Genomic DNA, 101471 nt, shown 5'->3' on the forward strand with positions numbered 1-101471 from the left:
GTTCACCGTGGTGGCGGCTGTTCCGGAGGACAAGACGCCGCCGGAGACGTCGGCGTCGGTGTCGGGGACGAAGGACGCTTCCGGTAACTATGTGGGCAGCGCCACCGTGACGGTGTCCGCCTCGGACACCGGGTCCGGACTGGCCAGGATCGAGTACTCCCTCGACGGCGGCCCCTACCTCCAGTACTCGGCACCGGTGGTGATCGACAGGGCCGGTAGTCATGCCTTCCTCTACCGGGCCACCGACAAGGCCGGCAACACGTCCACGCCGAAGTCGCTGTCCCTCACCGTCGTCGACAGTGAGCCCCCGACCGACTGTCCGGAAAGGGACGACCGGGCCACCGTGTTCGTCGGTTCGATCAACACCGGTGTTCCCAACCGTGTCACGGCCGGCGGCTGCACGATCAACGAGCTGATCGAGGACAACCGGGCCTGGGAGAACCACGGCACGTTCGTCTCCCACGTCGGAAAGGTCGTCCAGACGCTGCGGGACGAGGGCGTCATCGACCAGCGGGAGGCCGCCGAGATCAAGAAGGCGGCGGGTCAGTCCGACGTCGGCAAGCCCAACCGCGGGCCCTCCGACGTGTGAGTCACGGCCGGGGCGGTGACACCGTCTGAGCCGTGAGCCCTGGCGGGCCGCTTCAGCAGCCCGCCAGGGCACCCTCCGGCGCCGGGTCCATGAAGCTGCCGCATACGGCTTTGTCCATCCGCAGATGAAAGTTCCACTAGTTGGTGCACAAGTTTCTTTCATCGGTGGCGGCTCGGTGCTACGGTCCTTTCCAAAGTCGTGCCCCCCAAGTGCCGGGCATGCGAACGGTTCTTGCCATGACGGGGGCGGCGTGAGGTCTATGACGGCTCGACCGGCCAATCTTCATCAGGCCCGGCTGCTCCGCCTCCTGCGCGACCTCGGCCCGCAGTCCCGGGTCGCCCTGGGGGAGCAGGTCGAGCTGTCGCGCTCCAAGCTCGCCTTCGAGATCGACCGGCTACTGGAGACAGGCCTGGTCGTGCAGGACGGCCTCGCCGCCTCCCGCGGTGGCCGCCGCTCGCACAACGTCCGGATCGCCCCGTCGCTGCGGTTCCTCGGCGTGGACATCGGCGCCACCTCCGTGGACGTCGCGGTCACCAATGCCGAGTTGGACGTCCTCGGCCACGTGGCCGAGACACTGGACGTGCGCGAAGGCCCGGTCGCGGTCTTCGAGCGGGTGCTCGCCCTGGCCGGCAAGCTGCGCGAGGCGGGACTGGCGGAACACTTCGACGGCGCCGGGATCGGCGTACCGGGACCCGTCCGGTTCCCCGAGGGCGTCCCCGTCGCGCCGCCGATCATGCCCGGCTGGGACGGCTTCCCCGTCCGGGAGGCGATGAGCCAGGAGCTGGGCTGCCCCGTCCTCGTCGACAACGACGTGAACCTGATGGCCCTGGGCGAGCAGCAGGCCGGCGTCGCCCGGTCCGTACGCGACTTCCTGTGCGTGAAGCTCGGAACCGGCATCGGCTGCGGCATCGTCGTCGGCGGCGAGGTGTATCGCGGTGTCACCGGCAGCGCCGGCGACATCGGCCACATCCAGGCGGACCCGGAGGGTCCGCGGTGCGCCTGCGGGAACATCGGCTGCCTGGAGGCGTACTTCGGCGGCAGCGCCCTCGTCCGCGACGCGACCGCGCTCGCCCAGTCCGGCCGCTCGACGGAACTGGCCGGACGGCTCGAAGCGGCCAGGAGACTGACCCCCGAGGACGTGTCGGCCGCCGCCGGTGCCGGGGACGCCGCCTCCCTGGACCTGATCCGCCAGGGCGGACGACGTACCGGTCAGGTCATCGCCGGTCTGGTCAGCTTCTTCAACCCCGGCCTCGTGGTCATCGGGGGAGGCCTGACCGGACTGGGTCACAACCTCCTGGCCAGCATCCGCACCCAGGTCTACCGGCAGTCCCTGCCGTTGGCGACCGGCAACCTGCCGATCGTCCTCGGCGAGCTCGGCCAGGTCGCCGGCGTCGTCGGCGCCACCCGGCTGATCAGCGACCACGTCTTCTCACCGGCCTGATCCCCACACGGCCCGATCCTCGCGGCCGGAGCGTTCGCCCTTCTCCCCGACGTGGTGCGAGGGCGCGAACTCGTAGCCATTGCAGGGGGGGGAGCGCGATCCATGGCCGCCCGCACTCTGGCGCGAGTGGACGGTGACACGTCAAGATCTCTTCCCCGGCGGCTCCGCCGGCCGGAAGCCGGTACCGGTGCGGGCCGGTGCACGCCCGGAGGAGGAGAGGAGCGACATGTACGAGACCGCCAGTCTCGACTCTGTGGAAGTACGTGCGTACCGCAGCCTGGTCAGGGTGCCGGAGGCGACGCCGTCCCAGCTCGCCCGCCGTCTCGGTCTGTCCGGGCGGGAGGCGGCCAGGCTCCTCGTCACGCTGGAGGCCAAGGGGCTGGTGAGCCGCGCCGAGGGTTCGGCACACCGCTTCCGGGCCTCGCCGCCGGAGCTGGCGCTCGGCCCGTTGCTGCTGAGCCGGCAGCAGGAGTTGCAGGCCGCGCAGTCGGTGATGGCGGAGCTCACGGAGGAGTACCGCAGCCAGACCCGGCGCCGGGGCTCGGTCGAGACGGTCGAGACGGTGACCGGGGCGCAGGCGATGGCCCGGACGTTCGACCAGCTTCAGCGCGGCGCCCGGGACGAGATCCTGGCACTGTGCAAGCCGCCGAACGTGGCGGTGCCGTCCCGCGGCAACGACACCCAACTGGAGGTCCTGGCCTCGGGGGTGACGTACCGCGCGGTCTACGAGTCGTCGGCGCTCGAGATGCCGCCCGAGGTGTACCGGATCCGCGAGTTCGTCGAATGCGGGGAACAGGCCCGGGTCGCCGCGGAGGTCCCGGTGAAGATGGTGGTCGCCGACCGGCAACTGGCCATGCTGGTCTCTCCGTTCGCGGGCGCGGGCGCCTTGGAGGCGGGCGTCCCGACCGGCGATCCGACGGGCGGCCCGGCAGACGCTTCGACCGGAGAACCGACCGGCTTCCCGACCGGCTTCCCGACCGGAGACCCGACAGGCGACGCGACTGGCGATCAGCCCGTCCAACCGCCACCCGCCCCCGCCGCCAGGCCGTCCGTCACCCCAGGCGCCGAGCCCGCGCCTGAGCCGTCCGCCGTCCTGGTCCGCCCAGGCGCACTGCTCGACGCCCTGATCGCCTTCTTCGAGAGCCTGTGGGCGGGCGCCTCCCCGCTGGTGCTCACCGAGGACGGGCTGGTCGGCGCGGCGGTATCCGACCGGACTCCTCCGCCGGAGGACCTGCTCCTGCTGTCGCTGCTGCTCACCGGACTGACGGACACCGCCATCGCGGGCCAGCTGGGCACGAGCCTGCGCACCGTCCAGCGCCGCATCCGCGATCTGATCGAGTTCGCCGGGGTCCGCACCCGGATGCAACTGGCCTGGGAGGCCTCCCGCCGCGGCTGGCTGTAGCGCCCGTCGCGGCGGGGCGCCGGGATCGGCCGCGGCCACCCGGGGCGGCTCCGGTGCGGACGCACCGGAGCCGCCGGCGGGTCACTTCTCGAAGACCTGGAACTCCGAGGCCCGGACGTTGAACGCCGCCGAGGAACCGGTGGCACAGTCCGTCACGTTGTTCGGGTCGTTGTCCTGCTTGCCCGCGTAGGCGGGGTTGCCCACGCACTGGTTGGTGATCGCCTCGATGCGCAGGTCGGTGGCCGTGGTCGCCGGGATGTCGAAGCTGCGCATGAGCAGGTCCGGTGCCGCCGGACGCGGCTTCGGCGCGTCGAAGGCGTTCGCCGGGCTGAGATAGACGACGTGGAACTGCTTGGGCTGGGAGCAGTCGACGGTCGCGGTGCGGGTGCAGGCCGAGACCTCGAACTGGCGCAGCGCCGAGAAGCGGCTCTGACTGCCGGTGTCGCCGCCCGGGTCCTTGCTGTCGGTCGGCCGGTTGACGGCGCTGACCTGGATGCGGCGGACCTTGGTCGGGCCGTCGACGGCCAGGTGGACGTAGACGCCCTTGCCGGTCACGGAAGTGCCGGTCTTGTCACCGACGTACGCCCAGTTGGTGCCCTCGTCGTCATCGATGAGCTTCGCCGCGTTGTACCCGTCGCCGGTCGCGGTGGCGCCGGCCGCCGCCGAGGCGAGGTTGGGCTGCATCTTCACCTTGACGGTCTGCTTGGAGGCGTCGTCGACCTGGAAGTCGAACCGCGTCAGGCCGTAGCCCGGGGCGACCGCGATCGCGTCGTAGTGGCCCTTGGTGAACAGCCCCTTGTTGCCGAGGTCGGGTGCGGTACCGGCGATCGGCGTGGTCCGGGCGCTGAACCGGCCTATGTAGATCCGGGCGTTGGGGATCTCATCCCCGCCGTTGACGACCTTGAAGGTGATGTTGCCGTTGACGCCGGTCGGGGTGGCGAAGTCCGCGTGCGGCCGCGTGTCGCTGGTCGACGTGGCGGTGGCGTCGATGCCCATGCCGCGCTTCGCGAACGCGCCCCACATGACGTCGAGGTCGGCGCCGTGGTAACGGATCTTGTCCGCGGCGAGCATCGCGTCACGCGCGTCGATCATGGTGATCTTGCCCGTGCCCATCAGCAGGTACGAGTCGAACATCAGCTGGATCCAGCGCCGGCCGCCACCGCAGTCGTCGACCGAGGTCTTGCCGGCCGCGCACGAGGCGAGCACCTTCTTGGACGGCTCGCCGTACTTGCCGACGAGCGCCTGACGCACCTCGTACTGCACGGCGTTCCAGATCTCGCCGTCGGAGTGCACCTCCGCCCCGCCCATGTCGTAGCCGAAGTTGGAGTAGTTGAGGGGGCTGCGGTCGATCGCGAAGTTGCGGATGCCGCGCTCGTCGTTGTCGGTCACGTACGGGCCGACCACCCACGGGTCCACCCCGTCCGGGACCGCGCCGGTCTCGATCAGCCGCTCGGTGGCGACCAGGTCGCTCCAGGACTCGCCCATCGAGCCGCCGTGCGTACCGGAGATGCCGGAGGTGCCGCCGCCGATCATGCGGTTGGTGATGGCGTGGGTGTACTCGTGGCCGATGACGGAGGCGTCGAAGTCACCGTCGGCGCAACGCCCGTAGAAGGCGCCGGCCAGCGGCTGCCACAGGTACATGTTGGTCAGGGCCACGCCGCCGTCGGCGCCGGTGCTCTGGTTGGCGTTGTTGCGGGTGCTGGGGTTGCTGCCGCCGGAGCGGGCCACGCCCATCTCCGGGTCGCCGCCCTTGCCGCCCAGGTCGTAGTTGTCGTGCTGCATGTTCCAGGTCTTCTCGGTGAACCCGAGCTGGTACGAGAAGTCGTGCATCGCGTTGTGCTGGGCGAACAGGTTGCCGATCGCCGCGTCGCGGTCCGGCTTCGCGGGGTCGGTCAGCACCTTCGGGTCGCAGCCGCTGGCGTGCCAGGCGTCGGTGTAGGAGTAGTCGTAGACCCGGTCGGCCCGCACGTCCGGGGCGATGCCGAGCCAGTTGCGCCCGGTGGCCGTCAGACCGTCGCTGGCGAAGGCGTTGGAGCCCAGCGTGGTGCCCAGCTTGTAGTAGGTGCCGTAGGTGCCGCCGCCCTCACCGGAGGCGATGTCCCAGGCGTGGTGCGGAGTGCCCGGGGCGGAGTCGCTCATGACGCGGTCGCAGCCGGGGGCGGCCACCCAGCACCAGGTCTCGCGGGTGTCGGTGGACGAGTCGTCCAGTGGGGGAGAGAAGGGGAAGACCTTCCACTGCGGATTGCCGTCGTGGCCGTCCGCGACGCCGTCCTCGACCAGGGACCGGCGGGCCAGCACCTCGCCGGTGCGGGCGTCGACGACGCTGTCGTACAGCTCCGGCTCCTCGCCGGCCGTACCGGCCTGCACCTGGTAGGCCGAGCGCACGGTGCCGTCGGGGTCGGCGATCACGACGGGGCGCACGATCTGCTGTCCGGACAGGCCCGAGGCCTCGAACTTCCGCCACTTGTCGGCGCTGTCCGCCGCGGTCAGCCTGCCGGGCGCCATCCCCACGTCGGCCAGCGCGGCCTTGATCGCGTCCTGCTCCGACAGGGTCGCCGCCTTCGGTGCGCCGGTGACCGGTGCCAGTGCGCCGGTGACGCTGACCACGGTGCCGTCGACCACACCCACGGAGACCTGGCCGTCCCGGCCGAACGGCTTGCCGTCCACCTCCTGGGCGAGCAGCACCGCCGCGCCCTTGCCGATCGGGGTGCTCGACACCAGCTTGAGGTCGTCGACCTGGTCGGCCGGGATGCCGAACAGGCCCGCGTTGGCCTTCAGGTAGGCTCGGGCGGTCTGTTCGGGCTTGGCCGGCAGCCCCTTCGCCAGGGCGGTGCCGTCGCCCTCCGGCACGACCGTGGTCGGGGTGCCGTACCGGCTCCAGCTCACCCGGGCGCCGGCCTTGGCCGCCGCGCCTCTGGCCTTGCTCGACGGGGCTCTGTGGGCCCCGGGCAGGTCCTTGTCGGGCTTTCCGTGGCTGTGGGCGCCGGGTGTGCCCGCGCCGGAGTCCGACGACCGCGGCTGAGCCGGGCCTGGGTCCGCACCGGCGGACGGTGTCTGGATCACCGCGACGATGCACGCCGTGGCCACCGCCAGGACGGTCCGCCGCACACGTGTGGAGCGTGTGGAGTATGTGCGCACTCGTACCCCTCTCCTCATGGAAGGACCGGACGGGGATTGCCCGTCCGGCACTCGCGGAGAGTGGCACGCGGCGCGGCACCGCCGGAATGATCGTGCATGGCGGAAACATGACAATGCAGAGTTCCGCCAGGGGCCGCCGCCGGACGCCGCCGGAGCGCCTGGTTGAAGGGTGGGGCTCCGGACGCCGACGGGCGACGGCGATCGATCCGAGCGGCACTCGGGCCCTCGTGCCCGGGCCGCTGCCCTCCTCCGTCTCAGGCCGCGCCGAATGCCGCGAAGGCCCAGCCCGTCGCCTGGTGTGTCGCGTCGTCCGGCAGCGCGGCCCGCGCGTCGCGCAGTGCCTCGGCCAGGGAGAGTCCGGCGTCCAGGCCCTTGTGCAGGGCGAGCATCAGGGGAACCACCGCCTCGTCGTTGACGGGGGCGCTGCACGCCACCACTCCGGCGGTGCCCAGCGGAAGCAACGCCGTGACCAGGCCCAGGAGTTCGTCGGCGCCCACCGAGGCGAACCGGGCGGTGTCGCAGCAGGACAGGATGATCCGGTACGGGCTGCGGTCCAGACGCTCGAAGTCGTGCACGATGAGCGGGCCGTCGGCCATCGTCAGCGACGAGAACAGTGGGCTGTCCGCACGGAAGGTGCCGTGCGCGGCGATGTGCGCGAGCGCGGCCCCGTCCAGCTCCCGCAGCACCCGCGACACGTGCGCGTCGGCCTCCTCCAGCACGGTCGGCGTGCCGTAGCGGTCGGCGAGTTCGGGCACCTCCGCGCCCCCGGTCGCCAGACCCGGCCCGCGCACCAGCACCCGGCGGCCCCCCGGCGGCGGTTCGGTCTCGTGGGCGCGCAGCCAGCTGCTCGCCGACGGCGACACGCTCAGCACCCGCTCCCGCAACGACGGCAGCAGCGCCCACGGCACCCGGTGCAGCGAGCCGGGCGGCACCACCACGACCGGCCCGGAGCCCAGATGCCGGGCAGCCGGGCCGAGCAGCAGCTCCTCCAGGCGGCGCCCCGCCGCCTCCACCAGCGGCAGCCGGGCCGCCGCCCCCGGGTGGGCCAGCCGCCGCAGTCCCGCCTGCACGTGCTCGGCCTCCGTCACCGCGTCCGCGAGCCACCCGGCCTCGAAGCGCCGTACCCGCCCCCCGCCGCACAGCAGCACGTGCACCCGCCCGTCCAGCACGGCCAGTTCGACCAGGCGCGCGTCCCCGAGCCGCGCCAGCAGCCGGCCGGGGTCGAACCGGTCTCCGCCGCCGGGCGCGTCGCCGCGCAGACGCAGGGTGCGGGAGCGGATCTCCCGCTCCAGACGCCGCTGTTCGCGTTCCAGGGCGGGCACCGGGTGGCCCTCCTGGCGGGCGTCCTGCGCGCGGGCGGCGATCTCACGGAAGGCGGTCAGCCCGCTGAGCAGGGCCGGGTCGGCGGGCGGCCGGGTGGGCGGCGCGGACAGCACGGTGGCCCGCCAGCGCTCGCTCCACACCAGCAGCCGCCGCGGCTCACCGGAGGCGAGAGCCGACTCCTGTGCCAGCGCGGCCAGTTCGGCGCCCTGCGCGGTCGCCCGGGCGCGCAACTCCGAGGCGCCCAGCGTCATCCGGTGGTCGTCGAGCACGTCGAGACCGCGTCGGCACGCCTCCAGCACGCCGCGGCGGGAGCCCGCCGCCCGTGCCCGCAGCGCCTGCGCCGCCCAGCCCGTCATCCGGGCGAGCGGCGGTCCGCCGTACCGGCTGCGCGCGGCGACGGCGAGATGGCTCTCGGCGTCCGCCGGCCGGCCCAGGGCGAGCGCGATCCGGCCCGCCAGCAGCGACGCCTCCGGTGCGGCAGGCGAGCCGAAGGAGGCCAGCCGTTCCGCCACCGCCGCGGCGTCCGCGACCAGCCGCCCCGAGCGGCGCCCGTCAGCCACCCGGGCCTCGATCAGCACCAGCCGGGCGTGCGTCTCCCACCAGCTGCGCCGCTGTCCGGCGAACAGCCGCACGGCCAGCGCCGCGCGCTCGGTCGCCGTGTGCGGGTCGTCCGTCAGCCGCGCCGCCCGTGCCGCGGCCAGCAGCAGTTCCGCCTTGCGGGTCGACTGGCCGCCGATGCCGTCCAGTTCGGCGATCGCCGCGTCCGCCCCGGCCAGCGCCTCGGGGGCGAGACCGGCCGCCATCAGGACCTCGCAGCGCCGGATGTCCAGCATGAACGTCGGCGTGCCGAGCTTGGCGTACTGCTCCTCGGCCTCGTCGAGGAGCCGCAGCGCCGCCGGGATGTCGCCCTGCCGGAACGCCGCCAGTCCCCGGCTCTCCACGGCGTCGGCCTTGTCGTGCTCCTGGCCGGTGGTGTCCCACAGCGCCTGGGCCGCGGTGAAGTCGGCATCCGCCCGTTCCACCGCGCCCAGCGCCAGATGCACCGTGGCCCGCAGCGTCAGGGCCCGCGCCGTCCAGATCACGTCACCGGCCTGCCGCAGCACGGGAATCGCCCGCCGTACGTCCTCCAGCGCCTCACGGTGACGGCCCAGCACCCACCACACGTACGCCCGCCGGAACAGCACCCGTGCCCGGGTGTGGCCCGTCCCGCGCGAGACCCCGCGCTCGAATGCCACGAGTCCCTGCCGCGTGCGCCCCGCGTGCACCAACGCGACCCCCAGCGTGGCCAGTACGTCGGCCTCCCGCTCGGCCGAGTCGGCGCGCGCCGCCAGATCCCGGGCCCGCCGCAGATGCCGCAGGGCCAGCCGGGTGTCGCCGAAGTCCCGCTGCCAGATGCCGATCACCTGGTGCGCCACGGAGCCGTGCAGCGGCGGCGGACCGGCCTCCAGCAGCCCACGGGCCCGCGCCAGGGCCTCGCCCGGCGCGGCGAACACCATGGGCAGCAGTTCGAGGACCGAGTCGCTTCCCGCTGTCACGGGTCGGATGGTAGTGGCCTGGTGGGGCGCCTGGAACCGGCGCATGCCGGTTGGCGCTGTATCAAGTGTGAGCCCCACGGCTCAGACTGACGACCGTCGCACCAACGGGAGGACACGCCATGGCACCTCAGCGATTCCGTGAGCAGTTCGCTCAGATCCAGCGCTCGATGCCGGACGTGCCGCTCGCGATGGGCCCGGACGACGCCGCCGAGTTCTGTTACGAGAAGGGCGTCGTCCTCGCCCGCGACGGCGAGGAGGCCCGCCTGGTCGAGGACACCGTCCGCACGCACTTCACCGCGGCGCCCGACCTGACCGCGGACCGCGTCCGCCGGGCGGGCCCGGAGACCAACCGCACCGGCGTCACCCGTATCCAGGTCGGCGACCCGGGCCGCGGCGACCGCGGCGGCGACCTCGCCGTCACGCACGCGCTGCGCGCCCTGCGCGAGCACGAGGGCAGAGCCGGACGGCGGCTGATCAGCCGCAACCACGTGGTGTCCATCGCGGTCAACGCCTGCCCCGGCGACGAGCCGGTGCCCGCCCCGCTCGCCCAGGGCCCCAACCCGGCGCCCGCCGAGACCGCCTACGACGGGGACACCGCCGTCGGCGTCCTCGTCGTCGACACCGGCCTCATGCACGACTACCGCTCGGTCCCGATGCTGGCCCACGTCCAGGGCGACGCGCAGGTGGAGGAGACCGACGACGACGGCGTCCTCCAGCAGTACGTCGGCCACGGCACGTTCATCGCCGGGCTGGTCGCGGCCGTCGCCCCCAACACCGACATCACCGTGCGCGGCACCCTCAACGACGCGGGCGCCGTCCTGGAGTCAGACTTCGGCCACCGGCTGTTCGAAGCCGTCGACGCGGGCGGCTGGCCCGACATCCTCAGCCTGTCCGCGGGCACCTCCAACGGCCGCACCGACGGCCTGCTCGGGGTGGACGCCTTCATGCGGGAACTGCGCTCCCGTGGCACCCTGCTCGTCGCGGCCGCCGGCAACAACGCCAGCGGCACCCCGTTCTGGCCCGCGGCCTACGCCGGCCTGCCGGACTACGCCGAGTCCGTGCTGTCGGTCGGCGCCCTGCGCGGCGACGGCGAGCACGGCGCCTGCTTCAGCAACCACGGAGCCTGGGTGAAGGCGTACGCCCCGGGCGAGCGTCTGACCAGTGCCCTCACCGGCTTCCGGACGCCCGTGCCGTACGTCTACCAGCACTCCACCTACGACGCCTGCCGGTTCGGCTTCTCCTACGCCTGCACCTGCCAGTACCCGCGCCACACCGGGGTGCTCAGCGAGGCGGAGCAGAGCCCTCGGGCGACGGCGGACCAGGTGGTGTTCGAGGGCTTCGCGCAGTGGAGCGGCACCTCCTTCGCCACCCCCGTGGCCGCCGGCATGATCGCGGCGCACATGACCGCACACAAGGAGCGCGACCCGCGCGCGGCCCGGCGCCAAGTGCTCGAGGCGAACACCGAATACGCGGAAGTACGCGGGGCGCACGTCCCGGCGCTGCGTCCGCCGACCTGGAGTCCGGTCCCCGTGGTCCGGCTCGCTCCGCCGGCATGAGGTCCGGAACAGCCCCCTCCACGGCGTACGATGACAGGCCGTATTCGAGGGGTGAGTTCGTGGATCGTGCAGAAGTCGGCCTGTTCGTCCAGTCCGCCGTCGACGGTGATGCGGCGGCCTGGAAGGCACTGGTGGAGGGGCTGAGTCCGCTCGTGTGGTCGGTCGTGCGCGCGCACCGGCTCTCGGACGCCGACGGACACGAGGTGTACCAGACCGTGTGGTTCCGCTTCGCCCAGCACCTCGGGCGGATCCGGGAGCCCGACAAGGCGGGCTCGTGGCTGGCGAGCACCGCGCGCAACGAGTGCCTGAAGACGTTGAGGAGCCTCAGCCGGCTGACGGTGACGAGCGATCCGCAGTTGCTGGACCGGGTCAGCGAGGACCGTACGCCCGAGCAGTCGCTGCTCGACTCCGAGGAAGCCGCCGCACAGAGCGAGCGGATCCGCAGGCTGTGGCAGGAGTTCGAGAAACTCGGCGACCGCTGCCGCCAGTTGCTGCGGGTGCTGATCGCCTCGCCGCCGCCCAGCTACCAGGAGGTGTCCGCGGCCCTCGGCGTGGCCGTGGGCAGTATCGGACCACTGCGCCAGCGCTGTCTGAGGCGTCTGCGCGCACGACTCGACGCACGGGGGACAGTGTGAACGACGGAAGCGACACCCACGACGACGACCGCAACGACGACGAACTCCTCGGCGGGGAAGAATCGTTCGACGAGGAGGAAGTGGTCGCGGGCCTGGAGGAGGAGCTGCGGCAGGCCGCCGCCATTCTCGACCCGGTGCCCGACAGCCTGCGTCAACTCGCCGTCGAGGCCTACGCGTTGCGTGACCTCGACGCCCGGATCGCGGAGCTGACCTTCGACTCGCTGGTGGACTCCATTCCGGTCCGGGGCGCGACGGACACACCGCGGATGCTGACCTTCCAGGCCGGTGAGCTGACTGTGGACGTCGAGGTCACCGGGGACGGGCTGATGGGGCAGGTGCTGCCGCCGCAGCAGGCCCGGATCGAGGTGCTGGCCGGCCCGCGGCGGCCGGGCCCCGCGCTCACCGCCGACGAACTGGGCCGGTTCACCGGCGAAGCGCCGCCCGCCGGCCCGTTCGCGCTGCGGCTGCGTGCGGGCGGCGAGGTCGTGGTCACGGAGTGGCTGCGGGCGTGACCGGCCCGGCGCACCTCACCGGCTGACCGGCAGGGTCGGCGGCCCGCGGATCATCATCCCCCCGCCAGGCGATCTGGTCGCCGGGGACCGCGAGCCGCGGCCCCGGCAGCCGGTCGAGCGGTAACCCGGCCTCCGCTCCCGCGCCGTACGGCCACCCCGGCCAAGCCCGCATCGCTCGTCGCGGCGTGCTCCAGCCGGAGGTCAGCGGCCCAGACCGTCGACGAGGGCGGCCAGCGCCCCGGCGAGCCGGCCGAGGCCGGGGCCCGCGGGGCCGCCCGGCTCGGTCATGTACGTGTCCCGCCGGATCTCCACCATCAGGGCGCCGACGCGGGCGTCCTCGCCGTAGAACTCCAGCGGGACGTACGCGCCGCTGAACGGGCTGTCCAGTCCCGTCCCGCCGCAGCGCGCGAACGCCGCACGGGCGAGCCCGGTCAGCTCGGCCGGGGTGTGGAAGGAGTCGGTGCCCAGGCACACGGGCGGCCGGGGACCACTGCCGTGCAGTTCGTAGGGGAGCGCGGCGCCGGGGTAGGAGTGCACGTCGATGATCACGGCCCGCCCGGTGGCGGCCAGCCGGTCGGCCACGGCCTTCGTCATCGCCTCGGCGTACGGCCGGAAGTACCGCTCGATCAGCGGCTCCGGGTCGGTGTCCGCCGGCCGCAGGACCTCCCGGTGCGTGGTCCGCGTGTACACCGCGCCCATCCCGACGGCGCGCATCTCCTCCCGCTCGTCCGGAAACCGCTCCGGGTCCACGACCAGCCGCGACAGCCGGTTGACGAACCGCCACGGCGTAAGGCCCGCCACCTCGGCCGCCGCCTCGGCGATCCGGTCGGTGTACGCGTCGGTGATGTGGTCCAGTTCCCGCTCAAGCGCCGCGTCGTCCAGCACGATCCCGGCCCGGACACCGCCCGGTATCGCTCGCGCCGCGTGCGGCACGTGCAGGATCACCGGCGACTCGGCGGCACCGGGCAGCAGTTCGAAGGACGGTGGGGTGTCGGGCATGGGGCTGTTCCTGTCTCTCTTCGCGTCGCCACGCGGTCTCGCCGCCATGGCCCCTCGATCCTGCCGCACCCCACTGACAACGCGGCTCAGACCGTCCCCAGCAGCTCCCGCACGAACCCTCCCACCTGCTCCGTCTCGATCAGGAAGCCGTCGTGGCCGTACGGCGACTCGACCACCCGGAGGCGGTCGGCGCCCGGGATGCCGTCGGCCAGCTCGGCCTGCTGGGCGAGCGGGTAGAGGCGGTCGGAGTCGACCCCGGCCACCAGCGTGGGGGCGGTCACCCGGCCCAGAGCGGCGCGCACACCGCCCCGGGCACGGCCGGCGTCGTGGGCGTTCATCGCCTCGGTCAGCACCACGTAGCTGGCCGCGTCGAACCGCCGTACCAGCTTGCCCGCGTGGTGGTCGAGGTAGGACTCCACCTGGTAGCGGCCGCCGTGCCACGGGTGCTCCGCGCCCTGCGGGGAACGGCCGAAACGGAGCTGGAGTTCGGGCTCGCTCCGGTAGGTGACATGGGCGAGCCGGCGGGCCAGTCCCAGGCCGGCGTGCGGTCCGGGGCCGGTGTCGTGGTAGTCGCCGCCGCGCCAGTGCGGGTCGCTGCGGATGGCGTGCAACTGGACGTTCGCCCAGGCGATCTGCTCCGCGCTCGCCGCAGCCGTCGTGGCGAGCAGCAGCAGGGCACCCGTGCGCTCCGGGTGCGACACCGCCCATTCCAGGGCCCGCATTCCGCCCATCGAGCCGCCTGCCACCAGGGCCCACCTCTCGATGCCCAGTGCGTCCGCCAGGTCCAACTCGGCCGCCACCTGGTCCCGCTGGGTCACGAACGGGAAGGCCCCGCCCCAGCACCGCACCCCGTCGGGTCGCGGCGAGGCCGGTCCCGTACTGCCCTGGCAGCCGCCCAGCACGTTCGGCGCGACGACGAACCACCGGTCGGTGTCCAGCGCCCGGCCCGGCCCGACCAGCCCCTCCCACCAGCCCGGCGTGGGATGACCGGGACCGGCCGGCCCGGTGACATGGCTGTCACCGGTGAGGGCGTGCAGCACCAGCACCGCGTTGGAGGCGTCCGGGGCCAGGCTGCCCCACGTCTCGAACGCCAGCCGTACGCCCGTTAGTTCACCCCCCGCCTCCAGCGGCAGGGGCCCGCGGAGGCCGTGCCACCGACGGCGCCCCGGCGGATCCCCCGCCCGCCAGGCCCCGGAGGCCGGCGGACGGGGGAGCGCGTCCGCGTGGGAGGCGAGCACGCTGTTCAGGACGCCCCCTTGGCCGCGCGGAAGCCGGCCTCCAGATCCGCCTTCAGGTCGGCGAGGCTCTCGATGCCGACCGACAGCCGCACCAGGCCCGGCGCGGTCCCGGTCGCCGCCAGCTGCTCCTCGTCCAGCTGGCTGTGCGTGGTGGACGCCGGGTGGATGATCAGGCTGCGCACGTCGCCGATGTTGGCGAGATGGCTGAACAACTCCACCCCGTCCACGAAGCGCTTGCCCGCCGCGACCCCGTCGCGCAGCTCGAAGGAGACCACCGCCCCCGCGCCCCGCGGCAGGTACCTGCGCCCCGCCTCGTACCAGGGGCTGGAGGGAAGTCCCGCGTAGTGGACCGCGGACACCTCGTCGCGCCGCTCCAGCCACTCCGCGAGCGCCCGCGCGTTGGCGGAGTGCCGCTCGATGCGCAGGCTCAGCGTCTCCACGCCCTGAAGCAGCAGGAACGCCGAGTGCGGGGACAGCGCCGGTCCCAGGTCGCGCAGCAGCTGTACCCGCAGCTTGGCGGCGAACGCGCCCGGCCCGAGCGCCGGCCAGTAGCGCAGACCGTGGTAGCTGGGGTCGGGTTCGGTGAAGTCCGGGAAGCGGTCGGCGTGCGCACCGAAGTCGAAGGTGCCGCCGTCCACCACGACCCCCGCGATCGCGGTGCCGTGCCCGCCGAGGAACTTGGTCGCCGAGTGCACCACGACGTCCGCGCCGTGCTCGATCGGGCGCAGCAGGTAGGGCGTCGGCACCGTGTTGTCCACGATCAGCGGCACGCCCGCCGAGTGCGCCACGTCGGCGACGGCCCGCACGTCCAGCACGTTGCCGCGCGGATTGCCCAGCGTCTCCGCGAACAGCGCCTTGGTGTTCGGCCGGATCGCGGCCCGCCAGCCCTCCGGGTCGTCCGGGTCGTCCACGAACGACACCTCGATGCCGAACTTCGGCAGGGTGTGCCGGAACAGGTTGTACGTGCCGCCGTACAGCGACGTACTGGAGACGACGTGGTCCCCGGCGCGCGCGACCGTCAGCAGCGCGAGCGTCTCCGCGGCCTGCCCGGAGGACAGCGCGACCGCGGCGACTCCGCCCTCGAGCGCGGCGATCCGCTGCTCGAACACGTCCTGGGTGGGGTTGTGGATGCGGGTGTAGATGTTGCCGGGCTCGGCGAGCGAGAACAGATCGGCGGCGTGCTGGGTGTCCCGGAAGACGAACGACGTCGTCTGGTAGATCGGTGTCGCCCGCGCGCCGGTCGCCGGGTCGGGGGCGGCCCCGGCGTGGACCTGCTTGGTCTCGAACGACCAGGCGGAGGTGTCGGGCCCGGCGGACGCCTCGTCGGGCGTGTGACCGGCGGCGACGGCGTCGATGGGCTGGGTGGGGTCGCTCATGGTGCTCCTCGTACGGAGTGCGGTGGCGCGGAATGCCACGGGTGTGCCGCGGGTCCCGGATGCCCAAGTGCCGTGCGCCGAGCGCCGCGAGGGGCGTCACGGGGCGTGCGTGAGCGCGTGCGGGAACCGCGGGATGAACGAGATGAGGGAGAGAAACGACGGAGGACCCGAGGGCCGTAACGCGACGGCGGTCCGCGGGTTCGTCAGCCGGTGAGGCGACAACCCGTGCTGGTGACACGTCCGTAGTCGACGTGGCGGCGGCTCACGAGCGCGATCATGCGACCCAGGTAAACACAGGGCTCCACGGCGCACCAGCGCCGGAGCGGGGATGACACGCAGCCGTCACAAAAGGGCTCCGCCCCGGCCGGCGGGATGCCGGTCGGGGCGGAGCGGTGAGGACTGCGGGGCCCGGCGGTGTGCCGGGGCCCGGGTCGGCTCAGAGGGCGGCCAGCGCCTCGTTCCAGGTGGCCGACGGACGCATGACCGCGGCGGCCTTGGCCGGGTCGGGCTGGTAGTAGCCGCCGATCTCGGCCGGCTTGCCCTGGACGGCGATCAGCTCGTCGACGATCTTCTGCTCGTTGGCGGCGAGGGTCTCGGCGAGCGGCGCGAAGGCCTTGGCCAGACCGGCGTCGTCGGTCTGCTTCGTCAGCTCCTGCGCCCAGTACAGGGACAGGAAGAAGTGGCTGCCGCGGTTGTCGATGCCGCCGACGCGACGGGTCGGGGACTTGTCCTCGTTGAGGAAGGTCGCCGTGGCCCGGTCCAGGGTGTCGGCGAGCACCTTGGCGCGGGCGTTGCCGGTGGCCTCGGCGTACTGCTCCAGGGACGGCACCAGGGCGAAGAACTCGCCCAGGGAGTCCCAGCGCAGGTAGTCCTCCTTGACCAGCTGCTGCACGTGCTTCGGCGCGGAGCCGCCGGCGCCCGTCTCGAACAGGCCGCCGCCCGCCATCAGCGGGACCACGGAGAGCATCTTGGCGCTGGTGCCCAGCTCCAGGATCGGGAACAGGTCGGTGAGGTAGTCGCGCAGCACGTTGCCGGTCACCGAGATGGTGTTCTCACCGCGGCGGATGCGCTCCACCGACAGCTTCGTCGCCTCGACCGGGGACAGGATCTTGATGTCCAGGCCCTCGGTGTCGTGCTCCGGCAGGTACTGCTCGACCTTGGCGATCAGGTTGGCGTCGTGGGCGCGGCCCTCGTCCAGCCAGAACACGGCCGGGTCGCCGGTGGCGCGGGCGCGGGTGACGGCCAGCTTCACCCAGTCCTTGATCGGGGCGTCCTTGGTCTGGCAGGCGCGGAAGATGTCACCGGCCGAGACGGTCTGCTCGAGCACGGCGTCGCCGGCCTGGTCGACCAGGCGGACGGTGCCGGTGACCGGGATCTCGAAGGTCTTGTCGTGGCTGCCGTACTCCTCGGCCTTCTGCGCCATCAGACCCACGTTCGGGACCGAGCCCATGGTCGACGGGTCGTAGGCGCCGTGGGCGCGGCAGTCGTCGAGCACGGCCTGGTAGACGCCCGCGTAGCTGGAGTCCGGGATGACCGCGAGGGTGTCGTGCTCCTGGCCGTCCGGGCCCCACATGTGGCCGGAGGTGCGGATCATGGCCGGCATGGAGGCGTCGACGATCACGTCGGAGGGGACGTGCAGGTTGGTGATGCCCTTGTCGGAGTCGACCATCGCCAGCTCCGGCCCCTCGGCGAGCTCCGCGTCGAAGGAGGCCTTGATCTCGGCGCCCTCCGGCAGGTTCTCCAGGCCCTTGTAGATGCCGCCCAGACCGTCGTTCGGGGTCAGGCCGGCCGCGGCGAACGCCTCGCCGTACTTCGCGAACGTCTTCGGGAAGAAGGCGCGCACCACGTGACCGAAGACGATCGGGTCGGAGACCTTCATCATCGTGGCCTTCAGGTGCACGGAGAACAGGACGCCCTCCTGCTTGGCGCGGGCGACCTGGGCGGTGAGGAACTCGCGCAGCGCGGCGACGCGCATCACGGAGGCGTCCACGACCTCGCCCTTCAGGACGGGCACGGACTCGCGCAGCACGGTGGTGGAGCCGTCGTCGCCCTTCAGCTCGATGCGCAGCGCGCCGTCCTCGGCGATCACCGCGGACTTCTCGGTGGAGCGGAAGTCGTCGACGCCCATGGTCGCCACGTTGGTCCGGGACTCGGAGGTCCAGGCGCCCATGCGGTGCGGGTGGGTCTTGGCGTAGTTCTTCACCGAGGCGGGGGCGCGGCGGTCGGAGTTGCCCTCGCGCAGCACCGGGTTCACCGCGGAGCCCTTGACCTTGTCGTAGCGGGCGCGGATCTCGCGCTCCTCGTCGGTCTTCGGGTCGTCCGGGTAGTCCGGCAGCGCGTAGCCCTGGCCCTGGAGCTCGGCGACCGCGGCCTTGAGCTGCGGGATGGAGGCCGAGATGTTCGGCAGCTTGATGATGTTGGCCTCGGGCGTCTTGGCGAGCTCGCCCAGCTCGGTCAGCGCGTCCGGGATCCGCTGGTCCTCGGCGAGGTACTCCGGGAACACGGCGATGATGCGCCCGGCCAGCGAGATGTCACGCGTCTCCACCGCGACACCCGCCTGCGAGGCGTACGCCTGGACCACCGGCAGGAAGGAATACGTCGCCAGGGCCGGGGCCTCGTCAGTGTGTGTGTAGATGATGGTCGAGTCAGTCACCGGGTGCTCCGCTCCACGTCTGCAACATTGCTCGACATCAAGATATCTCGTGACGGTCCCCGGCTCGACAGGGGTCCGCCCCGGATCCGGACGGTCGGCTCACTCGTCCGTGGAGGGCGGGCTCACTCGTCGGCGAACGAGCCGTGTCGTCCCGCCCCGGCGGCGAACCGGGCCGCGCCCTGAAGGCCCTCGGCCAGTACGCCCCTGCCGTGCCGCAGCTCCCCGCGCAGGGCCGACACCTCGTCCAGCGACTCCTGGTCCAGGACCGAGGCGCGGTCCGCACGCAGGCAGGCCTGGGGGAAGCCGGCGAGCCGGGCGGCCAGCCGCTCGGCCTCGGCACGGGCACGTCCGGTGGGGACGAGCCGGTTCGCCAGGCCCATCTCGTACGCCTCCCGGGCTGGGACCGGCCGTCCGGTCAGGATCATGTCCATGGCGCGGCTGGTGCCGATCAGCCGGGGCAGCCGTACCGTGCCGCCGTCGATCAGCGGCACGCCCCAGCGGCGGCAGAACACACCGAACACGGCGTCCTCCTCCGCCACCCGCAGATCGCACCACAGCGCCAGTTCCAGACCGCCCGCCACGGCATGACCGGCCACCGCCGCGATCACCGGCTTGGACAGCCGCATCCGGGTCGGCCCCATCGGCCCGTCGCCGTCCTCCGCGACCCGGTTGCCCCGCCCCGTGCCGACCGCCTTCAGGTCCGCGCCCGCGCAGAACGTGCCGCCCTCGCCCCACAGCACCGCCACCCTGGCCTCCGCGTCGGCCTCGAACCGGCGGAAGGCGTCGGCGAGTTCGGCGGCCGTCGGGCCGTCCACCGCGTTCCGGGCCCCGGGCCGGGACAGGACGACCGTGGTCACGTACCCCTGGCGCTCGATCCGGACCGGCATGGCGGCGACCTCCTGCTGCGTGGTGGGACGGCAGGTTACTCCTCGGTCACCTCGTGCGGGAGACGAAGATCCGCGGAGGGCGGAGGGCGGAGGGCGGAGGGCGGAGGGCGGAGGGCGGAGGGCGGAGGGCGGAGGGCGGAGGGTAGAGGGCGGGGGCGGGGGCGGGAGTCAGATGACCTTCAGCCGTACCAGCGCCCCCAGCGTGAGCGCCCCCGGCAGCAGCGGCAGCCACACGGTGATGATCCGGTAGGCGACCACGACCGCCGTGGCGACCGCGGCCGGTCCGCCCGCCGCCACCAGCGCCACGACGAGCGCGGCCTCCACCGAGCCGAACCCACCGGGCGTGGGCACCAGCGCGACGGCGGTGGTGGCCGCCAGGTACGCCAGCGCCATGTGCACGGACGGCACCGGCAGCGCCAGCGCTCGCCCCACCGCGACCAGTGAGACCGCCTGGAGGGCCGGGAAGGCCAGCGAGCCGCCCCACAGCGCGAGCGCCCGCGCCGGACGGCAGTGCACCGTGCGCGCCTCGCTCAGCGCGGTGCGCACGAAGGAGGCGACCGCCGCGCGCAGCCGCCGTACGCACAGCGCCGCCCCGGCGGCGGCGACCAGTGCCGCGCCGACGCTGTACAGCAGCGGACCGGCCACTCCCGAGGGCAGCAGGCCGCCGAGCCGCAGCGCGTTCGGGAACGCGAGGAGCAGGGCGGCGAGCAGCGCCAGCCGGGCGATGCTCTCCGCGAGCATGTACAGCGCGAGCGCGGCGGAGGAACGGGCCAGGGAGACCCCGCACACCGTCAGGAACCGCAGGTTCACCGCGCTCGCCCCGAGGCCCGTCGGCAGCAGGTGGTTGGCGGCGCCGGCCGCGAACTGGGTGGCGAGCAGCCGCCGTCTCGGCAACCGCTGGACGACCGCGCCCTGCCGGGTGACGGCGGCCGCGACCCAGGTCAGACAGGTCGTGCCGACCGCGGCCAGCAGCCACGGCCACTCGGCGCTCCGCAGGTGCGCGAAGCCCTCGGCCAGCACCGACCGGTGGCGCACCGCGGCCACCGCCACGAGCAGCACCGGCAGCAGGCACAGCACCTGGCGCAGGGGCAGGCGCCGCGGGAGCCGCCCTGGCCGCGGCTCGCGGAGTTCGGCCGCTGTCACATCCGGGGTCACATCCGCAGAGGGTTTCCCCGCCGCGCCAACGGCGGGTGGCGGAACTGAGGACGGCGCCTTACGAGCGGGAAGCGGGTCGGGAGGAGTCGGGGCCGTCGGGGTCTTCGGGATGCGCACATTGACCTCAACGATGCTTGAGGTTCTAGGTTCTTCTCCATGAGCATGGAGACCACCGCCTGGACGCAGCTGCACAGCGTCATGACCGCCCAGCAGGAGCGGCGTCCGCTCGCCCGCGCGACGCTGCGCCGTATCGGCGCGTTCGCCCGGCCCCACCGCCGCCGTATCGCCCAGTTCGTCGCCCTCGGGGTGGTGACCGCGCTGCTCGCGGTGGCGACCCCCGTACTCGCCGGGCGCGTCGTCGACGTGATCGTGTCGCGGGGCGACCAGGGCACGGTCGTACGCCTGGCCCTGCTCATCGCCCTGATCGCGGTGGCCGAGGCGGCGTTCGGCATCCTCGGCAGACGCCTGTCGGCCACGCTCGGCGAGGGACTCATCCTCGATCTGCGCACGGCGGTGTTCGACCATGTGCAGCGCATGCCGGTGGCGTTCTTCACACGCACGCGTACGGGGGCGCTCGTCTCCCGGCTCAACAACGACGTCATCGGCGCCCAGCGGGCCTTCAGCAACACCCTCTCGGGCGTCGTCAGCAACGTGGTCACCCTGCTGCTCACCCTCGCCGTCATGCTCACCCTGTCCTGGCAGATCACCCTGTTCGCCCTGGTGCTGCTGCCGGTGTTCGTGGTGCCGGCCCGGCGGATGGGCAGCCGGATGGCCCGTATGCAGCGGGAGGCGGCCACGCTGAACGCGGCGATGGGCACCCGGATGACGGAGCGCTTCTCCGCCCCCGGCGCCACCCTGGTCAAGCTCTTCGGCCGCCCGGAGCAGGAGTCGGAGGAGTTCGCGGCCCGCGCCGCCCGGGTACGGGACATCGGCATCCGTACGGCGACGGCGCAGTCCGCCTTCATCACCGCGCTGACCCTGGTGTCCTCGCTGGCGCTGGCCCTCGTCTACGGCCTCGGCGGGTACTTCGCCCTGCGCGGCACCCTGGAGCCGGGCGCCGTCGTCTCGCTCGCCCTGCTGCTGACCCGCCTGTACGCGCCGCTCACCGCCCTCGCCGGGGCGCGCGTGGAGGTGATGAGCGCCCTGGTCAGCTTCGAGCGGGTCTTCGAGGTGCTCGACCTCAAGCCGCTGATCGAGGAGAAGCCGGACGCCCGCCCGGTGCCCGAGGGCCCCCTCGCCGTGGAGTTCGACGGCGTCCGCTTCGGCTACCCCTCCGCCGACAAGGTCTCCCTCGCCTCACTGGAGGAGGTCGCCGGCCTCGACACCCGCGACGGCGCCGAGGTCCTGCACGGCGTCTCCTTCCGCGCCGAGGCCGGGCAGACCGTCGCCCTCGTCGGCTCCTCCGGCGCCGGCAAGTCGACGATCGCGCAACTGCTGCCACGCCTGTACGACGTCGACGAGGGCGCCGTGCGCGTCGGTGGCGTCGACGTCCGCGACGTGACCTCCGCGTCCCTGCGGGCGACCCTCGGCATGGTCACCCAGGACGGCCACCTCTTCCACGACTCCGTGCGCGCCAACCTGCTGCTGGCCCGCCCCTCGGCGACCGACGCGGAACTGTGGGACGCCCTGCGCCGGGCCCGCCTCGACGACCTCGTGCGCTCCCTGCCCGACGGCCTCGGCACCGTCGTCGGCGAGCGCGGCTACCGTCTGTCCGGCGGCGAACGCCAGCGCATGACCATCGCCCGGCTGCTGCTGGCCCGCCAGCGGGTGGTCATCCTCGACGAGGCCACCGCCCACCTCGACAACACCTCGGAGGCGGCCGTCCAGGAGGCACTGACCGAGGCCCTGGACGGCCGGACCGCGGTGGTGATCGCCCACCGGCTGTCCACGGTGCGGGCCGCCGACCTCATCCTGGTCGTCGAGGGCGGACTGATCGTCGAACGCGGCACCCACGACGAACTCCTGGCGGCGGACGGCCGGTACGCGGAGCTGCACCGCACGCAGTTCGAGCAGCGGGCCGAGGAGTCGCGGGAGGCGCGGGAAGCGGCGGAGGCGCCGGAGATCGTGGTGGCCGGGGAGGCGGTGGCGTAGGCGACACCTGGTACCGGCGGCCGCCCGGTCACCGCGAGGGCGGCTGCCGGGTGTGCCGTGCACGCCGTGCCTGCAGCAGCAGAGGCACCAGGGAGAGCACGATGAGCACGGCGACCATGACCAGGAGGTAGTCCCCGATGCGGGGGACCGACGCCCCCAGGGCGTACCCGGCCAGCACCAGGCTCTGGGTCCAGAGCACGCCCCCGACGGTCGCCCAGAGCGTGAAGGTCCGCGTGGGCACGCCGAGCGCCCCGGCCGCCGGGTGCAGCACGGACCGCAGCATCGGGATGAAGCGGCCGATCACGAGTGCCTTGCCCTGCCCGTAGCGGGTCAGGAGTTCCTGCGCCCGCGCCGCCCGCTCCTTCAGCCGCCGGTTGGAGGAGCGGGCCAGCAGGGTCCGCCCGCCCCGCCGCCCGAGCAGGAACCCCACCTGCCCGCCCGCCACCGCGCCCACGGCGGCGCACACCAGCACCTGCCACAACGCCATCCGCGGCCCCTGGCCGTCGGTCTGCGCGCACAGCACACCGGCCGGGATCAGCAGGGTGTCACCGGGGAGGAAGAAGCCGACCACGATCAGACCCGACTCCGCGAAGGTCACGACCAGGACCCCCAGCGCACCGAAGGCGGCCAGCACCGAGGCGCTGTCCGTCGGGTTGACGGCGAACACCGTCATCGCCTCATGGCCCTCCTCACCGTGCACACGTCGGGCCCACTGCTGGATGAGTACCCATGCCGTACCGGGCGGCGGTACGGCCGGTCGCGGAGTCGAGCACAGCAGACATCACAGACATCATCGGTGATACCCGGCGTCCATCGCCTGTCGGTGTTGAGGTCGAGCCGCACGCCGGAAGCGGTCTGGGGGCGGCTTCGCTCAGCTCTCCAGTCTGCCGATCGCCTCCTCCAGCCACTTCCTCTCTTCGGCTCCGGTGGCACGGGCGATGCGCAGCATGCCCTGCCGGAACAGGTCCGGTGCGTCCTCGGCCCGTACCGGCTCACCGTCGCGGTAGAAGAAGCTCGCCGGGGTGTCGAGGAACGTTTGCCGGCGACGGAGGACGGCCGCCTGCTCGGCACGGTCCGGAAGGTGCCGCAAGAACGCCAGCAGCGTGAAGAAACGCTGCCCATCGGTGATTTCGACTTCCTTGGGGCTCCTCAGGCGCTCCAGAAGCCCGGTACGGCCCGCCTCCGTGAGGGACAGCGTCCGGCGGTGCGCGGCACCGCTTCCGGGCTCGGTGCGCTGCTCGATCAGGCCCGCCTTCACGAGTCGGGTGATGGCCGGATAGAGCGCGCCGTCGCTCACCGGGCGGATGTGACCGCTGAGGCCTTGGATGCGCGCCTTCAGTTCGTAGCCGTGCAGGGGTGCTTCGTAGAGGAAGCCCAGGATCGACAACTCCAGCATGAACAGGTCCCCTTCGGTGCCATCCGCGCGCTTGTCCACTCGGCGCCGCCATGCTATCTCTTTTCGCTGTACCTCGAATCGAGGTACAGCGAAAAGAGGGGGAGTGATGACGAGTGCAGCGGAGCACCGTCGCAGGCTGGTGTCGCTCGCGCTTCCGGTCTACTTCGAGCTTCTCGCCGGGGTCACGGCCGGAATCATCAACATGGTGTGGGTGGCCCGGCTCGGGGGGCAGGCCGTCGCCGCGGTGGCAGTCGCCACGAATGTCGAGAACCTGCTGCTCGGCGTCATCCTTGTCGCCGGCTCCGGCACGACCGTGCTGGTCGCACGGGCCAGGGGAACGGGGGATCCGGCGGCGCTGCGTTCCGCCGTACGCGGCGGCTGGGCGCTGTGGGCACTCGTCACACCCGTCGTCGCCATCGGCGGATACCTCTGCCGCGAGCCGCTGGCCCGGCTCGTGCTCGGCGGCGACGAAGGCCGTTCACCGGCCCTCGCCACCGGGTACTTCTCGATCGCGCTGCCTGGGATCGCGGTGTTCTTCGCCACCAACGTCGTCGACGGCATCCTCAAGGGCGCGGGCGACACCCGTACCCCGATGAAACTCTCACTGCTCGCGAACGGGCTGATCCTCGTGCTGGATCCCCTGCTCGTCCTCGGACTCGGACTCGGAGTGCGCGGGGCGGCGATCTCCACCGTGCTGGGACGGACGGCCGCGCTCGTGTGCGGTTTCCTCACGCTGCTCCGAAGCGGCGCACTCCCGCGGACTGGCGGAGGAACCTCGCTCCGCATCAAAGAACTGGGCACCGACGCGCGCAGGACGGCACAGACCGGTCTGCCGATGTCGGCCGACTTCGTCGTCAGAATGGCCGGGGCGCTCGCGCTCGTCGCCGTGGTCGCCCGGGTCGGCGTGAGCGACGTCGCCGCGTACGGGATCGCGACCAAGGCGATGTACGTCGCCACGATGGCCTTCTACGCGGTGCGCCAGGCCGCCGCCATCCACACCGCCCACCAACTCGGCGCCGGTCACGACGAGCGCCGGACCGTCGGACGCCAGGCGCTGCTCCTGGCCGGGGCGCTGGGGCTCGCAGCCGCCCTGACCCTGCTTGCCACGGGACCGTGGATCATGCGGATCTTCGGCGCCGGGGGCGACGTGGCCGAGGCGGGAACGCTCTATCTGCGCTGCGTGGGGCCCTACTTGGTATTGCTCGCGTGCTTCATCGCACTGGGCGGTGTGTTCGAGGGCAGCGGCGGCAGCCCGGCCCTTGCCCGGATCACCTCGTGCGGAGTGGCGCTGCAACTGGCCCTCGCGTCCCCCCTGTCGGAGTGGGGCCTGCCCGGCATCTGCTCGGCCATGGCGCTGTCGATGGCGTTGCAGTGCGGAGCCGTCGCCAGGACGTATGGGCGCACGAAACAGCCCTGGCCGACGGGAGGCCCCGAGGACCGGCCGAAAGCCCCGGCCGTGGACCCCCGAACTCCGTGACGAACCCACCCCACGCGCTCCGCGCGAACGCGAGCTGGGGGTCGCCGCGTTCCTTGGAATCCCGTACATGTACGGCGGTTGCGCCGGTGACGACCTCGACGGGTTCGCCGCCTTCGTCACCGCTGCGGCCGCTCAGGAGGCCCCGATGTGTACGGGCGTCGGCCCCGACCGCAGAATGATCGCCGAATCTCTGATGATTACGGCGAGGAGCACGGCTCATGGCAGGACCCACAGCTCAGCAGGACCACGGGCAGACAACAGCCCATGACGCCGCGCCCCCGGGGACCGAAGGACTTGGGCAGCTGCGGGAGACGTTCCTGCCGAAGCGCATCGGCACAGTGCGGATAGTCGCCGTCCTGAGCATGGGAATCGTCTCCCTGATCCTTCCTCCCCTCGGCGCCTACTTCATCTGGCTCGCCTTCAAGACGCCCAACCTCTCGCGCAAGCAGGCCGCCCGCCGCCTGCACCTTTTCGAGCACGGTCTGGCCGAGGTGGGAAAGAACGGCGAGGTCTCCGTCTTCCGCTGGGACTCGATGACGGTGCTCCAGGAGATCACCGAGCGGTACGCGAACGGCATCTACGTCGGGACCACCTACGTCTACACGCTCCACCGCGAGGACGGTACGACGCTCAAGGTGACCGACTTCTACGCCCAGCCCGAGTGCTGGGGTCCGGCATTCCAGCAGGAGATCACCCGGGCGCAGCTGCCCGGACTGGTCACCGGGCTGGAACAGGGCCGGACCCTGACCTACGGGAGCCTCTCGGTGAACCTGGGCGGCGTGGCCACGGCAAAGGGCAGCCTGACCTGGGCGGAGATCGAGAAGGTCGAGATCTCCCAGGGAATGCTGGTGCTGCGCAAGCCCGGCAAGAAGCTGCCCTGGGCCCAGGTGCAGGTCAAGAAGGTCCCGAACCTCTTCCTCCTCCTCGCCCTCATCGACCAACTCCGATACGGCGGCCTGCGCCAGAACGCCTGACCACCGGTGCACGGACAGCGCCCGGGGCCCGCTCAGAGCGGCCCCGGGCGCTGTGCAGCAGCGCGGTTGCGCCCCGTCCGCGCGGTCAGATCCTCGGCGGCCTCACACTCCGAGCGTTCGAGACCCTTGAGGCCCGGTTGTTCGAACTTCAAAGCGGCTCCGGCTCGCAGTCACTGCTCGCCGGCCGGTGGCTGTCGGGCCAGGAATTCTTCGAATGCCGCTGCCTGCTCGGGGTCCATGTATCCCTGGCGCTCATGCATGGCTCTGTCCTCAAGCCACGCCGCCTCGTCGGCGGTCAGTTGCACGGCCACCACCGTCCCGCTCCGGACGAAGCTCACGCGCCTGCCGTCGGCCCGCACGTACCGGGTGTAGGGCCCGTACTCCTGCGGATTGGCCAGCGGCTCGATCCGCAGTCGACCGACGTCCCACCTCGGCTCGTTCGCGTCCTCCCCTTCTTCGCCCTGCGGTATCGGTGCGGGCGTGGCGAAGTCGGCGCGGGCCCAGTGTTCCAGCCGGGCCACCACCCCCGCCGGGAACAGGACACTCACCGGCACGCCGCCCACGGTGAGCACGACGCGTTCGCCGGTGGACTCGACCAACGAGACGAGGCGCTCATAGTCGATCGGGTTCGGGGCGTACTGACGCTCGACAACGATCTTCACGACATCATCCATGGAGCTGGACGCTAGTGGGAGGGGTCCGGTCTGCGTACGGAGTGAAGTGCGCCGGCGCATGGTCGATGGGAGGCAGGTCGGAGCGCCAGGACGTGAGGATCTGGGCGCTGCACACGAACAGGCCCTCGGGCAGTTCGTCCAGGGCCCACCAGCGCCAGTCGCCCACGCTTTCGTGCGGCTGGTCGGCGGGTTCGCCCCGCCAGGCCGTGACGACGGCGCCGACGGTGACGCGTACGACATCGTCGACGTGGTCGAGGAGTGTGCCCAGCAGCGTCACGTCCTCAGGGCGGACGACGAGCCCGGTCTCCTCGGCGAGTTCGCGCACGACCGTGTCGTGAAGGGACTCTCCGGGCTCGACAGTGCCCCCGGGCAGCTCCCAGGTGCCGTGCCGGTGCCGTCCCAGCAGCAGCCCCCGCTCACCGAACACGATGACCCCGACGCCGATCGCGGCATGCGGTGCGGGCGGGCGGGCGGTCCGTGGACGAGCGCTCACACGAGGTGGGCTGGTCGTGCGGTGTGCGGGGCGTGCCGTCACAGATCAGGTCCTTTCGGTGGAGTGGTGCTGCCCGTACAGGCCGTCCTGTACTGGTTCCAGCCGTGCCAGGCACGTAACCACTGCTCACGGCCGAGCCGTTGTACTCGTTGCAAGAGGTGACGCGGGTGTGACAAGGGGGTCGTCATTCATGGCAAGTGGCAGTGCGCTGGATTCGTCCGGCAGTATGAAGGCGTTCGGGGCGGCCTTGAAGGTCTTCCGGGAACGAGCCCTGCTGACGCAGGAGCAACTGGCCGAGCGGCTCAACTACTCGCATGCTTCGGTCGCTTCGGTCGAGCAGGGCCGGCGGATGCCCACCGCTCACTTCATCGAGCGGGCGGAGGAGGCGCTGGAGTCGTTCGGCGTGCTGCGCGCGGTGGCCCGGCACGTGGGACGGCAGCGGGGGCTGGCGGTCTGGTTCCGGGAGTGGGCGCAGTTGGAGGAGACGGCGGTCAGCCTGTGCACGTACGAGTGCCGGGTCGTGCCGGGACTGCTCCAGACCGAGGCCTACACACGCGCGGTGATGCTCAACGTGCCGCCTCCGCCCACGGAGGAGCAGTTGCAGGAGCGGATCGCCGCCCGGCTGGCGCGGCAGGACCTGTTGACGCGCAGGCCGCCGGTCGCGTTCAGTTTCATCGTCGAGGAGTCGGTACTGCTGCGGCACACGGGAGGTGAGGAAGTCACCCGGGAACTGCTCGACCACCTTCTCGTCCGTACGGAACCGTGGAACGTGGAGCTGCAGATCATGCCGTTGCGGCAGCCGCATCACGCGGGTACGGACGGGCCCATGCGACTCCTGGAGACCCCGGAGCGCCAGTGGTTGGGGTATTCGGAGGGGCAGAAGACGGGGCAGCTGGTGTCCGACCGGGAAGCGGTGAGCGTCATGCACATGCGTTATGCCAAGATGCGCTCGCAGGCCCTGTCCCCAGTGGACTCGGTGGAGTTGTTGCAGAGGATGAGAGGGGCTCTATGAACACCGCCGGTGAACTGGACTGGTTCAAGAGCAGCTACAGCGGATCCGAGGGTGACGACTGCGTGGAAGTCGCACTCGCCCCCGGAGCCGTGCACGTACGCGACTCCAAGCAGAGTGACGGGCCGCGATTCGGGGTCGCCTCCTCGGCGTGGGCGGATTTCCTCGGTTTCGTGGCGGAGTAACCGATGTGTTGTGGGCCGCAGCCTCTCGCTGCTGCACCACTTCACGGTCTGGAGGGACGGACGACGACCTCGCTCCCCAGTGGTGTGTAGCCGGCCTTGAGGAAGGCCCGAAGGGATCGAGCGTTACCTGGGGCGACAGCGGCGAAAACCGGCTCTCCGGCGGGGAGTACGGTGAGCGCGTCACGCAGCAGGGAGCGACCGAGTCCAGCCGCGCCGCTGCCCGGGTGGTCGAGTTCGATGCTTATCTCTCGCCGGCCGGCCAGGCCGTCGGCCAGTGTGACAAGGCCGCGTTCATCTCCGTAGACACGGACGTCGGTACGCAAAGCCCGAGCACGGCGAACACGTGGGTGGTCATCGGCATCAAGACGTTCGGGCAGGCGTCGGGGGGCCGGCGTGCCACGCGCGACGAGTGTGACGTCGACACTGTCGATCCACCCCCCGGGACCGGCGAGGTAACGCAGGAAATCCGGAGCCATTGAAGCCCCGTAACCGTCGGGCCCCTGAGCCTGGACGCCGGGAGCGGACAGGGCGGTGGCGATCACGGCGTGCCCGGTGAAGGCGACCGAGCACTCCAGCCCACCCGGCAGAGGTGGGAGAACTGTTACGCGACCGTCCGCGGGCGGGAAGCGTCCGTCGGCGGCATTGAGGAACATGCCCAGCAGCGGGTGGGACTCGGCCATGACGGTCCACCTTACGAGGGTCCGTCCCCCGTGGTGGGCCAGGTCGGCCCCACAACCAGATCTCAGTAGCCGCCCAGCAGCGTCCGTACTCTCCGCAGTGCCTCCGGGCCCGCGGTGCTGTGCCAGCGGGTGGGGTCGGCGGGGCGGCGGCCCCACAGGAGGAGGACGCGGGTGGCCGCGTCGCTCTCGATCGTGGCCGGACCGTCGGGGGCGGCGAACCGGATCGTGCCGCCCTCGGCGTCGGCGGTCACCACGATGTCGTCCGTGCCCGGGGTGCGCAGGCGGCCCTCGACCCGTCCCTCGGGGCCCAGGCCGAGACCCGCGCGACCCCGGACCAGCAGGGGGCGGCCGACCGACATCACGCTGTGCTCGGTCATCCACGGCTCGTTGAGGGACCGCACGGACGTCCGGTCGTCGCCGGTCAGGTCCCAGCGATGGAGGATCAGTTCCTCACGCATGTGTTCCGCGAAGAAGGGGACCTTCACGGAACGGCCGGTCCACATCACCTCGGTGTCCGGGGACAGGTCCTGCGCGGCGGCCGCGGCGATCTCGGTGAGTTCTTCGCAGCGGGCCATGAACGCCGCCCGGAGTTCCGAGTCCGACATCCGCCGGTAGGGAGCCTCGCGCTCGAAGCTCCTGGTCTCCACCGGTGCGCCCGCGAGGAACGCTCGCAGCACCCGGGCCAGTTCTTCGGCGTTCCCCGTCTGGTGGACCAGGACGTCACGCACCGTCCACGCCTCGCACCACGTGCCGTCGTCGGGCCTTCGGCCCTGTACGGCGTGGACGAAGGGAGCCAGCTCGGGCAGCGTGTCGTCGACCTTGGACGGGATCACGGGCCATGGGTATCCCGGTCGGGCCGTCCGTCAAACCGGCGAGCGTCCGATCGGAGGCATGACGTCCCGGAGCAGGGTGCCGAGCGCGTGGGCTCGTTCTCCACGGGTACCCGTCAGCGCGTACGGCGGTCCGACGACCGTACGACGAAGAGCCCGGACGCACGCATGCCCGAACTGCCGGATGTCGAGGGATTCCGCGAGGTGCTGATGACCTGCGGCCGGCGGCGGTGTGTCACGGACGTCGAGGTGCGGGACACGGGGGTGTTGCGAGGTGTCAGCGCGCAGCGGCTGCGGAGGGAGTTGAAAGGCAGGCGTCTGGGGGAGGCGTGGCGGCACGGAAAGTGGTTGTTCGTGCCGGTGGATGACGGCGGTCGCGTACTGGTCTGGCACTTCGGTATGACGGGATCGCTGCGGTGCTGTGCCCCGGACGAGCCCCTCGCACCGCACGACCGCGTCGTGCTGACGCTCGACGACTCCCGGCACCTGCGCTACCGCGATCAACGCAAGCTCCAAGGCGTGCAGTTGGCCGACGACACGCAGGTCGCACGGATCACGGACGGTCTGGGGCCCGACGCGCTCACTCTGAGCGGAGCGGAATTGAGGGAGCTGCTGTCGGGACGACGGCGCGCCGTCAAGAGCGCGCTGATGGACCAGTCCGTGATCGCGGGTCTCGGGAACCTCCTGTGCGACGAGATCCTCTGGCGGGCCCGGGTGGCACCGCGGACCCCGGCGCGGGACCTGGGCGAGACCGCGCTTCGGCGTATCCATGCGGGGATGGGCCGGGTCCTTGAGACCTCCGTGCGTGCCGGGTGCGTGCCGCCGCGCCGTTCCTGGCTCACCGGGCACCGGGACGACCGCGAGCCGACGTGCCCTCGCTGCGGGTGGCCCCTGTGCTCGAACCGCGTCGGCGGACGCCGCACGGTCTGGTGCCCCCAGTGCCAGCAATGAGCGAAGCGACCGTTCCCCCGTGAGCGAATAGCAATGGGATGATGGTCGGCGACATATGGCGACGGCGGTCCGAGGAAGCCGGTGTGAATCCGGCGCGGTCCCGCCACTGTGACCGGTGAGCGAGTTCCGGAAGGCCACTGCCCCCGCCCGGGGTGGGAAGGCGGGACGAGTGACGACCCGGGAGCCAGGAGACTCACGCGGTCGCCTCCTCGATCGACACCGGGGCGGATCTCCCCGGGAGGGGAGTGGTGCGGCGTGCCCGAAAAGCCGACGGACGAGGCGCCGGACAGTGCCGTGGCGGGGAGCGGTTCGGTGCCGTGCCGGGTCGTCGTGTGCCGGGACTGCTGCTGCGGCAGCCCCAAGGTGATCGGGGTCGATCACGCGGCGCAGACCGCGCGGCTGCGTGCGGAGGTGCCGGTGCGCATCTCCGACTGCCTCGACGTGTGCGAGCAGGCGAACGTCATCGTGGTCCAGCCGTCCGCCGCGGGCCGGACCGCCGGTGCGCGACCGGTCTGGCTCGGGCTCGTCAACGACGAGGACGCGACCGAGGACATCGTCGCCTGGGTACGCGCCGGCGGCCCGGGAGTGGCTCCCCTGCCGGACATCCTCGGCCTCTACGCCATCACGCCGCCACGGCGTCCCACGACCTCGTGACGCCCGCACGGGCGGGGAGGCCCGCACACGCGGGGAGGCCTGCACGCGCGGGGAGGCCGACCGTCTTCACCGGCCGGGGAACGGACGTGCCTCGGCCGGTGTGACCGACTCGCCGGCCGGTACCCCGTGCATGATCTGGGCGAGCACCTCCGCCCCGCGTACCACCCGTGGCCCCGGCCGGTTGAAGTAGGACGGTCCGTCCAGTACCCAGACGCGGCCGGACCGAACGGCGGGCAGATCCGTCCACCCGGGCAGCCCGGTGAGCAACTCGGCCTCCCGCAGGGTGCGTTCAGGCGGGAAGCCGCACGGCAGGACGAGGACCACGTCCGGCTGTGCGGCGCGTACCGCCTCCCAGGTCACCGGCTCGGTGTGCTCGCCGGGCGCGGCGAGGAGGGGCTCGCCCCCGGCGGTGGTGATCTGCTCGGGCACCCAGTGCCCGGCGGGCCACAGCGGGTCGAGCCACTCGATCGCCACGACCCGGGGCCGGCCGAGGCCGGCGACCGCGCCGCGGACCCGGTCGAGGCGGTCCCGCAGCTCGGCCCGGCGACGCTGCGCGCGCTCACGCACGCCGAGCAGGTCGCCGACGGTGACCAGGCAGTCCAGTACGTCGTCGAGCGTGCGCGGCTCCAGGCTGAGGACCCGGGTGCCGGCGTCGAGCAGCCGCACGGTCCGGCTGACCTTCTCGTACGACACCGCGCACACGTCGCACAGGTCCTGGGTGAGCACCACGTCGGGGCGCAGGGCGGCCAGAGCCTCGGTGTCCAGGGTGTACAGCGACGAGCCGGAGTGCGCCGAACCGCCGACGGCGTCGGAGATCTCCCGGCTGGTGAGCGCGTCCTGGTCCAGACCGGTCCCGGTCACCACGGGCACCGAGGCGACCTCGCGCGGCGGCCAGTCGCATTCGTGGGTGCGGCCGGCCAACTGCTCCGACAGCCCCAGTTCGGCGACGATGTCGGTCGCGGCGGGCAGCAGGGAGACGATGCGCATACCTCGACTGTAGGAGGCTCCAGGACCGCGGACCGGCACCGGGTACTCCGTCGCCGGCCGGGCGCTCCAACTGAACGGGGGGCTACGGCTACCTCGGCGAGTACGGCCTTGAGAGGATCGTCCGTGACCTGTGCGTCCAGCGGAAGTGACCTGTGCGTCCAGCGGAACCTGGAAGGAACCAACGAGATCATGCGTGTCAGCGTGGCCCGCGGCCTGACGGAGGCGTTCTGATGTCCGCCGCCGAGGAACCCGTCCTGTTCCACACCGACGGACGGGCCGCCCACATCACCCTCAACCGGCCGAAGGCCCTGAACGCCCTCACCCACGAGATGGTGCGCCGCATCGACGAGGCACTGACGGCCTGGGAGCACGACGCGGCCGTGGAGACCGTCGTCGTCACCGGCGCGGGGGAGCGCGGCCTGTGCGCGGGCGGTGACATCCGCGCCATCCACGACGACGTCCGTGACGGGGACGGCACCGCCTCGGCCGCCTTCTGGCGCGACGAGTACCGCCTCAACGCCCGTATCGCCCGCTACCCGAAGCCGTACGTCGCCGTCATGGACGGCATCGTGATGGGAGGCGGCGTCGGCGTCTCCGCGCACGGCGGCGTCCGGATCGTCACCGAGCGCTCGCGGATCGCGATGCCGGAGACCGGCATCGGCTTCGTCCCCGACGTCGGCGGTACCCATCTGCTGGCCCTCGCCCCGGGGGAACTGGGCACCCATCTCGCGCTGACCGGTGCGCAGATCGGCGCCGGCGACGCCGTGCTCTGCGGGCTCGCCGACCACTACGTGCCGTCGGCGGCCCTGCCGGCCCTCGTCGACGACCTCGCCGGCACGCCCGTACGGGAGGTGCTGGCGCGCCATGCCCGACCGCTGCCGCAAGGGGAGTTGGAGGCGCAGAGGGAATGGACCGACCGCTGCTATGCCGCCGGGACGGTCGAGGACATCCTGAGCCGGCTGTTCGACCACGGCGAGCCCGCCGCCAAGGAGGCGGCCGAAACCCTGCTCACCAGGTCACCGACCGCCCTGAAGGTCACCCTGGCCGCCGTGCGCCGCGCCCGCCGTCTCGGATCGCTGGAACCGGTCCTCGACCAGGAGTACCGCGTCTCCTGCGCCGCCCTGAGCAGCCCCGACCTGGCGGAGGGCATCCGCGCCCAGGTCATCGACAAGGACCGCGACCCGCGCTGGTCCCCCGGGACCCTCGCCGAGGTGACCGACGCCGACGTGGACCGCTTCTTCGTCCCGCTCGGCGACCGCGAACTGGGCCTCGCCGGCCCCGGCACCACCGCGCAGTCGGCCGGGTGAGCAGGACCGTCGCGTTCACCGGACTCGGGCACATGGGCGCCTCGCCCGTGGCGTGACGACCACGCGGTCACGCAGGTGCGGGGCATCCGTCGGCGGCGACCGGTTCCTCCTCGTCCACCCCGGGACGGAGCACCTCCGCCGAACCGAGCAGCGCCTCGACCACCTCCTCCGGGCCGAGTCGCTCCTCGACCGAGCGCAGGTGCACGCGGAATGCGCCGCATGTACCTGTGTCGTGCCCGGACCGGGCCAGGCCGTGCACCAGCGGGTGGGGCGCTGCCGATGCCCGGCTCTCGGCACCGGGGACGGTCCCCGGACGCGCCCGCCCCCTCGACGGCCTATGGGAGACGACCGGCGAGCGCTCGTCATCGCCGCCGGGAAAAGAGCTTGGCCCGGCTTGTGGGGACTTGAAGAATGACGGCCATGCAGACTCGACGGGCATGCCCTGACGACGCAGCGGGGGTCGCTGGTGTCCACGTGCGCTCCTGGCAGGCGGCGTTCGCCGGCCTGGTGCCCCAGGTCCATCTCGACGCCATGGCACCAAGCCGCGAAGAGCCCAAGTGGAAGACGCGCATCGCGCAGGCACGGTGGCCGTCGTCAGGAGTGCTCGTAGCCGAGACCGAGGCGGGAATCGTCGGATTCGCAGGTTTCGGCCCGTCCGAGGAGAACCCCGCCGTCGCGGAAATCGGCATGCTCTACGCGCTGCCCGAAGTCTGGGGAACGGGGATCGGGAAGCAGTTGATGTCGGCCACGTTGACGGCCTTCGGAAAGGCCGGCTACACGCAAGCGACCTTGTGGGTCCTGGAGGACAACGAACGCGCCCGGCGCTTCTACGAAGCTGCCGGCTGGCACGCGGACGGCGCAGTCGTGGAAGACACCACGGGTGGGGCCTCCCTCAACAAGTTGCGCTACCGCCGCGCTCTGGGCCGGCCCCCTCACCGTCTGTTCCGGGACGGGTTGGAGCCGAACGGCCCTTCGCGTCGCCGTCGAGGCGGGGTCAGCAGCCGCAGGTGCCCGTGACCGGGGCGGTCAGGGGGTCGGCGTCGCGGCGCTCCTGGCCCTGCCAAGTCCCGTAGGCGAAGCCCTCGCGCACCCAGTACTCGAATCCGCCGAGCATCTCCTTGACCTGGTAGCCGAGTTCGGCGAGGGCGAGGGCGGCACGGGTGGCGCCGTTGCAGCCGGGTCCCCAGCAGTAGGTGACGACGGGCACCGACTTGTCGAGCAAGTCCGCGGCCCGCTCGGGGATGAGCGCGGTAGGCAGGTGGACCGCGCCGGGGACGTGTCCCTGGTCCCAGGATTCGGTGGAACGGGAGTCGAGAACCACGAATCCCGGGTCGCCGCCGGCCGTGAGCGCGGCGGCGACGTCGGACACGTCGGCGTGGAAGCGCAGCGAGGCTCGGAAGTGGGCGGCGGCCTCGGCGGGCGCCGCGGGGGCGACGCGCAGGACGGGGTTCGGGACGGTCATGGTCATGAAACGGGGCCTTTCCTGATGCCGGGCGACACGGCCCGGCTGCTGCTGCCTACGCCCTCGAATCTACGGACCGGAACCGGCATCCTGAAGGCATCTTCCACGGCCTCTGATTGCCATGGCCGGGGAATCCGTGTTACTCCTCGGGAATGACCGTGATTTCCCTGGACGCCATCGACTGGCGCATCCTCGACGTTCTCCAGCGCGACGGCCGGGCCAGCTTCACCGACCTCGCACGCGCCGTCTCCATGTCGGCGAGCGCGGTCACCGAGCGCGTGCGCCGGCTGGAGGAGTCGGGGGTCATCAGCGGCTACGCGGCGGTCGTGGACCCGGACAAGGTCGGGCTGACGATCATGGCGTTCGTGCGGCTGCGCTACCCGAACAGCAACTACAAGCCCTTCCATGACCTGGTCGAGGCGATGCCGGAGATCCTGGAAGCCCATCACGTCACGGGCGACGACTGCTTCATCGTCAAGGTCGCCGCGCGTTCCATGCGCCACCTGGAAGAAGTCTCCGGCCGAATCGGCGGCCTCGGCTCCGTCACGACCAGCGTCGTGTACTCGTCCCCGCTGCCCCGGCGTCCCGTCGGCCACTGACTCAGCCGACGATTCGCCCGAGCGGCGGGGAATTCTCCGCAAGCCGCCGTAGCGCGCTCAGGTCCCGGCGAAGGCTTCGGTCCGGTGCGGCAGGTCGCCCGCGGCTCCGCGCAAGGACCAGCCGGGCGGTGCGGGGCGGCGTACGGGATAATGCCGCCATGCGGATCTCGGCCAGGGCGGATTACGCGGTGCGGGCCGCACTGCAACTCGCGGCGGCTCCCGATGCCGGGCCGCTCAAGGCGGAGGCGATCGCGGACGCCCAGGAGATCCCCCACAAGTTCCTCGAAAGCATCCTCAACGACATGCGCCGGGGCGGGCTGGTGCTCAGCCAGCGCGGCGCCAACGGCGGCTACCGCCTGGCCAGGCCGCCGGACTCCATCACTGTCGCGGACGTCATCCGCGTCGTCGACGGGCCGCTCGTGTCGGTGCAGGGCGTGCGTCCGCCCGACCTGTCGTACACCGGCCCCGCCGCGTCGCTGCTGCCGTTGTGGGTCGCGCTGCGGGCCAACGTCCGCCAGATCCTGGACGGTGTGTCCCTCGCCGAGGTCGTCTCGGGCGAACTCCCCGCCGGAGTCGTCGCGCTCGCCGAGGCGCCGGCCGCCTGGACGAACCCGTAGCGCGTTTCCTCCCGATCCGAAAGCCGAGACGGCTGTGTCCGGTTCATGGACGCTCCCTTGCTCGTGGCCCACCGCGTGCACAGGATGAATCCCTACTAATCCGATAGGGAAAATGGGGAACGGTGGGTGGCCGTGTGGACGCTGGTTCCGTGCAAGTCCAGGACGCGACGGTGAGCGGGGCCGCGACGGACCCCGTCGCCGCCCCCGGGGACTTCTGGCAACGCGTGGCCCGTGACTTCGGGGACGACCTCGCCGTGGACGCGCTCGACCGTGACCGGGCCGGCAAACCGCCCAACGACGAGGTGGCGCGGCTGCGCGAGTCCGGCCTGCCAGGCGTCCTCGCGCCGCCCGGCACGGCGGGCGGGGGGACGGACTGGGAGCACGCCTGCGCGATCGTCCGCGGGATCGCGGCCGCCGACGGTTCGATCGGTGAACTCCTCGGCCGTCACTACGTGTTGTCCTGGAGCCCCCGGTTCTTCGCCCCTCCGGAGCAGGCCGTCGACGTGGAGACCCGCGCCGCACGGGAGCAGTGGCTGTGGGCGGGCGACACAGGCTCTTCGCGTGCGGACGGGGCCGCCGCTCCCGGTGACGAAGGGACCGTCCCGGTCCTCGTCCCCGTTGACGGAGGTTTTCTCCTGAGCGGACAGCGGTCCCTGGCCACCGCGGTCAGCGTGGCCGACCGGCTCGTCCTCGACGCGGTCTGTACCAGTACCGGCGAGGCATTCGTGGTGCTCGTCGACCCGCGCCACCCGGGCGTCAGCCGCGACCGGCTGCCCGACCGGCTCGGCCAGCGACTCGCCGACGCGGGCACCGTCCACTTCGACGACGTACCGATCGGCGCGGGCGATGTGCTGGGAGCCGCCGCCCACGACGAGGACGTCGTCGACCCGTTCGCCACCGTCGCCCCGCTCGCGGTGCGGCTCATGCTCACCCAGGTCGCCCTCGGCGTCGCCGAGGGGGCTCTCGCGGAGGCCAGGGACCTCAGCCGTGTGGCGTCCCGCACCCGGCGAGCGGCCGTCGGCGGGAACATCCTCACCCCGGCGGACGGCACGGACCCCGATGTGTCGCTGGCTTTCGGGGAGCTCGCCCTCGCCGCGCACAGCGCGTCCGCGGTCGTCGACCAGGCGTCGGCCGCCATGGCCCGGGCTCTTCGCGCGGGGCGAGAGCTGGACCCCGAACGGCACGCGGACACGGCGGCGTTGGTGGCGGCCGCCGAAACCGTGGCCTTCAGAGCGGCCCTGCTCGTCGGGGAACGAGTGCTGGAACTCGCCGGCGCGGAAGGGCTCGACCGGTTCTGGCGCAACATCCGGGTCCTGGCGAGACGCGGCTCCTCAGGTCCCACTCTGCGAGCCATCGGGGACCATTTCCTGAACAGCGTGCGCACGCCTTCGGCGCAGTGGACGTGAGCCCCGTGCACCGGCACCGTGAGGGGGCCGGCACACAGGTCGGCTCGCAGGGCCGACCGTCTCCCCGGCAGCCTGACCATTTCCGGGCGGTCGCCGACGGCGGGGGAGCCCGTGGCGGACTGCCCGCGCACCGCTGTCGACGGCCGTTCAGGACGTGTGCCGGACGCCTGCTTTGACGCTCACGTCGATCTCGTGCCGCTCCGGACCGCCGCTGGACAGGCCGGTAAGCGCGCCGGAGCCGAGGGTGCGCAGCAGAGCCCGGGCCACCGCGTCGTTCTGCCGGAAGGCAGGCGCGTCGGTGCGGGGGCGGGCGAACGCGGCGACGGCCCGGCTGTCGGTGGGGGCGCCGAGAGCGATGCGGCGGGGGTGCGGGCGGCCGAGGCGGGGGTCGACGACGTGGTCGCCCGCCGGGCTCACGGTGAGCCGGCCGGAGCGGTGGGTGTACGCGGGATCGGCGATGACCTCCTCGGTGAGCTCGCCCGTTCGGTGCAGGTGCCGGAGCAGAGGGTCCTGGGTGTTGTCGAGGTCCGGGCCCGGCAGGTACGCCTCGATCAGGGCCGTGGCGTGGACCGTGTGGCCGGGCACGGTCGGGCTCGTCGCGGTGAAGGTCCCCGTGGTCTCGTCCGTGCCGATGCGCAGGTCCGCGCCGAGGAAGTGGACGAGCCCGGCCCGGGACAGGGCGAGCAGCTGACGCAGCCGGAAGCCCGGCGGGCCGGAGGCGAGGAAGCTGAAGAAGCCGTGCCACCAGCCGTCGAGGCCGTCGGCGACAGAGCGGGCCGACAGCCTTCCCGCGCCGACCAGCCGGGGCAGCCGGCCGTAGACGGAGAGCAGGGCGAGGAACGCGCCCAGGTCGGCACTGTGCGCGGGGTTCGCGCGACGGGCGACGTCCTGGGCGATGTGGTCGCGCAGGTGTGCCTGGAAGGCGTCCGGTGTGGCGAAGGCCAGGCCCTCCAGCGGGTGGTCCAGAGCCTCGAAGTCCAGGCGGTCCTCCGGATCGGGCACGGCCCTGGCGACCAGGGCCGTCATCGCGTCGGAGTACCAGTGGAGGCGGTCGTACTCGGCGAGGAACTCCGACCAGGGCACACTCGTGCGCCCGGGATGAGCGTGGAACAGCTCGTGATAGTGACCGAAGCCGATCTCCTTGGCCATCAGTGGCCACACGTCGCGGCGCAGGTCCAGCGGGCGGCCCTCGGCCAGCAGGCGGTCGACCGCATCGGGGCCGAAGTGGCGCGGCAGCGGGGGCCTGAGGCCCTGAAGCCGATAGCCGGTCTTGGCGTGGTACGGCACCCCGCGCCGCGATCCGACGTGCAGGACGGGCTCGCGGCCCGACGGGAGGTAGGTCAGTGACCCGTCCGGCCCGGTGCGGTAGGCGCCGCCCCGGCCCTCGGTGAGCAGCACCATCAGGTCGACGAAGGCGAGACCGAAGCCGCGCAGGACGACGTGCTCGCCGGGCCGCAGGGCCGTCAAGTCGGCGTCGGAGGAGAAGTCCGGCGGCAGGTGGAAGCGGCCGTGGCGGCGGGCGAAGGCCGCGTGCGCGCGGTGCGCGGGGGCGGGCGCGGACCCGAGGTGGCCCTGGGCCAGGACCACCAGGTCAGCGGAGAGCGGCTCGGCCCGGTCGGCCAGGCGCACCTGCTGCGGACCGTCCGGCGGGCCGGTGACGGCGGTCGCGGTGGTGCGGTGCCACTCGACGGTGACCGACGGCGGCAGGTCGGCCAGCGCCCGCCGGAACACCCAGTCCAGATAGGCGCTCTGGGCCCGGCGGGTGGGGAAATCGGTCCCGGCCAGGGCGCGCAGTTCGGCGAGTACCTCCGGGTCCGCGGGTTCCGTGTACGGCGCAAGGCGCGGGCCTCTCGGGTCGGCGAACTGCGCGGCCCATTCGGCCAGTGAGGGGCCCTGCCGTACGGGGCCGTCGATGGTGGAGGTCTCGTCGGTGAACATGGTGACGTCCTCGGCCATGGAGTTCATCCGCAGCAGCGGGGACTGCTCGTGCCGCCAGATCCGGCCCGGGCCGGGCGGATGCGGGTCCACCAGATGGATGTGCAACTTCCTTTCGCGTTCCCACACTGCGGGAAGGTTGGCGGCGATGCGCTCCAGCAGTCCGGTGGCGCGCGGTCCCGCGCCGACGACGACGAGGACGGCCGTGGGGGAGTCGTCGGTCATCGGTCACCGCCGACAGCGGGGCGGGCGTCGGCGGCGGCCACCCGGTACAGGCGGGCGCGCAGTGCGACGAGGCGCAGGCGCAGCCGCCCGAGCGGTGTGGGCGGCAGAGTCCGCGCGGCGCCGCGGGCGTAGTACCGCTCGACGTAGTACTGGCCGGCGCCGAGTACGGAGGTGACCGCGACGTACCAGAAGGTCGCGACCATCAGCAGCGGGATCACCTGGTACGTCCGGTTGTAGATCAGCTGCACGGAGAACAGCAGGTCGTGGACGGCCAGCACGCTGACGATGCTCGTGCCCTTGAGCGTGCCGATCAGCATGTTGCCCGCGGTCGGCACGATGGAGCGCATCGCCTGAGGTACGACGATTCGGCGCAAGGTGCGCCATCTGCCGAGGCCGAGGGCCTGGGCGGCCTCGGTCTGCCCGGCGTCCACGGACAGGATGCCGCCGCGCACCACCTCGGCGGCGTAGGCGGTCTCGTGCAGGGTGAGTCCGATGACGGCGGTGAGAGTGGGGCCGAGCAGGTTCACCGTCTTGACGGTGACGAACTGAGGGCCGAAGGGGATGCCGACGCCGAGCGTCGGATACAGGGCGCCGATGTTGAACCAGAACAGCAGCTGCACCAGCAGCGGTGTGGATCGGAAGATCCACACGTATCCCCAACTCAGCGTGCGGAGAACCGGGTTGGCGGACAGCCGCATCACCGCCAGCAGTGTGCCGAACAGGAAGCCGAGCACCATCACGACGCCGGTCAGCCACAGGGTCAGCAGCAGCCCGTCGAGCACGGCGGACGTGGTGAAGTACCGGCCCACCACGTCCCACTGGAAGGCGTCGTTGCGGACCACCGAGTTGAGCACCATCAGGAAGAGCAGCAATGCGCCGGCGGCGGTCAGCCAGCGGCCCACGTGCCGGCGCGGCACGATCCGCGGCAGGTCGGCCCCGGACGGTCCGGGTGCCTTCGGGGGCTTCAGGGCAGGGGAGGAGGTGACGTCGGAAGGGGTGACCATCGGGAGGCGCTCCGGAGGAGGGAGGGGTGGCGTGGGCGACCATCCGGTGGCACGCGTACGCGGGTACGGTGCGGCCGGGCCGGCGTCATCACGCTCGCCGCGTCCCTCAACGCGGCCGAAGAGGCTGCCGCACACGGCGCAGCCCGTCCGCTCGGATCGTACGTATGCATGGTGCCGATCTGTCAACCACGCGTGTCAGCAGGCGGAATCCCGGGCGGAAGGCCCGTCCGGCATTCGGTCCCCGGTTGACGAAACGAACGATGTACTGCTCAATTGGGCCCATGAACGCCCAGCAGCGCTTGGTCTCGCGCGACCACATCGACTTCGGTCGTGTTTGGTCCGCCGCGTGTTGCGCCTGACTCGGCAGCGGGCCGTCCGACCGGCCCTTCCCTCCCTCGGTGACCCCGTCGCGGGCCGAGTTCTCCTTTAACGCGCGCTGCCGCAGCACTGCTTCTTCCGACGCCCAGCGTCATCACGCCTGCACTGACCCGTCGTACTGACGGTTCGTCATTCGTCCTCGCACGAGGCTGTTCAGCCATGCCCGCCTGCGTGCGGAAACACCCGAAAGGCACCTTTCATGCCCGTGGAGTTCCTCGGCATCGCCGCGACCAACGACGGATCCGAAACCACCCCCCGCTCCGGCGCCGCATTCGACAAGGAGTACACGCTTCGGCTCGCCCGGGCGCACGAGGACCACGGCTGGGACCGGGTGCTGTTCGCCTACGGCTCCGGCTCCCCGGATCCCGCGCCGGCCGCCGCGTACGTCGCGAGCCACACGGACCGGCTGCGGATCCTGCTCGCCCACCGGCCCAACGTCTCCTGCCCCACCTTCGCCGCGAAGACCTTCGCCACCCTCGACCAGATCAGCGAGGGACGGCTGACGGTGCACTTCATCACCGGCGGCAACGACCACGAGCAGGCCCGCGAGGGCGACACCCTCACCAAGGACGAGCGCTACGCCCGCACCCGCGAGTACATCCGGATCGTCAAGAAGATCTGGACCACCCATGAGCCCTTCGACCACGAGGGCGAGCACTACCGCTTCCACGATTTCGTCAGTGACGTCTTCCCGGTCCAACAGCCGTGCCCCGCCGTCTCGTTCGGAGGCTCCTCGCCCGCCGCGTACGCCGCCGGAGGCGCCGAGGCCGACATCTACTGCCTGTGGGGCGAGCCGCTGGACAGGACGGCCGAACAGATCGAGGCGGTGAAGGCCGCCGCGAAGGCCGCGGGCCGCGTCGACGTGCCGCGCATCCAGGTCGCCTTCCGCCCGATCATCGCCCCGACCGAGGAACTGGCCTGGGAGAAGGCCCGTCGCACGGTCGGCGTCATCCGGGAGCGGCGCGAGGCCGGGCTCGTCCGGCACCACCGCAGCGGCGCACCGGAGAACACCGGCTCGCAGCGCCTCGTCGCCATCGCCGAGGCGGGGGAGCGCTACGACCGCGCCCTGTGGACCCCGACCGCCGCCGCGACCGGTGGCGCCGGCAACTCCAACGCCCTGGTCGGCACACCGGAGACCGTCGCGCAGGCCCTGCTGGACTACTACGACCTCGGCGTCGACATCCTCTCCGCCCGCGGCTACGACCTGCTCGGCGACGCGATCGACTTCGGCCGGTACGTGATCCCGATCGTCCGTGACGAGGTCGCCAAGCGAGACGCCGAGCGGGCGGCACGCGGTCCCCGGTCCCTGGCGGCGGTGGGCGAGTGAGCTCCCCGGCCCTCCCTGGACTGACGGTGGTTCACGTCCCGGTCTGCGACCCGCGGGTGAGACCCCTGCTGCGGGAGCTCGGCGACGAGTACTCCTCCCGGTACGGCAAGGACGCCCACGCCGAACTCGCCCGGTATCCGGACGAGGAGTTCACCGCCGCGTACGGCGGTGTCCTGCTCCTGCTCCTCGATCGCGGCGAGCCCGTCGCGGGCGGGGCGTTCCGCCGGTACGACGCGGCCACGGCCGAGCTGAAACGGATCTGGACGCACTCCGCCCACCGGCGTCGGGGCCTCGCCCGCCGTGTCGTGGCCGAGCTCGAGCGTGAGGCGGACGCCCGCGGCTATCGGCGCGTCTACCTGACCACCGGACCGCGCCAGCCCGAGGCCCGCGGCCTGTACCTGGCCACCGGCTACACGCCGCTGTTCGACCCGGACGCCGATCCGGAAACCATCGGCCCACTGCCCTTCGAGAAGAACCTCCCCGTCACCGCACCCGTCGGAAAGGCCACCTCCCCGTGAGACTCCCCGGTATCAGCGGCCGCCTGCGCCCGGCCGTGATCGCGGCCCTGCTCCTGTCCCTGCCCGCACTGACCGCCTGCGGGGCCGGTGGCCCCGGCGACACGGCGGTGGCAGGCGCTCAGGGATCCCCCGCGCCGACCGACGACCCGGTCGCCGCCGTACGGCAGGTGGACTCCGTCGCCGCGCTGCTGCCCGCCGACGTACGCGAGGGCGGCACCCTGCGGGTCGGCAGCTCCGTCGGAGCACCGCCGTCGGCGTACTACCCGAACGGTCCGGACAAGGAGCCGCAGGGCCAGGACATCGACATCGCCGATGCCGTGGCGAAGGTCCTCGGCATCCGGCTGGAGCGCCACGACGCCTCCTTCGAGACGATCCTGCCCGCCCTCGACAGCGGCAAGTACGACCTCGGCACCGGCAACTTCGGCGTCACCACCGAGCGCCTGAAGACCATCGACTTCGTCACCTACATCGACGACGGCCAGGGCTTCGCGGTGAAGAAGGGCAACACGGCGTTCGGCAAACGGATCACCGACCTGGCCCAGCTGTGCGGGCACACCGTCGGCATCGGCGCGGGGACCACCTTCGAGGCCACCCTCGACGCGAACAAGGACGTGTGCGCGAAGGCCGGCAAGAGACCGTACGACGTGAAGGCCTACTCGGAGAACGGGGCCACCCTCACCGCGCTCCAGCAGGGCCGGATCGACGTCGTGATGTCCACCATCAACGGCCTGCGCTACCAGGCCGCGCAGCCCGCCGCCGGCACCGCCTTCCTCGGCGAGTACCACCGCCTCGACGTCGGCTTCGCCTTCAAGAAGGGCTCCCCGCTCACCAAGGCGTTCCAGGCCGCCGTCAACGAGCTGATCGAGAACGGCACATACGCCCGGATCCTCAGGAAGTGGAACACCACCCCCTCGGCGATCGACGCGTCGAGGATCAACCCGCCCGAGCACACTTGAGAGTTGAGCAGGGACCTCGTGATGGGAACCACCACCACCGACTCCGCGCCGCCCGCCACGACCGCCCCGGTCACCGGCCGCCTGAAAGCCCCGCCCGCCCCGGACGACCCGGCCTCGCTCAAGGTCGTACCCGCCCGTCACTACGCCCGGTGGGCCGCGGCCGTAGCCGTGCTCGTGCCGGCCGTCCAGTTCGCGCACGGACTGGCCACCAACCCCGTGTGGGAGTGGGGTGTCTTCCGCGACTACGTCCTGTCCGAGACGATCGTCCAGGCCGTGTGGGTGACCCTCCAGCTCACCGCCTACGCCACCGTGCTCGGCTTCCTCCTCGGCACCGTGCTGGCCTTCATGCGGCTGTCGCGCAGCCCGGTGCTGCAGACCGTCGCCTGGACCTACATCTGGATCTTCCGGTCCATCCCAATGATCGTCCAGCTGGTGTTCTGGTTCAACCTCAGCGCACTGTACAAGGAGTTGGGGGTCGGCATCCCCTTCGGGCCGGTGTTCTGGTCCGTCGACAGCAACAGCCTCATCGGCACCATCGGCGCCGCCGTCATCGGCCTGACACTCCACCAGGCCGCCTATGCCGCCGAGATCGTGCGGGGCGGTGTCGTCTCGGTCGACCACGGGCAGCTGGAAGCCGCCGCGGCACTGGGCATCCCCCGGCTGCGGCAGATCCGCCGGATCGTCCTGCCGCAGGCCATGCGCGCCATCCTGCCCACCGCCGGCAACGAGATCATCGGCCTGCTCAAGGGCACCTCGGTGGTCTACGTGATGTCCATCGGCGAGCTGTTCTACCAAGTGCAGGTCATCTACGGCCGCAACGGACGGGTGATCCCGCTGCTGCTGGTCGCCACCGCCTGGTACGTCGTACTGACCTCCCTGCTGTCGGTCGCCCAGTACTACGTGGAGCGCCGCTACGCCCGGGGCGCCGACCGCACCCCGCCGCCCACCCCGCTCCAGCGCGCCCGGGGCCTCGTCCGCGACCTGCGCGCGGCGGCGGCCCGGCGCGACCAGCCCGTCGTACCCCTCAAGCCCCTGGGAGAGAGCCGATGAGTCAGGTGATGGTGGACGTCCACGGCGTCCACAAGAGCTTCGGCCCGCTGGAAGTGCTGCGCGGCGTCGACCTGAAGGTCCGCGCCGGCGAGGTCACCGTGATTCTCGGCCCGTCCGGCTCCGGGAAGTCCACACTGCTGCGCACCGTCAACCAGCTGGAGAAGGTGAACCGCGGCTGGATCAGCGTCGACGGCGAGCTGATCGGCTACCGCCGCTCCGGCGACAAGCTGCGCGAGCTGAAGGAGAAGGACGTACTCAAGCAGCGCACCCACGTCGGATTCGTCTTCCAGAACTTCAACCTCTTCCCGCATCTGACCGTGCTGGACAACCTCGTCGAAGCCCCCCTCTCCGCCCTGCGCCGTCCGCGCAAGGAGGCGGAGCAGACGGCCCGTCGGCTGCTGGAGCGGGTCGGCCTCGCCGACAAGGCCGGCGCCTACCCGCGGCAGCTCTCCGGCGGCCAGCAGCAGCGCGTGGCCATCGCCCGTGCCCTCGCACTCGAACCCAAGGTGCTGCTCTTCGACGAGCCCACCTCCGCGCTCGACCCGGAACTGGTCGGTGAGGTCCTCGACGTCATCAAGGACCTGGCCCGTACCGGAACCACCATGATCGTCGTGACCCACGAGATCGGCTTCGCCCGCGAGGTCGCCGACACCGTGGTGTTCATGGACGGCGGAGCCGTCGTGGAACAGGGGCCGCCCACGGCCGTCCTGGACGACCCGCGGCACGAGCGCACCCGCGCCTTCCTCTCCAAAGTCCTCTGACCATCCCCGCGCCCCTTCGGCACCGCTTCCCATGCAAGGAGAACCACCGTGTCCACCACCCTCGCCCGCCGAACCGCCTCAGCCGCGCTCTCACTCGCCTCGGCCCTCCTCCTGGCCGCCTGCGCCAACCCCTCGGACGGCGGCACGACGGAGGTCGCGGACGCGAAGGGCGGTACGACGAAGATCAACCTCGGCCCGGACCAGAACCGCGTCACCACGGACAAGGTCGGCTCCATCGCCGCCGAGGTCCCGGAGACGATCCGGAGGAGAGGCACCCTGGAGATCGTCGACTCGTCCGGCTCCGCCGCGCCGCTGACCTTCCACGCGACCGACAACAAGACCGTCATCGGCGTCGAGCCCGACATCGCCAGCCTGGTCGCCGACGTCCTCGGCCTGAAGCCGCACTTCAACACCGTCTCCTGGGAGAACATCTTCGTCGGCCTGGACAGCGGCAAGTACGACGTCGGCTTCAGCAACATCACCGTCACCGAGGAGCGCAAGGAGAAGTACGACTTCGCTCCCTACCGTGAGGACAACCTGGGCTTCGAGGCCAAGAAGGGCAGCGGCCTGACGGTCACCGGGCCCGAGGACGTGGCAGGCAAGTCCGTCGCCGTGGGCAGCGGCACCAACCAGGAGAAGCTGCTCATCGAGTGGAGCAAGGAGAACGAGACGGCCGGCCGCGAACCGGTGGACATCAAGTACTACCAGAACGACAGCGACACCTACCTCGCCCTCCAGTCCGGCCGCATCGACCTCTACCTCGGCCCCAACCCGACCGCCGCCTACCACGCGGCCACCACCGGCAAGACCGAGGTCGTCGGTACCTACTCCGGCGCCGGAGCCACCCTCCAGGGCCTCATCGCGGCCACCACGAAGAAGGACAGCGGCCTGGTCAAGCCGCTCGCCGACGCGCTCAACCACGTCATCCGGAACGGCACGTACGCGAAGGTGCTCGAACGCTGGGGCCTGTCCGACGAGGCCGTGGCCAAGTCGGAGATCAACCCGCCCGGCCTGCCCAAGACGAACAAGTAGGCGTGGAGGACACGACATCATGCCCCGCGAACTCCATCTCTCCGTGGCGCTCGACGCCGACGGCCCCCACCCCGCCACCCACTGGGCGGATCTCGTCGGCCTCGCCGAGCAGGGCGCCTTGGACTTCGTCACCCTCGGCGACTCCCTCGCCCCACCGGCGGACGACAGCCGCGGCCGGCTCGACGCCGTTGCCGTCCTCGCCCGGGTCGCGCCGCTCACCAGCAGGATCGGTCTGGTCCCGACCGTGACCACCACCCACACCGAGCCCTTCCACACCTCCACCGCCCTGGCCACCCTGGACTTCGTCAGCGAGGGCCGGGCCGGCTGGCTGGTGGACGTCTCCACCACCGAGTCCGAGGCGCTCGCCGTGGGGCGCCGCCCCACCGCACCCGCTGACGAACTGTGGGCCGAGGCGGCCGAGGCCGCCGAGGTCGCCGCCCGGCTGTGGGACAGCTGGGAGGACGACGCGGAGATACGGGACGCCGCGACCGGCCGTTTCATCGACCGGGACCGGCTGCACTACATCGACTTCGAGGGCCCGCACTTCTCCGTCCGCGGGCCGTCCATCGTCCCCCGCCCGCCCCAAGGACGCCCGCCGGTCGCCGTCGTCCTCGACCGGCACGTCGCCGACGCGCGGTGGGAACTGGCCGCGCGCCACGCCGACATCGTCCTGCTGGACGCCGAGCGGCCGGCCACGGCCCGGCGCGCCCGCACGGCGCTGCTGAGCCGCGCGGCCGGGACCGGCCGCGACCCCGGTGAGCTGCGGGTGCTCGTACGCGTCGCGGTCGCCCTGCACAAGGGCGCCCCACAGCCCCTGCCACCGACCGGCACCCCGCGCTTCACCGGCACCGCCCCGCACCTCGCCACCCTGCTCGCCGACTGGCACGAGGCCGCCGGCACCGACGGCTTCCACCTCCTGACGGCCTTCGCCCCCGCCGACCTGCCCGCCATCGCCGAAGGCCTGGTGCCGACGCTGCGCCGGCACAACCTGTTCCGCACCGCCTACACAGGCCGCACCCTGCGCGACCACCTCGGCCTGCCGCGCCCGGCAAGCCGCTACGCCCGCCGGACGGAGACGGTCCGATGACCCGCACCCCGGCAGCAGGGCCCCACAAGCGGATCCACCTCGCCGCGCACTTCCCCGGCGTCAACAACACCACCGTATGGACGGACCCCGCCTCCGGCAGCCAGATCGACTTCTCCTCCTTCCGCCACCTCGCCCGCACCGCCGAACGCGGCAGGTTCGACTTCCTCTTCCTGGCGGAGGGCCTGCGGCTGCGCGAACGCAAGGGCCTCATCCACGACCTGGACGTCGCCGGCCGCCCCGAATCCCTCACCGTGCTGAACGCGCTCGCCGCGGTCACCGAACACCTGGGCCTGGCCGCCACCGTCAACACCACCTTCAACGAGCCCTACGAACTCGCCCGCCGCTTCGCCTCGCTGGACCACCTCTCCGGCGGGCGCGCCGCGTGGAACGTGGTCACCACCTCCGACGCCTTCACCGGCGCCAACTTCCGCCGCGGCGGCTACCTGGACCGCGCCGACCGCTACCGCCGCGCGGCCGCGTTCGTCGAGGCCGCCCGCGCGCTGTGGGATGCCTGGCCGCCCGGCGGCACACCGCGGACCGTACGCCCGACGGGCCCGCACTTCGACATCACGGCCCGCCCCACCCTGCCGCACTCGCCCCAGCTCCACCCCGTCCTCATCCAGGCCGGGGACTCCGACGAGGGACGCGAGTTCGCCGCGCGGACCGCCGACGTCGTCTTCAGCCGGCACGGCACCCTGGAGGCGGGCCGCGCCTTCCACGCCGACGTCAAGCGACGCCTGGCGCGGTACGGCCGTACGCCCGACGACCTGGTGATCATGCCCGCCGCCACCGTCGTCCTCGGCGACACCGAGGCGGAGGCACAGGAACGCGCCGCGCACATCCGCCGGAAGCAGGTCAGCCCGCAGACCGCCCTCGCCGTTCTGGAGAACGTCTGGGGCCGTGACCTGTCGGCGTACGACCCGGACGGCCCACTGCCCGACATCGACCCGGTGCCGGACAGCGATCTCGTCCAGGGCTGGGCGCACGCGGGGGACCGGTTCGGCATCGCGGCGCGCTGGCGGGCACTGGCGCGGGAGAAGCACTTGACCATCCGCGAGCTCGCCATCGAGCAGACCGCCCGGCAGTCCTTCATCGGCACCCCCGCCTCCGTCGCCGCCCTGATCGACGAGCACGTGCAGACCGACGCCGCCGACGGCTTCATCCTCGTACCGCACCTCACCCCCGGCGGACTGGACGAGTTCGTCGACCGGGTCGTCCCGCTGCTCCAGGAGCGCGGCGTCTTCCGCACCGAGTACGAGGGACCCACCCTGCGCCACCACCTCGGCCTGCGACGCCCCGAGCCGCGCCCGGGAGGTTCCGCATGAGATTCCAGGTCCTGACCATCGGCGGCCATGCCCCGCACCCGCTGACCGGCGAACAGGCCGCTGCCGCCGACCGGTTGGACGAGATCGTCGAGACGGGAGCGGTCGCGGAGGAGCTGGGCTTCGACGCGTACGCCGTCGGCGAGCGGCACGCGGGGCCCTTCCTTTCCTCCAGCCCCACGGTCCTGCTCGGTGCCCTGGCCGCCCGGACCTCCCGCATCCGGCTGCTCACCGGCGTCACGGTCCTGGCCGTCCTCGACCCGGTGCGGGTCGCCGAGGACTACGCCACCCTGCACCAGCTCTCGCGCGGCCGGCTGGAACTGGTCATCGGCAAGGGCGCGGAAGCGGGCCACTTCGGCCTCTTCGGCCTCGACGAGGGCCTGCAATGGGAGTACCAGGCCGAGAAGTACGAACTCCTGCGCAGACTGTGGCGCGAGGAGAAAGTCACCTGGCAGGGCAGGTTCCGCCCGCCGCTGACGGACACCACCACCGTTCCCCGCCCGTACGGCGGCCGTCCACCACGCGTCTGGCACGGCTCGGCCACCAGCCTCAACTCCCCGGAACTGGCTGCCCGCCACGGAGATCCGCTGTTCAGCGCCAACGCCATCCAGCCGCGCGAGGCGTACGCCCGGCTCATCGGGCACTACCGCGAACGATTCGAGGCGTACGGCCACGACCCGCGCACCGCGTACGTGGGAGCAGGCTCGGGAGGACTGTTCATCGCGGACACCACCCAGCAGGCCGTGACCCGCTTCAAGGACTACTACGAGGCCCGCGTCCGGCAGACCCACAAGCCCCACCTGGAGGGCCGGCCCGGCTACAACACCCCGTTTCACACCATCGAGGACGCCGTCGCGGACGGCCCCCACCTCATCGGCAGTCCACAGCAGATCACCGACAAGATCCTGGGCTTCCACGCGGCATACCGCCACGACCTCCAGTCCATCACCGTCGACACCTCGGGACTGTCGCTGCCCGAGCAGATCGACCAACTACGGCGCTTCGCCGAGGAGATCGCACCGGTGGTGCGGCGCGAGGCCCCCACCACGCTGTGGCAGACGCCCGAACCCCTCTCGCCGGCCGAACCCACCCGCCACTGAAAGGTCCCCGCCCATGGCCACCGTCCTGTCCGTCTCCGGCAGTCCCTCCGCCACCTCCCGCACCGCGAAACTGCTGCGCCACCTGGACCACCGCCTCGCCGCCCAGGGCCACGACGTGATCCCACTGGACGTCCGCACCCTGCCCGCCGACGCGCTGCTCGGCGCCGACTTCCGGCACCCGGCGATCGCCGACGCCGCCGCCCTGTTCGAGCGCGCGGACGGAGTGGTGATCGGCACCCCGATCTACAAGGCCGCCTACTCCGGCCTGCTCAAGTCCCTCCTCGACCTGCTTCCGCAGTACGCCCTGACCGGCAAGACCGTGCTGCCGCTGGCCACCGGTGGCAGCACGGCCCATGTCCTGGCCATCGACTACGCGCTGCGCCCCGTGCTGAACGCCATGGGCGCCGCGCACATCGTCCCGGGCTGGTTCACCCTCGACAGGGACATCAACGTCGGTGACGACGGCACCCTGACAGTCGCGCCGGGCTCGGCCGAGGCCCTGGCCCAGGTCACCGACCAGTTCTCCGTCGCGCTGGGCGGCCGAACCACGGTGCTGGCGGCCACGGCATGACCCTCGCCTTCCACTGGTTCCTGCCCACCAACGGCGACCCGCCCTTGCCCTCGCTTGGGTTGGCCCGCTCAGTGCTACGGCGAGGTGGGCAGGTGCGGGGAGCGGAGCACGAGCAGGGTGATCTCGCTGGGGGCGAAGACGCGGAACGGCGGACCCCAGAAGCCGGTGCCGCGGCTGGTGTAGAGGAGGGTGCGGGTGCCGTGGTGGCTGAGACCGGCGAGGGCGGGCTGGTCGATGCCGACCAGGTGGTGGAAGGGCCAGATCTGGCCGCCGTGGGTGTGGCCGGAGAGTTGGAGGTCGATGCCGGCTGCTGCCGCCCGGTCGACGAACTTGGGCTGGTGTGCCAGGAGCAGGACGGGCAGGTCGGGGTCGGCGCCGTTCAAGGCTCCGGCGAGATGGGCGCGGTGGCCTGCCAGGCCGGAGGACTCGGCGGTGACGTCGTCCACGCCGGCGACCACGAGGGCGTCGCCTCCGCGTTCGAGCAGCAGATGGCGGTTGCGCAGCGGTTCCCAGCCCAGCTCGTCCATCAGATCGACCCAGCCCTGGGCCTCGCTGTAGTACTCGTGGTTGCCGGTGACGTATACACGGGCCCGGGTGGCCCGCACCGTACCGAGTGGGGTGGCCTGGGCGCGGCGGCGTTCGGCCGTGCCGTCCGCGATGTCCCCGGTGTGGCAGACCAGGTCGGCTTCCAGGGTGTTCACGGTCTCGCACACCCGTGCCGACCAGCGGCGCGATCGAACGGGCCGTAGTGGGTGTCGGTGATGAGCACGACGCGGATGCCGTCCAACCCGGCACCCAGTCGCGGGAGTTGCACGTCGAGTCGGCGCACCCGTGGGACGCGGCGGGCCTCGGCGTACCCCCAGGCGAGCAGCACGGCGGCCACGCCGAGGACGGCCCATGTGACGATGCGGGCCCGGTCCTGGCTCTCGCCGACGCCGGCCACGGCTAGGGCGAGCCGCAATGGGACGCCGAGAAGAACGGACCAGGTGAACAGAACCCAGCTGGTGCCCAGCAGGGTGTCACCGATGATCGCCGCCCGGTCCTGCTGGCGCCGGCCGTGGCCGCGCACCATCGCGAGCGGCATACCGATGAGGCCCAGGGCGAACAGGGCGGTGCCGACCAGCGTGACGGGCAGCGGCCAGTGCTGGCCGCTGTGCAGGAGCACCCAGCAGGGCACGGCCCACAGCAGGACGGGGGCGATCAGGGGGATGTAGCGCATCAGACGGTGCAGTCGGCTCTGCCGCGGCGCTTGCGCCTCGCTGTCGACGGGTCGGGTGTTGCTGGTGTCGGTCACGCTTCCCCTCCCTGACCAGGCTGCCGTCTCGCGCACTGTATCCGGTCATTGACTCGTCACGTGCTCTTGGGTTCTAACGCTTGTCGCAACATTCCTTGATCATTAGGGGTGTGTTGATGGCGAGGCGGGGACGTAGGCGCAGGCTGGAACTCGAGGCCGCGTACTGGCGTCTGCTGGCGGCCGGGGTGGGCACCGTGGAGGCGTGCAAGCAGCTCGGGATCGGGCGGAAGACCGGGTACCGGTAGCGGGCGGAGAACGGAGGTCTGCAGCCGGATTATCTTCCGGAGAGGTCCCGGTCCGGCCGGTACCTATCCCTGCCGGAACGCCGGCGGATTGCCTCGCTGTGCGAGCGTGGCCTGACGATCCGGGAGATAGCTGCCCGGCTCGGCCGGGCGCCGTCGACGGTCAGCCGTGAGCTGCGGCGCGACAGCCGTCCACACGGCAACGGCGCCTATGACGCCGACTTGGCCCACCACCGCTGCCGGGAACGAGCCGGGCGTCCGCGTCGCGCGAAGCCGGCAGTAGATCCCGAGCTGAGAGCCGAGGTGCAGGCCAAGCTCGATCAGGAGTGGAGCCCGGAACAGATCGCCGCCCATCTGCGGTGCCGCCGGCCCGACCATCCCGAGCGCGAGCGGCATCTGTGCCACGAAAGCATCTACCGAGCCCTCTACCAGGGCGCCAAGAGCGGCCTGAGCAGAACCCTGACCAGGAAACTCCGCACCGGACGTCCACTGCGCAAGCAGCGTCGCCGCCCCGACCAGCGCATGCCCAGATTCGTCGCGCCAGCCGTCCTGATCGACCACCGGCCCCCATCGTCGAACTGCGTGAGCGTCTCGGGGACGGGGAAGGCGACCTGGTCGTCGGCGTCCGCAGCCAGTCCGCCGTCGCCACCCTCGTCGACCGCCGCACCCGCTGTCTCCGCCTGATCGCCCTGCCCGACGGACACTCGGCCGGCCACCTGCGCGACGCTCTCATCGCCAACCTCGCCAACTCCCCGAGCAAGCCCGCCGAAGCCTCACCTGGGACCAAGGCTCAGAGATGGCCCGCCACCACGAGCTCGCCCCATACTTCACCGACGGCATCCTCTTCGCCCGCCCGGTCAGCCCCTGGCAGCGCGGCACCAACGAGAACACGAACGGCCTCGTCCGCCAGTACCTGCCCAAGCGCACGAACCTGTCGCTCCACTCCGCCGAGAACCTCCGCGCGATTGAAGACCGGCTGAACAACCGCCCCCGCAAGACGCTGGGTTGGCAGACCCCAGCCCAAGCCTTCATCAACGCCCTGGCACCATGAGCCTGCAACGTTGCGACGATCATGCGAATTCACCGCAGGGCGAGTTCGCGCTGCCCAGGACGATCACACCCACGCTGCCCGCCGCCGAGGCGTTCGCCGATCTCGGCATGCCCGAGCAGTTCCTGGCCGCACTCGGCAAGCAGGGTGTGACCGCACCGTTCCCAATCCAGGGAGCGACGCTGCCGAACTCCCTGGCGGGCCGTGACGTACTGGGCCGCGGACGTACCGGTTCCGGCAAGACCCTCGCCTTTGGCCTCGCCTTGCTCCGCGCCCGACCCCGATGCCCTCGGGGCCGCGACCGGAACCGGGGACCGTGCTGCCGGGCCATGGCTCAGGCGTCGATGATGACGGGGATGATGAGGGGCTTGCGGCGGTGGGTGCGGAACGCCCAGTTCGCCACGGCGCGGGCGAGGAGCTGTTCGAGTTGGCGTGCGTCCCCGACTCCCTCCTCGGCTGCGGTGGCCAGGGTCTTCTCGATGACGGGGACGACCGGCTCGAAGGTGGTGTCGTCGTGCACGAAGCCGCGGGCCAGGAAGTCGGGGGCCTCGGCGAGGGCGCCGGTGTCCGCGTCGACGATCGCCACCACCGTGACCACGCCTTCGGCGGCGAGGGTGAGGCGGTCCTTGAGGGACGCCTCGGTGGCGCCGCCGACTTCCATGCCGTCCACGTAGACGTTGCCGGCGGGGACCTTGCCGGTGATGGACGCGCGCCCGTCGACGAGGTCGACGACGACGCCGTCCTCGGCGATGACGACCCGGTCGGGGTCGACACCGGTACGGATGGCGAGGTCACCGTTGGCCCGCAGGTGGCGCCATTCACCGTGCACGGGCATGACGTTGCGGGGTTTGACGATGTTGTAGCAGTAAACGAGTTCGCCGGCGCTGGCGTGTCCGGAGACGTGCACCTTGGCGTTGCCCTTGTGGACCACGTGGGCGCCCCACCGGGTGAGTCCGTTGATCACCCGGTAGATGGCGTTCTCGTTGCCGGGGATGAGGGAGCTGGCCAGCAGGACGGTGTCGTCCTTGCCGATGCGGATCATGTGGTCGCGGTTGGCCATCCGTGACAGCGCGGCCATCGGTTCGCCCTGGGAGCCGGTGCACACCAGAGTGATCTTGTGGTCCGGGAGCTTCTCCAGCTCCTTGGTGCTCACGACCAGGCCGGACGGGACCTTCAGATAGCCCAGGTCACGGGCGATGCCCATGTTGCGGACCATCGACCGGCCGACGAAGGCGACCTTGCGGCCGTGCTGGTGGGCGGCGTCCAGGACCTGCTGGATGCGGTGCACGTGGCTGGCGAAGCTGGAGACGATGACGCGGCGCGGCGCGGTGCGCATCACCTGCTCGATCGCCGGGTTCAGGTCACGCTCGGAGGTGGTGAAGCCGGGTACTTCGGCGTTGGTGGAGTCGGTGAGGAACAGGTCCACGCCCTCCTCGCCGAGGCGGGCGAAGGCGCGCAGATCGGTGATGCGGTCGTCGAGAGGGAACTGGTCCATCTTGAAGTCGCCGGTGTGCAGCACCATCCCGGCCTGAGTGCGGATAGCGACCGCGAGGCTGTCGGGGATGGAGTGGTTGACCGCCACGAACTCGCAGTCGAAGGGCCCGAGGCCGCGCCGGTCGCCCTCCCGCACCCGCACCGTGCGCGGCCGGATGCCGTGTTCCTTGAGCTTGGCCTCCAGGAAGGCCAGCGTCAGCTTGGAGCCGACGACGGGAATGTCGGACCGCTCGCGCAGCAGGTACGGCACGCCGCCGATGTGGTCCTCGTGGCCATGGGTGAGTACCACGGCCACGATGTCGTCCAGCCGGTCCCGGATCGAGGTGAAGTCCGGCAGGATCACGTCCACGCCGGGCTGGGTCTCCTCGGGGAACAGCACGCCGCAGTCGACGATGAGCAGCTTGCCGAAGTGCTCGAAGACGGTCATGTTACGGCCGATCTCACCCAGGCCGCCCAGGGCGATGACCCGCAGCCCTCCTTCAGACAGGGGAGGGGCGGCTTTCAGTTCGGGGTGCGGATGGCTCATACCTTGACGTTACCCGGAGAGTGGGGCGGGGTGATCCGTTGCCTGTGATCTCTCCTTCCGACGGGGCGGGGCACCCGCAGCGGCTGCCCCGGGACGATCGGATCACGTCGGTGGCCGGTCCAGGGAGTGGCGAAGGCGGCATCATCTGTTGCCCTGGCAGTGAATGTCCTGGCCACGGGCTCGAACCCTCGGCCCGGCCCGAAGCCCGTCCGGTGCCCCCACCTGCGAAGCGAACGCCCTCGACCACGAAAGAGATACCCGCCGCAACGGAGCAGGATGATGTTGCCGGCGCCCCGCACTGCGCCCGGCATGACAAGCTGTGCTTGCCCACCCCCGAACCCAGGAGGTCACCATGACCGCAGAGTCCGTATCTACGGAAGGTTCGGAGCCGGCTACCCCGGAGACGTCCTCTCTGACGCCGGACAGCGACGGCAACTACGACCTCAAGCGCAAGTTCCGCGAAGCCCTGGCGCGCAAGCGCGGTGCGCAGGCGGACGCCGCCGATGCTGCCGCCAACCCCAATGCGTCGAAAGTGCGTGCGGCGCACGGCCCGGCTGCGAGCCAGCGGTCGTTCAGGCGCAAGAGCGGCGGCTGAGTCGATCAGTTCCGGGATCCGGCTGCTTCACCAGCACTCTGAGCGCTGCCCACACGCGCCCCGTGCAGTGGCCCGCAACGTGCGCATACCCCTGCGCACGTTGCGGGCGAGGCGTAGCCGGCGCTCGTGTAGCGGGCGCCGATGCGTGGCCACTGCGTCTCACCGGGATGTCCGGGACTCCGGTGCGGGCGAACGCCGTCCAGCGGCGCTTCATGTCGTTGCTGAGCGTGGTCTGTTCCGCGGTGAGCGGGGCGTCCAGGAGCCGGAATGCGGCCGCGAGAAGGTGGTCATCGCCTCCCGAACCCATGTGAAGGTGGCGCCGACTGTCGCTGACGATGATCTCGGGCTTGTCATGGCGGGGCTCGGTTTGCGCAATGGTGAGGCCCGGGCGGGGGACGTCAACAACGGCGTGGCGGACGACGTCTACCCCCGTGCCCGATCAGATCTGCTTCACATGGACCAGCCCGGAAAGCGCGCAGAAGGCCCCTGACACGCGAGCTCGTGCGACTGGCGAGGCGTCAGAAGGGTCAGCAATAGGTCAGTGTGAGTCCTCAAATACCTGGCGATAGCTGACCACACATGCGAAACGTTGTAGCCTCCGAACATCGCCCTTGACCTGCAAAAAGCAGGCAGGGAGCAGATAAATCGGGAGTTTCTTCATGTTTCGTACAGTATTCAAGTCCAAGATCCACCGCGCCACCGTCACTCAGGCCGACCTGCACTACGTGGGATCCGTGACCATCGACGCGGACCTGCTCGACGCCGCCGATCTGCTGCCCGGTGAGCTCGTCCACATCGTCGACGTCACCAACGGCGCCCGGCTGGAGACGTACGTCATCGAGGGGGAGCGCGGGTCCGGGGTCGTCGGGATCAACGGTGCCGCCGCGCATCTCGTGCACCCCGGAGACCTGGTGATCATCATCAGCTACGCCCAGGTCACCGACGCCGAGGCGCGGGTCTTGCAGCCTCGGGTCGTCCACGTCGACGCGGACAACCGTATGGTGGCGCTCGGCGCCGACGCCTCCGAGCCGGTGCCGGGTTCCGACCAGGAGCGCAGCCCGCAGGCCGTAGCGAGCTGACCGACCAGGAGCGTGACCGTGAGCGACATCGAGATCCGCGACGACCGGACGGCGGGACGCCTCGAGGCGGTGGAGGGCGGTGCGGTCGTCGGCCGCATCGAGTACTTCGTCCTCGAACGGCCCGGGCGCGCGCTGGTCCCCGTGCACACGATCGTGGAGCCGGCTCACGAGGGCCGTGGCATCGCCGGCTCGCTGGCGCGCGAGCTGTACGCCATCGCCGGGCGCGAGGGTGCCGCCGTGGCCCCACTCTGTCCGTACGTCGTCAAGTGGGCCGAACGTCACCGTGACGAGGCACCGGCGGCCGCCCCCGAGCTGCTGGGTGCCGCGCGGGAGTGGCTCGCGGCGCATCCGGAACGGTTCTGAGCGGTCGATGCTCGCCCTGCTGCACACCTCGCCGGTGCACGTCCCGGTCTTCGACGCGCTCCGCGACGAGACCCACCCCGGCCTCCGGCTACGGCACTTCGTCGACGAGCGACTGCTGCGCCGGGCCCGCCGGGAAGGTCCGGCGGCGGTGACGGACGCGGTGGCGGCGGTGCTGGGCCGGGCGGTCGCCGAGGGCGCCCGGGCGGTCCTGTGCACCTGCTCCACCCTCGGGGGCGTCGCGGAGGAGGCGGGGGCGTCGGGGCTCACCGTGCCGGTGCTGCGGGTGGACCGCCCCATGGCGGCCGCCGCGGTCGCCGCCGGGCCACGGGTGGTCCTCCTCGCGGCGCTGGCGAGCACCCTCGTGCCGACCACCGCGCTCATCGAGGAGGAGGCCCGCCGCGCCGGGCGCACCGTCACCGTCCGCCCCGTGCTCGTCGACGCCGCCTGGTCCCGCTTCGAGGCCGGCGACAACGAGGGATACGCGCGCGAAGTGGCCGCTGTGGCCGACGGGATCACCCACGCCGACGCGATCGTCCTCGCCCAGGCCTCCATGGCTCCCGCCCAGGACCTCACGACGACCTCGATTCCCGTCCTCTCCAGCCCCGCCCAGGGTCTCGCGGCGGCAGCGGCAGCGGCGGCAGGTGCGGCACGAAACAGGCCCGCTTGACCTCCAAGGCTCACGGCCCCCGGCTCACGGCCACGGCTCACGGCCACGGCTCACGGCCATGGCCCACGGCACGCGCCGCGATCGTCGGGAGTTGCCCAGGCAGGCCATACGTGCCGGCCGGGCCAGACGGCCGTCCCGCCGCGCCCATGGAGCGATGGCACCGGCTCTCGTCCGGGGCGGACGCGCCCTTCCCGATCCCCGTGAGGCGGGGGCCACCCGGGTCCTCCCCCCGGCGCCGTCGGGTGACTGGTGGCGCGGCGGTCGGGTAGGTGGGGGAGTAGTCCAGAGCCGATGTCGACCGACTGGCCGGAGGACGCCATGACCGACCCGTACCCGGACCCCACCTCGCCCTCACCCATGCCGGGTCCGGACCCCCAGCATCCGCAGCCGCAACCGCACCCCGTGCCCACACCGGAACCGCCCCCGGCGCCGGAACCCCCTCCGGCACCAGGGCCGCCGCCGAGCCCACCGCCAGGTCCGCCACCCGGTCCGGGCCCGACCCCGCCCCCCGCGCCTCCGCCGCCAGGACCCGGCCCGATCCCGCCCACGCCCCCGGGCCCGATCCCCAGCCCTCCGCCCGGTCCTCCGCCTCCGGAGCCCCCGCCGTCCCCGATCCCGCCGGGCCCGGAGCCGTTCCCGAACCCGGAGCCGGGACCACCCCTGACGCGACACACGACCTGACCCGGGACCTGACCCGGCTGCGGTACGGGCCCCCTGACCCGACACCCGACCTGACCCCGGGACCTGACCCGGCTGCGGTACGGGCCCCCTGACCCGACACCCGACCTGACCCCGGGACCCGGCCTGGTTGCGGGACCTGCCCGCAGGATCCGGGCTGCCCGCAGGATCCGGGCTGCCCCCAGGATCCGGGCTGCCCCGAGGATCCGGGCTGCCCGCAGGATCCGGGCTGCCCCCAGGATCCGGGCTGCCCCGAGGATCCGGGCTGCCCGCAGGACCCGGGCTGCCCCCAGGACCCGGGCTGCCCCCTGGGTCCCGGCCTGCCCGCAGGCCCCGGCCTGACCCCTGGGCTCCTACCTGACCCCGGAGCGCGACTTGACTGTGGGACCTGACCGACTCCGGGACCCGACCTGCCCACCCACCCGGGACCGACCCGCCCCCGGCACCACGCAGGCGTACCGCGGGCACTCCTCGCCCCCGCCCGCGAACGAAGGAAGACGGTGGGCGGCTCTCCAGCCGCCCACCGTCTTCCGTCTGCTACGCAGCCACCCCCGGCCGAGGCGGCCGGGGAAGCGGAACCCCTACGCCGTCACCTCCGACCGGTCCCCGCCCCACAGCGTGTGGAAGGAGCCGTCCCGGTCCACCCGCCGGTACGTGTGCGCACCGAAGAAGTCCCGCTGCCCCTGGGTGAGCGCGGCGGGCAGCCGCTCGGCACGCAGGGCGTCGTAGTACGCGAGGGCGGCCGAGAATCCGGGGGCCGGCACGCCCTGCCGGGTCGCCGCGACCAGGACCTCGCGCCAGTCGTCCTGGGCCGCCGCGATCTCCTGGGCGAAGGTGTCGTCGGAGAGCAGGCTCGGCAGATCCGGGCGGACGTCGTAAGCAGCGCGGATCCGGTCCAGGAAGGCCGCGCGGATGATGCAGCCGCCACGCCAGATGGCGGAGACCGCGCCGAGGTCGATGTCCCAGCCGTACTCCTCGCTGCCGGCGGCGATCTCGTGGAAGCCCTGGGTGTAGGACACGATCTTCGAGGCGTACAGCGCCTGTTCCACCCGGTCGGCGAAGGCGCCCGCCTCCGACTCGCTCAGCGGGGACGCCTTCGGGCCCGCCAGTCCGCGCGAGGCCTCCCGCAGGTCCGCGTGGCCCGACAGGGACCGGGCGAAGACCGCCTCCGCGATGCCCGAGACCGGCACGCCCAGGTCGAGGGCGATCTGGACCGTCCAGCGGCCGGTGCCCTTCTGCTCGGCCTGGTCCACCACCACGTCCACGAACGGCTTGCCGGTCGCCGCGTCCACGTGGGACAGGACCTCCGCCGTGATCTCGATCAGGTACGAGTCGAGCCGGCCCGTGTTCCAGGTGCGGAAGATCTCCGCGATCTGGGCGGGGGAGTACCCGGCCACGTCACGCAGCAGCTGGTACGCCTCGCCGATCAGCTGCATGTCGGCGTACTCGATGCCGTTGTGCACCATCTTCACGAAGTGCCCGGCGCCGTCGGGGCCGACGTGCGTCACGCACGGAGCGCCGTCCTTCGCCTTCGCGGAGATCTTCTCCAGCATCGGACCGAGCGACTGGTACGACTCCTTCGAGCCGCCCGGCATGATGCTCGGTCCGTGCAGCGCGCCCTCCTCGCCGCCGGAGATCCCGGCGCCCACGAAGTGGATGCCCTGCTCGCGCAGCTCGCGCTCCCGGCGCCGGGTGTCCGCGAAGTGCGCGTTGCCGCCGTCGATGATCATGTCGCCGGGCTCCAGCAGCGGGGCGAACTCCTGGATCACCGCGTCGGTCGGTTCGCCGGCCTTCACCATGATGACCAGGCGGCGCGGCCGCTCCAGGGCCGCCACGAACTCCTTCGCGGTCTCGGCCGCGACGAAGTCCCCCTCGTGCCCGAACTCCTCGACCAGGGCGTGCGTCCGGGCCACCGTCCGGTTGTGCAGTGCGACCGCGTAGCCGTTGCGCGCGAAATTGCGGGCGAGGTTGCGGCCCATGACCGCGAGTCCAGTGACGCCGATCTGGGCTGTAGTGCTCATACCGCCTGCTCCTCGAAAATCCGGTGAATCATCAAGTGGAACGCTGGGGCCCGCCGCGGTGCCGTCGGCCGGTGCGCCGCCGGTGCCGCTGACGGCCGGTCCGCCGCCGGTTTTGCCGTCGGTCTCGTCGCCGGCCCGCCGTCCGTCGCGCCGTCGTGCCCGCCAGTATCGCCGTTCATACCCTTTCGACCATCCTGACGTGCCGGTACGGCGGGCGCACATCCGGAACCGGCACCCTTCCATACGCGCGGCGGGGGCCCAGTGGCTCAGCGCACGGCCCGCGGATCCGGCCAATCAGGGGGCGTAACCGGCCAGTTGGGGTGACGAAGCGGCCGATAGCCGTCTTGTCACGGCCTGTTCGCGGCGGTTACTTTCGCCCCTCCTGACGCATGTCGAGGGGGCTTGAGATGGCCGTACGCGGCCGGCACCGCCGGTATCAGCCGAACAGGATCAACCGCGCCTCGCTCACCGTCACGGCGGGCGGCGCCGGGATGGCCATTCCGCTCATCGGCGCCGGAGCCGCGCACGCCGCCGACGCCTCCACCTGGAACAAGGTGGCCGCCTGCGAGTCGAGCGGCAACTGGCACATCAACACGGGCAACGGCTACTACGGCGGGCTCCAGTTCACCCGATCCACCTGGGAGGCGTACGGCGGGACGCGGTACGCGCCCCGCGCGGACCTGGCCACCCGGGACCAGCAGATCGCCGTCGCGGAGAAGGTGCTCGACGGGCAGGGACCCGGTGCCTGGCCGGTGTGCTCGACGCGGGCCGGTCTCGCCCGGGGCGGCGGCGCCCCCGACGTCCACCCGGACACGGCCGGACAGCGGACCGTGGGCGGTGCCAAGAGCTCCGCCCGCGAGGTCGACGTACGGCCGCAGACCGCGCCGCAGGCGCGGGCCGGCAGCGCCGAGATGTACAAGGTGGTCCGCGGCGACACCCTCTCCGGCATCGCCGAGGAGCGTCATGTCTCCGGCGGCTGGCGGCAGTTGTACGCCGCCAACCGTACGACCGTGGGCACCGACCCGAACCTGATCGTGCCGGGCCAGCGGCTCGCCGTGCCCAAGTCGCGTACGACGGCCGAGCCGCACCGCAGGACGTCCACCGCCACGCGCCCCGCCAGGGAGGCCAAGCCCGCCGCCGGCACCGCCAAGTCCCGGCCCCACGCCACCCCGCAGACCCTCGTCGCTCCCGTCGGCGGCAGCGTCGGCACGCCCTACCACGCGAACGGCGCCCACTGGTCGAAGGGCTACCACACCGGCGTCGACTTCGAGGTGCCCACCGGCACCTCGGTGAAGGCGGCCGCGGCCGGCCGGGTGGTCAGCGCGGGCTGGGGCGGCGCCTACGGCTACCAGGTGGTCATCGGGCACGCCGACGGCCACTACACGCAGTACGGCCACCTGTCGGCGATATCCGTGCGGGCCGGGCAGACGGTCGCCGCCGGGCGCGGCATCGGCCGCTCGGGGGCCACGGGCAACGTCACCGGACCGCATCTGCACTTCGAGGTGCGCACGGGGCCCGGCTTCGGCACCGACGTCGACCCGCTCGCCTACCTGAGGGCCCGCGGCGTCAGGATCTGACCCGCCGCAACGGGATCGGAACCCGGGCCCGGAGTCGGACTCGGACCCGTACCAGTACGCGGCCCCGCACTTGGACCCGTCCCGGACCCGGCCCTGTACCCGTACTCGGCCCCGTACACGTGTCCGGCCGCCGGAGGTCAGGATCCGACGCGGGACTCGTGTCGGCCGGGCGCGGGCGCCGGTACGCAGGGGCTCGCGTGGAACTGTCCGCCGTAGCACGGGGCCCCGTAGAACAGGCCGAGGACGAGCGGTGGTTCGTCCTGCGCGGGGTCCCCCTCCCGCGCCGCCGGTGCGACCGGGACGACGACCGCTTCCACCCTCACGCCCCGACCGGAGGCCCCGGACGCCTCGGCGAACAGCGCCGCCTCTGCGGACAGCACCGCCTCTGCGGGGGACGGCACCTCGACGGACGGCGCCACCCCGGCGGGCGACGCCTCCCCGTCCGGGCCCGGCCCGCTCACCACGACCGGAGCCGTACGCCCGATGCGCTCGGTCGTCAGCAGGATCAGCCCGCCCGCGGCCACCACACCGCAGCCGAGGGCGAGCGCGGTGCCCGTCGTGCCGTAGCGGAAGCTCTCGCCGAAGAGCGTGAGCCCGACCGCGGCCGCCATCACCGGGTTCACCACCGTCAGCGTGGCCAGCGGCGCCGCGAGGCCACCGCCCCGGTACGACGCCTGCGACAGCAGGATCCCGGCCGTGGCCAGGACGCCTATCGCGGCCAGGGACGGCAGTTCCGACGTCGCGATCCCGTCGGTGAAGTCGACCGTGACGGTCTTGGTGAACACCGAGGACATGCCGAAGGCTATGCCGGAGCCGGTGGCGAGCAGCACGCTGCGCACCGCCGGATGCCGGTGCGCCGCCCGGCCCGCGACCGTGAGCGCCGCGACCACAGCGGCGGTCACCACGGCCAGGCCCCCGCGCTGCGCGGTGCTCAGCGACTGGGCCTGGGAGGCGCCCACCAGGGACAGCAGACCCGCGAGCCCCACCGTCGCCATGATCGCGCCACGCCAGGCGGCGGCGCCGGCCCGCCGGCCGACGAACAGCGCCGCCATCGGCAGCGCGAACACGATGGTCAGGGCGCCCAGCGGCTGCACCAGGCTGAGCGGGCCGCAGGCCAGGGCCACCACGTGCAGCAGTCCGCCGAGACCGTTCAGCACCAGCGCCGCCCACCAGGCGGGCCGGCGCAGCGGCGCGTACCGCTCGCCGGGGGAGGACACCGCGACCTGCTCCTGGACGATCGCACCGCCGGCGTAGGCCACGGCGGACACGAAGGACAGCAGCACGGACAGCGCGAGGGCGCTCATGAGCTGCACCTCCGCGTGGGGCTGGGGCGGCGACCCCGGCGCGACGAACGGTCGGCTTCCATGGTTGACCACCCTGCCGTGCCGATCGCCTCCCGTCGTCGTCCCTGAGCAGTCAATAGGTCCTACTGCCGATGGAGTACGCCCCGCCCGCCGTCCTCCCCTGGGTGGGCGACACGGGACGCGGAGCGCCTGCCGGAACCCCTTGCGCACCGCTCGACGGGCCTTGGTACTACTGCTTCCCGTGAACCTCGCCCCCGACCTCTCCGCACTGAACGACCTCGGCGGCTTCTTCGTCCTGCGGACCGGCGTCCCGCCGCACCGCCCACTGCCCTCCCTCGCCCAGGCCTACGCCACCCCCGTCAGCGATCCCACGACCGTCTCCACCACCCACCCGGCGGCCGACCCGGCGACCGACCCCGTCGGGCATCCCCTGGCCGTACGGGTCCGCCGGGTCGCCGACGGCATCGGCACCCCCGAAGCCCGGGTCGCCGCCTCGGTCGCGCACCAGGCGCTCGCCGCCCGGCTGTGGTCGACCGCGCTCGGCTGCGCCGTGCTGTACGGGCGGCTCCCCGACCTGGACGCCCGCCTGATCCGCTGGGACCCCGCCGGCAGCGCCCCGGACGACCTGTGGCTCACCGAGGTGCGCGCCCGCCCGGCGGACCCGGACGCGGTCGCGGACGCCGTCCTGCACGGGCACCTCGAACCCCTGGCGGCCGCCCTGCGCGCCCGGTACCGACTCGCACCCGGGCTGCTGCGGGGCAACGCGGCCTCCGCGCTGGCGGCCGCGGCACGCCTGCTGGAGAGTTGGGCGCGCGACAGCGGCCGTACCGCGGCAGGCCACCACGCCCGGGAACTGGCCGCACGCCTCCTCGCCCACCCCCTCCTCCACGGGGCCGGCACGGGCACCGGCACCGGCTTCCGGCGGCGCAGTTGCTGCCTCTACTACCGCGTCCCCGGCGGCGGCCTCTGCGGGGATTGCTGCTTCACCCGGGTGCCGGGCTCTTCCCCACGGGCCGCATCTGAGTGACCATGAAGGCGACCGGCCGCTTCGGACCAGGGGGTTGCGGGTGCGCGTGGGACTGCTGACCCGGGAGTACCCGCCGGACGTCTACGGCGGTGCGGGCGTCCACGTCGAGTTCCTCGCGCGGGAGCTCGCGCCGCTGGTGGACCTGGAAGTGCACTGCTGGGGCGAGGGCCGAGCCGACGGCGTCGTACGCCACCGTCCCTGGACCGCGCTGGACGGCGCCAACGACGCGCTGCGCACCTTCTCCGTCGACCTCGCCATGGCCGCCGCGCTCCAGGGCCGCGAACTCGTCCACTCCCACACCTGGTACGCCAACCTCGCCGGTCACCTCGGCAAACTGCTGTACGGCGTGCCGCACGTGATGACCGCGCACTCCCTGGAGCCCCTGCGCCCCTGGAAGGCCGAACAGCTCGGCGGCGGCTACGCCCTGTCCGGCTGGGCCGAGCGCACCGCGATCGAGTCCGCCGACGCGGTCGTCGCCGTCTCCGGCGCCATGCGCGAGGACATCCTCGGCTGCTACCCAGCGCTCGACCCGGCCCGGGTGCACGTCATCCACAACGGCATCGACACCACCCTCTACCGGCCGGACCACGACACGGACGCCCTCGAACGCGTCGGCCTCGACCCGGACCGCCCGTACGTGCTGTTCGTCGGCCGCATCACCCGGCAGAAGGGCGTGCCCCATCTGCTGCGGGCGGTACGGGACATCGACCCGGCCGCGCAGGTGGTGCTGTGCGCTGGGGCGCCGGACACACCGGAGATCGACCGTGAGTTCCGGGACCTTTACCAGGAGCTGAGCCGGACCCGCGACGGCGTGCACTGGATTCCGCGGATGCTGCCGCGCCCGGACGTGATCCAGCTCCTCACCCACGCCGCCGTCTTCGTCTGCCCCTCGGTCTACGAGCCGCTGGGCATCGTCAACCTGGAGGCGATGGCGTGCGGCACCCCCGTCGTGGCCTCCCGGGTCGGCGGGATCCCCGAGGTGGTCGACGACGGCCGGACGGGGGTACTCGTGCCGGTGGACGACGATTTCGAGACCGGGCTCGCCCGCGCCCTCGACACGGTGCTCGCGGACCGGGACGGCGCCCGCCGCATGGGTGAGGCCGGAAGACGGCGCGCGGTGGAGGAGTTCGGCTGGGACGCGGTCGCCCGGCGCACCGTGCGGCTCTACGAGGAGATCCTCGGACAGGCTTAGGGCTCTATCCCTCCTGCTCAGGTGCAGGAGGGGACGCAACCGGGTGAGGGGAGCGGCCATGCGTCGTGGTGGACCTTCGGTCCTCGGGATCGTCCTCGCGGGCGGAGAGGGCAAACGGCTGATGCCGCTGACCGCGGACCGCGCCAAACCCGCGGTCACGTTCGGCGGCACCTACCGGCTCGTCGACTTCGTCCTGTCCAACCTCGTCAACGGCGACATCCTGCGCATCTGCGTGCTGACCCAGTACAAGTCGCATTCGCTGGACCGGCACATCACCACCACCTGGCGGATGTCCAGCCTGCTCGGCAACTACATCACACCGGTCCCCGCCCAGCAGCGGCTCGGGCCGCGCTGGTACCTGGGCAGCGCCGACGCGATCCTTCAGTCGCTCAACCTGATCCACGACGAACAGCCCGAGTACGTAGCGGTGTTCGGTGCCGACCACGTCTACCGCATGGACCCGCGGCAGATGCTCAAGGAGCACATCGAGGGCGGCGCGGGCGTGACGGTCGCGGGCATCCGGGTGCCGCGCGCGGAGTCGTCGTCGTTCGGGGTGATCACCCCCGGTTCGGACGGGCAGACCGTGCAGCGCTTCCTGGAGAAGCCCGCCGACCCGCCGGGGCTGCCCGACGACCCGGAGTGCGTCTTCGCCTCGATGGGCAACTACGTCTTCTCCACCAAGGTGCTGATCGAGGCACTCCAGCGGGACGCGGAGGACGACCGGTCGGTGCACGACATGGGCGGCTCGATCCTGCCCCAGCTCACCGACCGCGGCGAGGCGCAGTTGTACGACTTCGGCTCCAACCACGTGCCCGGCGAGACCAGCCGCGACCAGGGCTACTGGCGGGACGTCGGCACGCTCGACGCGTACTACGACGCCCACATGGACCTGATCGCCGAGCGCCCGGCGTTCAACCTCTACAACCGCGACTGGCCGATCTACACCCACTCGGGGCAGCTCTCGCCGGCCCGGTTCAACGCGGGCGGGATCGCGGGCGAGTCGATCATCAGCGCCGGCTGCCTGATCCGGGGGCAGGTCACCCGCTCCGTGCTGTCGCCGGGGGTCCGGGTCGACCCGGGCGCGGTCGTCCAGGGCTCGGTGCTGCACGACAACGTCCGGGTGGGCCGGGGCGCCATCGTGCGCGGCGCGGTCCTGGACAAGAACGTCGAGGTGCCGCCCGGCGCGACGATCGGCGTCAACCCCGAGCGGGACGCCGAGCTGTACACCGTCTCCCAGGGCGGGGTGATCGCCCTCGGCAAGGGACAGCTGGTCCCGTAGCCCGACGCGGCGCGTCCGAGGGCCGCGCGGGGGGCGCCGATCCGCGACGCGTCGCGCGCGACATACGCCGGTTGCCGGGCTGACCGGCCCCCAGACCTGATCATGCAGGCAGTGACGTCTCCTTCGGAGGTCTTCCTGCATGAGATGGACCCGGCGCCTGCGCCTGTGCGCGGCGGTGGCGGTGCCAGCGTTCGCGCTGACCGCCGCTCCCGTCGCCGCACCGGCCGCCGAAGCGCGCGACGACCGGCTCACCGATCTGGTCGACCCGTTCATCGGCACCGCGAACGAGGGCAACACCTTCCCCGGCGCGGCCGTGCCCTTCGGCATGGTGCAGCTCTCGCCGGACACCGGCCACAGCACCGGTTACGACCACGGCCAGGACCGTGTCCGCGGCTTCTCCCTGGTCCACCTCTCCGGCGTCGGCTGCCGCATCGGTGGCGACCTGCCGGTGCTGCCGACCACCGGTGACGTCACTCGAACGGACTACGCGAAGTACGCGGCCGTCTTCAACCACGACACCGAGCGGGCGAGCCCCGGCTACTACCGCGTCGGCCTGGCCCCGGGTACCGGCGGTGCCGGCGGTATCGGCGCCGAACTGACGGCGAGCGCGCGTACCGGGGTGCAGCGCTACACCTTCCCGGCCACCGGCAAGGCCAACATCCTGCTCAACGCGGCCCAGGCGCTGCACAAGCCGGTCGCCGCGAAGGTGGAGATCCTGGACGACCGCACCGTGCGGACCGCGATCACGGGCCGCGGCTTCTGCCGGGACACCCGGCCCTACACGGTCTACACCGTCACCCGCTTCGACCGGCCTTTCACGGCGTACGGCACCTGGGACGGCACCAGGGTCACGGCGGGGTCCAGAACCGGACACGGCGGCGCCTACGTCCGCTTCGACACCACCGAGGACCGCACGGTGGAGGCGACGACCGCGCTGTCCTACGTCGACGCGGCAGGCGCGGCGCGCAACCTGGCCGCGGAGGGCGGGCGTTCCTTCGACGCGGTGCGTGACGCGGCCCGGCGGTCCTGGGAGAGGCGGCTGGGCGACGTACGCGTCCGGGGCGGCGGCGCCGTCCTGCGCCGCACGTTCTACTCGGCGCTGTACCACTCGTTCCTGGCGCCGAACACCGGCAGCGACGCCGACGGCCGCTACACCGGCTGGGACGGGCGGATCCACCGCGCGCGGGGTTTCACCTACTACCAGAACTGGTCGCTGTGGGACACCTACCGCACCCAGGCCCCGTTGCTGGCCCTGCTCGCGCCGCGCGAGTCCCGGGACATGGCGATCTCGGTGATCAGGGTCGCCGAGGAGAGCGGCTGGCTGCCCAAGTGGGGCTACGGCACCGTCGAGACGAACGTCATGACCGGCGACCCGGTCACCCCGTTCCTGACCAACGCCTACCAGCAGGGTCTGCTGAAGGGGTACGAGGAGCGGGCCTACCGGGCGCTGAGGCGGAACGCCGACGGGGTGCCGCCCGCCGGCTCCCCGGCCGTGGGCCGCGACGCCAACCCGGACTACCTCGCCCGCGGCTACGTCCCGTACCGCAAGGGCCACGAGCCCGCGAAGCCCGGTCACTCCGACTACGCGTTCGGCGCGTCGGCGACCCTGGAGTACGCCCTGTCGGACGCGATGCTCGCGCAGATGGCCCGCGCCCTCGGCCACCACGGGGACGCCGCGCGGTACGCCGCCCGCTCCCGCGCCTACCGCGAGCTGTTCGACCCCGCCACCGGCTTCTTCCGTGCCCGCGACGTCTCCGGCGCCTTCACCGGACCGGCGGACCCGGCCCGCGGCGTCGGCTTCCACGAGGGCACGCCCTGGCAGTACCAGTGGCTGGTGCCGCAGGACCTGCCCGGCCTGGTGCGCCTGCTCGGCGGCCGGCGCGCCGCCAACGAACGGCTCGACGCGTTCTTCGCCTACGCCGGCCTGCTGAGGGACCCCGAGCGCACCGTCCGCGAGACCTGGGTCAGCGGGCCGTACGCCTACTACGACGCGGACAAGTACAACCCGATGAACGAGCCGGACCTCGCCGCGCCGTACACCTACCTGTCGACGGGGCAGCCGTGGAAGACCACCGACGTGGTGCACGCCGCGCTGACCCTGTTCACCGACGAGCCGGCCGGGCTGAGCGGGAACGACGACCTGGGCACCATGTCCGCCTGGAACGTGCTGGCCTCCCTCGGCCTGTTCCCCGTCCAGCCCGGCTATCCCGCCTGGGGCCTGTCCACGCCCGTCTTCGAACGCGTCGACCTGCGACTGGACCGCGGCTACTACCCGCGCGGCGGCCTCACCATCACGGCGCCGGGCACCTCGCGGGAGGACCGGTACATCCAGTCGGTCCGGGCCGGTGGGGTGCCGCACGACCGGACGTATCTGACCACCCGCGCCCTGCGGTCGCTCGGCACCCTGAGCTACACCGTGGGACCGCGGCCCTCGGCGTGGGGCACATCCGCGCGGGCCGCACCACCCGCCCTGCGATGACACCCGCGGCAGGCCCGAAGTGACCTCGAAGGCCACATGTGTCCCACCCCTTTCTCCCGGGGTCCGACTTAATCTGTTGTTAACTGAGAGTAGCTTGATCGTACTTGACTGTAATCAGTCGAGGGCGGTTGACTGCCTACACACCCACCGCCGATGCGAGGCAAGCCATTGACTCCCGACCTGCTCGCCCCCCTCGACCTGGCGTTCTGGAACATCGAGTCCGCCGACCACCCCATGCACCTCGGCGCCCTCGGGGTCTTCTCCGCCCACTCGCCGACCGCCGGCGCCCACGCGGCCGACCTGCTGGCCGCCCGCGCGGCCGCCGTGCCCGGCCTGCGCATGCGGATCCGGGACGTGTGGCGGCCGCTCGACCTGCGCCGGCCCCTCGCCCAGGCGCTGCGTCCGCCGCTCGGCTTCGGCGGCGCCGCCCGCGAACCCGACCCCGGCTTCGACCCGCTCAACCACGTCCGGCTGCACGCCCCGGCCACGGACTTCCACGCCGAGGCGGGCCGGCTCATGCAGCGCCCGCTGGAGCGCAACCGCCCGCCCTGGGAGGCGCACGTACTGCCGGGCGAGGACGGCGTCTCCTTCGCCGTGCTGTTCAAGTTCCACCACGCCCTCGCCGACGGCCTGCGCGCATTGACCCTCGCCGCGGCCGTTCTGGACCCCATGGACATGCCCACCCCGCGGCCCCGTCCGGCCGCGCCCGCACGCGGTTCGCTGCCCGACGTCCGCAAGCTGCCCGAGGCGCTGCGCGGCGCCCTGTCCGACGTGGGCCGCGCCCTGGACATCGGCGCCTCCGTCGCCCTCTCGTCGCTCGCCACCCGGTCCACCCCGGCGCTCACCGCCGAGCCCACCGGAACCCGCCGCACCGCCGGCGCGGTCGTCGACATCGACGACGTGCACCTGGTCCGCAAGGCCGTCGGCGGCACCGTCAACGACGTGCTGATCGCGGTCGTCGCCGGCGCCCTGCGGCGCTGGCTCGACGAGCGCGGCGAGGGCACCGAGGGGATCGCGCCCCGCGCCCTGATCCCGGTCTCCAGGCGCCGCCCGCGCACCGCCCACCCGCAGGGAAACCGGCTCTCCGGCTACCTGATGGAACTCCCCGTCGGTGACCCGGACCCGCTGCGCCGGCTCGACGCCGTGCGCTCCGCCATGGACCGCAACAAGGACGCCGGGCCCAACCGGGGCGCGGGCGCGGTCGCGCTGCTCGCCGACCACGTGCCCGCCCTCGGCCACCGGCTCGGCGGACCACTGGTCGCCCAGGCCGCCCGGCTGTGGTTCGACATCCTGGTCACCAGCGTGCCGCTGCCCGGCATCGGCCTGAAACTCGGCGGCCACCCGCTGACCGAGGTCTACCCCTTCGCGCCGCTGGCCCGCGGCCAGTCCCTGGCCGTCGCGATCTCCACCTACCGCGGCCAGGTCCACTACGGGCTCGTCGCCGACGCGCAGGCCGTGCCCGACCTGAACCGGCTCGCCCGCGCCGTGGCCGAGGAGGTGGAGACCCTGATCACGGTCTGCGGATCCTGATCACCGCGGTTTGGCCTACGGGCCCGGCGCTGCCGTAAAATCCCCGGTTCGAAAGCGGACGCGAGTCGGAGCGCCGCACGGGTGATCAGGGAACGGCAGCGCGATGACGGTGACAGACGAGGGCTCGACGGCCATGGACGAAGTGGTGTACGGGCCCGGTATCGACCCCGAACGCCTCGCCGTGTGCCTCGCCGTGCTCAAGGAGCTCGACGGGATCGACGTGGACCACCCGGACGCCGTCGCCGTGCGCCGGGCCACCTCGCACATCTACCGCACGGTCAAGCAGCGCCGCCGCCAGGAGCGCCGGGCCGCCAAGACCGCGAACGACAAGGCGGTCACGGAGGCCACGGCCACCGGCTCCGCGCAGCGGATCGACGACGAGACGGAGGGCATCCTGCCCTCGTCCGTGACGCGGGAGGGGCAGATCGCGGGCATACTCCAGCGCCCGCGCTCCTGCTACGTCTGCAAGTCCCGCTACGTCGAGGTCGACTACTTCTACCACCAGCTCTGTCCGCGGTGCGCCGCCGAGAACCGCGCCCGCCGGGACGCCCGCGCCGACCTCACGGGCAAGCGCGCCCTGCTCACCGGCGGCCGTGCCAAGATCGGCATGTACATCGGGCTGCGGCTGCTGCGCGACGGCGCGCACACCACGATCACGACCCGCTTCCCCAATGACGCCATCCGCCGCTTCAAGGCCCAGCCCGACAGCGACGAGTGGATCCACCGGCTGAAGATCGTCGGCATCGACCTGCGCGACCCGGCCCAGGTGGTGGCCCTGGCCGACTCGGTCGCCGCCGAGGGGCCCCTGGACATCCTGATCAACAACGCCGCCCAGACCGTACGGCGCTCCGCGCAGGCCTACAGCGAGCTGGTCGCCGCCGAGTCGGCCCCGATGCCGGCCGGTGAGCTGCCCGCGGCCGAGGTGATCGGCACGTTCGGCTCCGGGGCGGTCGCGGAGCTGCCGGTGGCGGGCGGCGGCGCGCTCACGGCCCAGGACGTCACCGACCTGGCGCTGGTCTCCGGCTCGGCGTCCCTGGAGCGGATCGCCGCCGGCACGGCCATCGACGCCGGCGGGCTGGTGCCCGACCTGCACCACACCAACAGCTGGATCCAGGCGGTGGAGGACGTCACGCCGGTGGAGCTGCTGGAGGTCCAGCTCTGCAACTCGACTGCGCCCTTCATCCTGATCAGCCGGCTGCGTCCGGCGATGGCGGCCGCCGCGGCCCGCCGCGCCTACATCGTGAACGTCTCCGCCATGGAGGGCGTGTTCAACCGCGGCTACAAGGGCGCCGGCCACCCGCACACCAACATGGCCAAGGCCGCCCTGAACATGCTCACGCGCACCAGCGCCGAGGAGATGTTCCAGAAGGACCGCATCCTGATGACGGCCGTCGACACCGGCTGGATCACCGACGAGCGCCCGCACCCCGACAAGGTGCGCCTCGCCGAGGCCGGCTTCCACGCCCCGCTCGACCTGGTGGACGGCGCCGCCCGCGTCTACGACCCGATCGTCCGCGGCGAGGCGGGCGAGGACCTGTACGGCGTCTTCCTCAAGGACTACGCGCCGGGGAAGTGGTGAACCGCCGGCCGGGGCGGCCCTCCGGCCGCCCGGCCCGGCCCCAACCGACGCCGTGTCAGTCCACGGTCCGCAGCCGGTAGTTGCCCGCCGCGAGGAGCTCCAGGACCGTGCGCCAGTCCTCCAGGACGCCGGCGTCGAAGCCGGTGGTGCGGGCCTCCTCGGCCGCCTGGCGCAACGACAGCGCGTCCTCGTCGGACTCGTCGGGCAGACGGCCGCCGGCGGCCGCCGCGTGCCGCCGTACGAGGCGGGAGACGCGCTCGCCGAGCAACCCGTGCACCGCGTCCGCCGCGGGGTCGGACGCACCGGTTCCGCCGCCCGGCCGCAACAGCCGGCCGACGCCGTGGACCAGGCCCGCCACCTGGAGCTCCTTGTCGGCCGGATGGTGCCGGCGCAGCAGGGCGGCGGTGCGCAGGGCGTGGGCGCGGGCGTCGGGCGGGCAGGCGTACAGCAGGTCCATGAGCTCCTCGGCGCTGCGCAGCTCCATGCGTCGGTCCTCCCGCGAGAAAGCCGTCGTGGTGGGTCAGCAGATCATGGCGAGCTTGCGGCGCGGCCAACGGAACCTGAACTGTCCCACGGGTGTGCCGGGTAGCTCTCAGGGATGAATCCCGCCCGGCACATGATGCGACAAATCACCCCGTAAATGGTCCAATCAACACGCGCGACGTCAGATAGTTACCTGCTCTTTGCAGCCCCATCGAGCAGGGGTCCGCTCATTTGGTTAATCTGGGGTGGACGGACAGCGACTAGGGGTTCCATCCACACCCATGGTCCGTCCCGGGGCAAGCCGGTGCACCACGGCCTGCTCGCACCTCAGTTGCCGACGCCACCGCGTCCGAGATGCCAGAGAACCAGACCCGAGCGGGCTTCGGGCGGCGCGGTGCGACCCGGCCGCATGCCCCGAGGGTGACCGACACATAAGGAGTGCGCGGTGACACCGGAGAAGACGAATCGCGAGCAGCGCCCCAACGAACGCACGGAGCGCGCGGGCCGAAGGCCCGCGGAACTGGGCAGCCTCGACGTGTGGGCCCGCTCCGCCCCGATCCGCCTGGCGGGCTACGAGGACGACCTGGCCGAGCCGCACATCCTGCCCAGCGTGGACTGACCGCCAGAACCCGTCGCGATCGCCGACCGCATGGGCGTGCCACACTCACGCCCATGCTGATCAGAGAAGCCGCGGCCGAGGACTGGCCGCGGATCTGGCCCTTCTGGCACCGGATCGTCGCCGCCGCCGAGACCTACGCCTGGGACCCGGACACCTCCGAGGAGGATGCCCGGGCCCTGTGGATGAGCCCCGCCAAACGCGTGTACGTCGCCGAGGACGACACCGGGGCGGTCGTCGGCTCCGCCTATGTCACCCCCAACTACGGCGGTCCCGCGGCACGTGTCGCCAACGCGGGCTTCATGGTCGACCCCGACCAGGCCGGGCGCGGCTTCGGCCGTGCCCTGGCCGAACACGTCCTCGAGTCCGCGACGGCCGCCGGCTACCGGGCGATGGTCTTCAACGCCGTCGTGGAGAGCAACCCCGCCGTCGGGCTGTGGACCTCGCTCGGCTTCCGGATCCTCGGCACGGTGCCGGAGGCGTTCGAGCACCCCCGGCACGGCCTGGTGGGCCTGCACATCATGTACCGGGCCCTCTAGAACATGTACCGGGCCCTCCGGAGCGGGCCCGCGAGCCCGGGGCGGCCCTACGCGTCCGGCAGCAGGTCCGCCGTCCGGGGCCACGGGCGCAGCCGCTCGATCTGCTCCGCCAGGTCCAGCAGGTCCGCCTCCGAGCCCGGACGGCCCACCAGCTGAACGGCGCACGGGGCGCCCGAGGGCAGCGTGCCGAACGGCACCGCCATCGCGGGCCATCCGGTCAGGTTCCAGGGCGGGGTCATCGGCGAGTAGGAGGTGTCGGCCAGCACGTTGCGCAGCCAGCCCCGCTCGTGCCAGGGCCCGGCCTGCGGGGAGCGGCGGGCCAGCGCGGGGGTGAGCAGCACGTCGTACTCGGCGAAGAACGGCTCCATCCGCCGCCGCAGCGCCTCCCGCCGCGTATCCGCGCGTACCCCGTTCAGGAACCGCCGCCCCACGGCCGCGTGCACCCGGGTGCGCCGCGTCAGCCGCCGCGGGTCCAGGCCCGCCGCGTCCACGGCCGTGCCCGCCGTCCAGTGCCGCAGGGCCGTCACGCCCAGCGACATCGGATACGGCGGCTCGGCCCGGCGCACCCGGTGACCGGCCCCGGCCAGCAACCGTGCCGCGTCCCGGGTGGCGACGGCGTAGGGCCTGCTCACGCCCACCCCGGTGAGCGGGCTGCGCACGGACACGGCGATCGTGCGCGGGGCCGCCTCCCGACCGCGTACGACCTCGGTGCCGGTCAGTACGGAGAGCATCAGCCGCGCGTCCTCTACGGTCGTGGCGAGCGGCCCGTTCTCGGCCATGCCGAACCAGTCGCCTTCGCCGATACCGGCGGGCACCACCCCGTGACCCGGCTTGATGGTGACCAGGCCGCAGTTGGCCGCCGGGATGCGCAGCGAGCCCATGCCGTCGTTGCCGAGGGCGACCGGGACCATGCCGGCGGCGACCGCCGCCGCGCTGCCGCCCGAGGAGCCGCCCGCGTTCCGGGTGGTGTCCCACGGGTTGCGGGTGGTGCCGTGAACGCCCTCCGTGGTGCCGAAGACGCACAGCTCGGGCACGTTCGTCACCCCGACGACCACCGCGCCCGCCGCCCGCAGCCGGGCCACCGCGACATGGTCGTCGACGGCCGGAGTGTCCGGGGTCGCGGCCGAACCCACGCGGCTGGACTCGCCCCGCACCGCCAGGTTGTCCTTGACGGCCACCGGCACACCCGCGAGCGGCAGCCCGGCCAGATCGCCGCGGGCCGCCACCTCGTCGGCCTCCTCGAGCGCGGCCCCGGCGCGGACGGCGCGGAAGGCGCCGACGCGGCCGTCGAGCCGCTCGATACGGGCGAGGTGCTCGGCCACCACCTCGCGGGGCGTGGCCCGCCTCTCGCGTACGGCGGCGGCGATCTCGGCGGCACTGCGGCCGGCCCAGTTGGTCACGGGCGCTCCTCGGATGGGGGACGGGCGGTTTCGTACTCGCGAGTACGCAGGGAGAACTGTGCCCGGCGACGGGTGCCGCGTCGAGAGGCGCCCGTCGCGGAAAGGCCGGCGCAGCGGCGTATGCGGCCCGTCCGAGTGGGTCTAAGGTCGAAGGCAGAGGACGCGTACGAGGGGAACCGGTCGGCGATGGCACAGGACGAGGCCGTGATCGGCTGCACGGGGGAGCTTCTCATCGGAACGCGCGGTTCCGCCGGTCCGGGCGAGATCCTGGTACGGGTCAGAGGCGGTTCCGAGACCTTCCTCGCCTGGTCGCAGGAACCGCTGCCGATCGGTGCGACGGTGCTCGTGGTCGAATCACGCGGATGCCGTGAGGTCGACGTCATCGCGTGGGGCGACCCCTTGGAGAGATTGCGGGACGATCCTGTAGAGCGTGGCTGATCCGGGCTGATCCGGACTAAGGAGAACAAGACCATGTTCGGTTACCGCGTTCCCGCCCCCGACGAGGCGATGCTGATCTCCGGAGGCAGGCGGGGACTGGGCGGCGCGCCGTTCCGGGTGGTGACGGGCCACGGCAAGTTCGTGCTCCCCGTCTTCCGCAAGGTCCGCTTCCTCACCCTGTCCATGTGCGAGTCCGAGGTCGTCGAGACCTGCGTCACCAGGCAGGGCATCGCGCTGCACGTGCGTGCCGTCATCGCCTTCAAGGTCGGCAACGACACCGAGAGCATCATCAACGCGGGCCAGCGGTTCCTCTCCGACCAGGACCAGATGTCGGTCCTGACCGGCCGGATCTTCGCCGGCCACCTGCGGGCCATCATCGGCTCGATGACGGTCGAGGAGATCGTCACCGAACGGCAGAAGCTCGCAGCCGAGGTGCTGGACACCTCGAAGACCGAGATGGCGAAGATCGGCCTGATCGTGGACTCGCTGCAGATCCAGTCGATCGACGACGGGGACACCGGCTACATCGACGCGATGTCCGCGCCGCACAAGGCGGCCATCCGGCGGCAGGCCCAGATCGCCCAGGCCCAGGCCAACCAGGCGGCCGCCCAGGCGGAGCAGGAGGCGGCGCGCCAGCAGGCCGAGTACGCCCGGCAGACCGCGGTGGTGAAGGCGGAGTACTCGGCCGAGGTGGACCGCGCCCAGGCGCGGGCGGCCCAGGCCGGCCCGCTGGCACAGGCACACGCCCGGCAGGAGGTGCTGGACGCCCAGACCGAACTCGCTCAGCGGCAGGCCAGGCTGCGCCAGCAGGAGCTGGTGGCCGAGATCGTGAAGCCCGCCGAGGCCGAGGCCGAACGCGTCAGGGTCCTCGCCGCCGCCGAGGCGCAGCGGATGAAGATCCAGGCCGAGGCCGCGGCGTCGTTCGACCGTGTCGCCCTGGACCGGATGCTCATCGACCAGCTGCCGCTGATCGTGAAGGAGGCGGCGGGCGGCCTGTCCGGGGCCAACGTCAACGTCCTGAACGGCGCCGACGGGCTCGGCGAGATCGCGGCCGGCCTGGTCGCCCAGGGTCTGACGATCCTGGACTCGGTCCGGCAGAACCTGAACGGCCACGGCGACCGGAACTCCGGCGGCGCCCGGCCCGAGGAGGGCGACGGCCGGCTCGCGCTGAGGGGTCCGAGCGCGCCGCGGCCGGACACCGGGGAAGCCGAGCCGCGCGAGGGCACGGCCGACGGGGAACGGCCGGACCCCCGAACCCGCTGATGCCCGCGCCGGGCCCGGACCGCCGCCCGCCCACTCCACGGAGCGTCCCGCATGCATGACGACCGCGGCCTGGCCGAGGCCCGCCTCCGGCGAGTGCTCGACGAACGCATCCGTCCCGCCGTGTATCCCGAGTCCGTCCCGCTGGAGGTGGCGGTGTGGCACGCGCCCGGCGAGCCCGTACCGGTCGCCGAGGGCCTGGCCGCCGAGCCCGAGCCGATCGAGGTGGGCAGCCGGTGGGGTGCGCCGTGGGGCACCAGCTGGTTCCGGGTGACCGGCACCGTGCCCGAGGCATGGGCCGGGAGAACCGTCGAAGCCCTGCTCGACCTCGGCTTCGACGAGAACATGCCCGGCTTCCAGTGCGAGGGCCTGGTCCTCCGGCCGGACGGCACCCCGGTGAAAGGGCTCAACCCGCGCAACCAGTGGGTCCGCGTCGGTGCCCCCGCCCTGGGCGGCGAGGAGGTGCGGCTGCACATCGAGGCCGCCTCCAACCCCGTCATCCCCGGTTTCCTGCCCACCCCGCTCGGGGACCGGGAGACGGCGGGCGACGAGCCGCAGTACACGCTCACACGCATGGACCTCGCCGTGTTCGACGAGAACGTGTGGCAGCTCGTCATCGACCTGGAGGTGCTGGGCGAGCTGATGGCCGAGCTGCCGGCGGACTCGCAGCGCCGCTGGGAGATCCTGCGCGCGGTGGACGGGGCGCTCGACGCGGTCGACCTCCAGGACGTGAACGGCACGGCGGAGCGGGCCCGCGCCCGGCTCACCGAGGTGCTGGCCGCGCCCGCCGCCGCCTCCGCGCACCGGATCAGCGCGGTCGGGCACGCCCACATCGACTCGGCGTGGCTGTGGCCGCTGCGCGAGACCGTGCGCAAGGTGGCCCGCACCGCGTCCAACATGACCGCGCTCCTTGAGGACGAGCCGGAGTTCGTCTTCGCCATGTCCCAGGCCCAGCAGTGGGCGTGGCTCAAGGAACATCGGCCCGAGGTGTGGGCGCGGGTGAAGAAGGCCGTCGCTGACGGGCGGTTCGTGCCGGCCGGGGGCATGTGGGTGGAGTCCGACACCAACATGCCCGGCTCGGAGGCGATGGCCCGGCAGTTCGTGCACGGCAAGCGGTTCTTCCTCGACGAGTTCGGCATCGAGAACGACGAGGCCTGGCTGCCCGACACGTTCGGCTTCGCCGCCGGACTGCCGCAGATCATCAGGGCGGCGGGCTCCACCCGGCTGCTCACGCAGAAGATCTCCTGGTCACGCACGAACGCCTTTCCGCACCACACGTTCTGGTGGGAGGGCATCGACGGCACACGGATCTTCACCCACTTCCCGCCCGTCGACACCTACAACTGCTCCATGTCGGGCGCCGAGATCGCCCACGCGGCACGCACCTTCAAGGACAAGGGCGCCGCCCGGCACTCCCTCGCCCCCACCGGCTGGGGCGACGGAGGCGGCGGCACCACCCGGGAGATGGTCGCCAAGGCGGCCCGGCTGCGCGACCTGGAGGGCTCCGCCCGGGTGGTGTGGGAGACACCGCGGGCCTTCTTCGACCGCGCCGAGGCCGAGTACCCGCAAGCCCCCGTCTGGGTCGGTGAGCTGTACCTGGAGCTGCACCGCGCCACCCTCACCAGCCAGGCCGGGACCAAGCAGGGCAACCGGCGCAGCGAACACCTGCTGCGGGAGGCCGAGCTGTGGGCGGCGACGGCGGCCGTACGCACGGGATTCGCCTACCCCTACGAGGAGTTGGACCGGATCTGGAAAACGGTGCTGCTGCACCAGTTCCACGACATCCTGCCCGGCTCCTCCATCGCCTGGGTGCACCGCGAGGCGCGAGCCACGTACGAGCGGATCGCCGGGGAGCTGAACCGGATCGTCGAGTCCGCGCAGCGCGCCCTGGCGGGTGAGGGCGTCACACCGCTCCTCTTCAACGCGGCCCCGCACCCACGGGCGGGCGTCCCGGCCGGCGGCGCCGCCACCCCGGCCACCGGGGGAAGCACGGAGCTGAGGCCCCGCGCGGGCGGCGGACACGTGCTGGACAACGGCCTGCTGCGGATCGGGATCGACGACCGGGGTCTGGTCGTCTCGGCGTACGACATCGAGGCCGGCCGGGAGACGATCGCTCCGGGCCGGGCCGCGAACCTCCTCCAACTGCACCCGGACCTCCCGAACATGTGGGACGCCTGGGACGTGGACGAGTTCTACCGCAACACGGTCACCGACCTCACCGACACCGAGTCCGTCACGGCCGGCGAGGACGGTGCCTCGGTACGGGTCGTACGGTCCTTCGAGGATTCCCGGGTCACCCAGGTGCTGTCGCTTCCGGCGGGGGAGCGGCGGCTGGTGCTGGACACCGAGGTCGACTGGTACGAGACGGAGAAGTTCCTCAAACTGGCCTTCCCGCTCGACGTGCACGCCGAACGGTACGCGTCGGAGACGCAGTTCGGGCACTTCTACCGGCCCACCCACACCAACACCTCCTGGGACGCGGCCAAGTTCGAGGCCTGCAACCACCGTTTCGTGCATGTGGCCGAGCCCGGCTGGGGCGTCGCCGTCGTCAACGACTCGACGTACGGCCACGATGTGACCCGCACGGTCCGCACCGACGGCGACCGGGGCACCACCACCACGGTCCGGATGTCCCTGCTGCGCGCTCCGCGCTTCCCCGACCCCGAGACCGACCAGGGCACGCACCGCTTCCGGCACGCCCTGGTGCCCGGCGCGGGCATCGGGGACGCGGTCCGCGAGGGCTGGCGGATCAACATGCCCGAGCGGCGGCTGACCGGCGGCGGGGAGGTGGCTCCGCTGGTGACGGTGGACGAGGACGCGGTGGTCGTGACGGCGGTGAAACTGGCCGACGACGGCAGCGGTGACGTGGTGGTCCGCTTCCACGAGGCCCACGGCGGCCGGGCGAGGGCGACCCTGACGGCCGGGTTCGAGCTCGCGGACGTGACGGTGACGGACCTGCTGGAGCGGCCCCTGCCCGAGACGGCCGAACCGGAGCGGGACGGCGGCCGGATCGCCCTGCGGCTGCGCCCGTTCGAGCTGATGACGCTGCGGCTTCGGCGCGCGTGAGGCCCTGAACCGGGGGGCGGCGCGGCGGGATCGTGCCGTGCCGCTCTTTCCCGGTGAGGTGCGCGGACACGATGATGTGGCGATGACACGAAGAGCGGTGCCCGACCACTCCTGGGCCGCCCAGCCGGATCCCCTGCTGGCCTTGGCCGAAAGGGAGTTGACGTTCTACAGCCGGTCCTGTGACCGAGCCAGGCGGCTGCACCGGGGCACGGAGCTGGGCGCCCTCGCCACCACCTCGGTGACGGTCGTCGCCGCCGGTCTGCACGCACCGGCCTGGCTGACCGCGGTGATCGCGGGCGGTGCCGTGTTCTTCACCGGCATGCGGCAGCTGTTCGACCCCGGCTCCCGCTGGGTGCTCACCGCGCGGGCACGCGAGACCCTGCGCAGAGCCGTCGACCGGTATCTGCTCCTGCCCGAACCGGAACGCGACGCCGCGGCCCGGCAGACCCTGCGGACAGTGATCGAGGAGGTCGGCGCCGATGAGCTGCGCGAATGGTCCGAGTCCCGGACCCGCAGTCCGGAACCGCCACTGCCGGCCCCCGGCCCCTGAGTACGACCGGAGTCCAGGCCCGACCTCGCGAGTTCCCCCGCCACCGACCGAAAGGCCATCCGTGTCCGCGACGCCCGCCCGCATCACCGCGGTCGACACCCACGACATCCGCTTCCCCGCCTCGTGCGAACTCGACGGCTCCGACGCGATGAACCCGGACCCCGACTGCTCGGCGGCCCACGTCGTACCGCGCACGGACGCCGACGACGGACCCGGAGGGCATGCCGCCGCCCCCGATCCGGCCGCCGAACGCGCCGCGCCGGAGGCCCGCCGGCCCACCGGACGCCTGGTCGCTGCGGCCGTCGCGTACTCGGCGAGCCCGCCGTCCGGTACCACCACCGGCACCGTCCTCGCCGTCGACGGCGGCATGCGGGGCCTGCGGCCGCGCCGGGAGGCCCGGTGAGGACGCTGGGCGGGAGCGGGGTCGAGGTCAGCGCCCTCGGCTTCGGTGCCGCCGCCATCGGCAACCTCTACACCGAGGTGGACGAGGAGCAGGCGCGGGCGGCCGTGGCCGCCGCCTGGGAGCAGGGCATCCGCTACTTCGACACCGCCCCGCACTACGGCCTCGGCCTGTCCGAACGCCGGCTCGGCGCGGCCCTGCGCGGCCTTCCCCGGTCGGCGTACACGATCTCCACGAAGGTCGGCCGCCTGCTCGAGCCCGCGGACCCGGGCGGGAGCGACCTCGCCCACGGTTTCGCCGTGCCCGCCACCCACCGCCGGGTGTGGGACTTCAGCGCCGACGGGGTACGGCGCGCTCTGGAGGCCAGCCTCGAACGGCTCGGCCTGGACCGCGTCGACGTCGTCTACCTGCACGACCCCGACGACCACGCCGAGCAGGCATTCCGCGAGGGCTACCCGGCGCTGGAGGAACTGCGTGCCCAGGGCGTGGTCGGGGCCATCGGGGCGGGCATGAACCAGTCGGAGATGCTGACCCGCTTCGTCCGCGACACGGACGTGGACGTGGTGCTGTGCGCCGGCCGGTACACCCTGCTCGACCAGCGCGCCCGGACGGAACTGCTGCCCGCGGCAGCCGAGCGGGGCGTGTCCGTCGTCATCGGCGGCGCCTTCAACTCCGGCCTGCTGGCGGACCCCAGGCCCGGAGCCACGTACAACTACGCCAGCGCATCACCGGAGTTGGTGGAGCGGGCCCAGCGTATGAAGGCGGTTGCCGACCGCCACGGCCTCACCCTGCGGGGCGCGGCCCTGAGGTTCTGCGCCGACCACCCGGCCGTGGCCTCCGTCCTGGTCGGTACCCGCTCGGCCGACGAAGTCCGCGACTGCGCCGAGCAGTTCGCCACACCTGTGCCCGCCGCCTTCTGGCAGGAGCTGAGAGACCCCGGACTGCTGCCCCCGGAGGAGCCGCCAGGAGGGGCGACGCCGTGACGGTCGACGCCCACCACCACGTCCGGGACCTGACGGTGCGTAATCAGGACTGGATCAGGTGGGACGAACCGTGGCCACCGCGCCGGAACTTCACCGTCGAGGACCTCCAGCCGCGGGCCCGTGCCGCCGGAGTCGACCGCACGGTCCTCGTCCAGACGGTCACCGTGCCCGAGGAGACGCCCGAGCTGCCGGCCCTGGCGGACGCACACGACCTGATCGCGGGCGTGGCCGGCTGGGTGGACCTCACCCGGCCCGGCATCGCGGCCGAACCGGCGGACCGGCCTCGGTGACCTGCCCGGCGGCCGCCACCGGCCTGGCCACCGAGGCCGACCCCGCCAGCTGGACCATCGCCGGACCGCGCCCGTACGCCGACGTGGACCTGGGCGCCTTCGGCCCGGACAGCCTGACGCACGGCTCGGACCGGCCGGTGTGCACCCCGGCCGCGGGATACGCCGGGGTCCTCGCCGCGGGCCGGGAGCTGACCTCGACGACCGCCGTCGAACGCGGGGCGGTCTTCGAGGGGACGGCGCACGGCGCTGTACGGACTGTGACCGGGCGGGCGCGCCTCAGCCGAGTTCGTAGTCGAACCAGATCCGGTGCGTGCCGTCCGCGTCGACCCGCAGGCCGCCGGTGCCCGTGATCCCGCCCAGCTCGCCGGTGCCGCTCGCGGGGACGACGGTGAAGAACTCGGCCGTGCGGTCGGTGCCGGTCGTCGTGGCCGAGTGGACGAAGTTGAAGGCGCCCCGCCGCTCGTGCAGGGTGCCCTCGAACGACTCCATCGCCACATACGTGCCGACGCCGGACTCCTGGTCGTACGCGGCGGTGAAAAGGGTCGCCGCACGGCCGGTGATCTCGCCCTCGAAGCGCTTCTCCAGCGTGGCGACGCCGACCGGGAGGCCGGTGGAGACTGCCGGGTCCGGCTTGAGACCGGTGGGGTTGAACGACTTCACGGTGAAGGTGCCCGTAGCTCTCATGCCCGCGACCGTACCGTCCGGGTCCGACAACGGGGGCCGGTCACGGCTCCCGGGCGCCTGCCGCCAGCCGGGTAGGCGGCAGGAAGTCCCGCACATAGGTCCGGTCCCAGCAGGCACCGGTGGCCCGCAGCTGCCGCCAGGTCGTGTAGTGGTAACGGAAGAGCCGGGCGCGGACGTATCGCGGGGGCTGGTCGGGCGGGAAGGGGGAGCGGCGCAGCAGCCGGAGGGTGTCGCGGTCGTTCTCCAGGAGCCGCTCCACCAGCGCGCCGAACCAGACGCCCGCGTACGCCGGGGACAGCGCGGCGAACCACATCATCCAGTCCAGGCGCAGATGGTAGGGCGCGAACTGGCGCGGCCAGTGCCGGGGATCACCGGGTTTGCCCCGGAACTCGTACTCCCGCCACTCCACGTCCTCGTGGTCCTCGTGGTCCTCGTGGTCCTCGTCCCGCACCTCGTCCAGCGTGCCCTCCACCACCACCTCGTAGCGGACGCGGCTGACGCTGCCGAACGCGCCGTAGGTGTTGACCAGGTGCAGCGGGTCGAAGGAGCGGTTCATGACCTGCCGGCGGGAGACCATGTTCACCACCGGGTGGTAGCTGAGGAACACCACCAGCACGGCCACGGCCAGCACCACGACCTCGTACCACAGCGGCGCGGCCGGCGTGGTCGGCGCGTTCCCCGGGAAGCGGACCGCGGACAGCGCCAGCACGATCGTGATCCAGTTCAGCCAGGAGAAGTTCCCGGACAGCACCAGCCAGAGCTGGGTGACGATCATCAGCGCGGCGCCGGCCGTGGCGATGGGCTGCGGAGTGAACAGCAGGAACGGCACGATCAGCTGCGTGACGTGGTTGGCGGCCACCTCCGCCTTGTGCAGCGGGCCCGGCAGGTGGTGGAAGAACCAGCTCAGCGGGCCCGGCATCGGCTGCGTCTCGTGGTGGTAGTGCAGACACGTCAGCTTCCGCCAGCAGGCGTCGCCGCGCAGCTTGATCAGCCCGGCGCCGAACTCTACACGGAAGAGGATCCAGCGCAGCAGGAACAGCACGAGGACGGGTGGGGCCACCTCGTCGTTGCCGAGGAAGACCGCGAGGAACCCGGTCTCCAGCAGCAGCGACTCCCACCCGAAGCCGTACCAGGTCTGCCCGACGTTGACGATCGACAGGTACAGCGCCCAGGGAACGAGCCACAGCAGCATGCCCGCCCACAGCGGCACCAGCGAGTCCGCGCCCGCGACCAGCGCCGCCGACACCGCGCACCCGGCCCAGGCGACGACCGCGAAGAGCCGGTCGGAGTAGCGCAGGTGGAACAGGCTCGGCGCCCGGGTGAACGGCACCCGCCGGAGGAAACGGGGGATCGGCAGCATGCCCCGTTCGCCGAGCAGCGCCCGGAACTGGAGGGCCGCCGTCAGGAAGGCGACGAGGTACACCACGGCCAGCGCCCGCTGGAAGACCAGCCGGCTCAGCCAGTACTCGGGTGCGGTGAACCAACCCACGGTCGAGCGCTCCTCTCCTCTCGTCCTCCGGGAAAGTCACGGGCCCCGGCTACCCCACCCCCGGCTCGAAGAATCAGCCGATCCCTGGCAAGGTGTCCCCATGGCTGAACAGGGAGCCCCCGCCCTGTCACTCCCGGAGGACTGGCCCGCCACCCCGGATCCCATTCTGGCGCTCAACGGCATGGGCACCTTCGACTGGGACCTGGACGCCGGGCTCGTACACCTGGACGCCCAGGCCCACTGGATCTTCGACCTCACCCCCGGGGAGGACGACCGCCGTCCGGGCACCGTGGGCCGGCGGCTGCTGCGGACCGAGCGCGAGCGGCTGGACGCCCTGGTGGCCCAGGCGATGAAGGAGGGCCGCCGGAACTACGGCACCTACGTCCGCCTGCGCCTGCGCGACGGCGGCCTGCGCTGGGCCCACGTGCAGGGCTACATCCAGCGCGACGAGACGGGCCGGCCGCGCAGGATCACCGGGATCCTCCGCGACGCCTCCGAGGAACTCGGCGACATCGCCGCCCGCGGGGAGCGGGCCGCCCAGGCCGCGGCCCGGCGCAGGCAGACCAACGTCGTGGAGACCGCCACCGCCGCCCTCGCCCACGCGCGCACCGTGCAGGACGTCATCGACGTCGTCAAGGACTCCCACGGGCTGGCCCTCCTCGGTTCCAAGAGCCTGGTCCTCGGTCTGGTCGAGGCCGGCCGCATCCGGCTCGTCGCCGAGGGCCCCGAGGGCTCCTCCGTGCCCGGCACCCGTGTCACCCGGATCGACGAGCCCTACCCGATGAGCGAGGCCGTGCGCACCCTCAGCCCCCGCTTCATCGAGTCCCCCGAGGACTTCGCCGAGCGCTACCCCATCCTGTGGCCGCACATCACCGGACTGGACATCACCTCGGCGGCCTATCTGCCGCTGATCGCCCAGGCCCGCCCGATCGGCGGCATGGGTCTGCTCTACAGCGACCGGCGGGGCTTCACCTCGGAGGAGCGCAACGTACTGATCGCCCTCGGCAGCAGCATCGCGCAGAGCCTCCAGCGGGCCATGCTCTACGAGCAGGAGAAGGACCTCGCCCGGGGCCTGCAACAGGCCATGCTGCCGCGCACCATCCCCAGCGTGCCCGGCGCCGACGTCGCCGTCCGCTACCGCTCCGGCTACGCGGGCGGCTCCCTGGGCCGGGACATCGGCGGGGACTGGTACGACCTGATCCCGCTGCCCGGCGGCCGGGTCGGCGCCGTCATCGGCGACGTCCAGGGCCACGACACGCACGCCGCCGCCGTCATGGGCCAGCTCCGCATCGTGCTGCGCGCCTACGCGGCCGAGGGCCACGCACCGGCCACCGTGATGGCCCGTGCCTCGGTCTTCCTGCACGAACTCGACACGGAGCGCTTCGCCACCTGCCTGTACGCGGAGGCCGACCTGTCCACCGGCGTGGTCCAGCTGGTGCGGGCCGGGCACATCGACCCGCTGGTGCGGCACAACGACGGAAGCTGCCACCGGGTCGCCGTCGACGGGGGGCTGCCGCTCGGCCTGTCCGCCGAGTTCGGCACCCTGGAGTACCCGGTCGGCACCATGGAGCTCGATCCCGGGCAGTCCCTGGTGCTGTGCACCGACGGCCTGGTCGAACAGCCCGGCGCCGACCTCGACGACGGCATGCGCGCCCTGGCACGGTCCGTCGCCGCCGGACCCGGCGACGTACGGGACCTCGCGGACCGGCTGATCGCGATGGCCGAGGCGCGGGGCGGTGACGACGACGTGGCCCTGCTGGTGCTGCGCCGCCGGGTGCCGGCCGAGCGGCAGCCCGTCGGCCGGCTCCAGCACTACGTGCCCCCCGGCGATCCCGAGGCCCTGACCCGGGCCCGGCACATGATCCGCACGGCGGTGCGGGACCGGGGCGCCGAGGAAAACGCGTACGAGATCGAACTCGTGGCCGACGAACTGATCACCAACGCCCTGATGCACACCGAGGGCGCCGCGATCGTCACCCTGCGGGACCTCAGCGGCCCCGACCGGCGGCTGCGGATCGAGGTCGAGGACTCCTCCAGCGCCCTGCCGCGCCGCCGCGATCCGGGAGAGGACGGCGTCTCCGGCCGGGGACTGCTGCTCGTGGACCGGCTCACCGACGTCTGGGGCGTGGAGGCGCGCGGCGGCGGCAAGTGCGTGTGGTGCGAGTTCGCGGTCCCTGACCAGAGTTGAGGGACGAGGGCCGGGAGCCGGAGACCGAGGGCCGAGAACCGGGGGCCGGGAGCCGAGGCGTCCGGCGCACCGCATGGCGCCCCGGGCGCGCGGTGGCACTCTGGACCTATGCCGGAACTGCCCGAGGTCGAAGCGCTCAAGGACTTCCTGGCCGACCACCTGGTCGGCCACGAGATCGTGCGCGTGCTGCCCGTCGCGATCAGCGTGCTGAAGACGTACGACCCCCCGGTCACCGCCCTCGAGGGCCGCGAGGTCACCGCGGTGCGCCGGCACGGCAAGTTCCTGGACCTGAGCACCGACGGCGGCCCCCACCTCGTCACCCACCTGGCCCGCGCGGGCTGGCTCCAGTGGAAGGACCGTCTGCCCGACGGCGCGCCCCGCCCCGGCAAGGGCCCGCTCGCCCTGCGCGTCGCCCTGGAGAACGGCGCGGGGTTCGACCTCACCGAGGCGGGCACCCAGAAGCGGCTCGCGGTGTACGTCGTACGGGATCCGCAGGAGGTGCCCGGTGTGGCCCGCCTCGGTCCCGACCCGCTGGCAGACGACTTCGACGAGGAGCGGTTCGCCCGACTGCTCGCGGGGGAACGGCGGCAGATCAAGGGCGCCCTGCGCGACCAGGGCCTGATCGCGGGTGTCGGCAACGCCTACAGCGACGAGATCCTGCACGCGGCCAAGATGTCCCCGTTCAAGCTGGCCACCTCCCTGACGCCGCGGGAGACGCGCACCCTGTACGAGGCGCTGCGCGCCACCCTGACGGAGGCGGTCGCGCGCTCCAGGGGCCTGGCGGCCGGACGGCTGAAGGCGGAGAAGAAGGGCGGCCTGCGCGTGCACGGCCGGACCGGCGAGCCCTGCCCGGTGTGCGGGGACACCATCCGCGAGGTGTCCTTCAGCGACTCCTCGCTCCAGTACTGCCCGACCTGCCAGACGGGCGGGAAACCGCTGGCCGACCGGCGCCTGTCCCGGCTGCTCAAGTGACGGCTCAGCGCGCGGAGAGGGTCACCAGGGGCTGTCCGTCCGCGGTGCGCACCTCGAAGCGGTCGATCTGGCCGGGATGCATCGTCGTGCCGCCCGCGACCGTGCTGGGCCGCGCGTCGTGCGGGGAGACGTGCCAGGTGGTCACGGTCTGCTCCGAGCCGTCCCGGCCGACCACGACGAGCCGGCAGGAATGCGGGCCCGCGCCGTCCTTGACCCGCACCTCCAGATCGCTGCCCCAGTCCCGGTCGGCGGCCCTGACCTCGGCCCACACGCCCGTGGTCGCGTCGGTCGCCGTGTACCGGGCGGGCCCGTCGGGGTGCCCGACGACGACGGCGACCGCGGGTCCGCCCACGGCGAGCACCACCGAGGCGGCCAGACCGTAGAGGACGCGCCGGCGTCCGGCCCGGCGCCGCCGCGCCACTTCGCCGAGCAGCCGGTCCAGCAGCGCGGGTCCGGGCCGGGTCATGGGGTGCACGAAGCGCGGCGTGGCCCGCCGGTACAGCATCAGCTGCCGCGCCGTGGGTCCGAACTCGGTGACCTGCGCCGCGCAGCGAGGGCACTCCATGAGGTGGTCCTCGAAGCGGAAGGCGTCCGCCTCGTCCAGCATGCCGAGCGCGTACGCGCCGACGTCGCGATGCCGTTCCAGGGACCTCATGCCGAATCCTCGTGCCTGTGAGTGCGGGTGGGGTTACTCCTTGCTCCCACCCGTACGCACCCGGCACCGGATTCACTCAGCCACGTTCCGAATCGTAATCAAGACGTTCGGAGCGGCCGGTCCCTCGGATTGGTCGGACTCCGGGAAGTTCTAGAAGAGGTGGATGGCCAGATGCCCGAGGGGCAGTCCGAGCCGCCAGGCGGGCGTCCACACCTTCGGTCCCTCGTCCTCGCCGACCACGCCCGCACCGCCCGGCACCGCGTCCAGATCGGGCGCGAGCAGCTCGGTCTCCTCCAGCCAGCGCCAGGCCGCCCCGGCCAGCGCCAGGTCCGGCGAGGGCACCCCGCGGGCGTCCGCCTCGGCCGCGAGGCAGGCCATCCGCTCGCACACCCAGTCCTGCCACGGCTGGTCGTACGCGGTCAGCGACAGCCAGGTCTCCAGCTGGGAGACCACCCGGACACGGGAGAGCTCGCCGCCGGTGTCGGAGAGGAAGATGGTGAGCGCCAGCGCGTCCCGCCCGGCGCGGAACTCGAACGACGTCGGCGGCATCAGATCGCCGGTGCGCAGCAGTTCGTCGGCGATGTACTCCGCGTACAACCAGGCCATGGGCACGGCCAGTTCGCCGCCGCCCTGGCCGTCCGTGCTCTCGTGACCTCTGTGCAGCATCCCTTCCTGCCTTCCTCCGGTGCGCGCTCCTCGCCCGACCCCGGGTCCCGGGGTCATGCCCCCTGTCGGAACACGGATGAGGACAGCCGATTACTCAACAGCGGTCCACGGCAAGGCGCTTTACGGAGGTTTGACTCGGCAGTCGGTTTCACCGCAGGTCGGCCGCGTATCCCGGAAGCATCCGGCGCAGGGCGCGCAGCGCGTAGTACGCGCGGGACTTCACGGTACCGGGCGGGATGCCCAGGGTCCGGGCGGCCTCCGCCACACTGGCCCCCCGGAAGTACACCAGCACCAGGACTTCACGGTGCTCGGGAGTGAGTGTCTTCACAGCCTCCCGGACGTCGAGCGTCGCGGCGGACCGCTCGGCGTGGTCGGCGATGACCCGCGCGTTCTCCAGGTCCGCGTCCCCGACCTCGGGCGGCCGGGCCTGCCGGGCGCGGCGCGCGTCGATCGCGAGCCGGCGTGCCACGGTCAGCAGCCACGGCCGCACCGAGTCGAAGGCGTCGGCGCGCAGCGCCTCGGGGTGCTGCCAGGCGCGTACGAGCGTCTCCTGGAGCAGGTCCTCGGCGCGCTGGCGGTCGCCGTCGCACAGGCGCAGCAGCAGTGCGAAGAGCGGTCGGCCGTGCTCGCGTTGCAGTGCGGCGAGCTCGTGCTCGGCGGTCGTCGTCCCGTGCGGGAGGGTGGTTCCGGCCGTCATGGCCGTATGGCATCGCAGGGGGCCGCACGGGGACAGGGCGCGCGCACCGCTGTGCGACGGACGGTCGATCGCGTCGACGAACGGTACGACGAACGGTCCGTCAGGCCCCTTGTCGCACACGGACGGGCTAACGAAGCCCCGATACCGTTTGCGAAAGCCGTCAGATTCGTACCCATTTGTCTGTCCATACGACCGCCCTGGGGTGAACTGATGATCGCACGCAGACAGCAGGTGTCCCTGGTCGTGACGGCCCTCCTCACCGCGGCCGCCGCCTGCCAGGCCCACCAAAGGGAAGAGCAGCACCCTCCGCCCGGACGAGCCGCCCCGGCCCCGGACTCCGCGACCGCGCCCGGCGCGTTCACGCTCGTCGCCTCCGGCGGCATCCTGCCCGAGACCCCGGTGCTGGAGCGGGCCGCCTTCGACGCGGGCGGCTCGGGCCACGACTTCCGTCCGATGCTCGAAGGCGTCAAGGACATCGTCTCCCGGGCCGATCTCGCGCTGTGCCAGCTGGGCTCCGTCTTCGGCGCGAACGCGCCCTACACCGGCGCCCCGAGCTACAAGTCCCCGCCCGAGCTGGCGCCGTCCCTCGCCGCGGTGGGCTACGACAGTTGCGCCACCGCCTCCGAACACGCCCTGGACGACGGCGCCGACGGCGTCCGGCGCACCCTGGACGCCCTCGATGAAGCCGGGCTGCGGCACGCCGGTACGGCGCGCGCCGAGAGCGAGGCGCGCGGCACGTTCCTCCAGGCCGGGCGGGCCGTGGTCGCCCACCTCGCCTACACCTACGGGACGAACGGGGACGTCCCACCCGATCAGCCGTGGGCCGTCCGCGTGATCGACGAGAAGCGGATCATCGAGGACGCCAGAGCCGCCCGCCAGGCGGGTGCCGAGGTCGTGGTCGTGTCCCTGAACTGGGGCCGGGCTTGGCAGGAGGCGCCCGACGCGCAGCAACTGGAGCTCGCCCGGAAGCTGACCGCCTCGCAAGCCGGCGGCCGGCCCGACGTCGACCTGATCCTCGGCAGCCACGCCCATGTCCCGCAGGCCTACGAGAAGGTCAACGGCACCTGGGTGGTCTACGGCCTCGGCGACCAGATCACCGGCGCCACGACCGACGACAGCGGCGCACGGAACCCGCGCGCCAACCAGAGCACCCTCGCCCGCTTCACCTTCTCCCCGCCCGCCCGGCCGGGCGGGCGCTGGGAGGTGGCCCGGGCCGAGTTCGTCCCCGAGGTGTTCGACCTCGACGCCGGCCGGGTGCTGAACCTGAACAGGGCCATCGCCCAGGGCGCCGACCTCCGGGGCGTGCGCGACCGGATCCGCACCGTGGTGCTCAGCCGGGGCGCGGCGAAGGACGGGCTCGTCATGGGGGAGTGAGGCCGGTCAGTCGACGTCCACGTGCTCGAAGAGATCGAGCATCTCCCCGAGCACGCGCAGGCAGGCCCGTACCTCGGACTCCGTCAGATCGCCCCCGACCCGGCGCAGCAGCAGGTGCTCACGGGCCAGCACCGCGGTGATCGCCGCCCGGCCCGCGTCCGTGAGCCGGATCAGCGACGAGCGCCGGTGCGCCGGGTTCGGGACGCTGCGCACCAGGCCGCGGGCCGCCGCGTCGTTCACCATGCGCTGCACGAACTGACGGCTGATCGCCTGTGCGCGCCCCATCTGCGGAACGGTCATCGGGCCGTGCTTGTGCAGCAGGTCGAGCACGGCCCGTACGCCGACGGACAGCCCCTCGACGGCCTCGCCCTGCTCGACCTTGCGCTGCACCCGCCGGTACAGCGGGCCCATCAGGTCGAACACCTCGGTGAGGCGGTGGCCGAGTTCGTCCGGCGGGAGCGGGGTCCCGGGACCGTCGTCGATGTCGCTGGCGATGTCGCTCATCGCACCATCATGACACCTTGGTTGCCAAACTCCTCGTGGAATGACACCCTGGTTGTCATGACTGCTGCTGCGGATCTGCGTTTCCTCCCTTCCTCCGACGGCGACCTCGCCTACCTCGACACCGGCAGCGGGGACCCCGTGGTCCTGGTCCACTCCGGCTGGGTCGACCACCGCGTCCTCGACGCCCAGATCACGGCCCTCGCCGCCGAGTTCCGGGTCATCGCCCCGGACGTACGCGGCCACGGCTCCTCCGCCAACGCGACCGGGCCGTTCCGGTGGGCCGACGACCTCGCCGCGCTCCTGCGCCACCTCGGCGCCGGCCCGGCGGTCCTCGTCGGCGTCTCGATGGGCGGCGCCATCGTCACCGACACCGTGCTGGAGTACCCCGAACTGGTCCGCGGGGTGGTCGCCTGCGGCGCCGCCACGAGCGAGTTCCAGTACACCGACCCGTGGGCGCGGCAGACACAGGCCGAGTCGGCCCGTGCCCTGGGCGCCGGCGACATCGAGGGCTGGCTCGCGTCCTTCCTGCGCTTCGCGCCCGGCCCGCACCGCACCCCGGACGACATGGACCAGGACATCCTGCGCCGGCTGCGCGACATGGCCCTGCACACCCTGTCCAAGCACACCGCCGACGAGAAGAACTGGCACGTGCCGCTGACCGGCACCTGGGACCGCGTGCCGGAGATCGGCGTCCCCGTGCTCGCCGTCAACGGCGCCCTCGACGTGCCCGACCTCCTCGCCGAGGCCGAACGCCTCGCCCGCACCGTCCCCGAGGGCCGCTCCGTGACGATCGAGGGCACCGCCCACTACCCGAACCTGGAGAAGCCGGAGGAGTTCAACGAGATCGTCGCCGGCTTCGTCCGCGCCCTCCCGGCCCGCTGAACGCCGCCGCGGCCCCCGGCCCGGCGGGCCCTAACGCCGGGCCAGTTCCGAGCGCTTGTAGGAGTACCCGAAGTAGACCACGCACCCGATCAGGAACCACACGGCGAACCGCACCCAGGTCTCCCACTTCAGGAACGTGATCAGCCAGAGCGAGAAGACCACACCCAGCGCCGGCACGAACGGCATCCACGGCGTACGGAAGCCGCGCGGCAGGTCCGGCTGCCGGTAGCGCAGCACGATCACCGCCGTGCACACCACCACGAACGCCAGCAGGATGCCGATGTTGGTCAGTTCGGCCGCCTCCGCGATCGGCAGGAACCCCGCGATGACGGCCGACGCCACCCCGACGATCCATGTCACCCGCGTCGGCACGTGCCGCGTGGGGTGCGTCTTCGCGAACCACTTGGGCAGCAGCCCGTCCCGGGACATGGCGAACCAGACCCGGGTGACCCCCAGCATGAACGTGAACATGACGGTAAGAATGCCGATGATCGCGCCCACCGCGATCACGTCCGCCAGCCGGCTCAATCCCACCGACTTGAACGCGGTGGAGAAGCCGCTCTCCTTGTTGATGTCCTTGTAGTTCTGCATGCCGGTCAGCACCAGACACGCCGCCACGTACAGCACCATCGCGATCGCCAGCGAGTAGATGATCGCCTTCGGCATGTGCCGCTGCGCGTCCTTGGACTCCTCGGCCGCCGTCGACATCGCGTCGTAGCCGAAGACCGCGAAGAACACCGTCGCCGCACCCGTGAACGCCCCGCCGACCCCGTAGGGGAAGAACGGGTGGTAGTTGGCGGTGTTGATGTGGAAGACGCCGACCACGATCACCACCAGCACGACCAGCACCTTCAGCCCCACCACGATCGTCTCGAAGCGGGCCGCGCTGCGGATGCCGAGGTTCAGCAGCCAGGCGATCAGCAGGCACAGGACCGCCGCGAACAGGTCGACCTTGTGCCCGGCGCCGGTGCCGGGCGCGCCCAGCATCCAGGCGGGCAGATGCGCGCCCATGTCCCCGACCAGGAAGCTGAAGTAGCCGGAGATGCCGATCGCGACCACCGCCACGATCGCCGTGTACTCCAGGAGCAGGTCCCAGCCGATGAACCAGCCGGCGAACTCGCCGAGCACCGCGTAGCCGTAGGTGTAGGCCGAGCCCGCCTTCGGGATCAGGCCCGCGAACTCGGCGTACGACAGGGCCGCCGCCGCGCTGGCGACACCGGCGACGAGGAAGGACACCAGCACCGCGGGACCCGCCGTACCGTTGGCCACCGTGCCGGCGAGAGTGAAGATGCCCGCCCCGATGATGCCGCCCACGCCGATCGCGGTGAGCTGCCACAAGCCGAGTGATCGCTCCAGCCGTGGTCCCTCGGCGGCTTCCGTCTCCTCGATGTGTTCGATGGGCTTGCGACGGAGAATGCCCTCACCCATCCGGAGCCCGGCCATGCGTCTCACCTCTTCACAGACGGCAAACGGCTGACGGCGGATCATGATGGCCCAGCACCGCCGGGTACGGAAGACGCCACGCACGGTCCGGCCGGCGGCCCCCCGGCCGCCGGCCGCGGGGTCCGAACGCCGGGAACGGGCCCTACGGAACCACCGTCACCGGCCAGCGTCCCGCCTTCACCAGGCGGATCGCGACCGAGCCGATGATCCGGTGGCCGGCCTGCTCGGAGGCGCCCACCACCACCGCGTCCGCCCGCAGCTCGTCCGCGGCCTTCACCAGACCGTTGTACGGGTCGCCGGGGAAGGTGTGGAACTCCCAGCGGACCTCGAATATCCCCTTCAGCCGCTCCGTGGACTCCCGGATGTACTGCACGAGGTCCTCGGCGATCTCGTCCGTCGTCTCCGCCACCGGCGCCCCGAGCGCCGCCCCCGCCGTCATCACCGGCTGCACGTACACGAGGGCCAGCAGCGCGCCCTGCCGGCGGGCGAGACCGGCGGCGTACGCGGCGGCCCGCATCGAGGAGTCGGAGCCGTCCACGCCGGCGACGATGACCTTCGGCCCGTCCGTGCCCCGCTCGAACCGGTGAGCGTGCCGCTCGTGCTGCTCGTGCTGTTCCGTCACATGTGCGAGGCTATCGGAATCCCCGGTTCCCAACGCCGCGCGGGTCACCTCTCGACGGGCGCCCCGCGCGCCCGGTTCCTACAGTCGGAACCATGAGCGCCACCACGTCAGAGCCATGACCGCCGCCACCGGTGCAGCCCCCTCCCGGGGCGCCGCCGACCCCGCCCGGACGCCGCGGAGGAAGGGCCTCCTCAGCAGGGTGCCGCAAGGCTTCGCCACCTTCTTCGGCGCTCTGGCCCTGCTGTGCGCGCTGCTGGACCTCATCGCCCCGCTGCGGGTCCTGCTCCACCCCGTCGTCCGCGTCCTGGACCTGCTCCTCGTCCCGGTCAGCGTCAACCTCGCCTACGCCGTCTTCCTCGTCCTGCTGGCCGGCGCGACCGCCGCCCGCAAGAAGGTCGCCTGGTGGCTGGTCGTCGGCTATCTGGGCCTGGTGATCCTCAGCGACGTACTCGGCCTCGCGGCCGGCGAGTACGCCGAGTCGGCACCCTCCCTCGTGCTGTGCGGTCTGGCGCTGGTGCTGCTGATCACGGCCAGAGGCGAGTTCTACGCCGCCTCCCGCCGCGGCTCCTGGTGGCGGGCGCTGGCCGTGCTGGTCGCCGGACTCGCCGTGGCCGTCCTGGCCGGCTGGGGCCTGGTCGCGCTCTTCCCCGGCACCCTCCCCTCCGGCCTGCACCTGGCGTGGTCCGCCAACCGGGTCATGGGCGGACTGGTCTCCACCCGCGACTTCGACGGCCGCCCGCCGCGCCCGGTGACCTTCCTGCTCGGCCTGTTCGGGGCGCTCGCCCTGCTCAACGCCGCCGCCACGCTGTTCCGTTCGCAGCGCCTGGAGGCAGCCCTGCACGGCGACGAGGAACTCCGCATCCGCGCCCTGCTCAAGGCCTACGGCGAGGACGACTCCCTCGGTTACTTCGCCACCCGCCGCGACAAGGCCGTCGTCTTCTCGCCCAGCGGCAAGGCCGCCGTCACCTACCGCGTCGAGACCGGCGTGTGCCTGGCCAGCGGCGACCCCGTCGGTGACCGCGAGGCCTGGCCGCACGCCATCGCCGCCTGGCTGGACGCGGCCCGCCGCTACGCCTGGGCGCCCGCCGTCATGGGCGCCTCCGAGGAGGGCGCCCGGGCCTACGCCCGTGCCGGACTCGGCGCCCTCCAACTCGGCGACGAGGCGATCGTGCACGTCGCCGGCTTCGACCTCGACGGCCGGGACATGCGCGTGACCCGGCAGGCGGTGCGCCGCGTCCGCCGCACCGGCGCCACCTGCCGCATCCGCCGGCACGCCACCCTCACCGACGCCGAGATGGAGGAGATCGTCGACAAGGCCGACGCCTGGCGCGACACCGAGACCGAGCGCGGCTTCTCGATGGCGCTGGACCGCCTGGGCGACCCGGCCGACGGCGACTGCCTCCTGGTCGAGGCCCTCGACGCGGAGGGCCGGCTGCTCGCACTGCTGTCCTTCGTGCCCTGGGGCCGCGACGGCGCCTCCCTGGACCTGATGCGCCGGGACCGCGCCGCACCCAACGGCGTCATGGAGTACATGGTCGCCGAACTCTGCGCCGCCGCCCCGAAGCTCGGCGTACGCCGCATCTCGCTGAACTTCGCGGTGTTCCGCTCGGTGTTCGAGGAGGGCGCACGCATCGGAGCCGGACCCGTGCTGCGGCTGTGGCGCGGCCTGCTGCTGTTCTTCTCCCGCTGGTGGCAACTGGAGGCCCTGTACCGGTCCAACGCCAAGTACCACCCCGAGTGGTACCCGCGTTTCATCTGCTACGGCGAGACCGCCTCCCTCGCCCGTATCGGCCTGGCCTCCGGCATCGCCGAGGGCTTCGTCGCCGTACCCTCGCTGCGCAAGCTCTGGGGCAAGGGCCACCCGGCCCATCCCGCCACCGGACCGCGCCCGGCCACCACCGAGGGCCTGCCCCCGCTGACGGCGCTCGGACTCGACGAGGAGGCCCGGGCCGAAGCCGGCGGTCCGCTCGCCGGCCTGCCCGAGCAGGTCCGCGTCCGGCACGCCAGGCTCGACCGGCTGCGCGCGGCCGGCACCGACCCCTACCCGGTCGGGACGAAGGCCCGCACCCGCACCCTCGCCGAGGTCCGCGAAGGGGAGCAGCTCACCGTGGCCGGCCGGATCCTGCTCGTCCGGGACTTCGGCGGCATCGTCTTCGTGGTGCTGCGGGACTGGTCCGGCGACCACCAACTCGCCCTCACCCGCGACCGGACCGGGCCGGCCGCCCTGAAGCGCTTCACCGCCGACACCGACATCGGCGACCACATCACCGCCACCGGCCGGGCAGGACGGAGCGACAGGGGCGAGCCGACCGTCTTCGTCACCTCCTGGCGCCTGCTCGGCAAGTGCCTGCGCCCGCTGCCCGACAAACGCCGGGGACTGACCGATCCCGAGACCAAGGTGCGCCTGCGCTACCTCGACCTGGTCACCAGCCCCGAGGCCCGCGAGGTCGTCCGCCTCCGCTCCACCGCCGTACAGGCCCTGCGCCAAGGGCTGCTGGACCGCGGCTTCCTCGAAGTCGAGACGCCGATGCTCCAGCAGATCCACGGCGGCGCCAACGCCCGCCCGTTCACCACCCACATCAACGCCTACGACCTCGACATGTACCTGCGCATCGCGCCCGAGCTGTACCTGAAGCGCCTGTGCGTCGGCGGTCTGGAGAAGGTCTTCGAGATGGGCCGCACCTTCCGCAACGAGGGCGTCTCCCACAAACACAACCCCGAGTTCACCATGCTGGAGGCCTACCAGGCCTACGCCGACTACGACGTCATGCTCGACCTCGCCCGCGAGCTGATCCAGGGCGCCGCCACCGCCGCCTTCGGCCGACCGCTCGCCCACCAGAACGGCATCGGGTACGACATCTCCGGGCCCTGGCCGGTCAAGACCGTGCACGGCGCGATCTCCGAGGCGCTCGGGGAGGAGATCGGCCCCGGCACCGGCCCGGAGGCACTGCGCCGGCACTGCGACCGCGCCGGCGTGCCGTACACCGCGGACGACACCCCCGGCGAGATCGTCCTGGAGATGTACGAGCGGCTGGTGGAGGAGCGGACCGGGCCGCCCGTCTTCTACAAGGACTTCCCGACCGAGGTCTCCCCGCTCACCCGGCAGCACCGCACCGACCCGCGGCTCGCCGAACGCTGGGACCTCGTGGCCTTCGGCACCGAACTGGGCACCGCCTACTCCGAGCTCACCGACCCCGTCGAACAGCGCCGCCGGCTGACCGCCCAGTCCCTGCTCGCCGCCGGGGGAGACCCCGAGGCGATGGAACTCGACGAGGACTTCCTCGACGCCCTCGAGTACGCCATGCCGCCCACCGGCGGCCTCGGCCTCGGCGTCGACCGGCTGATCATGTTCCTCACCGGCCTGACGATCCGTGAGACGCTGCCGTTCCCCCTCGTACGCCGCCGCTGAGGCACCCGCGCACAACTGCCGCCGGGCGCTGGGCCGGGCGGGTGCTTTCGTGGCACCGTGCCGGTGGAGAGGCGGAGGGCCCGGACACTGATGAGTCATGCAGAAGGATCAGTTGCTCACGCGGCGCCGGGCGTTGTTCGCCGGGGCCGTCGTCCTCGGAGCGGCGGGAGCGGCCGGCACGGCCGGTCTGCTGCTCTCCGGTTCCTCCGACACTCCGGTACCGCCCGCCCCCGCCGCGGGCCCCGGGGCGCGCGTCGCCCTCAACTCCTCCGCCTACCGTCTGCGGCCCCTGGCCGGTGACCTCCCGCAGCCGCCCGCGCCGCTGCCCGCGAAGGTGCGGACCACGCCGATCCTGCGTTTCTCCGGCCGCGGCGACACCATGATGCTGTCGTTCGACGACGGACCCCACCCCGATTTCACCCCGCACGTCCTGGACACCCTGGCCAAGTACGACGTCCGGGCGACGTTCATGGTCTGCGGGGAGATGGCCGACTGGAACCGGGACCTGCTGGCCCGGATGGCCGACGAGGGACACGTCGTCGGCAACCACACCTGGAGCCACCCGCTGCTCACCCGGCTCGGCCGCCGCGGTATCCGCGACGAGATCGAGCGCACCAGCGACGTCATCGAAAAGACCTACGGTGAAAGGCCGTTGTGGTTCCGTGCCCCCTACGGTGCCTGGAACCGCGACGTGTTCCGGATCAACGCCGACCTGGGCATGGAGCCGCTGGCCTGGAGCGTCGACAGCCTCGACTGGACCACCCCCGGCACCGGAGTCATCGTGCGCCGGATCGAGCACGGCGCCGCCCCCGGGGTCGTGGTGCTCTCCCACGACGCCGGGGGCGACCGCTCGCAGACCGTCCGCGCGCTGCGCGACTACCTCCCCAAGCTCCTCGACGAAGGGCACCACTTCACCGTGCCGCGCCGGGAGTACACCTGAGCCGGGACGCGCGCACCGCCCGGCGCCCGCCGGGCCGGGGTCCGCTCAGCGGACCTCGACCAGGCGGGCGAACACGACGACGTTCCCCTGATATCCGTTCTGCTTCGTGTAACCGCCGCCGCAGGTGATGACCCGCAGTTCCGGCGTGCCCTTCGAGCCGTACACACGGTCCCCGGGGAAATCGTTCTTCGCGAACACCTCGACGCCGTACACCTCGAATACGGCCGTCTTCCCGTCCTGGCGGTTGATTTCGACGCGGTTTCCCTTCCGCAGGGCGCCGAGTCCGTAGAACACGGCGGGTCCCGCATCGTTGTCGACATGGCCGACGACGATCGAAGTGCCCTTTTCCCCGGGCGTGACCGCGCCGTTGAACCAGCCGGCCAGATTCGGGTCCGCGGGCGGCGGCGCGGCGACCCAGCCGTCGGAGTCCACACCGACCGGAGTGATGGGCGCGTCGATCTGGAGGACGGGGATCCTGACCCGGTCGGGCACCGAGCGCGACAGGGGCTGCAGGATCCCGCCCGAGGGGAGCGGCGTGTGCCTGAGGTCCGGCGCCGCCGCCGTCGCGGGCTGGGGCGGGCCGACGTCGAACTCCCCGGAGCCGTTGCGGATCAGGGCGAGTCCGGTCAGCAGGGCAAGCGCTATCACGCCCCACGGTGCGCGCTTCCTCGGACGCTCCCGCTCCTCCTCGACGAATCCGGTAAGCTCTCTCGCAGGCATTCGGCATCCCCTCTCGACACGGCCGTCGCCGCGTCAATAGCGCATGCGAGAAACGCTAAGTCCAGCGCGCGCAACCGGCGACGGGACGCACGCGAACGGGTGGCGGCGACATTTTGCCGTGCGCCATCCGAGGCGGCCCGGAAGGGTCATTCCTGACGGTCCGTGACCTGCGCCGATATTCAATGGGGTGAAAGTCCTGGTGGATTCGCTCACCGAGACGGACCAGCCCCGAAATGCGCCCGCGTGGAGCGCGTCCGAGGGTCGGTTGCGGGAGGTGCTTTCTCACCGATCGACCGGGTACGGGTCCCCGGGGCACCTTCCGCGGAGGATCACATGCGTACTACTCGTACCCTTAAGGCCCGCTCGGCCCCCTCGGCCTCCTTGGTGGTGCTGGCCGCGGCGGTCGCCGCGGTCGGGCTCGCCGCCCCGGCGGCCGGGGCGAAGGGCAGCGAAGTCCTCGGCATCACACGGGACGGCGGCGTGGGCGGGGGCCAGGGAGGCGGTGCAGGCGGAGGTCCCGGAGTGGGTCCGGGAGGAGGCACGGTAGTGGGACCGGGGGTCGGGACGGGAGTGGGTCCGGGGTTCGGGACAGGAGTAGGACCTGGATTCGGAACGGGAGTAGGACCTGGATTCGGAACGGGAGTGGGTCCGGGGTTCGGGACGGGAGTGGGCCCGGGATTCGGATTCGGTCCTGTAGGGATCGGCCGGGGGGACCGGGGGGACCGGGGGG

88 protein-coding genes, 6 pseudogenes and 1 riboswitch are annotated in these 101471 nt (G+C 72.3%); of the genes and pseudogenes, 59 read left to right on the plus strand and 35 right to left on the minus strand.

The genetic code is table 11. The features are described from left to right. From ACWC91_RS07910 to ACWC91_RS07920, 3 genes are all read left to right on the plus strand, one after another. Positions 1 to 589 (plus strand): chitobiase/beta-hexosaminidase C-terminal domain-containing protein (locus ACWC91_RS07910; protein WP_450644493.1); only part of this gene is annotated, 589 nt, incomplete at its 5' end. A 259-nt stretch (positions 590 to 848) separates the two neighbouring features. Then, on the plus strand, positions 849 to 2030 hold the full coding sequence (locus ACWC91_RS07915) for an ROK family protein (protein WP_225080074.1): 1182 nt from the start codon (positions 849 to 851) through the stop codon (positions 2028 to 2030). Between the two features lie 226 nt (positions 2031 to 2256). Further along, positions 2257 to 3432 carry a helix-turn-helix domain-containing protein gene (locus ACWC91_RS07920; protein ID WP_450644491.1) on the plus strand — a complete coding sequence of 392 codons (1176 nt, stop codon included), beginning with the start codon at positions 2257 to 2259 and terminating at the stop codon, positions 3430 to 3432. A gap of 81 nt (positions 3433 to 3513) precedes the next feature. On the opposite strand, the gene ACWC91_RS07925 is transcribed toward ACWC91_RS07920, so the two are convergent. Together ACWC91_RS07925 and ACWC91_RS07930 are read right to left on the minus strand one after the other, a co-directional pair. Further along, the gene (locus ACWC91_RS07925; protein ID WP_281154035.1) at positions 3514 to 6540 is read right to left on the minus strand and encodes a M36 family metallopeptidase; all 3027 of its coding nucleotides are present in this window, start codon (positions 6538 to 6540) and stop codon (positions 3514 to 3516) included. Positions 6541 to 6824: 284 nt separating this feature from the next. After that, complete coding sequence (locus tag ACWC91_RS07930) at positions 6825 to 9389, minus strand: CHAT domain-containing protein (protein WP_225080086.1); 2565 nt, start codon at positions 9387 to 9389, stop codon at positions 6825 to 6827. A 158-nt stretch (positions 9390 to 9547) separates the two neighbouring features. On the opposite strand from ACWC91_RS07930, the gene ACWC91_RS07935 reads away from it, so the two are divergent. The 3 genes from ACWC91_RS07935 to ACWC91_RS07945 are packed head-to-tail and all read left to right on the plus strand — an operon-like array spanning position 9548 to position 12131. Next, positions 9548 to 10984 (plus strand): S8/S53 family peptidase, encoded by a 1437-nt coding sequence (locus ACWC91_RS07935; RefSeq protein ID WP_450643911.1) that lies wholly within the window; start codon positions 9548 to 9550, stop codon positions 10982 to 10984. A gap of 59 nt (positions 10985 to 11043) precedes the next feature. Then, entirely contained in the window at positions 11044 to 11619 is a 576-nt protein-coding gene (locus ACWC91_RS07940; RefSeq protein WP_225080070.1) for an RNA polymerase sigma factor, read from the plus strand. Further along, positions 11616 to 12131 carry a hypothetical protein gene (locus tag ACWC91_RS07945; protein ID WP_225080069.1) on the plus strand — a complete coding sequence of 172 codons (516 nt, stop codon included), beginning with the start codon at positions 11616 to 11618 and terminating at the stop codon, positions 12129 to 12131. The genes ACWC91_RS07940 and ACWC91_RS07945 overlap by 4 nt, the downstream gene beginning before the upstream one ends. 201 nt (positions 12132 to 12332) lie before the next feature. On the opposite strand, the gene ACWC91_RS07950 is transcribed toward ACWC91_RS07945, so the two are convergent. The 6 genes from ACWC91_RS07950 to ACWC91_RS07975 form a co-directional block, all read right to left on the minus strand. Then, positions 12333 to 13130, minus strand: a complete 798-nt coding sequence (locus ACWC91_RS07950; RefSeq protein ID WP_450643910.1) for an N-formylglutamate amidohydrolase — start codon at positions 13128 to 13130, stop codon at positions 12333 to 12335. 86 nt (positions 13131 to 13216) lie between these two features. Further along, on the minus strand, positions 13217 to 14377 hold the full coding sequence (gene metX / locus ACWC91_RS07955; RefSeq protein ID WP_450643912.1) for a homoserine O-acetyltransferase MetX: 1161 nt from the start codon (positions 14375 to 14377) through the stop codon (positions 13217 to 13219). Beyond that, positions 14374 to 15744: a bifunctional o-acetylhomoserine/o-acetylserine sulfhydrylase gene (locus ACWC91_RS07960; protein WP_225080067.1), complete on the minus strand. Its 1371-nt coding sequence runs from the start codon at positions 15742 to 15744 to the stop codon at positions 14374 to 14376. Before ACWC91_RS07960 ends, metX begins: the two co-directional genes overlap by 4 nt. Before the next feature lie 436 nt (positions 15745 to 16180). Further along, entirely contained in the window at positions 16181 to 18397 is a 2217-nt protein-coding gene (locus tag ACWC91_RS07965) for an NADP-dependent isocitrate dehydrogenase (protein WP_450643909.1), read from the minus strand. Positions 18398 to 18519: 122 nt separating this feature from the next. Further along, positions 18520 to 19284: a crotonase/enoyl-CoA hydratase family protein gene (locus tag ACWC91_RS07970; RefSeq protein ID WP_225080065.1), complete on the minus strand. Its 765-nt coding sequence runs from the start codon at positions 19282 to 19284 to the stop codon at positions 18520 to 18522. Positions 19285 to 19452: 168 nt separating this feature from the next. Continuing rightward, positions 19453 to 20427 (minus strand): lysylphosphatidylglycerol synthase transmembrane domain-containing protein, encoded by a 975-nt coding sequence (locus ACWC91_RS07975; protein WP_225080084.1) that lies wholly within the window; start codon positions 20425 to 20427, stop codon positions 19453 to 19455. Between the two features lie 174 nt (positions 20428 to 20601). Between ACWC91_RS07975 and ACWC91_RS07980 the strand changes: the two genes are divergently transcribed. Further along, positions 20602 to 22530, plus strand: coding sequence for an ABC transporter ATP-binding protein (locus ACWC91_RS07980; RefSeq protein WP_450642535.1), 1929 nt, complete (start codon positions 20602 to 20604; stop codon positions 22528 to 22530). Positions 22531 to 22558: 28 nt separating this feature from the next. On the opposite strand, the gene ACWC91_RS07985 is transcribed toward ACWC91_RS07980, so the two are convergent. Together ACWC91_RS07985 and ACWC91_RS07990 are read right to left on the minus strand one after the other, a co-directional pair. Then, positions 22559 to 23197, minus strand: coding sequence for a DedA family protein (locus ACWC91_RS07985; protein WP_450642533.1), 639 nt, complete (start codon positions 23195 to 23197; stop codon positions 22559 to 22561). Between the two features lie 204 nt (positions 23198 to 23401). Then, the gene (locus tag ACWC91_RS07990; protein ID WP_225080081.1) at positions 23402 to 23926 is read right to left on the minus strand and encodes a PadR family transcriptional regulator; all 525 of its coding nucleotides are present in this window, start codon (positions 23924 to 23926) and stop codon (positions 23402 to 23404) included. Positions 23927 to 24032: 106 nt separating this feature from the next. On the opposite strand from ACWC91_RS07990, the gene ACWC91_RS07995 reads away from it, so the two are divergent. Beyond that, positions 24033 to 25403 (plus strand): MATE family efflux transporter, encoded by a 1371-nt coding sequence (locus tag ACWC91_RS07995; RefSeq protein WP_450642527.1) that lies wholly within the window; start codon positions 24033 to 24035, stop codon positions 25401 to 25403. A 55-nt stretch (positions 25404 to 25458) separates the two neighbouring features. Here ACWC91_RS07995 and ACWC91_RS08000 read toward each other — a convergent pair. Beyond that, positions 25459 to 25623, minus strand: a pseudogene (locus tag ACWC91_RS08000) (hypothetical protein); the annotation flags it as partial. On the opposite strand from ACWC91_RS08000, the gene ACWC91_RS08005 reads away from it, so the two are divergent. After that, on the plus strand, positions 25622 to 26377 hold the full coding sequence (locus ACWC91_RS08005) for a DUF6585 family protein (protein ID WP_376500013.1): 756 nt from the start codon (positions 25622 to 25624) through the stop codon (positions 26375 to 26377). The pseudogene ACWC91_RS08000 and the gene ACWC91_RS08005 overlap by 2 nt on opposite strands. A 170-nt stretch (positions 26378 to 26547) precedes the next feature. Here the strand turns inward: ACWC91_RS08005 and ACWC91_RS08010 are convergent, their stop codons facing one another. Both ACWC91_RS08010 and ACWC91_RS08015 read right to left on the minus strand, forming a co-directional pair. Next, positions 26548 to 27051 carry a type II toxin-antitoxin system Phd/YefM family antitoxin gene (locus ACWC91_RS08010; protein WP_450642526.1) on the minus strand — a complete coding sequence of 168 codons (504 nt, stop codon included), beginning with the start codon at positions 27049 to 27051 and terminating at the stop codon, positions 26548 to 26550. Next, positions 27044 to 27565: pseudogene (locus ACWC91_RS08015) on the minus strand (NUDIX domain-containing protein); the annotation flags it as partial. The gene ACWC91_RS08010 and the pseudogene ACWC91_RS08015, both read right to left, overlap by 8 nt. Before the next feature lie 169 nt (positions 27566 to 27734). Between ACWC91_RS08015 and ACWC91_RS08020 the strand changes: the two are divergent. Together ACWC91_RS08020 and ACWC91_RS08025 are read left to right on the plus strand one after the other, a co-directional pair. Continuing rightward, positions 27735 to 28556, plus strand: a complete 822-nt coding sequence (locus ACWC91_RS08020) for a helix-turn-helix domain-containing protein (RefSeq protein ID WP_376500019.1) — start codon at positions 27735 to 27737, stop codon at positions 28554 to 28556. Further along, the gene (locus ACWC91_RS08025; protein WP_281154027.1) at positions 28553 to 28738 is read left to right on the plus strand and encodes a DUF397 domain-containing protein; all 186 of its coding nucleotides are present in this window, start codon (positions 28553 to 28555) and stop codon (positions 28736 to 28738) included. Before ACWC91_RS08020 ends, ACWC91_RS08025 begins: the two co-directional genes overlap by 4 nt. Positions 28739 to 28779: 41 nt before the next feature. Here ACWC91_RS08025 and ACWC91_RS08030 read toward each other — a convergent pair whose 3' ends face one another. Beyond that, on the minus strand, positions 28780 to 29418 hold the full coding sequence (locus ACWC91_RS08030; protein ID WP_376500022.1) for a hypothetical protein: 639 nt from the start codon (positions 29416 to 29418) through the stop codon (positions 28780 to 28782). Between the two features lie 62 nt (positions 29419 to 29480). Next, positions 29481 to 30251, minus strand: a complete 771-nt coding sequence (locus ACWC91_RS08035) for a maleylpyruvate isomerase N-terminal domain-containing protein (RefSeq protein ID WP_450642524.1) — start codon at positions 30249 to 30251, stop codon at positions 29481 to 29483. Between the two features lie 165 nt (positions 30252 to 30416). On the opposite strand from ACWC91_RS08035, the gene ACWC91_RS08040 reads away from it, so the two are divergent. Both ACWC91_RS08040 and ACWC91_RS08045 read left to right on the plus strand, forming a co-directional pair. Next, complete coding sequence (locus tag ACWC91_RS08040) at positions 30417 to 31199, plus strand: Fpg/Nei family DNA glycosylase (RefSeq protein WP_225080080.1); 783 nt, start codon at positions 30417 to 30419, stop codon at positions 31197 to 31199. A 25-nt stretch (positions 31200 to 31224) separates the two neighbouring features. Beyond that, a riboswitch (cobalamin riboswitch) is annotated at positions 31225 to 31416 on the plus strand. A 38-nt stretch (positions 31417 to 31454) separates the two neighbouring features. Then, positions 31455 to 31853, plus strand: coding sequence for a (2Fe-2S) ferredoxin domain-containing protein (locus tag ACWC91_RS08045; protein WP_450642523.1), 399 nt, complete (start codon positions 31455 to 31457; stop codon positions 31851 to 31853). Positions 31854 to 31919: 66 nt separating this feature from the next. Here the strand turns inward: ACWC91_RS08045 and ACWC91_RS08050 are convergent, their stop codons facing one another. Then, positions 31920 to 32840, minus strand: a complete 921-nt coding sequence (locus tag ACWC91_RS08050) for a cobalamin-binding protein (protein WP_225080055.1) — start codon at positions 32838 to 32840, stop codon at positions 31920 to 31922. A 31-nt stretch (positions 32841 to 32871) separates the two neighbouring features. Here ACWC91_RS08050 and ACWC91_RS08055 point away from each other — a divergent pair. Both ACWC91_RS08055 and ACWC91_RS08060 read left to right on the plus strand, forming a co-directional pair. Next, positions 32872 to 33071: pseudogene (locus ACWC91_RS08055) on the plus strand (acyl-CoA dehydrogenase family protein); the annotation flags it as partial. Beyond that, a complete protein-coding gene (locus tag ACWC91_RS08060) occupies positions 33071 to 34147 on the plus strand; it encodes an enoyl-CoA hydratase/isomerase family protein (protein ID WP_450642522.1) in 1077 nt (358 codons plus the stop codon). The pseudogene ACWC91_RS08055 and the gene ACWC91_RS08060, both read left to right, overlap by 1 nt. A gap of 67 nt (positions 34148 to 34214) precedes the next feature. Here ACWC91_RS08060 and ACWC91_RS08065 read toward each other — a convergent pair whose 3' ends face one another. Next, positions 34215 to 34352, minus strand: coding sequence for a hypothetical protein (locus ACWC91_RS08065; protein WP_450642521.1), 138 nt, complete (start codon positions 34350 to 34352; stop codon positions 34215 to 34217). A 269-nt stretch (positions 34353 to 34621) separates the two neighbouring features. Here ACWC91_RS08065 and ACWC91_RS08070 point away from each other — a divergent pair, with 269 nt between their 5' ends. Then, the gene (locus ACWC91_RS08070; protein WP_374114081.1) at positions 34622 to 35164 is read left to right on the plus strand and encodes a GNAT family N-acetyltransferase; all 543 of its coding nucleotides are present in this window, start codon (positions 34622 to 34624) and stop codon (positions 35162 to 35164) included. Here the strand turns inward: ACWC91_RS08070 and ACWC91_RS08075 are convergent. Next, positions 35142 to 35615 carry a rhodanese-like domain-containing protein gene (locus tag ACWC91_RS08075; protein WP_225080051.1) on the minus strand — a complete coding sequence of 158 codons (474 nt, stop codon included), beginning with the start codon at positions 35613 to 35615 and terminating at the stop codon, positions 35142 to 35144. The two genes, ACWC91_RS08070 and ACWC91_RS08075, sit on opposite strands and share 23 nt — an antisense overlap. 146 nt (positions 35616 to 35761) lie before the next feature. Between ACWC91_RS08075 and ACWC91_RS08080 the strand changes: the two genes are divergently transcribed. The 3 genes from ACWC91_RS08080 to ACWC91_RS08090 all read left to right on the plus strand — a co-directional run bounded on the left by ACWC91_RS08080 (position 35762) and on the right by ACWC91_RS08090 (position 38231). Continuing rightward, entirely contained in the window at positions 35762 to 36208 is a 447-nt protein-coding gene (locus tag ACWC91_RS08080; RefSeq protein ID WP_450642520.1) for an Lrp/AsnC family transcriptional regulator, read from the plus strand. 158 nt (positions 36209 to 36366) lie between these two features. Further along, a complete protein-coding gene (locus tag ACWC91_RS08085) occupies positions 36367 to 36825 on the plus strand; it encodes an RrF2 family transcriptional regulator (protein WP_225080049.1) in 459 nt (152 codons plus the stop codon). 149 nt (positions 36826 to 36974) lie between these two features. Beyond that, positions 36975 to 38231, plus strand: coding sequence for an acyl-CoA dehydrogenase family protein (locus ACWC91_RS08090; RefSeq protein ID WP_376500030.1), 1257 nt, complete (start codon positions 36975 to 36977; stop codon positions 38229 to 38231). A 147-nt stretch (positions 38232 to 38378) separates the two neighbouring features. Here the strand turns inward: ACWC91_RS08090 and ACWC91_RS08095 are convergent, their stop codons facing one another. Both ACWC91_RS08095 and ACWC91_RS08100 read right to left on the minus strand, forming a co-directional pair. After that, positions 38379 to 40391: an FAD/NAD(P)-binding protein gene (locus tag ACWC91_RS08095; protein WP_450642518.1), complete on the minus strand. Its 2013-nt coding sequence runs from the start codon at positions 40389 to 40391 to the stop codon at positions 38379 to 38381. Next, positions 40388 to 41395, minus strand: a complete 1008-nt coding sequence (locus ACWC91_RS08100) for an amino acid ABC transporter permease (RefSeq protein WP_225080046.1) — start codon at positions 41393 to 41395, stop codon at positions 40388 to 40390. Before ACWC91_RS08100 ends, ACWC91_RS08095 begins: the two co-directional genes overlap by 4 nt. Before the next feature lie 577 nt (positions 41396 to 41972). Here ACWC91_RS08100 and ACWC91_RS08105 point away from each other — a divergent pair. The 10 genes from ACWC91_RS08105 to ssuE are packed head-to-tail and all read left to right on the plus strand — an operon-like array spanning position 41973 to position 51497. Next, the gene (locus ACWC91_RS08105; RefSeq protein WP_225080045.1) at positions 41973 to 43100 is read left to right on the plus strand and encodes an LLM class flavin-dependent oxidoreductase; all 1128 of its coding nucleotides are present in this window, start codon (positions 41973 to 41975) and stop codon (positions 43098 to 43100) included. Beyond that, complete coding sequence (locus ACWC91_RS08110; protein WP_376500036.1) at positions 43097 to 43618, plus strand: GNAT family N-acetyltransferase; 522 nt, start codon at positions 43097 to 43099, stop codon at positions 43616 to 43618. The genes ACWC91_RS08105 and ACWC91_RS08110 overlap by 4 nt, the downstream gene beginning before the upstream one ends. Beyond that, a complete protein-coding gene (locus ACWC91_RS08115) occupies positions 43615 to 44574 on the plus strand; it encodes an ABC transporter substrate-binding protein (protein ID WP_376500038.1) in 960 nt (319 codons plus the stop codon). The genes ACWC91_RS08110 and ACWC91_RS08115 overlap by 4 nt, the downstream gene beginning before the upstream one ends. 21 nt (positions 44575 to 44595) lie before the next feature. Continuing rightward, positions 44596 to 45624, plus strand: a complete 1029-nt coding sequence (locus tag ACWC91_RS08120; RefSeq protein WP_450642530.1) for an amino acid ABC transporter permease — start codon at positions 44596 to 44598, stop codon at positions 45622 to 45624. Then, on the plus strand, positions 45621 to 46385 hold the full coding sequence (locus ACWC91_RS08125; protein WP_281154021.1) for an amino acid ABC transporter ATP-binding protein: 765 nt from the start codon (positions 45621 to 45623) through the stop codon (positions 46383 to 46385). Before ACWC91_RS08120 ends, ACWC91_RS08125 begins: the two co-directional genes overlap by 4 nt. A 48-nt stretch (positions 46386 to 46433) precedes the next feature. Next, positions 46434 to 47417 carry an ABC transporter substrate-binding protein gene (locus tag ACWC91_RS08130; RefSeq protein WP_450642514.1) on the plus strand — a complete coding sequence of 328 codons (984 nt, stop codon included), beginning with the start codon at positions 46434 to 46436 and terminating at the stop codon, positions 47415 to 47417. A gap of 19 nt (positions 47418 to 47436) precedes the next feature. Beyond that, positions 47437 to 48504 (plus strand): LLM class flavin-dependent oxidoreductase, encoded by a 1068-nt coding sequence (locus ACWC91_RS08135; RefSeq protein WP_450642512.1) that lies wholly within the window; start codon positions 47437 to 47439, stop codon positions 48502 to 48504. After that, complete coding sequence (locus ACWC91_RS08140; RefSeq protein WP_450642511.1) at positions 48501 to 49829, plus strand: NtaA/DmoA family FMN-dependent monooxygenase; 1329 nt, start codon at positions 48501 to 48503, stop codon at positions 49827 to 49829. Before ACWC91_RS08135 ends, ACWC91_RS08140 begins: the two co-directional genes overlap by 4 nt. Beyond that, entirely contained in the window at positions 49826 to 50926 is a 1101-nt protein-coding gene (locus ACWC91_RS08145) for an LLM class flavin-dependent oxidoreductase (protein WP_450642509.1), read from the plus strand. Before ACWC91_RS08140 ends, ACWC91_RS08145 begins: the two co-directional genes overlap by 4 nt. A 13-nt stretch (positions 50927 to 50939) precedes the next feature. After that, a complete protein-coding gene (gene ssuE / locus ACWC91_RS08150; RefSeq protein ID WP_450642508.1) occupies positions 50940 to 51497 on the plus strand; it encodes an NADPH-dependent FMN reductase in 558 nt (185 codons plus the stop codon). A 74-nt stretch (positions 51498 to 51571) separates the two neighbouring features. On the opposite strand, the pseudogene ACWC91_RS08155 reads toward ssuE, so the two are convergent. Then, positions 51572 to 52791: pseudogene (locus ACWC91_RS08155) on the minus strand (metallophosphoesterase). Positions 52792 to 52907: 116 nt separating this feature from the next. Between ACWC91_RS08155 and ACWC91_RS08160 the strand changes: the two are divergent. The 4 genes and pseudogenes from ACWC91_RS08160 to ACWC91_RS08175 form a co-directional block, all read left to right on the plus strand. After that, positions 52908 to 53036 carry a hypothetical protein gene (locus ACWC91_RS08160; protein ID WP_450642506.1) on the plus strand — a complete coding sequence of 43 codons (129 nt, stop codon included), beginning with the start codon at positions 52908 to 52910 and terminating at the stop codon, positions 53034 to 53036. Positions 53037 to 53147: 111 nt separating this feature from the next. Continuing rightward, positions 53148 to 53717 (plus strand): transposase, encoded by a 570-nt coding sequence (locus ACWC91_RS08165; RefSeq protein ID WP_450725856.1) that lies wholly within the window; start codon positions 53148 to 53150, stop codon positions 53715 to 53717. A gap of 112 nt (positions 53718 to 53829) precedes the next feature. Next, positions 53830 to 54084 carry an IS30 family transposase gene (locus ACWC91_RS08170; protein ID WP_450642505.1) on the plus strand — a complete coding sequence of 85 codons (255 nt, stop codon included), beginning with the start codon at positions 53830 to 53832 and terminating at the stop codon, positions 54082 to 54084. Beyond that, a pseudogene (locus ACWC91_RS08175) lies at positions 54081 to 54371 on the plus strand (DEAD/DEAH box helicase); the annotation flags it as partial. The gene ACWC91_RS08170 and the pseudogene ACWC91_RS08175, both read left to right, overlap by 4 nt. Before the next feature lie 44 nt (positions 54372 to 54415). Here the strand turns inward: ACWC91_RS08175 and ACWC91_RS08180 are convergent. Beyond that, positions 54416 to 56101 (minus strand): ribonuclease J, encoded by a 1686-nt coding sequence (locus ACWC91_RS08180; RefSeq protein ID WP_225080036.1) that lies wholly within the window; start codon positions 56099 to 56101, stop codon positions 54416 to 54418. Positions 56102 to 56453: 352 nt separating this feature from the next. On the opposite strand from ACWC91_RS08180, the gene ACWC91_RS08185 reads away from it, so the two are divergent. The 4 genes from ACWC91_RS08185 to ACWC91_RS08200 all read left to right on the plus strand — a co-directional run bounded on the left by ACWC91_RS08185 (position 56454) and on the right by ACWC91_RS08200 (position 58805). Continuing rightward, positions 56454 to 56696, plus strand: a complete 243-nt coding sequence (locus ACWC91_RS08185; protein WP_225080035.1) for a DUF5302 domain-containing protein — start codon at positions 56454 to 56456, stop codon at positions 56694 to 56696. A 659-nt stretch (positions 56697 to 57355) separates the two neighbouring features. After that, entirely contained in the window at positions 57356 to 57775 is a 420-nt protein-coding gene (gene panD, locus ACWC91_RS08190; protein WP_450644020.1) for an aspartate 1-decarboxylase, read from the plus strand. A gap of 18 nt (positions 57776 to 57793) precedes the next feature. Then, positions 57794 to 58138, plus strand: a complete 345-nt coding sequence (locus ACWC91_RS08195) for a GNAT family N-acetyltransferase (RefSeq protein ID WP_281154011.1) — start codon at positions 57794 to 57796, stop codon at positions 58136 to 58138. A 7-nt stretch (positions 58139 to 58145) separates the two neighbouring features. Continuing rightward, positions 58146 to 58805 carry an aspartate/glutamate racemase family protein gene (locus ACWC91_RS08200; RefSeq protein WP_450644018.1) on the plus strand — a complete coding sequence of 220 codons (660 nt, stop codon included), beginning with the start codon at positions 58146 to 58148 and terminating at the stop codon, positions 58803 to 58805. 1259 nt (positions 58806 to 60064) lie between these two features. On the opposite strand, the gene gndA is transcribed toward ACWC91_RS08200, so the two are convergent. Beyond that, on the minus strand, positions 60065 to 61504 hold the full coding sequence (gene gndA / locus ACWC91_RS08205; protein ID WP_225076837.1) for an NADP-dependent phosphogluconate dehydrogenase: 1440 nt from the start codon (positions 61502 to 61504) through the stop codon (positions 60065 to 60067). Positions 61505 to 61911: 407 nt separating this feature from the next. On the opposite strand from gndA, the gene ACWC91_RS08210 reads away from it, so the two are divergent. Beyond that, positions 61912 to 63081 carry a transglycosylase family protein gene (locus ACWC91_RS08210; protein ID WP_281154009.1) on the plus strand — a complete coding sequence of 390 codons (1170 nt, stop codon included), beginning with the start codon at positions 61912 to 61914 and terminating at the stop codon, positions 63079 to 63081. A gap of 137 nt (positions 63082 to 63218) precedes the next feature. Here ACWC91_RS08210 and ACWC91_RS08215 read toward each other — a convergent pair whose 3' ends face one another. Then, on the minus strand, positions 63219 to 64385 hold the full coding sequence (locus ACWC91_RS08215; RefSeq protein ID WP_450644016.1) for a DMT family transporter: 1167 nt from the start codon (positions 64383 to 64385) through the stop codon (positions 63219 to 63221). A 241-nt stretch (positions 64386 to 64626) separates the two neighbouring features. Between ACWC91_RS08215 and ACWC91_RS08220 the strand changes: the two genes are divergently transcribed. The 6 genes from ACWC91_RS08220 (at position 64627) to ACWC91_RS08245 (ending at position 73471) form a co-directional block, all read left to right on the plus strand. Next, positions 64627 to 65412 (plus strand): (2Fe-2S)-binding protein, encoded by a 786-nt coding sequence (locus ACWC91_RS08220; RefSeq protein WP_450644014.1) that lies wholly within the window; start codon positions 64627 to 64629, stop codon positions 65410 to 65412. A 40-nt stretch (positions 65413 to 65452) separates the two neighbouring features. Further along, positions 65453 to 66604, plus strand: coding sequence for a glycogen synthase (gene glgA, locus ACWC91_RS08225; RefSeq protein WP_376500057.1), 1152 nt, complete (start codon positions 65453 to 65455; stop codon positions 66602 to 66604). A gap of 58 nt (positions 66605 to 66662) precedes the next feature. Continuing rightward, positions 66663 to 67883 (plus strand): glucose-1-phosphate adenylyltransferase, encoded by a 1221-nt coding sequence (gene glgC, locus ACWC91_RS08230; RefSeq protein ID WP_225076832.1) that lies wholly within the window; start codon positions 66663 to 66665, stop codon positions 67881 to 67883. Between the two features lie 139 nt (positions 67884 to 68022). Next, positions 68023 to 70362 (plus strand): GH92 family glycosyl hydrolase, encoded by a 2340-nt coding sequence (locus ACWC91_RS08235; protein WP_450644012.1) that lies wholly within the window; start codon positions 68023 to 68025, stop codon positions 70360 to 70362. A 168-nt stretch (positions 70363 to 70530) separates the two neighbouring features. Continuing rightward, positions 70531 to 71892, plus strand: a complete 1362-nt coding sequence (locus ACWC91_RS08240; RefSeq protein WP_225076864.1) for a wax ester/triacylglycerol synthase family O-acyltransferase — start codon at positions 70531 to 70533, stop codon at positions 71890 to 71892. 103 nt (positions 71893 to 71995) lie between these two features. After that, the gene (locus ACWC91_RS08245) at positions 71996 to 73471 is read left to right on the plus strand and encodes an SDR family NAD(P)-dependent oxidoreductase (protein WP_450644855.1); all 1476 of its coding nucleotides are present in this window, start codon (positions 71996 to 71998) and stop codon (positions 73469 to 73471) included. 55 nt (positions 73472 to 73526) lie between these two features. On the opposite strand, the gene ACWC91_RS08250 is transcribed toward ACWC91_RS08245, so the two are convergent. After that, positions 73527 to 73955, minus strand: a complete 429-nt coding sequence (locus ACWC91_RS08250; RefSeq protein WP_376500060.1) for a hypothetical protein — start codon at positions 73953 to 73955, stop codon at positions 73527 to 73529. A gap of 444 nt (positions 73956 to 74399) precedes the next feature. Between ACWC91_RS08250 and ACWC91_RS08255 the strand changes: the two genes are divergently transcribed. Continuing rightward, on the plus strand, positions 74400 to 74573 hold the full coding sequence (locus ACWC91_RS08255) for a hypothetical protein (RefSeq protein ID WP_225076828.1): 174 nt from the start codon (positions 74400 to 74402) through the stop codon (positions 74571 to 74573). Between the two features lie 53 nt (positions 74574 to 74626). Next, the gene (locus ACWC91_RS08260) at positions 74627 to 75109 is read left to right on the plus strand and encodes an N-acetyltransferase family protein (RefSeq protein ID WP_450644852.1); all 483 of its coding nucleotides are present in this window, start codon (positions 74627 to 74629) and stop codon (positions 75107 to 75109) included. A 47-nt stretch (positions 75110 to 75156) separates the two neighbouring features. On the opposite strand, the gene ACWC91_RS08265 is transcribed toward ACWC91_RS08260, so the two are convergent. Continuing rightward, on the minus strand, positions 75157 to 76509 hold the full coding sequence (locus tag ACWC91_RS08265) for an amidase (protein WP_450725846.1): 1353 nt from the start codon (positions 76507 to 76509) through the stop codon (positions 75157 to 75159). 186 nt (positions 76510 to 76695) lie between these two features. Here ACWC91_RS08265 and ACWC91_RS08270 point away from each other — a divergent pair, with 186 nt between their 5' ends. The 7 genes and pseudogenes from ACWC91_RS08270 to ACWC91_RS08300 all read left to right on the plus strand — a co-directional run. Continuing rightward, positions 76696 to 76947 carry a hypothetical protein gene (locus ACWC91_RS08270; RefSeq protein ID WP_141355947.1) on the plus strand — a complete coding sequence of 84 codons (252 nt, stop codon included), beginning with the start codon at positions 76696 to 76698 and terminating at the stop codon, positions 76945 to 76947. Positions 76948 to 76980: 33 nt separating this feature from the next. Continuing rightward, the gene (locus tag ACWC91_RS08275) at positions 76981 to 78210 is read left to right on the plus strand and encodes an SPFH domain-containing protein (RefSeq protein WP_225076825.1); all 1230 of its coding nucleotides are present in this window, start codon (positions 76981 to 76983) and stop codon (positions 78208 to 78210) included. 51 nt (positions 78211 to 78261) lie between these two features. Next, positions 78262 to 81273: an alpha-mannosidase gene (locus ACWC91_RS08280; RefSeq protein ID WP_450643412.1), complete on the plus strand. Its 3012-nt coding sequence runs from the start codon at positions 78262 to 78264 to the stop codon at positions 81271 to 81273. Between the two features lie 82 nt (positions 81274 to 81355). Then, positions 81356 to 81823: a DUF4231 domain-containing protein gene (locus tag ACWC91_RS08285; RefSeq protein WP_225076823.1), complete on the plus strand. Its 468-nt coding sequence runs from the start codon at positions 81356 to 81358 to the stop codon at positions 81821 to 81823. Between the two features lie 61 nt (positions 81824 to 81884). Then, positions 81885 to 82226, plus strand: a complete 342-nt coding sequence (locus ACWC91_RS08290) for a hypothetical protein (protein ID WP_450643411.1) — start codon at positions 81885 to 81887, stop codon at positions 82224 to 82226. Next, entirely contained in the window at positions 82223 to 83206 is a 984-nt protein-coding gene (locus ACWC91_RS08295) for an aldo/keto reductase (RefSeq protein WP_281153999.1), read from the plus strand. Before ACWC91_RS08290 ends, ACWC91_RS08295 begins: the two co-directional genes overlap by 4 nt. Continuing rightward, a pseudogene (locus tag ACWC91_RS08300) lies at positions 83203 to 83735 on the plus strand (amidohydrolase family protein); the annotation flags it as partial. The gene ACWC91_RS08295 and the pseudogene ACWC91_RS08300, both read left to right, overlap by 4 nt. Positions 83736 to 83772: 37 nt before the next feature. On the opposite strand, the gene ACWC91_RS08305 reads toward ACWC91_RS08300, so the two are convergent. Next, positions 83773 to 84180 carry a DUF3224 domain-containing protein gene (locus ACWC91_RS08305; RefSeq protein WP_225076821.1) on the minus strand — a complete coding sequence of 136 codons (408 nt, stop codon included), beginning with the start codon at positions 84178 to 84180 and terminating at the stop codon, positions 83773 to 83775. Positions 84181 to 84220: 40 nt separating this feature from the next. After that, a complete protein-coding gene (locus tag ACWC91_RS08310) occupies positions 84221 to 85669 on the minus strand; it encodes a lipase maturation factor family protein (protein ID WP_376500067.1) in 1449 nt (482 codons plus the stop codon). A 100-nt stretch (positions 85670 to 85769) separates the two neighbouring features. Here ACWC91_RS08310 and ACWC91_RS08315 point away from each other — a divergent pair, with 100 nt between their 5' ends. Together ACWC91_RS08315 and ACWC91_RS08320 are read left to right on the plus strand one after the other, a co-directional pair. Beyond that, positions 85770 to 87857, plus strand: coding sequence for a SpoIIE family protein phosphatase (locus ACWC91_RS08315; RefSeq protein ID WP_225076819.1), 2088 nt, complete (start codon positions 85770 to 85772; stop codon positions 87855 to 87857). 108 nt (positions 87858 to 87965) lie between these two features. Beyond that, positions 87966 to 88829 carry an Fpg/Nei family DNA glycosylase gene (locus tag ACWC91_RS08320; protein ID WP_225076818.1) on the plus strand — a complete coding sequence of 288 codons (864 nt, stop codon included), beginning with the start codon at positions 87966 to 87968 and terminating at the stop codon, positions 88827 to 88829. Positions 88830 to 88833: 4 nt separating this feature from the next. On the opposite strand, the gene ACWC91_RS08325 is transcribed toward ACWC91_RS08320, so the two are convergent. The 3 genes from ACWC91_RS08325 to ACWC91_RS08335 all read right to left on the minus strand — a co-directional run bounded on the left by ACWC91_RS08325 (position 88834) and on the right by ACWC91_RS08335 (position 90847). Beyond that, entirely contained in the window at positions 88834 to 89484 is a 651-nt protein-coding gene (locus ACWC91_RS08325) for an anti-sigma factor family protein (RefSeq protein ID WP_225076817.1), read from the minus strand. A 150-nt stretch (positions 89485 to 89634) separates the two neighbouring features. Beyond that, on the minus strand, positions 89635 to 90150 hold the full coding sequence (locus ACWC91_RS08330) for a hypothetical protein (protein ID WP_141355927.1): 516 nt from the start codon (positions 90148 to 90150) through the stop codon (positions 89635 to 89637). Positions 90151 to 90298: 148 nt separating this feature from the next. After that, the gene (locus tag ACWC91_RS08335) at positions 90299 to 90847 is read right to left on the minus strand and encodes a sigma-70 family RNA polymerase sigma factor (protein ID WP_141355925.1); all 549 of its coding nucleotides are present in this window, start codon (positions 90845 to 90847) and stop codon (positions 90299 to 90301) included. A 210-nt stretch (positions 90848 to 91057) separates the two neighbouring features. Between ACWC91_RS08335 and ACWC91_RS08340 the strand changes: the two genes are divergently transcribed. Beyond that, positions 91058 to 92221: a CapA family protein gene (locus ACWC91_RS08340; RefSeq protein WP_225076816.1), complete on the plus strand. Its 1164-nt coding sequence runs from the start codon at positions 91058 to 91060 to the stop codon at positions 92219 to 92221. 6 nt (positions 92222 to 92227) lie between these two features. Here ACWC91_RS08340 and ACWC91_RS08345 read toward each other — a convergent pair whose 3' ends face one another. Then, the gene (locus ACWC91_RS08345; RefSeq protein WP_225076815.1) at positions 92228 to 92725 is read right to left on the minus strand and encodes a MarR family winged helix-turn-helix transcriptional regulator; all 498 of its coding nucleotides are present in this window, start codon (positions 92723 to 92725) and stop codon (positions 92228 to 92230) included. Between the two features lie 57 nt (positions 92726 to 92782). Here ACWC91_RS08345 and ACWC91_RS08350 point away from each other — a divergent pair, with 57 nt between their 5' ends. After that, on the plus strand, positions 92783 to 93607 hold the full coding sequence (locus tag ACWC91_RS08350) for an alpha/beta fold hydrolase (protein WP_281153995.1): 825 nt from the start codon (positions 92783 to 92785) through the stop codon (positions 93605 to 93607). 30 nt (positions 93608 to 93637) lie between these two features. Here ACWC91_RS08350 and ACWC91_RS08355 read toward each other — a convergent pair whose 3' ends face one another. Both ACWC91_RS08355 and ACWC91_RS08360 read right to left on the minus strand, forming a co-directional pair. Then, positions 93638 to 95050 (minus strand): amino acid permease, encoded by a 1413-nt coding sequence (locus tag ACWC91_RS08355; RefSeq protein WP_225076814.1) that lies wholly within the window; start codon positions 95048 to 95050, stop codon positions 93638 to 93640. 142 nt (positions 95051 to 95192) lie between these two features. Next, the gene (locus ACWC91_RS08360; RefSeq protein WP_141355915.1) at positions 95193 to 95672 is read right to left on the minus strand and encodes a universal stress protein; all 480 of its coding nucleotides are present in this window, start codon (positions 95670 to 95672) and stop codon (positions 95193 to 95195) included. Between the two features lie 115 nt (positions 95673 to 95787). Here ACWC91_RS08360 and lysX point away from each other — a divergent pair, with 115 nt between their 5' ends. Then, positions 95788 to 99081, plus strand: coding sequence for a bifunctional lysylphosphatidylglycerol synthetase/lysine--tRNA ligase LysX (gene lysX, locus ACWC91_RS08365; RefSeq protein ID WP_450643410.1), 3294 nt, complete (start codon positions 95788 to 95790; stop codon positions 99079 to 99081). A gap of 97 nt (positions 99082 to 99178) precedes the next feature. Next, complete coding sequence (locus ACWC91_RS08370; protein ID WP_450643409.1) at positions 99179 to 100021, plus strand: polysaccharide deacetylase family protein; 843 nt, start codon at positions 99179 to 99181, stop codon at positions 100019 to 100021. Positions 100022 to 100066: 45 nt separating this feature from the next. On the opposite strand, the gene ACWC91_RS08375 is transcribed toward ACWC91_RS08370, so the two are convergent. Continuing rightward, complete coding sequence (locus ACWC91_RS08375; RefSeq protein ID WP_225076811.1) at positions 100067 to 100741, minus strand: class F sortase; 675 nt, start codon at positions 100739 to 100741, stop codon at positions 100067 to 100069. Between the last annotated feature and the right edge of the window lie 730 nt (positions 100742 to 101471).

It is taken from the genome of Streptomyces sp. NPDC001204 (assembly GCF_053598035.1).

Bases quoted from the DNA above. Each gene is read 5' to 3' on its own strand.
- ACWC91_RS07915 (WP_225080074.1), top strand. From the start codon at position 849: ATGACGGCTCGACCGGCCAATCTTCATCAGGCCCGGCTGCTCCGCCTC.
- ACWC91_RS07920 (WP_450644491.1), top strand. From the start codon at position 2,257: ATGTACGAGACCGCCAGTCTCGACTCTGTGGAAGTACGTGCGTACCGC.
- ACWC91_RS07930 (WP_225080086.1), bottom strand. From the start codon at position 9,389: ATGGTGTTCGCCGCGCCGGGCGAGGCCCTGGCGCGGGCCCGTGGGCTG.
- ACWC91_RS07935 (WP_450643911.1), top strand. From the start codon at position 9,548: ATGGCACCTCAGCGATTCCGTGAGCAGTTCGCTCAGATCCAGCGCTCG.
- ACWC91_RS07950 (WP_450643910.1), bottom strand. From the start codon at position 13,130: ATGCCCGACACCCCACCGTCCTTCGAACTGCTGCCCGGTGCCGCCGAG.
- ACWC91_RS07960 (WP_225080067.1), bottom strand. From the start codon at position 15,744: ATGAGCGACCCCACCCAGCCCATCGACGCCGTCGCCGCCGGTCACACG.
- ACWC91_RS07970 (WP_225080065.1), bottom strand. From the start codon at position 19,284: ATGCCGGTCCGGATCGAGCGCCAGGGGTACGTGACCACGGTCGTCCTG.
- ACWC91_RS07980 (WP_450642535.1), top strand. From the start codon at position 20,602: ATGGAGACCACCGCCTGGACGCAGCTGCACAGCGTCATGACCGCCCAG.
- ACWC91_RS07990 (WP_225080081.1), bottom strand. From the start codon at position 23,926: ATGCTGGAGTTGTCGATCCTGGGCTTCCTCTACGAAGCACCCCTGCAC.
- ACWC91_RS07995 (WP_450642527.1), top strand. From the start codon at position 24,033: ATGACGAGTGCAGCGGAGCACCGTCGCAGGCTGGTGTCGCTCGCGCTT.
- ACWC91_RS08005 (WP_376500013.1), top strand. From the start codon at position 25,622: ATGGCAGGACCCACAGCTCAGCAGGACCACGGGCAGACAACAGCCCAT.
- ACWC91_RS08010 (WP_450642526.1), bottom strand. From the start codon at position 27,051: ATGGATGATGTCGTGAAGATCGTTGTCGAGCGTCAGTACGCCCCGAAC.
- ACWC91_RS08020 (WP_376500019.1), top strand. From the start codon at position 27,735: ATGGCAAGTGGCAGTGCGCTGGATTCGTCCGGCAGTATGAAGGCGTTC.
- ACWC91_RS08025 (WP_281154027.1), top strand. From the start codon at position 28,553: ATGAACACCGCCGGTGAACTGGACTGGTTCAAGAGCAGCTACAGCGGA.
- ACWC91_RS08030 (WP_376500022.1), bottom strand. From the start codon at position 29,418: ATGGCCGAGTCCCACCCGCTGCTGGGCATGTTCCTCAATGCCGCCGAC.
- ACWC91_RS08040 (WP_225080080.1), top strand. From the start codon at position 30,417: ATGCCCGAACTGCCGGATGTCGAGGGATTCCGCGAGGTGCTGATGACC.
- ACWC91_RS08050 (WP_225080055.1), bottom strand. From the start codon at position 32,840: ATGCGCATCGTCTCCCTGCTGCCCGCCGCGACCGACATCGTCGCCGAA.
- ACWC91_RS08060 (WP_450642522.1), top strand. From the start codon at position 33,071: ATGTCCGCCGCCGAGGAACCCGTCCTGTTCCACACCGACGGACGGGCC.
- ACWC91_RS08075 (WP_225080051.1), bottom strand. From the start codon at position 35,615: ATGACCATGACCGTCCCGAACCCCGTCCTGCGCGTCGCCCCCGCGGCG.
- ACWC91_RS08080 (WP_450642520.1), top strand. From the start codon at position 35,762: ATGACCGTGATTTCCCTGGACGCCATCGACTGGCGCATCCTCGACGTT.
- ACWC91_RS08085 (WP_225080049.1), top strand. From the start codon at position 36,367: ATGCGGATCTCGGCCAGGGCGGATTACGCGGTGCGGGCCGCACTGCAA.
- ACWC91_RS08095 (WP_450642518.1), bottom strand. From the start codon at position 40,391: ATGACCGACGACTCCCCCACGGCCGTCCTCGTCGTCGTCGGCGCGGGA.
- ACWC91_RS08100 (WP_225080046.1), bottom strand. From the start codon at position 41,395: ATGGTCACCCCTTCCGACGTCACCTCCTCCCCTGCCCTGAAGCCCCCG.
- ACWC91_RS08105 (WP_225080045.1), top strand. From the start codon at position 41,973: ATGCCCGTGGAGTTCCTCGGCATCGCCGCGACCAACGACGGATCCGAA.
- ACWC91_RS08120 (WP_450642530.1), top strand. From the start codon at position 44,596: ATGGGAACCACCACCACCGACTCCGCGCCGCCCGCCACGACCGCCCCG.
- ACWC91_RS08125 (WP_281154021.1), top strand. From the start codon at position 45,621: ATGAGTCAGGTGATGGTGGACGTCCACGGCGTCCACAAGAGCTTCGGC.
- ACWC91_RS08135 (WP_450642512.1), top strand. From the start codon at position 47,437: ATGCCCCGCGAACTCCATCTCTCCGTGGCGCTCGACGCCGACGGCCCC.
- ACWC91_RS08140 (WP_450642511.1), top strand. From the start codon at position 48,501: ATGACCCGCACCCCGGCAGCAGGGCCCCACAAGCGGATCCACCTCGCC.
- ACWC91_RS08145 (WP_450642509.1), top strand. From the start codon at position 49,826: ATGAGATTCCAGGTCCTGACCATCGGCGGCCATGCCCCGCACCCGCTG.
- ssuE (WP_450642508.1), top strand. From the start codon at position 50,940: ATGGCCACCGTCCTGTCCGTCTCCGGCAGTCCCTCCGCCACCTCCCGC.
- ACWC91_RS08160 (WP_450642506.1), top strand. From the start codon at position 52,908: ATGGCGAGGCGGGGACGTAGGCGCAGGCTGGAACTCGAGGCCGCGTAC.
- ACWC91_RS08170 (WP_450642505.1), top strand. From the start codon at position 53,830: ATGGCCCGCCACCACGAGCTCGCCCCATACTTCACCGACGGCATCCTC.
- ACWC91_RS08180 (WP_225080036.1), bottom strand. From the start codon at position 56,101: ATGAGCCATCCGCACCCCGAACTGAAAGCCGCCCCTCCCCTGTCTGAA.
- ACWC91_RS08185 (WP_225080035.1), top strand. From the start codon at position 56,454: ATGACCGCAGAGTCCGTATCTACGGAAGGTTCGGAGCCGGCTACCCCG.
- panD (WP_450644020.1), top strand. From the start codon at position 57,356: ATGTTTCGTACAGTATTCAAGTCCAAGATCCACCGCGCCACCGTCACT.
- ACWC91_RS08200 (WP_450644018.1), top strand. From the start codon at position 58,146: ATGCTCGCCCTGCTGCACACCTCGCCGGTGCACGTCCCGGTCTTCGAC.
- gndA (WP_225076837.1), bottom strand. From the start codon at position 61,504: ATGAGCACTACAGCCCAGATCGGCGTCACTGGACTCGCGGTCATGGGC.
- ACWC91_RS08210 (WP_281154009.1), top strand. From the start codon at position 61,912: ATGGCCGTACGCGGCCGGCACCGCCGGTATCAGCCGAACAGGATCAAC.
- ACWC91_RS08215 (WP_450644016.1), bottom strand. From the start codon at position 64,385: ATGAGCGCCCTCGCGCTGTCCGTGCTGCTGTCCTTCGTGTCCGCCGTG.
- glgC (WP_225076832.1), top strand. From the start codon at position 66,663: ATGCGTCGTGGTGGACCTTCGGTCCTCGGGATCGTCCTCGCGGGCGGA.
- ACWC91_RS08235 (WP_450644012.1), top strand. From the start codon at position 68,023: ATGAGATGGACCCGGCGCCTGCGCCTGTGCGCGGCGGTGGCGGTGCCA.
- ACWC91_RS08245 (WP_450644855.1), top strand. From the start codon at position 71,996: ATGACGGTGACAGACGAGGGCTCGACGGCCATGGACGAAGTGGTGTAC.
- ACWC91_RS08250 (WP_376500060.1), bottom strand. From the start codon at position 73,955: ATGGAGCTGCGCAGCGCCGAGGAGCTCATGGACCTGCTGTACGCCTGC.
- ACWC91_RS08260 (WP_450644852.1), top strand. From the start codon at position 74,627: ATGCTGATCAGAGAAGCCGCGGCCGAGGACTGGCCGCGGATCTGGCCC.
- ACWC91_RS08270 (WP_141355947.1), top strand. From the start codon at position 76,696: ATGGCACAGGACGAGGCCGTGATCGGCTGCACGGGGGAGCTTCTCATC.
- ACWC91_RS08275 (WP_225076825.1), top strand. From the start codon at position 76,981: ATGTTCGGTTACCGCGTTCCCGCCCCCGACGAGGCGATGCTGATCTCC.
- ACWC91_RS08280 (WP_450643412.1), top strand. From the start codon at position 78,262: ATGCATGACGACCGCGGCCTGGCCGAGGCCCGCCTCCGGCGAGTGCTC.
- ACWC91_RS08285 (WP_225076823.1), top strand. From the start codon at position 81,356: ATGACACGAAGAGCGGTGCCCGACCACTCCTGGGCCGCCCAGCCGGAT.
- ACWC91_RS08305 (WP_225076821.1), bottom strand. From the start codon at position 84,180: ATGAGAGCTACGGGCACCTTCACCGTGAAGTCGTTCAACCCCACCGGT.
- ACWC91_RS08315 (WP_225076819.1), top strand. From the start codon at position 85,770: ATGGCTGAACAGGGAGCCCCCGCCCTGTCACTCCCGGAGGACTGGCCC.
- ACWC91_RS08320 (WP_225076818.1), top strand. From the start codon at position 87,966: ATGCCGGAACTGCCCGAGGTCGAAGCGCTCAAGGACTTCCTGGCCGAC.
- ACWC91_RS08325 (WP_225076817.1), bottom strand. From the start codon at position 89,484: ATGAGGTCCCTGGAACGGCATCGCGACGTCGGCGCGTACGCGCTCGGC.
- ACWC91_RS08330 (WP_141355927.1), bottom strand. From the start codon at position 90,150: ATGCTGCACAGAGGTCACGAGAGCACGGACGGCCAGGGCGGCGGCGAA.
- ACWC91_RS08335 (WP_141355925.1), bottom strand. From the start codon at position 90,847: ATGACGGCCGGAACCACCCTCCCGCACGGGACGACGACCGCCGAGCAC.
- ACWC91_RS08340 (WP_225076816.1), top strand. From the start codon at position 91,058: ATGATCGCACGCAGACAGCAGGTGTCCCTGGTCGTGACGGCCCTCCTC.
- ACWC91_RS08345 (WP_225076815.1), bottom strand. From the start codon at position 92,725: ATGAGCGACATCGCCAGCGACATCGACGACGGTCCCGGGACCCCGCTC.
- ACWC91_RS08350 (WP_281153995.1), top strand. From the start codon at position 92,783: ATGACTGCTGCTGCGGATCTGCGTTTCCTCCCTTCCTCCGACGGCGAC.
- ACWC91_RS08355 (WP_225076814.1), bottom strand. From the start codon at position 95,050: ATGGCCGGGCTCCGGATGGGTGAGGGCATTCTCCGTCGCAAGCCCATC.
- lysX (WP_450643410.1), top strand. From the start codon at position 95,788: ATGACCGCCGCCACCGGTGCAGCCCCCTCCCGGGGCGCCGCCGACCCC.
- ACWC91_RS08370 (WP_450643409.1), top strand. From the start codon at position 99,179: ATGCAGAAGGATCAGTTGCTCACGCGGCGCCGGGCGTTGTTCGCCGGG.
- ACWC91_RS08375 (WP_225076811.1), bottom strand. From the start codon at position 100,741: ATGCCTGCGAGAGAGCTTACCGGATTCGTCGAGGAGGAGCGGGAGCGT.